Annotated in this window: 73 protein-coding genes, 3 tRNA genes and 1 pseudogene; 48 read left to right on the top strand and 29 right to left on the bottom strand. The window is 31.1% G+C overall.

The genetic code is table 11. From position 1 onward, the window contains the following. Positions 1-165: 165 nt before the first annotated feature. The 5 genes from ACWYN7_RS11805 to ACWYN7_RS11785 all read right to left on the bottom strand — a co-directional run bounded on the left by ACWYN7_RS11805 (position 166) and on the right by ACWYN7_RS11785 (position 11,817). On the bottom strand, positions 166-1,596 hold the full coding sequence (locus tag ACWYN7_RS11805; RefSeq protein WP_462860169.1) for a sulfatase-like hydrolase/transferase: 1,431 nt from the start codon (positions 1,594-1,596) through the stop codon (positions 166-168). An 85-nt stretch (positions 1,597-1,681) separates the two neighbouring features. Beyond that, complete coding sequence (locus ACWYN7_RS11800; protein WP_462860168.1) at positions 1,682-2,458, bottom strand: T9SS type A sorting domain-containing protein; 777 nt, start codon at positions 2,456-2,458, stop codon at positions 1,682-1,684. A 101-nt stretch (positions 2,459-2,559) separates the two neighbouring features. After that, entirely contained in the window at positions 2,560-4,311 is a 1,752-nt protein-coding gene (locus ACWYN7_RS11795) for a RagB/SusD family nutrient uptake outer membrane protein (RefSeq protein WP_462860167.1), read from the bottom strand. A gap of 20 nt (positions 4,312-4,331) precedes the next feature. Beyond that, on the bottom strand, positions 4,332-7,559 hold the full coding sequence (locus ACWYN7_RS11790) for a SusC/RagA family TonB-linked outer membrane protein (protein WP_462860166.1): 3,228 nt from the start codon (positions 7,557-7,559) through the stop codon (positions 4,332-4,334). Between the two features lie 274 nt (positions 7,560-7,833). After that, positions 7,834-11,817 carry a hybrid sensor histidine kinase/response regulator transcription factor gene (locus ACWYN7_RS11785; RefSeq protein WP_462860165.1) on the bottom strand — a complete coding sequence of 1,328 codons (3,984 nt, stop codon included), beginning with the start codon at positions 11,815-11,817 and terminating at the stop codon, positions 7,834-7,836. 240 nt (positions 11,818-12,057) lie between these two features. Here ACWYN7_RS11785 and ACWYN7_RS11780 point away from each other — a divergent pair, with 240 nt between their 5' ends. From ACWYN7_RS11780 to ACWYN7_RS11720, 13 genes are all read left to right on the top strand, one after another. Further along, positions 12,058-13,620, top strand: a complete 1,563-nt coding sequence (locus ACWYN7_RS11780) for a sulfatase family protein (protein ID WP_462860164.1) — start codon at positions 12,058-12,060, stop codon at positions 13,618-13,620. Positions 13,621-13,631: 11 nt separating this feature from the next. Next, positions 13,632-15,956: a glycosyl hydrolase gene (locus ACWYN7_RS11775; RefSeq protein ID WP_462860163.1), complete on the top strand. Its 2,325-nt coding sequence runs from the start codon at positions 13,632-13,634 to the stop codon at positions 15,954-15,956. A 55-nt stretch (positions 15,957-16,011) separates the two neighbouring features. Beyond that, positions 16,012-17,463: an arylsulfatase gene (locus ACWYN7_RS11770; protein WP_462860162.1), complete on the top strand. Its 1,452-nt coding sequence runs from the start codon at positions 16,012-16,014 to the stop codon at positions 17,461-17,463. Between the two features lie 5 nt (positions 17,464-17,468). Next, positions 17,469-19,058 carry a sulfatase gene (locus tag ACWYN7_RS11765; RefSeq protein WP_462860161.1) on the top strand — a complete coding sequence of 530 codons (1,590 nt, stop codon included), beginning with the start codon at positions 17,469-17,471 and terminating at the stop codon, positions 19,056-19,058. A gap of 24 nt (positions 19,059-19,082) precedes the next feature. Further along, positions 19,083-22,229 (top strand): beta-galactosidase, LacZ type, encoded by a 3,147-nt coding sequence (lacZ, locus tag ACWYN7_RS11760; RefSeq protein WP_462860160.1) that lies wholly within the window; start codon positions 19,083-19,085, stop codon positions 22,227-22,229. Then, complete coding sequence (locus tag ACWYN7_RS11755; RefSeq protein ID WP_462860159.1) at positions 22,230-23,360, top strand: glycoside hydrolase family 43 protein; 1,131 nt, start codon at positions 22,230-22,232, stop codon at positions 23,358-23,360. Then, positions 23,357-25,408 carry a glycoside hydrolase family 97 protein gene (locus ACWYN7_RS11750; RefSeq protein WP_462860157.1) on the top strand — a complete coding sequence of 684 codons (2,052 nt, stop codon included), beginning with the start codon at positions 23,357-23,359 and terminating at the stop codon, positions 25,406-25,408. The genes ACWYN7_RS11755 and ACWYN7_RS11750 overlap by 4 nt, the downstream gene beginning before the upstream one ends. Before the next feature lie 10 nt (positions 25,409-25,418). After that, on the top strand, positions 25,419-27,017 hold the full coding sequence (locus ACWYN7_RS11745) for a glycosyl hydrolase (protein ID WP_462860156.1): 1,599 nt from the start codon (positions 25,419-25,421) through the stop codon (positions 27,015-27,017). A gap of 51 nt (positions 27,018-27,068) precedes the next feature. Continuing rightward, on the top strand, positions 27,069-29,324 hold the full coding sequence (locus ACWYN7_RS11740; RefSeq protein ID WP_462860155.1) for a glycoside hydrolase family 31 protein: 2,256 nt from the start codon (positions 27,069-27,071) through the stop codon (positions 29,322-29,324). Positions 29,325-29,389: 65 nt separating this feature from the next. Further along, on the top strand, positions 29,390-31,636 hold the full coding sequence (locus ACWYN7_RS11735; protein ID WP_462860154.1) for a sulfatase-like hydrolase/transferase: 2,247 nt from the start codon (positions 29,390-29,392) through the stop codon (positions 31,634-31,636). Further along, positions 31,633-34,776 (top strand): glycoside hydrolase family 2 TIM barrel-domain containing protein, encoded by a 3,144-nt coding sequence (locus tag ACWYN7_RS11730; RefSeq protein ID WP_462860152.1) that lies wholly within the window; start codon positions 31,633-31,635, stop codon positions 34,774-34,776. Before ACWYN7_RS11735 ends, ACWYN7_RS11730 begins: the two co-directional genes overlap by 4 nt. 106 nt (positions 34,777-34,882) lie before the next feature. Beyond that, on the top strand, positions 34,883-37,063 hold the full coding sequence (locus ACWYN7_RS11725; RefSeq protein ID WP_462860151.1) for an alpha-galactosidase: 2,181 nt from the start codon (positions 34,883-34,885) through the stop codon (positions 37,061-37,063). A gap of 89 nt (positions 37,064-37,152) precedes the next feature. Next, on the top strand, positions 37,153-40,005 hold the full coding sequence (locus ACWYN7_RS11720) for a sugar-binding domain-containing protein (RefSeq protein WP_462860150.1): 2,853 nt from the start codon (positions 37,153-37,155) through the stop codon (positions 40,003-40,005). A 335-nt stretch (positions 40,006-40,340) separates the two neighbouring features. On the opposite strand, the gene ACWYN7_RS11715 is transcribed toward ACWYN7_RS11720, so the two are convergent. Then, the gene (locus ACWYN7_RS11715) at positions 40,341-40,520 is read right to left on the bottom strand and encodes a hypothetical protein (RefSeq protein WP_462860149.1); all 180 of its coding nucleotides are present in this window, start codon (positions 40,518-40,520) and stop codon (positions 40,341-40,343) included. An 18-nt stretch (positions 40,521-40,538) separates the two neighbouring features. Next, the gene (locus ACWYN7_RS11710; protein WP_462860148.1) at positions 40,539-43,307 is read right to left on the bottom strand and encodes a LamG-like jellyroll fold domain-containing protein; all 2,769 of its coding nucleotides are present in this window, start codon (positions 43,305-43,307) and stop codon (positions 40,539-40,541) included. Positions 43,308-43,649: 342 nt separating this feature from the next. On the opposite strand from ACWYN7_RS11710, the gene ACWYN7_RS11705 reads away from it, so the two are divergent. The 5 genes from ACWYN7_RS11705 (at position 43,650) to ACWYN7_RS11685 (ending at position 52,796) form a co-directional block, all read left to right on the top strand. Further along, positions 43,650-46,748, top strand: a complete 3,099-nt coding sequence (locus ACWYN7_RS11705; protein WP_462860147.1) for a SusC/RagA family TonB-linked outer membrane protein — start codon at positions 43,650-43,652, stop codon at positions 46,746-46,748. Positions 46,749-46,759: 11 nt separating this feature from the next. Further along, on the top strand, positions 46,760-48,286 hold the full coding sequence (locus tag ACWYN7_RS11700) for a RagB/SusD family nutrient uptake outer membrane protein (RefSeq protein ID WP_462860146.1): 1,527 nt from the start codon (positions 46,760-46,762) through the stop codon (positions 48,284-48,286). 33 nt (positions 48,287-48,319) lie between these two features. Continuing rightward, positions 48,320-49,798: an arylsulfatase gene (locus ACWYN7_RS11695; protein WP_462860145.1), complete on the top strand. Its 1,479-nt coding sequence runs from the start codon at positions 48,320-48,322 to the stop codon at positions 49,796-49,798. Positions 49,799-49,815: 17 nt separating this feature from the next. Then, positions 49,816-50,787 carry a hypothetical protein gene (locus tag ACWYN7_RS11690; protein ID WP_462860143.1) on the top strand — a complete coding sequence of 324 codons (972 nt, stop codon included), beginning with the start codon at positions 49,816-49,818 and terminating at the stop codon, positions 50,785-50,787. Positions 50,788-50,921: 134 nt separating this feature from the next. Continuing rightward, positions 50,922-52,796, top strand: coding sequence for a sulfatase family protein (locus ACWYN7_RS11685; RefSeq protein WP_462860142.1), 1,875 nt, complete (start codon positions 50,922-50,924; stop codon positions 52,794-52,796). A 178-nt stretch (positions 52,797-52,974) separates the two neighbouring features. Here the strand turns inward: ACWYN7_RS11685 and ACWYN7_RS11680 are convergent, their stop codons facing one another. Further along, entirely contained in the window at positions 52,975-54,198 is a 1,224-nt protein-coding gene (locus ACWYN7_RS11680; protein WP_462860141.1) for a glycoside hydrolase family 27 protein, read from the bottom strand. A gap of 178 nt (positions 54,199-54,376) precedes the next feature. Here ACWYN7_RS11680 and ACWYN7_RS11675 point away from each other — a divergent pair, with 178 nt between their 5' ends. From ACWYN7_RS11675 to ACWYN7_RS11635, 9 genes are all read left to right on the top strand, one after another. Beyond that, positions 54,377-55,765: a sulfatase family protein gene (locus ACWYN7_RS11675; RefSeq protein ID WP_462860140.1), complete on the top strand. Its 1,389-nt coding sequence runs from the start codon at positions 54,377-54,379 to the stop codon at positions 55,763-55,765. Then, a complete protein-coding gene (locus tag ACWYN7_RS11670) occupies positions 55,749-57,431 on the top strand; it encodes a right-handed parallel beta-helix repeat-containing protein (RefSeq protein ID WP_462860139.1) in 1,683 nt (560 codons plus the stop codon). The genes ACWYN7_RS11675 and ACWYN7_RS11670 overlap by 17 nt, the downstream gene beginning before the upstream one ends. Position 57,432: 1 nt before the next feature. Continuing rightward, positions 57,433-58,968 (top strand): T9SS type A sorting domain-containing protein, encoded by a 1,536-nt coding sequence (locus ACWYN7_RS11665; RefSeq protein WP_462860138.1) that lies wholly within the window; start codon positions 57,433-57,435, stop codon positions 58,966-58,968. A gap of 219 nt (positions 58,969-59,187) precedes the next feature. Beyond that, positions 59,188-60,156 (top strand): LamG-like jellyroll fold domain-containing protein, encoded by a 969-nt coding sequence (locus ACWYN7_RS11660; protein WP_462860137.1) that lies wholly within the window; start codon positions 59,188-59,190, stop codon positions 60,154-60,156. A 196-nt stretch (positions 60,157-60,352) separates the two neighbouring features. Continuing rightward, complete coding sequence (locus ACWYN7_RS11655; protein ID WP_462860136.1) at positions 60,353-62,041, top strand: LamG-like jellyroll fold domain-containing protein; 1,689 nt, start codon at positions 60,353-60,355, stop codon at positions 62,039-62,041. Between the two features lie 133 nt (positions 62,042-62,174). Then, positions 62,175-66,275: a hybrid sensor histidine kinase/response regulator transcription factor gene (locus ACWYN7_RS11650; protein ID WP_462860135.1), complete on the top strand. Its 4,101-nt coding sequence runs from the start codon at positions 62,175-62,177 to the stop codon at positions 66,273-66,275. Between the two features lie 143 nt (positions 66,276-66,418). Continuing rightward, complete coding sequence (locus tag ACWYN7_RS11645; protein WP_462860134.1) at positions 66,419-69,457, top strand: sulfatase-like hydrolase/transferase; 3,039 nt, start codon at positions 66,419-66,421, stop codon at positions 69,455-69,457. Between the two features lie 51 nt (positions 69,458-69,508). Next, the gene (lacZ, locus tag ACWYN7_RS11640) at positions 69,509-72,712 is read left to right on the top strand and encodes a beta-galactosidase, LacZ type (RefSeq protein WP_462860133.1); all 3,204 of its coding nucleotides are present in this window, start codon (positions 69,509-69,511) and stop codon (positions 72,710-72,712) included. A gap of 95 nt (positions 72,713-72,807) precedes the next feature. Then, the gene (locus ACWYN7_RS11635) at positions 72,808-74,283 is read left to right on the top strand and encodes a sulfatase (RefSeq protein ID WP_462860132.1); all 1,476 of its coding nucleotides are present in this window, start codon (positions 72,808-72,810) and stop codon (positions 74,281-74,283) included. Positions 74,284-74,621: 338 nt separating this feature from the next. On the opposite strand, the gene ACWYN7_RS11630 is transcribed toward ACWYN7_RS11635, so the two are convergent. The 3 genes from ACWYN7_RS11630 to ACWYN7_RS11620 form a co-directional block, all read right to left on the bottom strand. Then, positions 74,622-74,990, bottom strand: coding sequence for a hypothetical protein (locus ACWYN7_RS11630; protein ID WP_462860131.1), 369 nt, complete (start codon positions 74,988-74,990; stop codon positions 74,622-74,624). Positions 74,991-75,242: 252 nt separating this feature from the next. Then, a complete protein-coding gene (locus ACWYN7_RS11625) occupies positions 75,243-75,374 on the bottom strand; it encodes a hypothetical protein (protein ID WP_462860130.1) in 132 nt (43 codons plus the stop codon). A gap of 19 nt (positions 75,375-75,393) precedes the next feature. Then, positions 75,394-78,009, bottom strand: a complete 2,616-nt coding sequence (locus tag ACWYN7_RS11620; protein WP_462860129.1) for a T9SS type A sorting domain-containing protein — start codon at positions 78,007-78,009, stop codon at positions 75,394-75,396. A gap of 865 nt (positions 78,010-78,874) precedes the next feature. On the opposite strand from ACWYN7_RS11620, the gene ACWYN7_RS11615 reads away from it, so the two are divergent. Beyond that, positions 78,875-80,593 (top strand): BT4734/BF3469 family protein, encoded by a 1,719-nt coding sequence (locus ACWYN7_RS11615; RefSeq protein ID WP_462860128.1) that lies wholly within the window; start codon positions 78,875-78,877, stop codon positions 80,591-80,593. Between the two features lie 409 nt (positions 80,594-81,002). Next, on the top strand, positions 81,003-84,092 hold the full coding sequence (locus ACWYN7_RS11610) for a DEAD/DEAH box helicase family protein (protein WP_462860127.1): 3,090 nt from the start codon (positions 81,003-81,005) through the stop codon (positions 84,090-84,092). Positions 84,093-84,637: 545 nt separating this feature from the next. Here the strand turns inward: ACWYN7_RS11610 and ACWYN7_RS11605 are convergent. After that, positions 84,638-84,719, bottom strand: a tRNA-Leu gene (locus ACWYN7_RS11605). Positions 84,720-84,843: 124 nt separating this feature from the next. On the opposite strand from ACWYN7_RS11605, the gene ACWYN7_RS11600 reads away from it, so the two are divergent. The 3 genes from ACWYN7_RS11600 (at position 84,844) to pth (ending at position 87,156) form a co-directional block, all read left to right on the top strand. Next, positions 84,844-85,785, top strand: coding sequence for a ribose-phosphate pyrophosphokinase (locus ACWYN7_RS11600; RefSeq protein ID WP_462860126.1), 942 nt, complete (start codon positions 84,844-84,846; stop codon positions 85,783-85,785). Between the two features lie 17 nt (positions 85,786-85,802). Next, entirely contained in the window at positions 85,803-86,381 is a 579-nt protein-coding gene (locus tag ACWYN7_RS11595; protein ID WP_462860125.1) for a 50S ribosomal protein L25/general stress protein Ctc, read from the top strand. 145 nt (positions 86,382-86,526) lie between these two features. Continuing rightward, complete coding sequence (pth, locus tag ACWYN7_RS11590) at positions 86,527-87,156, top strand: aminoacyl-tRNA hydrolase (protein ID WP_462860124.1); 630 nt, start codon at positions 86,527-86,529, stop codon at positions 87,154-87,156. 68 nt (positions 87,157-87,224) lie between these two features. Here the strand turns inward: pth and ACWYN7_RS11585 are convergent, their stop codons facing one another. The 8 genes from ACWYN7_RS11585 to ACWYN7_RS11550 form a co-directional block, all read right to left on the bottom strand. Then, positions 87,225-87,761 (bottom strand): hypothetical protein, encoded by a 537-nt coding sequence (locus ACWYN7_RS11585; RefSeq protein ID WP_462860123.1) that lies wholly within the window; start codon positions 87,759-87,761, stop codon positions 87,225-87,227. A gap of 74 nt (positions 87,762-87,835) precedes the next feature. Further along, positions 87,836-88,285, bottom strand: a complete 450-nt coding sequence (locus ACWYN7_RS11580) for a 6-pyruvoyl trahydropterin synthase family protein (RefSeq protein ID WP_462860122.1) — start codon at positions 88,283-88,285, stop codon at positions 87,836-87,838. Between the two features lie 86 nt (positions 88,286-88,371). Continuing rightward, complete coding sequence (locus ACWYN7_RS11575) at positions 88,372-89,868, bottom strand: GH3 auxin-responsive promoter family protein (protein ID WP_462860121.1); 1,497 nt, start codon at positions 89,866-89,868, stop codon at positions 88,372-88,374. Further along, positions 89,868-90,734 carry a M23 family metallopeptidase gene (locus ACWYN7_RS11570; protein ID WP_462860120.1) on the bottom strand — a complete coding sequence of 289 codons (867 nt, stop codon included), beginning with the start codon at positions 90,732-90,734 and terminating at the stop codon, positions 89,868-89,870. The genes ACWYN7_RS11575 and ACWYN7_RS11570 overlap by 1 nt, the downstream gene beginning before the upstream one ends. Positions 90,735-90,779: 45 nt before the next feature. Beyond that, on the bottom strand, positions 90,780-91,364 hold the full coding sequence (gene nadD / locus ACWYN7_RS11565) for a nicotinate (nicotinamide) nucleotide adenylyltransferase (RefSeq protein WP_462860119.1): 585 nt from the start codon (positions 91,362-91,364) through the stop codon (positions 90,780-90,782). Between the two features lie 98 nt (positions 91,365-91,462). Further along, the gene (gmk, locus tag ACWYN7_RS11560) at positions 91,463-92,044 is read right to left on the bottom strand and encodes a guanylate kinase (protein WP_462860118.1); all 582 of its coding nucleotides are present in this window, start codon (positions 92,042-92,044) and stop codon (positions 91,463-91,465) included. Positions 92,045-92,117: 73 nt separating this feature from the next. Next, the gene (locus ACWYN7_RS11555; RefSeq protein WP_462860170.1) at positions 92,118-92,972 is read right to left on the bottom strand and encodes a YicC family protein; all 855 of its coding nucleotides are present in this window, start codon (positions 92,970-92,972) and stop codon (positions 92,118-92,120) included. Positions 92,973-93,022: 50 nt separating this feature from the next. Beyond that, positions 93,023-93,919: a DMT family transporter gene (locus ACWYN7_RS11550; RefSeq protein WP_462860117.1), complete on the bottom strand. Its 897-nt coding sequence runs from the start codon at positions 93,917-93,919 to the stop codon at positions 93,023-93,025. Between the two features lie 188 nt (positions 93,920-94,107). Here ACWYN7_RS11550 and upp point away from each other — a divergent pair, with 188 nt between their 5' ends. Continuing rightward, on the top strand, positions 94,108-94,761 hold the full coding sequence (gene upp, locus ACWYN7_RS11545) for a uracil phosphoribosyltransferase (protein WP_462860116.1): 654 nt from the start codon (positions 94,108-94,110) through the stop codon (positions 94,759-94,761). Here upp and ACWYN7_RS11540 read toward each other — a convergent pair. Next, positions 94,756-95,685, bottom strand: coding sequence for a DUF6427 family protein (locus ACWYN7_RS11540; protein WP_462860115.1), 930 nt, complete (start codon positions 95,683-95,685; stop codon positions 94,756-94,758). The two genes, upp and ACWYN7_RS11540, sit on opposite strands and share 6 nt — an antisense overlap. A gap of 41 nt (positions 95,686-95,726) precedes the next feature. Between ACWYN7_RS11540 and ACWYN7_RS11535 the strand changes: the two genes are divergently transcribed. After that, entirely contained in the window at positions 95,727-95,948 is a 222-nt protein-coding gene (locus ACWYN7_RS11535) for a DUF6341 family protein (RefSeq protein ID WP_462860114.1), read from the top strand. 9 nt (positions 95,949-95,957) lie between these two features. Then, positions 95,958-96,629 carry a tRNA (guanosine(46)-N7)-methyltransferase TrmB gene (trmB, locus tag ACWYN7_RS11530; RefSeq protein WP_462860113.1) on the top strand — a complete coding sequence of 224 codons (672 nt, stop codon included), beginning with the start codon at positions 95,958-95,960 and terminating at the stop codon, positions 96,627-96,629. A gap of 11 nt (positions 96,630-96,640) precedes the next feature. Here trmB and ACWYN7_RS11525 read toward each other — a convergent pair whose 3' ends face one another. Together ACWYN7_RS11525 and aspS are read right to left on the bottom strand one after the other, a co-directional pair. Then, a complete protein-coding gene (locus tag ACWYN7_RS11525) occupies positions 96,641-97,348 on the bottom strand; it encodes a DUF6503 family protein (RefSeq protein ID WP_462860112.1) in 708 nt (235 codons plus the stop codon). Between the two features lie 86 nt (positions 97,349-97,434). Next, positions 97,435-99,189: an aspartate--tRNA ligase gene (gene aspS, locus ACWYN7_RS11520; protein WP_462860111.1), complete on the bottom strand. Its 1,755-nt coding sequence runs from the start codon at positions 99,187-99,189 to the stop codon at positions 97,435-97,437. 92 nt (positions 99,190-99,281) lie between these two features. On the opposite strand from aspS, the gene rsmI reads away from it, so the two are divergent. After that, positions 99,282-99,959 carry a 16S rRNA (cytidine(1402)-2'-O)-methyltransferase gene (gene rsmI, locus ACWYN7_RS11515; protein WP_462860110.1) on the top strand — a complete coding sequence of 226 codons (678 nt, stop codon included), beginning with the start codon at positions 99,282-99,284 and terminating at the stop codon, positions 99,957-99,959. A 58-nt stretch (positions 99,960-100,017) separates the two neighbouring features. On the opposite strand, the gene ACWYN7_RS11510 is transcribed toward rsmI, so the two are convergent. Genes ACWYN7_RS11510 through ACWYN7_RS11500 form a run of 3 tightly spaced genes read right to left on the bottom strand, consistent with a single transcriptional unit; the run spans position 100,018 to position 101,475 of the window. Next, positions 100,018-100,509: a hypothetical protein gene (locus ACWYN7_RS11510; protein WP_462860109.1), complete on the bottom strand. Its 492-nt coding sequence runs from the start codon at positions 100,507-100,509 to the stop codon at positions 100,018-100,020. Between the two features lie 41 nt (positions 100,510-100,550). Next, complete coding sequence (locus tag ACWYN7_RS11505) at positions 100,551-100,979, bottom strand: hypothetical protein (protein WP_462860108.1); 429 nt, start codon at positions 100,977-100,979, stop codon at positions 100,551-100,553. Then, positions 100,960-101,475: an RNA polymerase sigma factor gene (locus ACWYN7_RS11500; RefSeq protein ID WP_462860107.1), complete on the bottom strand. Its 516-nt coding sequence runs from the start codon at positions 101,473-101,475 to the stop codon at positions 100,960-100,962. The genes ACWYN7_RS11505 and ACWYN7_RS11500 overlap by 20 nt, the downstream gene beginning before the upstream one ends. Before the next feature lie 294 nt (positions 101,476-101,769). Here ACWYN7_RS11500 and ACWYN7_RS11495 point away from each other — a divergent pair, with 294 nt between their 5' ends. From ACWYN7_RS11495 to ACWYN7_RS11470, 6 genes are all read left to right on the top strand, one after another. Further along, a complete protein-coding gene (locus ACWYN7_RS11495; protein ID WP_462860106.1) occupies positions 101,770-102,756 on the top strand; it encodes an aldo/keto reductase in 987 nt (328 codons plus the stop codon). A 33-nt stretch (positions 102,757-102,789) separates the two neighbouring features. Continuing rightward, positions 102,790-103,134 carry a HopJ type III effector protein gene (locus tag ACWYN7_RS11490; protein WP_462860105.1) on the top strand — a complete coding sequence of 115 codons (345 nt, stop codon included), beginning with the start codon at positions 102,790-102,792 and terminating at the stop codon, positions 103,132-103,134. A 144-nt stretch (positions 103,135-103,278) separates the two neighbouring features. Further along, a complete protein-coding gene (locus ACWYN7_RS11485) occupies positions 103,279-105,006 on the top strand; it encodes a M28 family peptidase (protein ID WP_462860104.1) in 1,728 nt (575 codons plus the stop codon). 5 nt (positions 105,007-105,011) lie between these two features. Continuing rightward, positions 105,012-105,350 (top strand): MGMT family protein, encoded by a 339-nt coding sequence (locus ACWYN7_RS11480; RefSeq protein WP_462860103.1) that lies wholly within the window; start codon positions 105,012-105,014, stop codon positions 105,348-105,350. 168 nt (positions 105,351-105,518) lie between these two features. Continuing rightward, positions 105,519-106,658: an Mrp/NBP35 family ATP-binding protein gene (locus ACWYN7_RS11475; RefSeq protein WP_462860102.1), complete on the top strand. Its 1,140-nt coding sequence runs from the start codon at positions 105,519-105,521 to the stop codon at positions 106,656-106,658. A gap of 4 nt (positions 106,659-106,662) precedes the next feature. Continuing rightward, positions 106,663-106,899, top strand: coding sequence for a NifU family protein (locus ACWYN7_RS11470; protein WP_462860101.1), 237 nt, complete (start codon positions 106,663-106,665; stop codon positions 106,897-106,899). Positions 106,900-107,083: 184 nt separating this feature from the next. On the opposite strand, the gene ACWYN7_RS11465 is transcribed toward ACWYN7_RS11470, so the two are convergent. Then, positions 107,084-108,055, bottom strand: a complete 972-nt coding sequence (locus ACWYN7_RS11465) for a type I phosphomannose isomerase catalytic subunit (RefSeq protein WP_462860100.1) — start codon at positions 108,053-108,055, stop codon at positions 107,084-107,086. A 227-nt stretch (positions 108,056-108,282) separates the two neighbouring features. Here ACWYN7_RS11465 and ACWYN7_RS11460 point away from each other — a divergent pair. Together ACWYN7_RS11460 and ACWYN7_RS11455 are read left to right on the top strand one after the other, a co-directional pair. Beyond that, positions 108,283-108,354: transfer RNA gene (locus tag ACWYN7_RS11460), tRNA-Gly, on the top strand. 23 nt (positions 108,355-108,377) lie between these two features. Then, positions 108,378-108,463: transfer RNA gene (locus ACWYN7_RS11455), tRNA-Leu, on the top strand. Positions 108,464-108,752: 289 nt separating this feature from the next. Here ACWYN7_RS11455 and ACWYN7_RS11450 read toward each other — a convergent pair. Further along, complete coding sequence (locus ACWYN7_RS11450) at positions 108,753-109,337, bottom strand: DUF4202 domain-containing protein (RefSeq protein WP_462860099.1); 585 nt, start codon at positions 109,335-109,337, stop codon at positions 108,753-108,755. A gap of 481 nt (positions 109,338-109,818) precedes the next feature. Here ACWYN7_RS11450 and ACWYN7_RS11445 point away from each other — a divergent pair, with 481 nt between their 5' ends. From ACWYN7_RS11445 to ACWYN7_RS11430, 4 genes are read left to right on the top strand one after another with little or no spacing between them, the layout of a single operon-like run. Beyond that, positions 109,819-110,397 carry a HupE/UreJ family protein gene (locus ACWYN7_RS11445; RefSeq protein WP_462860098.1) on the top strand — a complete coding sequence of 193 codons (579 nt, stop codon included), beginning with the start codon at positions 109,819-109,821 and terminating at the stop codon, positions 110,395-110,397. Positions 110,398-110,454: 57 nt separating this feature from the next. Further along, positions 110,455-110,880: a deoxycytidylate deaminase gene (locus tag ACWYN7_RS11440; RefSeq protein WP_462860097.1), complete on the top strand. Its 426-nt coding sequence runs from the start codon at positions 110,455-110,457 to the stop codon at positions 110,878-110,880. Further along, positions 110,873-112,444 carry a S41 family peptidase gene (locus tag ACWYN7_RS11435; protein WP_462860096.1) on the top strand — a complete coding sequence of 524 codons (1,572 nt, stop codon included), beginning with the start codon at positions 110,873-110,875 and terminating at the stop codon, positions 112,442-112,444. Before ACWYN7_RS11440 ends, ACWYN7_RS11435 begins: the two co-directional genes overlap by 8 nt. 15 nt (positions 112,445-112,459) lie before the next feature. Beyond that, on the top strand, positions 112,460-113,224 hold the full coding sequence (locus tag ACWYN7_RS11430) for a UDP-2,3-diacylglucosamine diphosphatase (RefSeq protein WP_462860094.1): 765 nt from the start codon (positions 112,460-112,462) through the stop codon (positions 113,222-113,224). A 48-nt stretch (positions 113,225-113,272) separates the two neighbouring features. Here the strand turns inward: ACWYN7_RS11430 and ACWYN7_RS11425 are convergent. Beyond that, a pseudogene (locus ACWYN7_RS11425) lies at positions 113,273-113,932 on the bottom strand (TonB-dependent receptor domain-containing protein); the annotation flags it as partial. Between the last annotated feature and the right edge of the window lie 76 nt (positions 113,933-114,008).

The following is a 114,008-nucleotide window of genomic DNA, read 5'->3' as shown; positions in this document are numbered from 1 at the left end:
CCTTTTTTATCACGAGAAACCCATAAACCAACGCCTAAAATTAAAATGGCGTAAGCTACAAAAACTATATAGTCCCAAATATCAAATCCTGCTGTCATAATCTTTTTATTGTTTTATTTTAGTTAATTTTGCAATCTATTTTGGCCGTCATATACCTTAATGCGGTTATTTATTTAAACGATTTTTAACTCCATTGGGAGACATATATAATACAGTTTTATTCTCCATTAAACTTTTATGGATATAATGGGTTACATCCATCCAAGGTTTGTCTTCTTTCCATAAAGGATCAATCAATTTAGACTCCCAGGTAGATAATCCTTTAGATAAATTATTTAAAGTAAGTGTATCTGAATCAGCAAGGTTATTCATTTCACCGATATCTTTTGATAGATTGTATAAAACACTGCCATGATTTTCTAATCGGATGAGTTTATAATCTCCGTGCCTGGCAGCAGCTTCTTCTAATTTTCGCCAATATAATTTTTTATGAGGATTACCACTTTTTTCACTCATCAAATATGGCAATAAGTTAACACCATCTAATGATAAATCTTCACTCACTTTTATATTTGCAGCTGCAATTGAAGTGGTAAAAATATCTAAAGAAGATGTTAAACCTGTAAATTTTTGATTTTTTTCAATTTTTGCAGGCCAACTAACAATAAATGGTACGCGATGTCCACCTTCAAATTTATTCCCTTTCCAACCTTTCAATTCACCGTTGTTAGAACTGTTATTATGTGCTCCTCCGTTATCACTTATAAAATAAATCAAGGTGTTGTCTAGTAAATCTAGTTCTTTTAATTTATTGCGCAGTTTTCCAATATTCTGATCTAAAGACCAGGTCATTGCAGCAAGTTCTTTTCTTGGATGATCTTTGTATTTTAGTAAATCTTCTTCTTTAGCATGCATTGGAGTATGAACTGCATTGTATGCTAAATACATAAAAAAAGGATGGTCTTTGTTTTTTTGAACATAATCAACAGCGTAATCACCCAAAACATCTGTTAGGTAACCATCGAATATAACTCGTTTTCCATTGTGTTGTAGTGCATGAGTAGCTGGAGGATTTTTAATAGGGAAGTAAGATCTTCCTCCACTTAAAAATCCATAAAAATCTTTAAATCCTCTCTGTTTTGGTTGATCTGTTTTTGTTTCACCCAAATGCCATTTTCCAATGGCAACTGTATTGTAATTGTTTTCTTTAAAAACGTCTGCTAAGGTGGTAACATCATCAGATAAACCAATATCTCCTGTGTGTTTGTCTCCTGTATGATTAGCTTCAAAACCGAATCTTTGTTGGTATTTACCTGTTATTAACCCAGCTCTTGAGGGGGCGCAAACAGTTGCGCTTACATGAGCATCTGTAAAGTATACCCCATCTTTAGCCAATTGATCTATATGTGGCGTATCTAAATCTTTACTACCCATAAAGCCAAAATCTACATAACCAGCATCGTCTACAACTATAACAACAACATTTGGTGGAGTTTGATTTATATTTTGATCTTCTTCTTTTTTTACCTTTTTATCTTTAATACAAGAAACAAAAAGGAATAGAAAAATTGCGCACAGGTAAGAATATTTAATCATGTTGTGTTTTTAATCTTTAAGAGATAAAGGTTTTTATTCTTAATAAAAACCTTTATCTAGATTTCAATTAGGGTAAAACTTATGTTTATCTTTTAACAAATTTACGTGTACCAACAACACCATCTATGTAAACTTTTAAAAGATAAACGCCCTGAGAAAGATCAGAAATATTAGTCTTATAAGTTTTATTTGATATTTGTTGATTTATTACTTGTTTACCTAAAAGGTTGTAAATTTCTATTTTTTCTATAGTATTTGCCGCTGATAAGTATAAATTGTCATCTGCAGGATTTGGATATGTTCTAAAATTGAATTTTGAAAAATTATCTACTGATAAAGAACTTGTGGGTACAATACTCATATCATCAAATCGCATTGAATTGTTTACAGACTGAGGTGTAACAATACTTCTATAGGGTTTTGAAACAGTAAAACGTACACTAGGAAAGGTAGAGGTAAATGTAAATGTTGTATTTTGCCAGTCTTCTCCACTTTCTGTACCCATTGGTAGTCTTATTTCATCTGAAACAGCTGTACCACTTGCTGTTGTATAAATACCAGCAGTAGCATCTGTTGTAGAGCCTGTGTTGTTAAATCTCCACCAAAAACTTACAGTATATTCTACACCAGGTGTTGGCGTTATATCTTGGTTTATAGACCCTTTTTCGTTACCGAGATTTGCTCTGTAATCTCCTGTTCGTTGAGTATCACTTGCAAAAGGGAAACCTAATGATGCAGGACCATCAGCAGTGTACCATACATTTTCGGTATTGGCATTTTCAAAACCACCGTCTGTAAACAACTCTTGGCTATAGCAAAAGCTAACGGTTAATAATACAAGTAAAAAAGTAATTTTTTTCATAATAAATAGTTTTTAAGATTAATTTTAATTGTAGCTGTTCAAAGTTGTTTGCATTAGTCAAACTTTGAACAGCTTTTTTTTTATTTTTATATAATAAATTATTAGTAACCAGGATTTTGAACCATATTAGGATTATCTGCAAGTCTACCATTACCAAAAGGCAAATAATAACGCTCTGGCCCAAAAGTTCTTGTAAAACCACCCTCGGCATTTTTAAGGGTAATGATGTATTCATCTGAAGCTTCTACATATGCAAATACTAACCCTTTATTTTTTACACCATCTAAATATAATGGAGCAATACGCCAGCGAATTAAGTCCCAGTATCTTTGATCTTCAAAGCAAAGTTCTACTTGACGTTCTTGTCTTATAAAATCTTCTGTAATATTAGCTCTAAGAGGCATTCCTGCTCTTGCTCTGATTTGATTAATAGCATCTAATGATTCTCCTGTTTTATTTAAATAGAAAGCAGCTTCAGCAAAATTTAATAGTGTTTCTCCATATCTATAGACAATATAGTCTTGGCCAGAGGCTTGACCAATAGGTTGAGGATTACTCTCATCTAGTCTTTTTCGTAAAAGCAAAGATGTATTTTGTCTGTTTCTAGGTAGACTTGCTTCTGGCATTTCTACACCATCTGCTCTAACAAATGTAGTATTTGTACTATTTCCTGTACTACCATTTGCTTTGATAACCTTATTATGAAACCAAACACGTTGGTTTTGCCATTCTGATTCTGGGTAGAATACCGAAGCTCTAAAACGAGGATCTCTATTTCCAAAAAAGTCATCTAAATCCCAGGTATTTGAGCCTGTTAATAAAGACCTGTTTACTTTACCTGAACGACCATCAGTAAAATCAAATAGCTCAACAAAATCATAAATTACAGGAAAATTAGAATTCCATGTAGCCCCAAAACCTTGAGGAGTCGCTAACAAATCTAAGCTATGACCTCTAACAACTGGTTCATATATTTCTGCAAAAATGGTTTCACTATTATTAGTACCTTCTGTTAAGAAAATAGAGGCATAGTTGGCCACCTTATCTGAACCAGAATCTATTAAACTAAACATTCCAGAATCTATTATTTGTTTTGAAGCGTCATAACTTTTCTGATAATAAGAATTTGCTAAACCTGCTGGGATACCAACTACTCCATTTGGACCTAACTCACCATTTTTAGCAATACTAGCAGCATAAAGCATTGCTCTACTCTGCAACATTAATACAGCGTATTTATCTACACGTCCATTGGCTCCTCTTTTATCATCAGAAAAATCATTTAAAATAGCTTGAGTTTCATTGTAAATAAAATCATAAACTTCTTGTTCTGTATTTCTAGGAAGATATAATTCTTCATAACTATCATCTCTGTTTAGAACACTTGTTAAAATAGGAACACCACCAAAACGCTTTACCATTTCAAAGTAATCGTAAGCTCTTAAAAAACGAACCTCAGCTTTTTTTGCTTTTATATAATCTGCATCCAAGGATTCACTAAGTTCAATATTTTCTAAAAGAAAGTTCATATCTCTCATGTTCCCATAGTTCCAACGATCTAAAGGTCCTGGGCCTGTATCTTGCGTATATGCTCTACGAAAAGCTTGGTTTGGTTGTTGCCAGTTCGCAAAATTTATATATTCTGCACCCATGGCAGAGAACAATCCCATATTTGCACCTGTAGAATATTGAAATAATGATCTTTGATATACATCAGCTATATAGGCTTCTGTTAAATTTTCATCTTCAAAAACTGAAGCTTCAGATATAAAGTTAGGATCTAATTCTAGTTGTTTTTCACATCCAACAAATGCAAAACAACAAATAATAAGTAAATAAATAATTTTTTTCATTTTTAGTGTTTTTTAATTTATTATAACCCCATTTTTAAACCAAAAGTAAATGTTCTTAATAGTGGTATACTATAGCCACTATTGTTATAAGACTGTTCTGGATCAATTACATCGTCATAAATACCTAATCTTGTCCATGTGAATAAATTATCACCTGTTACATAGAAACTTAAGTTTTTAAAACCTATTTTATCTAGTATATCTTTATCTACGGCATAGTTTAAGGTTACCGTTTTTAAACGTAGGTAAGTACCATCTCTAAGCCAGAAATCAGAAAAATTATTATTCCAATCTCTACCTCCATTGTCAGTATATCCAGGTAATGCAGCGTTAGGGTTGTTGCCTACTCCTGGGTTGTTAGGATCTTGTGTCCAACTGTACTCTTCATGTAATGTGAGCAAAGACATTTCATTGTCAAAAGGATTTCTAAAAACGCCTCCTTGTGCACGAACATCAAACATAGAAGCTCCTTGAAAAAGTGCGGTAAGAGAAACGTTTTTGTAGGTTAATTTTGCATTAAATCCAAAATTAATATCTGGACTACTACCATACCCAATTTCTTGAACATCAAACCTATTGATTACACCATCAGGTACACCATCTGGACCAGAAACATCTACATATTTAATATCACCTAGTTGAGGAAGCCCTCCATCTAGCGTTTCGAAAGTGGTTGCGTTTATATATGCGTCTAGTTCATCTTGTGTATTTATTAAACCATCACTTACATAGCCAAAGGTTCTGTTTACATGTCTACCATTTAGAAAATCGATACGTACTTGATTTGGGTCATCAAAATCAATATCTTGTTGTATATTTTGAAAACGCTCACGAGCATAGGTGAAGTTACCATCTAAATTTATTTTTAAATCTCCAATTTTACCTTTATAGCCTAAATTAAACTCTACACCTCGGTCGTTTCTTGAATTAATATTTACTTGAGGTAAGTTAGCACCAAATATGGATGGTACTTCTTCTATCGCTGCTCCGAAAAGCCCTTCTCTAATTCTGTAAAAGGCGTCTACACCACCATAAAATTTACCTTTAAGTAATCTAAAGTCTAAACCTGCATTATAATTTATAATATTTATCCAAGATAAGTTTCGATTAACTAACCCTTCTGTTCTAATTGTAGGTACAGCTTCACCATCAAGGTAGTAAATACCACCATTTTCTGTAAACCCAGTTAAATAATCAAAGGTTGTATAACCAATTCCTGTATCTCTACCTGTTTCACTATAAGATAGTCTTAGCTTCAATAAATCTACCATTGAATCTTTCAAGAAGCTTTCTTCTGCTAAATTCCAACCTATAGAAACTGAAGGAAAGTATCCCCATCTAGCTTCTGGGGCAACAATTGAACTCGCATCAGCACGAATCGTTGCTTCAAATAAATACTTATTATCGAAAGAATAATTAAATCTACCAGCGTAACTTAAACGTGCATACTCACCAGGAATACCTCTACCATTTATTTCGGTTGTTTCGTTTAGAGATGTACCAATCTGCTCAACTTCGTCAGATAAAAGGTCTCTACGTAAAATATTAATATTATCTACTTCGTTATATTCGTTTTCAACAAAAACTAAACCAGAAACTTTGTGTTTACCGAAAGTATTATCAAAATTTAGATAAAAACGAGATAAAAATCGCATTGTAGGGTCACCATCTCCAGCAAGGAACCCTCTACTAAAAAGTGGCTCTGGGTTAACTGTTTGCTCTAATCTATATGTATCTGTTTCTGGAAAATACTCATAAATACCATAAGTTTTAGTAAGTCTAAAAGATTTTCTATCTCGTTGTCTTACATTAGCTCTAGCACCCGCTGTTAGACCTTTTATAAAAGGAAGTTTGTATTTTAATTCTAAGGCTGCTGCTAAAGTTTTTGTTTCATTTAAATTGTACCCCCCAAACCTTTGATAAATTCTGGCGACAGGAGAACGTTGAGAAAAACCACTGTAAGGTGCTCTATCTGGATCTGGTAGTTCTGGATTGTAAAAAGGTTGTGCAGTTCTTAAATCATTCCATAACTCACCAATACCTGCTGCTGGATAATCTGTAGTTTCATCAATATAAGATGAATTTAAAGATAATGATAAATCATCTGTTAAATCAACATCTAAATTATTTGTGATATTAAATTTATTGTAACTATAATCTCCCTTAAAAATAGCATTTTGGTTTAAAAACCCTAAAGAGGTAAAATATCTAACTTTTTCAGAACCACCGCTTACGCTAAAGTTATGAGCTGATAATTGACTTCCGCTACTTTTTAGAAGTGCATCTACCCAATCATAACTTGGTAATTCTCCAGACTGATATTGAGCCAAACGCTCTTCAGACCATTCTGGTCCGTAGTCAATTGGCGCGTCTGGGAAACCTGGATTATATTGAGTATTAAAGATACCATTTCTTTTAGCTTGAACATAAGCAGCAGCAGAGGATGGCTGCAGAAATTTAATAGGATTTTGAAAACCAGTATATCCATGGTAGCTTAACTTGGCAGCACCAGTTTTTCCTCGTTTTGTTGTTACCAAAATTACTCCATCACCACCTCTTACACCGTAAATAGCAGCAGCAGCATCTTTAAGTATAGATATATCTTCTATATCATTAGAGTCAAGTCTATCAAAAGATGATTCTACACCATCTACAATAACCAACGGATTTCCAAAACCACGAATGCTTAGCCCTACCCCATCTTGACCTGGTAATCCTGGGTTTTGATTTGTTATTAATCCTGGTACTTGCCCAATTAGTAGACTTCTAGCATTGGGTGCGGGTGTTGAAACAACATCATTTGCCTTAATTGATGAAACAGCACCAGTTACATTAATTTTCTTTTGGGTACCATAACCAACAATAACAATCTCATCTAGACTAGAAATATCTTCTTCAAGAACTACATTAACTACATTTTTTGAAGATACATTAACTTCTTTATTAACAAAACCTAAATAAGAAAAGACCAATGTAGCATTATTGGCAACTTTAATGGAATATTTTCCATCAAAATCTGTTTGCACACCATTTGTTGTACCTTTCTCAACAACACTTGCCCCAAGAAGAGGCATTCCATTTATATCTTTAATTGTACCTGTTATGGTTTTTTGTTGAACCTGATTTGTTTTTTTGTTTTTAAAATCATCAACCTTATTTGCATAAGAAAATGAAGTAAAAAAACATACTAAGAGCATACACGTCAGTTTTTCCCAACGTTTACTAAAAAGCTTTATTTGATTGTTCATATAAAAATTTTCTGTTTAGTTAATTATTTTGATTTAATTTATTGGTCTTGGAGACAAATTTCTTATAATAACTGTGTTTTGAGGGGGACTTATAATGCAAATTAAGGGGTGTATTTGCCCTTTCTAGCTCAATTTACTGGTCTTTGTTATGAATAGACAGATTTAAGGTTTACCTGCTATTTTATTAGGATGTAGAATTAAATTAAAAAAATATTGGAAAGATATTGCTATGATATCCGCTTTAGCTTTTTATCTGACAATATATTAAATACAACTATTTTTTGTACTTAGATGGAGTTACCCCAAACTGCTCTTTAAAACATTTTCTAAAATATTTTAAATCGTTAAAGCCAACTATGTATGCAATGGAGCTGATACTATCTTCTTTTTTTAGAATTAATTGTGCCGCTCGTTTTATACGTATAGATCTTATAAATGCTGTTGTTGAAAGACCTGTTAAAGATTTAATTTTTCTATACAAAGTTGATTGACTCATACAAAATTCATCCACCATATTTTCTATGCCAAAAGAAGGGTTGTCTAGATTATTTTCAACCAACAAAATAGCTTTATTAATAAATGATTTTTCTATATCAATATCATCTTCTATCTCTAAAGGGGTTGGTTCTAAACGAACTTTGTTTAATAAATACTTTTGAATTTTTTCTCTATTTTCAAATAAGTTAGCAATTCTGGCTTTTATTACCTTAGCGTTAAATGGTTTTGTTATATAATCGTCTGCCCCTCTTTCTAACCCTTCTATTTGATATACTGTTGATGTTCTTGCCGTAAGCAATATTATTGGAATGTGAGATGTTAGTATAGAAGATTTTAACTCTTTGCATAGTGTAATGCCGTCTTTACCTGGCATCATAATATCACTTATAATTAAGTCTGGTATAGAACTTGAAGCTTTTTCTAAACCAATATTACCATTTTCAGCCTGAATTACTGTGTAATCTTCTGAAAGAATGTCTTTTAAGTAGCTTAAGATTTCTACATTATCATCTATAATTAAAATAGTTTGCTCTTTTTCTTTTTTATTAAAATTTTCACTAGATAGTGCAACATCACTTGTATTATAGGCAGATATATTATCTGTTTTAATATAATTTTCATTTATACTTTTATAAAGATTCGTATCCATAGAAAGCTTTACAATGAATTCTGTACCTTTATTTTTTTGGCTTTTAGCTTTTATTTCTCCATGATGCAATTCAACAATTTTCTTACTGAATGACAACCCAATACCACTACCTATTAAACGTGCAGTTTCTGCTGTTTTAATTTGGAAAAATCTATCAAAGATTTTGTCAAGATTTTTCTCATCCATGCCAATACCTGTATCCTTAACTACAATAATACAATAGTTAGATTCTGTAGTTATAGTAATGGTAATTTCATCACCAGATTTTGTATATTTTATTGCATTTGATATTAAATTACACAATACAATTTCCATTTTATTTCTATCAAATGGAAAATTAATTGCATTTTTAACCGGTTTAAATTTGTATTTTATATTTTTTGCTTCTGCAGCATCTTTAAAGTATAGAAATACTTCTTTGCTAAATCTCACAAAATTACCCTGAGATATGTTTAACTTTAATAGTCCTTGGTCTGCTTTTCTAAAATCTAACAATTGATTTATTAGATTTAATAATCTGTTTGTGTTTTTATCGATATAACTTAAATTTCTATAGATTTTTTTGGGTATGTTCTCACTCTCTAAAAGTTCTTTAAGTGGACTTATTATAAGTGTTAAAGGAGTTCTAAATTCATGAGAAATATTCGTAAAAAAAGTAAGTTTAGCTTCTGTTAGTTCTATTTCTTTTTCTCTGTCTATTCTAGATATTTCTAATTTATTTTGAAGTTTTAATTTATAATTGTTTGATTTAACTAAATAAAATATTACCCAAGATATGAATAGTAAATAAATTATAATTGCCCATATACTTTTAAAAGGTGAGTTCAATAACTTAATATCAATAGACTTTGGAGCACTCCAGTTTTGATTATCTCTAGAAGCTTTAACTTTTAAAGTATAAGTACCTGGTAACAACCCAGCAAAACTTATTTCGTTTTGATTTTGCAAGTCTATCCAATCTTTTTGATAACTTTCTAACTGATATTTATATTTTATATTAGACTTTCCTAAATAGTCGTTTACTATAAATCTGGTAGAAAAAAACTTATCTTTATGTGATAAATTTATTTCTTTTGCATAAGAAAAGTTTTTATTTAAGATAATACTGTCCGATTTGTAATCTATTAGCTTATTGTTTACTCTTAGCGATGTAAAAATAATTTCTGGTATTACATTAAAATCTTTTATTTTAGAAGGATTAAAAAAGGTAATGTTATCGAAACCTCCAAAGGCAATAAATTCATTATCGTAATTGTAAAAACTTCTATTATTAAATGAAGTAGATTTCACTCCATTTATTTTGTTGTAGCAAATAATAGATTTGTTTTTATCATTATATTTAACAATTTCTGTATGCGTTGTAAGCCATAGGTTTGATTGATTATCAAAAGTAATAGCGCATATAAAATCACTATTAAGACCATTTTTTTTGGTGATTTTACTTTCTATTTTTAATTCTCTGTTGCTATAACTAAGTTTAATTAATCCCCCTGGTGTGGCCAACCAAATAAAGTTGTCTTTTAAAGCTATTGCGTTAATAATAATGCTTGGTAATTTATCTTTTAATAGTTTTGACTGATTGATAAATACTTTTTTTTCTTTGTCAAAAAGCTCTAAACCATTATAAGTTCCTACCCAAATATTATCTTTACTATCTCTTACAATGGTGGTAACTCTATCACTCTTTATCTTATGCTTATTTTTTATATCTTCAGAATAAAACTGATACAATTTTAAATTGTTAATGTTTTTTAAATTAACAATGGCAAGACCTCGTTGTTGAGTTCCAATAAAAAGAAGGTTATTATCTACTAAAAAAGAGGTTACTTTATTTATTTCTTTACAAGAAAAAACAATCTTTCTTAAATTTAAATCATATATATAAAAACCATTACTTGTACCTATATAAAGTTTTTTATTATTTTCATATAATGCATTAATTTTATCATTACCAATCTCTTCTATTTTGGTTAAATCTGAAAAATTTTTACCATGCCATAACCCAAGAAACACGGTTCCAAGAAACACTTCTTCTTTGTTTTTATAAATGCTAGTACAGTTTAAGAATTTTTTTAAACTATTGTTTTTTATAAGGTTACTGGCATTTTTAAACCCATTTCCTTCTAAGAGTTTTACAACTCCACCACTTGCTGTTGCTAACCATGTTATGTTATTCTTATCGTGATGGATGTTTAAAATTGTATTGTAATTTCCTCCTATTTTTTCAGAATCACTAGAAATTAAGTTAATTTTACTAAATACAGAAATATCTTCATTACTCCTGTACACACCTTGCCCCCATGTTCCTATCCAAAGTCTATGGTATTTATCAATGGATAGTTTTTTAGAAAAATTACTTACAATACCAGTTTCTATTTTTTCTATAGATTCTGTTTTTAAGTTAAAACTATATATAAAAGTGTTTTTTCCAGAAGGTGTTATCCATATTTTCTCTCTACTCGGATCAGAGAGAAGGTCTGTTATTAAACCTTTTATTTTATAAGTTTTTAATTCATTACTAGAAATATTAAACTTATAAAACATATTATTACGACAAAACCACATATTATTTTTAACTCCTCTTATAATACTATATGTTGGCTCAGAATAGTTATAGCGCTTAATAACCTTATTATTTTTATAGTCAATAATAAAGACCCCGTGTTTCCATGTTCCAGCCCATATATTGCCATTTAAATCTTGAGAAATAGCTGTTATTCTTAGATCACCTTCTTTAACTGTATCTATTAAATAATCTATATTTATAACTTTATTTGTTTTGGTGTTTAGGTAAGATAAGCCACCGCTTTTTGTACCAATCCATATGTTAGATTCGTAATCTTTAAATAAAACCTCTATGTTTTCATTTAATAATTCTTTATAACGCTCTCCAGGTTTAATATACTCAAAATCAAAGCCATTATATTTGGTAATACCATTTTCGGTTCCAATCCATTTAATATTTAGATCATCACTTAAAATAGAGGTGCTAAAATTATGTGATAAACCTTGTTCTGTGGTTACAAAATCTACAATATAATTAACATCATTCTTTTGAGAATACATCAATATAGATAATAATAACCCCAAATATTTAATAGCTGATTTCATTAGTTTAATTCTTAAAATGTATTATTAAAGTAAAATTTTTAATAAAAGTTTCCTATAAATATATACCAAATCTTCGGCATATTTTTCTAATAATATATTTAACCCTTTAAATGAATAATATACCCCTTTTTACATTTAATTGAGGTTGTATTTTTGATGTTGAAACAAATTAGTGGTAGTTTAATTTAACACGCTTATAGGTTTTCGAAAACATTTATTGTCCATTCATAAACACTTTTAATGAAAAAACACTTTAATCTCATTCTTCTTTTAACGTTAGTAATTTCATCCTGTAATAATAAAAATTCAAAGGATGATTCACAATCTTTAAACAAAGAAAAAAAACAGCCCAATATTATTTTTATATATGCAGACGATTTAGGTTATGGTGATGTCTCTGCTTATGGTGCTACAGAAATATCAACTCCAAATATAGATGATCTTGCAAATGGAGGCGTTGTTTTTACCAATGGTTATGCCTCGTCAGCTACATGTTCTCCCAGCAGATTTGCTTTACTTACAGGTACATACCCTTGGCGTAATAAAAATGCTAAAATATTACCAGGAACTGCACCTCTACTTATTGATACTACTCAACCTACAATCGCTAAAATGTTACAATCTAAAGGATACCATACAGGTATAGTAGGTAAATGGCATCTTGGTTTAGGAAATGGTAATGTAGATTGGAATAAACATATTTCTCCAGGGCCAAATGAAGTTGGTTTTGATTACAGCTACATCATGGCTGCCACTCAAGATAGAGTACCAACAGTTTATATTAAAAATGGTAAAGTAGAAAATCTTAGCGATAATGACCCTATTGAAATTGATTATAAGAAAAATTTTGAGGGTCAGCCAACAGGAAAGCTTAATCCGGAGTTAGTAAAAATGAAATGGCATCATGGACATAATAATACCATCGTAAACGGAATTCCTAGAATTGGATTTATGAAAGGGGGTGAAATGGCAAAATGGGTAGATGAAGATATGGCTGATCATTTTTTAATAAAAGCACAGAACTATATTAAAACTCAAAAAGATAAGCCATTCTTCTTATATTATGCTATGCAACAACCACACGTTCCAAGAACTCCTCACCCACGTTTTGTTGGTTCATCTGGAATGGGACCTAGAGGAGACGTTATCGTTGAAGCAGATTGGTGTATTGGTGAACTTGTAAAGACTCTAAAAGCAGAAGGTCTTCTAGAAAACACTCTTATTGTTCTTTCTAGTGATAATGGACCTGTTTTAAATGACGGTTATTATGATGATGCCGTCGAAAAACTAGGAAAACACACTCCTGCAGGAGACTTACGTGGTGGAAAATATAGTTTATTTGAAGCAGGAACAAGAGTGCCATTTATAACCTATTGGAAAGGAACCATTAAACCTAAAAAATCTGATGCTTTAGTATCTCAAATAGATTTATTCAGTTCATTGTCTTCTTTAGTAGGCAGTAATATAAAAGGACTAGATAGTAAAAATTTATTGGATACATTTTTAGGAGCAAACGATAAAGGTAGAGAAGAGTTAATAATTGAAGCAAACCGTAAAACTGCATTAAGAAAAGGTAACTGGGTATTAATACCTCCATACAAAGGAAGACGAATTGCTAGAGAAGTTAATATTGAATTAGGAAATTCAAAAGATTTTCAACTTTACAATTTAAAAGAAGATTTAGGTCAACAAAATAACTTAGCGAAAAGCAACCCAGAGAAACTTAAAGAAATGATTGCAACTTTTGAAAGTATAAGGGGTAAAAATTTCAATAAAACAGGTAAAGAACTAATATTAAAATAATAATTTTTAAAATGCAAAATATAAAAGCAAGGCAGGTAGTATTGTTGGTGAGTATTTTTATAATATTGATTTCATCTTCAAACGCACAAGAAATTGTTTGGACAGGTAACGCCTCTAATAACGATTTTTTTGATGAAAACAATTGGAAATATAGTGATACAAACCTAGCTCCGAATGCAGGAACTATTGATGCTTCAAAAGCAATAAACGCTAATTTATTTTTAAATAATGTTACTACTAAAGTAGTAGCTAATGGCGTAATAAATCTTGGTACTGGTAGTTTGTCTATAACAAATTCCAATCTAGAAACAATAGCATTTAGTGGTGGAGATGTATCACTAAATACAGAAGCATATATTGATTTAAGTGATAGTAACCCACTCCAAAATAATGTAAACATAGATTTTACATCAGGTATAGCCTGGTTAAGAACACTAAATTTGCACGGTACTTCTGTGGAAGCTAATAATTTGTCTCAAATTACAGTTAACGGACAACCAGCAACTTATAGAACCAACTTAAGATTAGATAATTATTATCTAGAAGGAACTGTAATAAGAAGCAATGAGCTAACCACAAAACCTTTAAAGATTTATGATAACACCAATTTACAAGGTGAAAGCGGAGAAATTAGTCTAGATATTGTACATAGTGGTGCTGGTATTGCAAATACAATGGATAACAAAACAGAATCTTTTATTCTTAAAAAAGGATTTATGGCAACTTTTGCCATTACAGATGATGGTACTGGACCAAGTAAAAATTATATTGCCTCTGAAGAAGATTTAATAGTAAACGAACTTCCAGAATATTTGCAAGATGATATTTCTTTTATTCGTGTTATTCCATGGAACTGGGTAGCAAAAAAAGGAAGAGCAGGAAAAAGTTTAACCACAGATTTAAACAATACGTGGAATTACAGATGGGGTAATGATGGCGAGTCAACTACTGCTATTCAAGTAGATCCAATGTCTTGGGGTGCTGGCGGGACAGGAAACCCAATAATTCCTTTATATATAGGTAAATACAAAGCCACACATGTCTTAGGCTTTAATGAACCAGATCATTGTACTGGACAATCGGGTCAATATAATAATTTATGTCAAGTAGATGTTGCTGTTAATTTTTACAAAAATTTAATGAAAACAGGAATGCGTATGGTATCACCAAATGGTAGAGAAAATGCACCATTTGGCTGGTTAAAGGAATTTCGTAACAAAGCAAATGCACAAGATATAAGAATAGATGTTATAGGTGTACATTGGTACGATTGGGGAAGTAGTCCTCAAAATAGTCCAAACGCAAACCCACAAGATATATTTAATAGATTTAAGAATTATTTGCAAAGAGTTTATGATTTATACAAACTGCCTATTTGGATAACAGAATTTAATGGAAATCCAAACAGAAGTACAGCGTCAAATTTAGGTTTTATGAAATTGGCTTTGCCATATTTAGAGTCTTTGGATTATGTAGAAAGATATGCTTGGTTTCAACCTAGTTCTGGTACTGCAGACTATTATAGTGATCCAGAAGACTTTAGCACAATTACAGATGTTGGTACTTTTTACAGAGATCATCAATCTACACCTTCAGTTCCTGAAGCAACTATAAGCGATGATAGTAACTTAGATGCTCATTACGCTGTTGTGAATTTGAATGCAGATAATTTATTAGTAAACGGATTTTTTGAAACAGGAGATTTAACTGGATGGAGTGGCAGAAACAGTGGTATAATAAACAGTGATACTTATGAAGGCAATAATGCTGCTAGAATTATATCAGGTAGTGGAACATTACTTCAAACAGTAAATGTTACTCCTCAAGGAACTTACGATTTATCACTTTACACGAAATGGAGTTCTGCACCACCCTCACCAATTAGTATTCAAATTTTAAATGGAGCTACAGAGGCTCTTATTGCTAGTAAACAATTATCTACAAACACATCGTGGACTTTATCAGAAATGAGTTTTACTATTCCAAATGATGTAACATCTATAATTGTTTTTATAATAAAAAGTGGAGGTTCTCCACAATTATTAATTGATAATGCAGTCTTATTAGAAGACTCTTCATTATCTGTCAATGATGTTAATTTAGAATCGTATAGTATATTTCCCAATCCTTCAACTGGAATCATTTCTATAAAAGGAGCAAATGCCATAACATCTTATAATATCTTCGATATTCAAGGACGTTTGGTAAAAAGTGAAAGTCAAATAATGGAAAATCAAACAAAAATTAATTTAATGGATAAAAGTAAAGGTATTTACTTTATTAGATTAACAGATGTTAATGGTAATAAATCTACAAAAAAATTGATTTTAAAATAGTAATAGATTTTTTCAGGAAATACTTTTTAATATCTAAAAATAAAATAAACATAATATGATTAATGCTAAACACCTAGCCTTTTTAGTATTTGCTATTGTATTATTTGGTTGTAAAACAGTAAAAAATAATTCAATGCAACCCAATAAGCCAAATATCATCTATATTCTAGCTGATGACTTGGGTTATGGTGATTTAAGTTGTTACGGACAAACACGTTTTACTACACCAAATATAGATCGTTTAGCAAAAGAAGGTCTTTTATTTACACATCATTATTCTGGTTCTACAGTTTGTGCGCCATCAAGATCAGCTTTACTAACAGGTTTACATACGGGTAATACTTACATAAGAGGAAATCATTTTACAGGTGGAAAAAATAAAAATAGAAGACCAAAAACAGCAGAAGGTCAAATTCCTATACCAGATAGCGTCTATACTGTACCAGAGTTTTTAAAAAAACAAGGTTATGCCACTGGTGCTTTTGGCAAATGGGGTTTAGGATATCCTGGTTCTGAGGGCGATCCTATTAATCAAGGTTTTGATACGTTTTATGGGTATAATTGCCAAAGATTGGGACATCATTATTATCCATATCATCTTTGGGATAACGAAAATAAGGTGTTTTTAAAAGGTAATTCTGGAACTAAAAAAGGGCAATATGCACCTGATTTAATTCATAATGAAGCGCTTAAATTTATTGATAAAAATAAAAATCAGCCTTTCTTTTTATATTATCCAACCATTATTCCACATGCTGAATTAGCTGCCCCAAAAGCTTATATGGATAAATACATTGGAAAGTATAATCCTGAAAAAAAATACAAAGGAAATGATGGTGGTGATAATTATAGAAAAGGGAAGTATGAATCTCAGGAATATCCTCATGCTGCTTTTGCTGCTATGATTAATGTTTTAGATGATCAAGTGGGTGAAATTGTTCAAAAAGTTAAAGACTTAGGATTAGAAGAAAATACCATATTTATCTTCACTTCAGATAATGGACCACATAGAGAAGGTGGTGCAGATCCTAATTATTTTGATAGCAACGGAATTTTAAAAGGCTATAAAAGAGATTTGTATGAAGGTGGTGTTAGAGTACCCATGATTGCTAAATGGAAAGGTAAAATTAAAGAAGGTTCTAAAACCGACCATATCTCTGCCTTTTGGGATATTATGCCAACATTTGCTCATATTTTAAATACAGAATTACAGGTTAAAACAGATGGTATCTCATTTTTACCAACCTTATTAGATACTAAAAATCAAGAAAAGCACGATTATTTGTACTGGGAATTCCATGAGAAAAAAGGAAAACAGGCCATAAGAAAAGGCAATTGGAAATTAATAAAACTCAATGTAATACGAAATCCTAAATATTTTTTATTTGATTTAAGTAAAGACCCAAGTGAGGAAAATAATCTATCTGAAGAAAAACCGGAAAAATTAAAAGAACTCATTCATATTTTAGAGAATTCTAGAACACCTTCCAAAAATTTTAAATTCTAAACACTATGAATTTCAAACCTATTTTATATTTACTTTTTTTTTCTATTGTAGCATGTAAAGAAACTACTAGCATTACTGTTGAACCCATTAAGAAACCAAACGTATTGTTTATACTTGTAGATGATTTGGGGTTAAAAGATTTAAGTTTTGCAGGTAGTACGTTTTACGATACCCCAAATATAGACAAACTAGCTTCTAAAGGAGTTATTTTTACACAAGGGTACGCAGGTAGTAGAGTTTGTAGTCCATCAAGAGCCACAATTTTAACAGGAAAGTTTACTGCTAGACACGGAATTACAGATTGGATTGGTGAAAAATCTGGCACAGATTGGAGAAGTATGAAACGGTTTGATAAACTTCTGCCAGCAGAATACATTCATAGTTTGCCAAAAGAAGACATCACTATTGCAGAAACAATGAGAGCCAATGGTTACAAAACGTTTTTTGCAGGAAAATGGCATTTAGGAAACAAAGGTTCTTATCCAGAAGATCATGGTTTTGATATTAACATTGGTGGTTGGGAAAAAGGTGGCCCAAACCGTAGGTATTTTTCCCCTTTTAAAAATCCAAAATTAGAGAATAAAGAAAAAGGAGAGAATTTATCAATGCGATTAGCAAACGAAACAGCTTCTTTTATCACACGGCCTAAAGAAAAACCATTTTTTGCTTTTTTATCTTTTTATGCCGTACACAGTCCAATACAAACTACGCAAGAAAAATGGAGTAAATACAGAGATAAAGCAGAACAACAAGGCATACAAGAAAGAGGCTTTGTTATGGAAAAAAAGTTACCAATTCGTCAAGTGCAAGACAATCCTATTTATGGTGGTTTAGTAGAAACGATGGATGATGCTGTAGGTATTGTAATGAAAGCATTAAAAGAGTCTAGTCAAGATAAAAATACAATTGTAATTTTTACTTCAGATAATGGAGGTGTTGCATCAGGTGATAACTTCTCAACTTCTAATTTACCTTTTCGTGGAGGTAAAGGATATCATTGGGAAGGTGGTATTAGAGAGCCTTATTTGGTTTATGTTCCTTGGCAAAAATCTAATGGTAAAAAAGTAGATTATCCTGTTACAGGAGCAGATTTTTATCCTACAATTTTAGATTATGCTCAAATTAAAGAACTACCAGAACAACATCAAGATGGTATCAGCTTAAAGCCCATAATTGATGAGAATAAAACTTTGAATAAGCGTCCTTTATATTGGCATTACCCACATTATGGAAATCAAGGTGGAGACCCATCATCAGTGATAAGAGAAGGAGATTGGAAACTAATTCATTACTATGAAGATGGGACAAATGAGTTATACAATATGAAAGATGATGCCTCTGAACAAAATAATTTGGCAGATCAATTTCCAGAAATAACCTCTAAATTACATAACAAATTAAAAAAGTGGCTTGTTAGTGTAAACGCTAAATATCCTAAAAAAGACTTAGAATTTGATGCGGAAAAAAGAGCGCGTTACGATAAAAATATTATTGAAAAACGATTGCCTAAACTAGAACAAGAAAGACTGAATATGCTTTCTAAAGATTTTCAACCGAATAAAGATTGGTGGGGAAGTAAAGTTACCAAAGATTAAATAAACGTGATAACATCATAAAAAATGAAATACAACAATTTACTAGTTTTAATAATTCTAATTATATTTAGTAGTTGCCAAGAAAAAAGTATAGAAAAACCCATCTATACTGCCGAAAAATGGGAGAATCCAGAATGGGAAAACCCTGAGGTTTTTCAAATTAACAGAGAACAACCTACTGCTTCATTTTATAAATATACTGATGAATCTTCAGCTTTAAAAAATGAGAGTTGGCAAAATTCGTCATTATATAAATCGTTAAACGGAACTTGGAATTTTTATTATGCAGATAGCGTAAACGCAAGACCAACCGAGTTTTATAAAAATGATTTTAATTTAAAAGGTTGGGATACAATTACAGTGCCTTCTAACTGGGAAATGAAAGGCTTTGGAATTCCTGTATATACCAATATTAAGTATATGTTTCCTAAAAACCCGCCTTTTATACCTCATAACATCAATAATAACGGAAGCTATAAACGCGATTTTGAAATTTCTAAAGATTGGGATGGAAAAGATATTTATTTGCACTTTGCTGGTGTAAGTGGCGCAATGTATGTATGGTTGAATGGTGAATTTGTGGGCTATAATGAAGGTAGTAAAACTGCAGCAGAGTTTAAGATTACAAACCTTGCAAAAACTGGTAAAAACACAATTGCAGTTCAAGTGATGCGATGGTCTGATGCCAGTTATATGGAAGATCAAGATTTTTGGCGTTTGTCAGGAATTGAAAGAGATGTTTACATCTATGCCTCTAATAAATTGAGTTTAAGAGACTTTAGAGTGATCTCAGATTTAGAAAATAATTATAAAGATGGAGTTTTTAGTGCAGCATTAAAGGTTGATAATAATTCGAACAATGCCATAGAAAAAGAGATTAAAATTCAATTATTAGATGGCACTAAAGAGGTATATTCAGAAGTTAAAAATAGTAACCTGAAACCAGGTGAAAATCAAATTAATTTTAGTAAAAATATAGCAAATGTTAAACCTTGGAATGCAGAACATCCTAATTTATATACCTTATTAATTTCTGTAAATGGAGAATCAACAGCAATAAAAGTTGGTTTTAGAAATATAAAAATTGAGAACAGTCAGTTTTTAGTAAATGGCAAACCTGTACTTATCAAAGGTGTTAATTTACACGATCATGATGAGGTAGAAGGTCATACAGTTACCCAAGAGTTAACCTTAAAAGATATGGAGTTGATGAAACTAAACAACATCAATGCCATACGCTGTAGTCATTATCCAAAAGATCCACATTTTTATAGATTGGCAGATAAATACGGTTTTTACGTGATAGATGAAGCCAATATAGAATTGCATGGTATGGGCGCAACCAACCAAGGTTTAGATAAAGATTTAAAAAAGCAAGCTACGCATCCAGCGTATTTACCTTCTTGGAAAGAAGCACATTTAGATAGAACTATTAGAATGTTTGAGCGTGATAAAAACTTTCCAAGTGTTGTAACCTGGTCTCTGGGTAATGAAGCTGGTAATGGTGATAATTTTTACGCTACTTATGAGTGGCTAAAAGCGCACGATAAAACAAGACCAACACAATATGAAGGTGCTACTGGTTACGAAAATACAGATATACAAGCCCCAATGTATTGGCCTATTAAAAGAATGATAAAGTATGTTGAAGAAGGAGGAAAACGTCCTTTAATACAATGCGAATATGCACACGCAATGGGAAACAGTGTTGGAAATCTTCAAGATTACTGGGATGTAATAGAAAAATACCCAAGCATGCAAGGTGGTTTTATTTGGGATTGGGTAGATCAAGGCATTTTAGCAACTACAGATGATGGCGAAGAATACTGGGCCTATGGAGGCGATCTTGGTGGAGCACATTTACAAAACGATAAAAACTTTTGCTTAAACGGAATTGTAAATCCAGATAGAACAGCGCATCCAGCCTTACACGAAGTGAAAAAGGTATATCAAAACATAAAGTTTAAACACATAAATACAACAACGTTAGGCGCAATAGAAATTAAAAATTTGTTTGATTTTACTAATCTAAACACTTTAAATTTTACATGGCAGTTATTGGAAAACGGGGTTGAGGTTGCCTCTGGTGTCTTGCCTGAAATGGATGTTGAACCATATAAAACTGTAAAGGAACTTATAGACCTACCAAAATTAGAAAATGCTGCAAGTGATTATCATTTGAATATCTATGCAAAAACTACTGAATCTAAAGGACTTATTCCTGAAAATCATACAATAGCTTATGAGCAAATTCAACTTCAAAAAGGAAATTTCTCAACGGTATTAGCCTCAGAAAATGCTGTTTCAATGGCTAAAACAGAAACACTTTTAACAGTGTTTAACGATAATTTTAAAATAGCGTTTAATACTGAAACTGGGTTGTTAAATACCATAGATTATGGTAATGGTAATATTCTGGTAAAAGGAATTACACCCAATTTTTGGAGAACAACAACCGATAATGATTATGGGTTTAAAATGCCTAAAAAGTTAGGTGTTTGGAAAAAAGCTACAGATTCAACTGAACTAGTTTCTTTTAAAGAAGGTAAATCAGGAAACAATATAGAGGTAGTTTCTATTTATAATTTGCCAGCTGCTAAAAATGCGAAAGTTCAAATAAGTTATACCATTAATTCTGATGGTGCTATAAATGTAGCTACATCACTTAGTAATGTAAATTCAAAACTTCCTGTTTTACCAAGATTTGGTACAAACTTTATTATAAATGATGCGTTTAACCAAGTAAATTGGTTTGGTAGAGGCCCTCACGAAAATTATCAAGATAGAAACACATCTGCATTGGTTGGCGTGTATAATGCTAAGGTATCAGAGTTGTATTTTCCATACAGTCGTCCACAAGAAAACGGCTATAAAACAGATACACGTTGGGTAACCTTTACCAATGCAAATGGGCAAGGTATTAAAGTTACAGCACCAGAATATTTTAGTTTTAGTACACATCATCAATATAATAATGATTTTGATGCAGGTAAAGAAAAAAAACAAAGACACACTACAGATATTGTAAAAAGAGATTTTGTAAATATCAATATAGATCATGCGCAAATGGGTGTTGGTGGAGATACAAGCTGGGGTGCAATGCCACATAAACAATACAGAATAAAAGCTGAGAAAAAAACTTATAGTTATACTATTAAACCCATAAATTAAATGCGAAAATCAATTTTTTCTTTCCTAACAATATGCTTATTTATTTTACAAAGTAACGCACAAACTAAGCACGCAAATTTTTCTCCTGGAAAATTGTGGTTAGATAATAATGGTAAGCATATCAATGCTCATGGAGGAGGGTTTTTGGTGCATAATGACACTTATTATTGGTTTGGAGAACATAAAGTTGCAGGAAAGCAAGGCAATAAAGCCATGGTTGGTATCAGTGTTTATGCTTCCAAAGATTTATACAATTGGAAAGATGAAGGCATTGCCTTCTCTGTTGCTGATGATACAACTTCGCCAATACAAAAAGGCTGCATTATAGAACGCCCTAAAGTAATCTACAATAAAAAGACAAAGAAATTTGTCATGTGGTTTCATCACGAGTTAAAAGGACAAGGGTATAGAGCTGCATTAACTGGAGTAGCGGTTTCAGATCATGTTACTGGTCCTTTTACTTATGTGAGAAGTGAAAGAATTCATCCTAAAAAATTACCTAAAAATTTTTCTAGAGCATCTTTTTTACAAACAGAAGCTATTAAAGATAAGAAAGAGGAAAACCTAAAAGAAAAAATTATTAATGGAGGGTATTTTGTAAGAGATTTTGAAGGTGGACAAATGTCTAGAGATATGACGCTTTTTGTTGATGACGATGAAACAGCTTATCATATTACAGCTTCCGAAGAAAACCACACCTTGTTAATTTCTAAATTGTCTAACGATTATTTATCACTAACAGACACGTTTGTGAGAGTATTTCCTAACGGAAACAATGAAGCGCCTGCTATTTTTAAAAAGGATGGAAAATACTTTATGTTTTCCTCTGGCTTAACAGGTTGGAGTCCAAATCCTGCTAGATTATCTTCAGCAGATTCAATTATGGGAGAATGGACAGCTTTAGGAAATCCTTGTATAGGTACCAAAGAAGAAAAAGCAACCACATTTTGGTCTCAAAGCACTTATGTAATTCCTGTAATAGGCAAAAAAGATGCTTATATTTTTGCAGCAGATAGATGGAATCCAAAAAATGCCATTGATGGACGTTATGTATGGTTACCAGTGGAATTTAAAAATGAAATACCTTATATAAAGTGGCAAGAATCTTGGGATTTATCAATTTTTGAATGATAAACACTAAAGCTTATTTTACAAGTAGAATTATACATACTCATATGAAATTAAAGTTCTTTTTCAATAGCCTTTTTGTAGGTGTAATTGCCGTTTTTGTGTTGTCTTGCAAGCATGAAAACACTAAGCTGGTATCACCAAATAATGAGATTGAGGTACAACTATCGCTAGATACGCTTCATGGTAATCCATCCGTTTTATTTTATGATGTAAATTTTAATAAAAAATCTATACTCAAGCCTTCACCTATTCATTTTACCATAAATAATAGTTGGGGTGCAGAACATTTAAAAATAATTAATATTTCTAAAAAATCTGTGAATAAAACATGGCAACGTATTTGGGGTAAAAATAAAGACGTAGCAGACATTTATAACGAGTATGTTGTTGGGTTAGAAAACACGAAATCAAATAAAAATATTTCTGTAATTTTTAGATTATACAATGATGGTATCGCATTTAGATATGCCATACCAAATGCTGCAGAAAATGGTACGTTTGATTTAACTGAAGAATGGAGTGGCTTTAATTTTGCGAAGAATTACAACTGTTGGGGCGTCGATTTTAAAAAATATGACACACCACAAGAGGGCAAGTTTGATGTAAAAAAACTGAATCAGGTAAAAGACAGCACACTACTAGGTATGCCCTTAGTTGTAGAGGTTGATAAGCAAACTTATGTAGGTATTACAGAAGCAAACCTAACAGATTGGGCAGGTATGTTCCTTAAAAAAGGAACAACAGATTTTACATTACGTACCTCATTAGCTCCTAGAAAAGATGTGAAAAATGTTTTGGTTAGAACTTCTGGTGCACGCAAATCGCCTTGGCGAGTATTAATGTTAGGCATAGGTTTTGGCGATTTAATTGAAACCGATATTATCGCCAATCTTAATGAATCAAGTAAAATTGATGATACCAGTTGGATAAAACCGGGTATGTCTGCTTGGGATTGGTGGTGGCCTAATAAATATGCACCAGATGCAGGTTTTGAGCTTGGACCAAATACTCAAACCATGAAGTATTTTGTTGATTTAGCAGCAGATATGGGTTGGGATTATCAATTGGTAGATTGGCAGTGGTATGGAAAACCATTTACAGAACAACCTTATGCAAATCCAGAATCGGATATTAGAACTCCAAATCCTAATATAGATATTCCTGAAATAGTAGAATATGCTAAGAAAAAAAATGTTGGCATATTCTTATGGTTGCATTGGAATCCTGCAAATACATTTATGGATGAAGCATTTCCAATTTATGAAAAATGGGGTGTAAAAGGTGTAAAAGTTGATTTTATGGATCGTGAAGACCAAGAAATCGTAAATTTTTATCATAGACTTGTAAAAAAAGCAGCAAAACATCATTTAATGGTAGATTTTCACGGTGCTTACAAACCTACAGGATGGTCTCGAACCTATCCTAATATGTTAACAAGAGAAGGTGTTCTTGGTAATGAATTTAATAAATGGAGCAAAGAAATTTCACTTGAACATACTGTAACAATTCCTTTTACACGCGGACTTTTGGGTGAGATGGATTTTACTCCTGGTGGCTATAACAATGTTCATGATGAGGATTTTAAAACGCAATACAATTCGGTTTCTCCAAATGTTAGAGGCACTAGATGTCACCAATTGGCGATGAATGTTGTGTACGAAAGTGCATTGCAGGTAATGTGCGATTCTCCTTATAATTATAGAACCTATCCACAAGGCAATGCATTTTTAAAAATAGTACCAACCACTTGGGACGAAACAAAATTTATAGCAGGTTATCCTGGAGATTATGTGTGTATTGCACGCAGAAGTGGTACAGATTGGTTTATAGGAGGAATGTCTGATGAAGAAGCTAGAAATTTTTCGTTTACACTTAATTTTTTAGATGAAGGGAAATATGAAGCCACATTTTGGGAAGATGATAGTGTAGAAACAGAAAAAGATCCTAAAAAATTAAAAAAATCAACCATAATTCTCGACAACAATAAACAGCTAGATATGAATATGATTCGTGGAGGTGGTTTTGTAATTCATTTAAAGAAAATTTAAAATTAATAGAATGAAGTTATTTAGTTTTAATCACATTGCTTTACTGTTTATTTTTTTGTCTAGTGTTTCTTTTTATGGGCAAACCATCAAATGGATTGGAAAAAACGGAGCTAATCCTATTCAATCAAAAAACTGGATAATAGAAGGCACAAAAAAGCATCCAAAAAACACCACTATTTTATCTAATGGATTGATAAATTATTCCCTTTTAGTAGAAAACGATACTATTGATTTTTCAAAGCTCAATCAACTTAATTTTAAAGATGATACGATGAGCATCTCACTAAATGGTGCATATTTAAAAGGGATTAAACTAACCAAAGGACAGATAAATCTATCAAATACTTCGACCTTAGAATTATCAGATACTCATCCTTTTGGTACTAAAAGTATCGTAGCAATAAAAGATAACAGCAGTTGGATTAAACTAACCAATGTTAACCCACTAGAATTTAAAGAATTTTTTATCAATGTGAAATTATCTCATCACGAAAAAGCAAATTCTGAAAATCTAAGAGTAAATCAATATTATTACTTAGGTAGTCTTGTAAGGCCTTTACATGATGCTTATAAGCCCTGTAAACTATTTAAAAATCAATCAAAGAATGGTGATTCGTTGGAAATTTCAGAGTTTAAAATTTACAGAGCAAAAGATCTAAAAGAATTTAACAACTCAGTTTCTTCACTCTTTTTAGATAGAGGTTATATGATTACCCTAGCAGAAAACGAAGACGGAACTGGAAAAAGTAAGGTGTACATAGCAGAAGAGTCATCACTATCTATTGATTTATCTGAAGATCTCAACAATGCTGTTTCGTTTATTCGAGTAATGCCTTGGAATTGGGTAACCAAAAAAGGAGTTGCTGGATTTAAAAAGGGAATTGGAGCCAGTTGGACCTATAATTGGGGAAACAAAAAAGAGTCGTTGCCAAATATGGAATATGCGCCTATGGCTTGGAGTGGTAGATCTGCTACCAAAGCTGATGTTGCGAAACACATCACTAAAAAAAATGTAACCCATTTTATGGGGTTTAATGAGTGTGATAACTGTCACGATCAATCTGGACAATATGACAATCTTTGTAACGTAGATGTTGCCATTCCACTTTACGAAAACCTGATGGGAACAGGATTAAGATTGGTGTCTCCATCACTTAGAGAGCAAGGACCATTTGGATGGCTAGAGGAATTTGTTGAAAAAGCAGAAGCACAAAATATTCGTATTGATATTATAGGTTTGCATTGGTACGATTGGGGCAGTAAACCAAAAGATTCTCCCTATGAAGATGCAAAAGAAGTGTTTGAGAGGTTTAAAAAATACCTACAAAGAGTTTATGATAAATACCAAAGACCAATTTGGATTACAGAATTTAATGCCAATCCAAATCGTGATGTATCTGTTCATATCGATTTTGTGAAGCTAGCACTACCTTATTTAGAACAATTAGATTACGTAGAACGCTACTGTTATTTTCAACCTTTTAAAAATAGATCGCTGGAAAATGGTGTAAACCCAACCTATTACAAAGAAAAGAATGGAGCGTTTACTGCTTTTGGTAGGGTATACGAAAGTCTTGGGACACCAAAACAAGCAACGAATATAAAGTAAACACATATATATTAACCAGCTGCATTTTATTAAATAAAAATAAATTTCAAAATGACAAAAAAACTGCTTTTCATTTTATTAGTTATAGTTCTAAACCACAATAGTTCTTTTAGTCAGGAGAATCCTATTGTTTTAGGAAACGCCAGATTCACCATTATCACTCCAGAATTGGTAAGGTTAGAATATGCGGTTAATGCAAAATTCGTTAACGAACCAACGCTGTTTGCGGCAAATAGAGATACTAGATGTGGTGATTTCGAAGTATCAACTAAGGAAAATGGTTGGACTCAAATTTCTACTTCTCGAATGCGAATAGAATATGATAATGACGGATTTCCACCTGGGAGATCTAATTTTAAAATCTTTTATAAAAGTAAGGGTAAGGAAAAGGAATTTAGGATCAATGATAAAAATGACAAATCGAAAAACCTTGGCGGAACTGTTGAAACACTTGACGGTTTAAATGGTCGATTTGAACTTGATAACGGATTGTTGAGTCGAGCAGGATGGTTTATTATAAATGATGATTATAAGCCAGTCTTAAAAAATGGATGGATAGAAGACCGTTCAAAAGAAAGTATAATGGATCGTTATTTCTTTGCCTACGATACAGATTATAAATCTGCACTAAAGTCTTTAACAGCCATTAGTGGAGCTGTACCTCTGCCTCGTAAGTATGTCTTCGGAGCTTGGTATTGCAGATGGTGGAATTATTCTGCTGATGAATACCGTCAAATAGTGCAGGAATACAAAGATTACGATTTTCCTCTAGATATTATGGTTTTTGATATGGGGTGGCATACTCAAAAAGAAGCTACAGAAGGTAGTGGTCATGCAAATAATAGAGGATGGACAGGTTATACTTGGAATTCTAAACTTTTTCCAGATCCAGAAAAGCTTATTCAAGAATTTAAAGAAGATAATATATTTGTTTCTCTTAACGATCATCCACATGACGGTATCCGTTCACATGAAGCAACATATAAAGATTTTATGAACAGCTTAGGAAAAACGGTCGAGGATCCTACCCCAATTTTTGATGCTGGAGATCCAATTTACATGAAATCTTTCTTTAAATATGCATTAGAACCTCACGAAAATATTGGAATTGACTTTTGGTGGTTAGATTGGCAGCAAAACTACCTATATCCTCATGTACGAGGTGTTAATGGCTTATCACATCTAGAATGGTTAAATCATTTATATTATACACGTTCCCAAAAAGATAATAAAAGAGGCATGGGCTACAGCCGTTGGGCTGGATTTGGCAGTCATCGCTACCCTATTCAGTTTTCAGGTGACTATCACGGATCTTGGGAATCACTGGAATATCAAATTCCATTTACAATAGCCAGCGGTAATTCTGCATGCTTCTATTGGGCACATGATATTGGAGGTTTCTTTGGCCAACCCAAAGATAAAGCATGGGAACTATACACCCGTTGGACACAGTTTGGGTTAACAAACACTTCATTAAGGATACATTCTGTAATCAATAAAAATCTAGATAGAAGGCCTTGGCTTTGGGGAGAAACTGCAGAAAAAAGTATGCGAATCATATATCATATGCGTTCTCAACTAATGCCATATATTTATTCTACAGCATGGCAAGCCTATACAGAAACACTACCGATTTTAAGAGGAATGTACCTGGAATATCCAGAAAATGAAGGTGCATATAAATATGAAGGACAATACTTATGGGGGGATGCATTTTTATCAGCGCCTATTACTAAGCCAGGAAAAGGTAAAAACAAAATAGCAGAAAAAGAAGTTTGGCTTCCTGAGGGGGTTTGGTATAATTTCTTTAACAACGCTAAATATGAAGGCAATCAAACAATAACCGCTTCTGCTGATATTAATGAGTTCCCGTTATATGCAAAAGGAGGAATACCAATCCCTATGCAACCTTATGCGGAACGCATGACCAATGTATCACTTAATAATCTTATCATAAGATGCTACCCAGGAGTAGATGGACAGACATCTACTTTTGAATTGTATGAAGATGACGGTATAACGCTTGATTATACTAAAAATAAAAAGGCATTAACAAAATTAAGTTATAACCGTAAAAAGAACATGCACACCATTACTATTTATCCAACGCAGGGAGCATATAATGGTCAAGTTAGTAAACGTAGTTATGAAATTGAGTTGGCTGCAACTAAAAAAGCACGTAGCGTTAGAGTTAACGGAAAAAAAGTGAAGCCTTCTTACAATAGCGAGAAACAGGTAAATATAATATCTATATCTCCAAAGGATATTAATTCACAAATAAAGATTAAAATCTCAGCAATGGATTAGTTTTATGTGATGAGGATTATTAAAAATATGAGATAATAAAAAACGATTTAATTAAGTTTTAAAAGATGAAGAATTCAGCTTTTTTTAAGCAAATATTTTTTACTAAGAGTATCATAATAGCACTTCCCTTACTGCTATGTTTATGCATTGGTTTATCCGCTTTTGCCCAGAATAGCAAAAAGCCAAATGTTATAATAATTTTGGCCGATGACTTAGGCTATGCCGATGTGGGATTTAATGGTTGTAAAGATATACCGACACCTAATATAGATCGTATTGCAAATAATGGTGTGACATTTACCAAAGGCTATGTAACCTACCCGGTCTGTGGTCCTAGTAGAGCAGGATTGATAACTGGGCGCTATCAAAACAGATTTGGTTATATTACAAATCCTTTGTTGGCTCCTCGCGATACAGACCAGGGTTTACCGCTATCCGAAGAAACATTAGCTACAGTTTTAGGGCGTTCTGGTTACAAAAGTACAGCATTTGGCAAATGGCATTTAGGGGCCCATATATCTCAATATCCATTAAATCGGGGGTTTGATGAATTCTATGGGTTTTTAAGCGGCGGACACCGATATTTCCCAGAAGAATGGACATTGAATGATGTTTCAGAAATCAAGAAACAATTTGATGGTTACAGAACAAAGCTCATGCGAAATAATGGTAGGGTTGATGAAAAAGAATACATAACTGATGCGCTTTCGCGAGAAGCTGTTTCATTTGTGGAACGAAACACCAACGAACCATTTTTTATGTATTTGGCTTATAATGCTCCTCATGGACCATTACAAGCAAGCGAAAAATATTTAAAGAGGTTCCCTAAAATTCAAGATAAAAAAAGGAGAACCTATGCCGCTATGGTAAGCGCTATAGATGATGGTGTTGGCTTGTTACTCGATAAACTAGAAGAATTACAGCTAAATGATAATACCATTGTTTTCTTCCTTTCTGATAATGGCGGTCCAGAAAGTCACAACTCTTCTGATAATGGTATTTTGCGTGATGGTAAAAGTAGCTTGTTCGAAGGGGGGATTCGTGTACCTTTTGCTATGCAATGGCCAGCTAAAATTAAAGGAGGTATGGTCTATGAAAAACCTGTTTTATCACTTGATATTTTTGCAACCGCAGTGCATTATGCATCAGCAGAATCAAAAAATAAAATTGATGGAGTTAACCTGCTTCCGTATATCACAGGAGAGAACAATCAAGCACCGCACAAGTATCTTTATTGGCTAAAGTACAAACAAGGATATTATGCCATTGTAAGTGGTGATGATAAAATGGTGAAATATAACTCAGAAACTGCTGAATATTATAATCTTTTAGAAGACATCTCAGAAGAAAATATTTTATCAATGACAGAGAAATCTATTTCACTAAAAGAAAAATATAAACTTTGGGAGCGGGAGATGGATGTAACAATTCCTATGGGACTCTTAAAAGAAAAACAATATAATAAGCTTCATCCTAATCGATTTATAATGGTGAATCCATACAAAGCCGATAGTCTTAAACCCGAAATACCTGATGGTTATAGCCTGATTTGGAATGATGAATTTAATACCAATGGCAAACCAAATGAAAAGTATTGGTCTTACGAAAACGGTTTTGTGCGTAATGAAGAGCTTCAGTGGTACCAATCTGATAACGCAAATATTAACAATGGATTGTTGGTTATTGAAGGAAAGCGAGAGAAAGTTAAAAACAAGAATTATAAGAAGATAAGTACCAATTGGAGAGAAAATAGAAAATTTGCGCATTATACCTCAGCTTGCATAAAAACGAAAGATAAGTTCGATTTTAAATATGGGATTATGGAGGTACGAGCACGAATTGATACCAGTATGGGGATGTGGCCAGCCATTTGGACTTTGGGTATTAAAAACCGTTGGCCTGCAAATGGAGAAGTAGATTTAATGGAATACTATCGCCACGAAGGAGAAGCTAAAATACTGGCTAATGCTGCATGGGCAAATAACAAAATGCGTCCGGTGTGGGATTCAGAAAAAACACCACTTAGTTATTTTGTTGAAAAGCAACCAGACTGGTCAGATCGATTTCATGTTTGGAAAATGGACTGGACAGAAGACTACATTCGACTATACCTCGACGATGAATTGTTAAATGAAATAGACTTAACAAAAACCATTAATGCAGATGGAAGCAATCCCATGCATCAAGCTCAATACATTTTATTGAATTTAGCCATTGGGGCTAACGGTGGTGATCCGACCAACACCTCATTTCCTAGAAAGTACGAAGTGGATTATATAAGGGTTTATCAAAAAGAAAATAAAAATAAATGAATTCAAAAAGAATATATACAGCGATAATGATACTTTTAAATGGAGTTTATTTCCACCAAGAGGTAAACGCTCAAAACGATTGGGAAAACGAACAAGTAACTCAAATCAATAAAGAAGCCCCTACTTCAACAATGTATTATGATGACAGTCTAGAGAATGTTGAGCTGCTAAATGGAAAATGGAATTTTAGTTGGTATGCTAATCCTAGTGATGTTCCAGCATACGAAAAGATAAAATTTGAAAATAAAATTCAAGTTCCAGGTGCGTGGCAAATGCAAGGTTTTGGAAAACCAATTTATCGAAACACAAAATATCCGTTTGATGTTAATCCACCTTTTGTAAAAGGAATGTATGGAAATCCGGTTGGTGTATATGAACGTACATTTTCTATAAAAAAATTAGAAAATAAAACTACCTATGTGCGTTTTGAAAGTGTTTCATCTGCTTTTTATCTATGGGTTAATGACCAAAAAGTTGGTTATAGTCAAGACAGTTGGTCTCCTGCACAGTTTAATATTACCAAGTATTTAAAAGAAGGCGATAATACCATTCGTTTACAAGTTTTTCGTTGGTCTGATGGTAGTTATTTAGAGGATCAAGATGGTTGGCGAATGTCTGGAATTTTTAGAGATGTTTATCTCATATCGAAACCAGAAATACACATTCGCGATTACTTTGTTACAACACCACTAAAAGGAAATAATAAGGCAGATTTTAATTTAAAAATTGATTTGCTAAATTCTGGAAATGCAACTCAAAAAAAATACAAATTGGGTTATTTGCTTACAGATAAAGACGGTAAAGAAATTGCATGTTCAGAAGAAAAAATAGCAAAAAAAGAGTTAACACAAGAATGGGATATTGATATAAACAAAGCCATTACAAATGTTAAATTATGGTCTAATGAAAAACCAAATTTATACAACCTACATATTTATCTCAAGAAAAAAAACAAAATTGTTGATGAGTTTTATACCCATATTGGCTTTCGTGAAATAAAAATTTCAGATAAGAAAGAACTGCTATTAAATGGCAAACCCATTATTTTAAAAGGTGTAAATGTTGTAGAACACGATCCCATTTTTGGAAAATACATTCCACGTAACACTATCGAAAAAAAGGTAAAACTGTTGAAACAAAACAATATCAATACAGTAAGAACATCTCATTATCCTGCAGACCCTTATTTTTATAAACTTTGCGATGAATATGGAATTTTAGTGATAGATGAAGCGAATGTAGAATCGCATGGAATGAAATATGGTGAGCATAGTTTAGCAAAGAAAGAAAACTGGCAAAAATCGCATGTAGAACGTATAGAAGCTATGGTTCAGCGTGATAAAAATCATCCTTCAGTTATAATGTGGTCTTTTGGTAACGAAGCAGGAAATGGAAAAACAATGTCTGCAATGAATAGCAGAACAAAAGAACTGGATACTACAAGACCAACACACTATCATTTTGCTGATGAACCTAGCGATTATGATGTTTATGGTGGAGGCATTTGGAAGTATGGTGAAAAACATAAATTTGGACGCTATCAATCTGTTGATGATATGATTCATATTGGTGAACTTGATTTAGACAAACCTTTTTTATTGAATGAATACGCGCACGCAATGGGAAATGCGGTTGGTAATTTACAAGAATATGTAGATGCATTCGAAAAATATCCTGCTCTAATTGGTGGCTGTATTTGGGATTGGTCAGATCAAGGAATCACCAAAAGTTTAAATGGCGATTTTGGAACTAAAATTAAAGACATAGACAAGGCTCATGCAGCGTGTTTAAAACCTACTGGGAATTACTTTTGGGGATATGGTGGCGATTTTGATGATGGCCCAAACAATGGAAACTTTGTGCTAAATGGGATAATGTTTCCAGATTTAACACCAACGCCTAAAACAGTTGAGGTAAAAAAAGCATATCAAGACATTGCATTCAAATTAAAAAACACCAAAAAAGGAATCATTGAAATTAAAAATAAGTATCTTTTTACAGATTTATCGGAATTTGATGTTACGTGGCAATTACTTGAAAATGGTCAAATAATTAAAAACGGAATTGTAGATGTAAATCTTCCAGCGTTACAAACACAAGATTTTCAAATAAATAATTGGTATTCAGCATTTCATAAAGACAAAGAATATGTGTTGCAGCTAAAAGCAAAAACAAAACAAGATGCAAAATGGGGAAAAACAGGACATATAATTGCTTGGGAAGAATTTATATTACAAAAAGTAGATTTTACCCTAAAACCAATAAGTAATGCTGGTAAAGCTGGTATTGAAAACGATACAAAAGCATCTGTAACAGTAACTTTTTCTGATGGAAACTTGATATTTGATAAAACGAAAGGAGAAATCGTAAAACTAACCAAAGACGACAAAACGCTTATCAATGGAGGCTTTGCTTTATCTTTTGCACGCGCTTATATAGATAATGATAAGGCTAAAAAAATGCGAGACTTATGGAACTGGATTAAACTTCATAGCTTGGAAACTAAGGTGCTTAAGTTTGATATTGTTTTAGAAGAAAACAACGCCAAAGTCACTATTGAAAAAGAACTAAAAGCACCCAACAAAAAGATAGGTTTTAAAACAATAGAGCACTTTGTTATTGCAGGCAATGGTACTATCGATATTGATGTAAAAGCGAAATATACTGGTAAAAAAACGCCTTTTACATTGCCTCGTATTGGTTATGAGTTAAAACTAAATAAAAACTTAACCGAAAGTACTTGGTATGGAAAAGGCCCTGGAAGTTCTTACATCGACAGAAAAACAGGAATGCAAATGGGTATTTATACTGCAAATGTAGATGAACATTTTGTAAACTATCCTAGACCACAAGAAAATGGCAACAAAGCAGATGTAAGGTGGGTAAATGTTTATGATTCAAATAAAAATGGTTTTACAGTAAAAGGAAATCAAGTTTTAAATTTTTCGTTAAGGAGATACACCACCACACAATTAAATCAAGCAAAACATCCTTATGATTTAAAAGAAAATCCTTTTACAATTTTAAATATTGATTTTATGCAAGGTGCTATAGGAAATGGAAGTGTTGGTACTATGCCAATGAAAAAATATTTTACATCCATAAAATCAAGTGGTTATAAAATGAGAATAGAATTGTAGAACCAAAAAGGGGAATAACCTTGCAAAATCATTCGTCTAAAGAAAATAATTTCAAGGGAAAAGACGTATCAATTTAAAAAATAATACAAAAAATAAATACTGATTTATGTTACAAAGTAAAATTAGAATCTTAATTATAGCATTACTTTTTAGTAGTACAATCTATAAAATAAGTGCACAAGTTATTCATATTAAAACTGAAAAAACGTCATTAGTTTATGGTGTTTATGATCAGAAATTAAAACAAGTTCATTTTGGGAAATTCCTGAGTGCCACAACTGGTATTGATGATTTATCAACAAAATTCGACGAGATTTACCCATCGTTTGGTAATGGAAGTTCAAACGAAATAGCGCTAATTGTCAATCATGATGATGGTACTATGGCTACTGACTTGATATACGATTCTCACAATCAAAACAGTGAAAATAATATTCAAACTACTACAATAAAATTAAAAGATAAAAAGAAACCATTTTTTGTTGAATTACATTTTAAAGCATATCACAATGAAAATGTTATTGAACAATGGGTAACTATTCATCATAAAGAAAAAAAACCAGTAAGATTAGAACAGTTTGCTTCTGCAGCACTTAGTTTTAAAGCGGAAAGCTATTACCTGACTCATTTTTATGGTAGTTGGGCGCAAGAAATGCAATTAGCAGAAGAAAAATTAACCAATGGTATAAAGCTTATTGAAACTAAACGTGGTGTACGTTCTACGGAATATGAAAACCCCTCTTTTGTATTGGCATTAAATCAAAAAGCATCAGATTTTAATGGAGAAGTAATAATGGGTGCTTTAGCGTGGTCTGGTAATTTTAGGTTTTCGTTTCAAATAGAAGATAAAGAATACTGCCAATTAACGGCAGGTATTAATCCGTTTGCTTCAGATTATAAATTGTTGCCAAAAGAAAAATTTACAACACCACGAATGATTTACACCTACAGCAGCACTGGAAAAAATCAAGGTTCTATAAATCTTCATAGATGGGCACGTAAGTATAATTTACAAGATGGTGATGAGGTGCGCCCTATTGTATTGAATAGTTGGGAAGGTGCTTATTTTAAATTTAACGCTGCAAAGCTAAAATCTATGATGGATGGTGCTGCACAAATGGGTGTAGAAATGTTTGTTTTAGATGATGGATGGTTTGGTAATAAATACCCAAGAAATAGCGACAAAGCAGGTTTAGGAGATTGGCAAGTAAACAAAAAAAAGTTACCAAAAGGCATAAGTGATTTAATAGATCATGCAGAAAGTAAAGGACTAAAATTTGGTATTTGGGTTGAGCCAGAAATGGTAAATCCTAAGAGTGAATTGGCAGAAAATCATCCAGAATGGATTATCCAAAGAAAAAATAATAGAACACAATTATTGGAACGTAGTCAGTTACTTTTAGATTTATCAAATCCAAAAGTTCAAGATTTTGTTTTTGGAGTTGTAGATGATGTTTTAACTGACAACCCAAGAATAGCTTATGTTAAATGGGATGCGAATAGACATATTCAAAATTTTGGTTCCACCTATTTAGATAAAGACAAACAATCGCACTTATGGATTGATTACACCAAAGGATTAGAAAGTGTATTAGCTAGATTGAATACAAAATACCCAGATGTTATTTTTCAAGCTTGTGCTTCTGGTGGAGGAAGAGTGGATTATGGTGCGCTAAAATATACTCACGAATATTGGGCTAGTGATGATACTGACCCTTTAGAGCGTTTGTTTATTCAATGGGGATCAAATCACATTTATCCAGCCATTGCAACAGGTGCTCACATTACCAAATCACCCAATCATCAAACCAGTAGAACTACGCCTCTTAAATTTAGATGCGATATGGCTTTTGCTGGACGACTTGGGTTAGAATTAAGTCCTGATATTTTAAGTGATAAAGATGTTGATTATGTAAAACAAGTGCTAAAAACATATAAAGCAAATAGAGAAATTATTCAATTTGGTGATTTGTATCGCCTATACTCTCCTTACGATTCTGATGGTTATGCTGCAATTAGTTATGTTACTCCAGAAAAAGACAAAGCGATTGTTATGGCTTATAGTCACGAATTTCACAGAAGAGATGAGCGTGCTTTAATTAGATTTCAAGGATTATTAGATAATGCTGTTTATAAAGTAACAGAATTAAACCGAAAAGCGAAACGCAGTAAAGTAAAAGAAGTTGGTAAGGAAATCTCTGGAGCATTATTAATGAACAGAGGTTTATTAATGGATATGAAAAAACCTTACGAAAGTGTGGTGTTGAAGCTTGAACGCGTAAAATAATAGCAAAGTGCCTAATTAATATTTAGAAGCTTATCATGACAATAAAGACTAATTTTTATCTCTATATTTTTTTAGCAAGTTGCTTGTTTTTGGCCTGTTCATCCCATGATTCAACTCCTAAAACTATTGACCTCTCAGGCAAATGGGCGATTAAAATAGATTCCAATAATGTTGGGGTTCAAGAAAAATGGTTCAATACATCATTTAAAGAGTATGTTACACTTCCAGGAACTACAGACGAAAACAAAAAAGGGAATTTAAATGACGCTATTGAAGTAAATCATCTTACTAGAAGGTATATGTATATTGGAAAAGCTTGGTATCAACGCGCCATTAACATTCCCCCTAACTGGAATAATAAAACTATTCATCTATTTCTAGAACGCACAAAAGCTACTGAAGTTTGGGTAGATAGCATACATTTTGACCTTCAAAAACATTTATCTGCTCCTCATATTTATGACCTTTCTAAAGTATTAACACCAGGGCAACACAATTTAACTATTTCTGTGGATAACTCACCTGAGCTTTTTCCAACAGGAGGTTCTCATGCTTTAGCAAAACATACACAAACCAACTGGAATGGCATCATTGGGAAAATGGAACTATCTGCTAAAGACGAGGTGTTTATTAAGTCTTTAAAATTATTTCCAAACATAGAAAATAAGGAAGCAAAAGTCGTTTTTAAATTGGTTAACCCTAATAAAGAATATATAAAAGGAAGCATAGTTTGTGAAGCCATAGGTTTTAATGGAAACACTCATAATGTTAAAAAACAAGCCTTTGATTTTTCTTCAAATGAAAGTGAAATTCTTGTTACAGGTAAATATAAAATGGGAGATGATTTTAATACTTGGGACGAATTCAATCCTAATCTATATAATTTCACAGCTAAACTTAATGCAAAAGGAGCGTCAAAAAATTATAAGGACAATTACGAAGCTTCTTTTGGTATGGTAAAGTTTAAAACTAACGGAACACAATTTGTAGTTAATGATAAAGTTACCATACTTCGTGGTAAACATGATGCCTGTGTTTTTCCTTTAACAGGATACCCACCAACTACAAAAGATGAATGGATACGCCAAATGAAAATTTGTAAAGATTATGGTTTAAATCACTATCGTTTTCATAGTTGGACACCTCCAAAAGCTGCTTTTGAAGCTGCTGATATTGTTGGTATTTACATGCAACCTGAATTACCTCAATGGCGCGCTTTTAAAGAAAAAGATACTGTACATTTTAATTTTCAAAAAAAGGAAGGTGAAGTTATTTTTGACTCTTATGCGAACCACCCAAGTTTTGTAATGTTTGCTCTAGGTAACGAGTTGGGTGGCAGTCGTGGTATGATGGCAAAAATGATAAAACATTTAAAGACCTATGATGGGAGAAGTCTTTTTGCGCAAGGTTCCAATAATTATTTTTGGAATCCCAAAAAACAACCTACTGAAGATTTCTTTATTTCTGCCCGAACTAAGAAAAGAAAAGATAATTCTTATAAATTTGATATTAGAGCATCCTTTTCTTTTGCAAATGATTCTACAGGAGGTATCATCAATGGACAGTTTCCTAATACAGAGCGTAGTTTTGAAAGTGCTTTAAAACTAGTTAACGTGCCAGCTATTGGACATGAAACTGGGCAATACCAAGTGCTTCCAAATTTTGATGAAATCGATAAGTACTCTGGCATTTTAGAAGCACGAAATTTTGAAGTTTTTAAACGACGTATGATCGATAAAAAAATGTTTTCGTATTGGAAAGAACTTTTTTTAGCCTCGGGGAAGCACGCAGCGATATGCTATAAGGAAGATAATGAGATATCCATGAGAACCCCTGGTTTTGGAGGATTTCAAATTTTAGATTTACAAGATTTCCCTGGGCAAGGTACTGCACTAGTAGGGATGCTTGATGCCTTTATGGACTCAAAAGGTATTATTACTCCTAAAGAATGGCGACAATCTTGTGCTTCACAAACCATACAAGCTAAAATGCCGCGTTTGGTTTGGCAAAATAACGAAACATTTACGGCCAACATTATCGCTATTAATTATGGTGCTGCTGCTATGAAAAATCAAATTATACAATGGTCTTTAGTAGCAAAAAACGGTTCTAAAAAAAAAGAAGGGAAAATGGATATTGCTACTTTTAAACAAGGGAAAATAACTAATCTGGGAGATATCAATATCCCTCTTTCAAATATAAAAGACACACAGCAATTAACATTTAAATTATCGACTTCTAATAACACTATAACCAATCAATATAATATTTGGGTGTATCCTAAAATTGATAGCGAAGAATCTATTGAATATATAAAAATAAAATCTTTTTTAGATGATGTAACTATCGCACAACTTGAAAAAGGGGCTAAAGTTCTACTGTTACCAGAAACTTCAAGCATTAAGGCTAATTCTGTTGGGGGTTTATTTACAAGCGATTATTGGTGTTACCCCATGTTTAAAGGTATTTCTGAACGCAACAAGAAGCCTGTTTCTCCAGGAACACTCGGATTATTGATTGATGATAAGCATCCTGTATTTAATAATTTTCCAACATCCTTTCATTCTGATTGGCAATGGTGGTCTATTATGAAAAAATCACGTCCTATAATACTTGATGCTCTTGATGAAGCATATAGACCAATCGTACAACCTATTGATAATTTTGAACGTTGTTCAAAACTGGGGTTGCTATTTGAATTTAAGGTTGGTAAAGGAAATATATTAGTATGTTCAACTGATCTTAGCGACACCGATGATTTTGTGGCCCAACAATTACGACTTTCTATTTTGAGGTATATGAATTCTGAAGCGTTTCATCCAAAAGCTCTAATAACTTCAAAAGCACTTTTATCAACTATTTACGGAAATTTTGGTACTAATGCTAACAGTCGTAATACAAATGATAAAGGTAATACAAATGGTTATGATTTGTTAAACTAGAAAGATAAATTGATTTGGAATAAAACTTAAGTTTGATTTATTAACTAAAATTTGTAATAATGTTCGATGTTAAATGAGGTATTAGTCATAGTGATAATTTTAACAAGAAACAATATTGTTGCTTGGGTATCTTGAAGCTATAAACTTTATGGAAAAGTGTATAGGAAACACAATTTTAAGGTGTCTGTAAATCCGTAAAAAAAAATAATCAAGTTTTCAAAACATCAGCTGTGTTTATCTTTTCTTGATTACCATCGGATTGAAAGAAGTGTGTTTATAAATTTAGTGATTATTTATAAACACACTTTTTTGTTTAGTACTTTAATTCCAGTTTGTTAAAATCCAACTCCAGGGTCAGAAGGAGCCGAACTAGCCTGTGCTTTTTGTGGACACAATATCATATATGTTCCTAATGCCGTTAAAGCTGCATATTTTCCGTAATTTCCAATTTTGTAAATAGCCTCTTTACGTGTAATATTTTGATTTTCATCCTGAGTTTTTTTATTGTTTTTCATAATATGTTTTACTATTAATTATTCTAATACTATTTTCTTACTTGTTGATCCTTTTTCTGTGCTTAATTGTACAATGTAAACTCCAAAGGTTAAGTTTGGTAAACTAACATCTGTTGCCCCTGTGGAACTAAATGAAGTATTTAATACTTGTTTCCCTAAAATATTAAATATTTTAATTGATGCATTAGCGCTATTTATCCCTGTTACCCTTAGCTTATCTTTGTTAATAGGGTAAACACTTACTCCTCCTAAAGAAATTTCATCAGAACTTAATGCAGAACTTTTTGTATGTAAATAAAAACGTCCTGTACCATTTAATGTTTTTGTTAGAGTTACTTTATAATCGGTATTATTTTCATCTAATCTTGCTAAAGTATTTAGGGTTCTATCTTCCAAATAAACTTTTAAACCTTCGGGTAAGTTTAAAGCTTCTGCACTAAAAGTAAGTTCTTTACCAGCTTCAGCAATTATTCCAATTGCAATTATATTTTTTTCGTAATCAGAATTTGGTAGTGCCTGGATTTGGTATTTCTTACCATCATTTTCAATTAAATCAGTATAAATAGCTAGGCTATCAGATACACCTTCAAATAAATTACCATCATAACCAGTATCATAGCTTGTTGTTGAACCATCTATGTAATAAACATATGCTTTTCTAGTATTAGAGCCTTCGGTTAGTTTTAAAGCTATTTCCGGTCTTTGTTGCGCTTTTTGAAAAGTAGAGCTTGTATGGTTTACATGTGCATAGTCAAAAGTAAGATTGGTTTCATTAGCGGCCTCTACAAAAAAGCCTTGACCAGGTGCAATTTCATAAGAGCCATGTGAACCAGCTGTTCTTACTTCGTAACTTGAACCATTCCAAAACCACACTTGAGCACCAGAAATAACACCAGCGCCATTATCGGTAAAAAAGTCTCCTAAATTGAATGATGCTGTAAAAGGATTCCCTACTAAATTATAGTTATTTGTGTTTTGTGTTAATGCGAATGTTTGAGTAGAAGTATACAGGTCGTTTCCAGAAAAAGAAATATCTCCACCTGTGTTTGCTCTTCTTATAGCATAACCTTGAGCAACGTTAAATGCACTTGCTGCATCACCTGATTGAAAATAACGCCAGTGATCTGTATTTATATCAGCTGTTGTATTTAAATACCAACTTACCCCAGTATTATTTGCATTATCACCTGTATCAATTCCATTTGTTGTGTTCCATGTATCATCGTACGTTTCTCCGTTTATTGGTGATGACATTAAGTACCATTGTTCTCCGTTCTCAAAATTACGTTGATACGTAGCGTCTCCTGTATAACCTGCATTTGCAATAAATGATGCCCCAGATTTAATTGTAATATTATCAACAGTAACAGTAGTTGCTGCTGTTGGATAATTTGATGCATCAGAAGGAATTACTACATCGTCTGTTGTTAAAGGCACAATGTTAGAATCCCAATTGGAAGCTGTTGCCCAATCATTAGTAGTACCTACCCAAGAAACAAGATCATTATTAGACATCGCTGAAACTTCGCCCGCTGTAAGTGCTGTATCATAAATTCTTAAATTATCAATTGAGCCGTCAAATCCGCGATTAGTAGGTGAACTGTAATCATTACCTATCATTAACGGATTGCTACCTGTATTTAAAGTAACAGTACCAGACTTTTCTTCTACTCCATCAATAAAAAGTTTAACGTTTGTACCATCATAAGTAACAGCAACATGATACCACGTATTAGCTGTTAAAGCAACATCTGTTTGAACACTACCACCATTAAACTCTGCTCTTAATCTATTATTATTACCATTTACCAAAAAAGAAAATCGTTCTAAAGTTTCATCAACTCCTAAAGAAGCAATGGTTTTCCAAGAATTCGTGTTATTAAACCTAATGTTAGCCATAATAGTTCTGCTTGCATTACCCTCTATAGCTGTAAAGTTACTTGAGGTAGCAAGAAAATTTGTTGATAGTACATTTGAAAGAGCATTGTTACCATTGTCATTTTTATCATTCCCATAAGAAAATGCTGGTGCTATGGTTAAATTTCTTCCATTTCCAGAACTGTCATTGGCATTGTTTGAAAAATCGTATTGTGCCTCTAACGTTGCTGCACATCCAGTACAAACATTATTATCGTCTAAATCATTAATTTGAGCTTCGGTTAATTCACCACTGTAAATACGCACATCATCTATGGTTCCAATAAAACCTCTATTTCTGGGAGTATTGGTTTGATCGTTACCAATAATTATTGAGTTAGAACCTGTGTCAACTGAGTCCTCAACTTCAGATAGTACACTTACTCCGTCAAGAAAAAGTTCGATATTTGTGCCATCGTAAGTTACAGCAATATGATACCATGTATCTGTATCTAAATTTGTTGCATATTGGGTACTAGCTCCACCAAATTCTGCTCTTAGTTTTCGGTTTTGAATACCAAAACTAAATCTTTTTCCAGCAGTGCTTTGCCCATAACCTACAACCGCATACCAACCAGTTTCATTGGAAAATTTTACACGGGCAGCAATTGTTCTAGAATTTTTACCTTCTATAGCAGGAATACTAGGAGTTGATAAAAAATTGTATTGAGTAACAACGTCTAGCGCACTTGATGGATTAGCTGCTTCATCTGCCACAAAAGTTGGTGGATAACTGGTTAAAGTTAAATTGTTATTGCCACTTAAATCATTTAAATTGCTATTAAATGAATAAGATGCTATTGGTTTTTGACCATAAGTAAAACTACTTATAGCAACCAATAAAAATAATGAGTAAAGATTTTTCTTCATGTCAAAGTTGATTATAGTTAAAAAATGTTTTGGTAAAACTATATTATATTAAGTATATCAACAGGGACAATAGATTCTTATATGGGGTGTAAATGATTCAATTTTAACCCTAAACTTTACTATATTGATAAATAAAATGCGGAAAATTAAGATTCAAATTATTATTTTCCTTAAAATTTATATTTCATTTTAGTCAAAAAAACCTCATTTTTATTTAGTTCTTTAATGCTCTAAACTCTGTAAAAGCCCCATAAATTTCATGAAGTGCAACATTTGTACGTAATAATTAAGATACCTATAACCTTGATAATCTTTAATTTTACGGCAGAAAAAAAATAAACAATGTCAAAAAAAATAAACAATATGAAATTCAGGTATTATATTTTAATACTTTTTGTATTTCTCTCTGGAGTTGTTTTTAGTCAAAGTACAATAACAGGAGTGGTAACAGATAAAGACAAAATACCTCTTCCTGGGGTAAGTGTAATTATTAAAGGATCAGCAAAAGGAGAATCTACAGATTTTGATGGTAAATTTTCTATCAAAGCCTCTCCAAACGATATTATACAATTTGCTTTTTTGGGTTTTGCAACTAAGGAGGTAAAAGTTGGTAATCAAACTTTAATTAATGTTATTTTAGAAGAAAGTACAGAACAATTAGAAGAAATTGTAGTAATAGGTTATGGTACTAGTAATAAAAAAGAGTTGGTGTCATCAGTTTCTTCTATTAAAGGAGATGCATTAGAAAACCAACCTGTTTCAAGAGTAGATCAAGCATTACAAGGTAGAGCTGCTGGGGTAGAAGTTGTTTCTAACAGTGGTGCACCAGGGGCTGGAGCAACTATTAGAATTAGAGGAAACAGCTCTATAAACGGTAACAATAATCCCTTATTTGTAATTGATGGTTTTATTGTTGGTACTGGATTTAACTTAAACAATATTAATGTAAATGACATAGAGTCTATAGAGGTTTTAAAAGATGCAACTGCCTTATCAATTTACGGTACACGTGGAGCAGCTGGTGTAATTTTAGTGACCACAAAAAGTGGTAAAGGCCTTGAATCTGGTAAACCTTCTATTTCTATTAATATGTATACAAGTATTGATCAAGTTACCAATGAAATTGATATTTTAGATGGAAATGATTATGTAAATTATGTTAACGAAGCAGGCCAATTTACACCTGGTACACCTATTAATTTTGGTGGCTTGCCTATTGCTGTTGGACGAACAGATACTTCATTGCCTCAACAATACGATCCGAGTCAAATTCAAACAACAGATTGGTTAGATTTAGTTACTCAGCAAGCTCTTAAAAACAATTTTGACATTTCTATACGTGGTAATTCAGAAAACATTAACTACTATAGCTCAATCAATTATTTTAGTCAAGAAGGCCTTTTAAGAAATTCTGGTATAGACAGGTTTATCTTTAGAAATAATATGGACATTAATATAACAAGCAAATTAAAAGCTGGTTTTCGATTAAATGTTACAAGGCAAAAAAGAGAAAATAATAAGATAAATTACGGAAATATTGTAAGCAGTGTTTTACCTATAAGAAGTGTTTATGACGATAATGGTAATTTTACAGCAGAAAACCCAATAAGTGGTTCTTTGCAAAGAAACCCTATTGCTGACCTTGAGTTAAGAGTAGATCATGATCTGGTTACTAACATTATAGCTAATAGCTATTTTGAATATGAAATTATAAAAGACTTAAAATGGAAATCTAGTTTTGGTGCTACACTCAACTATTTTAAAAACAACAGATACTTACCTGGATTGTTACCAGAACGTTTAGATACCAATCTTGGTGGAGAAGCAAGAGTTCAAACAAATCAGTCTAAAAACTTACTGCAAGAAAATACAATTACCTATAAAAAAACATTTGACAAACATTCTTTAAATGTCTTAGGTGGTTTTACTTGGCAAAAAATTAATAATGAATCAGTTGCTACATTGGCAGGCGGTTTCCCTTTTGATGTTATAGAATTTAATGGCTTAGGTATAGGTTCAGATCCAGAAACATATCAGGTAGATTCTGGATTTAGCCAAAGAACATTACTATCTTATTTAGCTCGTTTAACATACTCTTATGATCAAAAATATGTACTTACACTTGCTGGTAGGTATGATGGGTCTTCTGTATTTGAAGATGGAAGTAAATATGCTTTTTTTCCATCAGTTGGTGTAGCATGGAATATCGATGAAGAATCTTTTATGAAAGACCTCGAACTTATTAATAGATTTAAGGTTAGAGGTAGTTTTGGTATTGTTGGCGAGCAAGGTATTTCTCCTTTCAATTCTTTTGATAGATACAACCCTACTTTTAATTATTTTAATGAAAACTTATATTCTGCAGTGCTTCTTGGTTCTCCAGCATCAAGAGGATTAGTTTGGGAAACTACAGAACAATTAGATTTAGGTTTAGAAATAGGTTTTTTACAAAATAGAATAAATTTTGAAGCCGGTTATTACAGAAAAGTTACTAAAGATCTACTTTTAAATACAGATATACCGAATACTGCTGGTATTGGCAGACTTACAAGAAATATTGGTAGTGTTCAAAATCAAGGAGTAGAACTTTTATTAAACTCAGTTAATGTAAGAAATAACAACTTTAAATGGACAAGCTCTTTAAGTGTATCTGCTAATAGAAGTAAAGTTCTAGATTTAGGTGATGAAGATATTATCCTTCTGCAAAACACAGGTAATCAAGGTAATGCTTCAGCTGCATTAATTGTTGGGCAACCTTTTCCTGTATTTATAGGTGCAGAATACTTAGGAACCTATCAAGACCCACAACAAATTATAGATGATAATCGTATTGGACGTTCTTTTCTTGGTAGCCCACGATTTAGAGATTTAAATGGAGATGGAACCATTAATAATCAAGATGCATTAACAATAGGTAGCCCAGAAGCAGACTTTTTTGGTGGCTTAAGAAACACTTTTACGTATAAGGGCTTAACATTAGATATTTTCTTTCAAGGATCTTATGGTAATGAAGTTTTTAATGTATTAACACAAACTTCGTACTACGGAAGAGGTGATCAAAATTTAGATCCAAGAGTATTAAATAGATGGCGAGAAGGTATAGATGAGGTTTCCAACATACCTAGAGCAGGAACATCAACTTCTGTTTTTAATCCAAATAGTACTGTAAATGTAGAAGATGGCTCTTTTTTAAGGTTAAGAACCGTAAGTTTATCATACGATTTACCAATAATAAACACTCCATTAAAAGATGTCGTCAGAAATATTAACCTTTATGTTATTGGAAACAACTTAGCCTTATTCTCTAAATTTAGTTTAGGAGATCCAGAAGTCAATAATTTTTCATCAGGTTCAGGGTTTAATTCAGTATCTCAAGGGTTCGCTTCAGGGCAATACCCATATGCTAGAAGTATTTTAACTGGAGTAAAAATAGAATTTTAATAAAGCAAAACATGAAAAAAATTAATAAAATAACAGCCATTCTTATTCTTGGGCTAGTATTACTTGCCAGTTGCGATTCCTTTTTAGAGGAAGAACCAAGAGGTCTGCTTCAAACAAATAATTTTTACAATAATGATAGAGAAGCTGTTTTGGCTTCTAATGGCCTTTATAGAGTTTTACAAAGAGGAAGTCTATACAGAACAAGAGGTTTAGACAATTACTACGTTAATGGTGCAGATTTGGTAGGCCCAAGTAGAAATGTAAATGGAAATATTCATAATTATCTTATAGATGAAGGTGTTTCGGATGGTAATGGAACTTGGGGAGCATTGTATGAAATCGTTAGAAACGCTAACGATATCATAGCCAGAGTTGAGAGTAATGAAAATTTATCAGAAGCAATTAGAAATCAAGTTTTAGGTGAAGCCTATTTTATGAGAGCATTAGCATACTTTCATCTTACCAATCTTTGGGGAGACGTTCCATATTTTAGAGAACTACTTCCAATTCAAGAATTATCTGTTTTAACAAGAACACCAAAAAGTACCATTACAACAGATATGAAAACAGATCTAGAATTAGCTTTTAATTTACTACCAGATTCTTATGGGGCTGCAGAATTAGGTAGAGCTACTAAATATGCTGCAAAAACACTGCAAGCAAAGTTTTATTTATTCGATCAAGAATGGCAGTTGGCATTAAATGCCTGTAACGAAATTATTAATAATTCGCCACACAGATTACTAGATAATTTTGCAGATATCTTTGATCAGACAGACAAAGAAAATCAAATTAAAGATGAACATATTTTTGTTGTTGATTTTACTACTGAAGGTGTTTTTGGAGATGCAGGTACACAAAGAACAGACGACTATACACCTAGAGGCAGCAGAGATGAACCTGCTAACCCTGCTTTAAGATCTCAATTTTTAGCCGATTTAGATGCTCTAGATGAAGAAATGACAGGTTTTGCATTTGCAATTCCTTTACCAGAATTTGCTGATAGAGCAAATTGGGATGCTGATGATTTAAGATATGATGCAACTATAGTTACAGAGTACATTGGGTATCAATTAAAATTCCCATATTTTAGAAAGTTTTGGAATGTAACAAAAACATCTCCAAGGTTTGATCATCATGAAAACTATATCGTTTTTAGATTGGCAGATGTTTATTTAATGGCTGCTGAAGCTGAAAATGAGTTAAATGGACCAGCCAATGCATATGTTTATGTTAACGAAGTGAGAAAACGTGCTTTTAATCCAGACAAACCATGGTTCGGAATGAGTCAAGAGCAATTTAGATTAGCTATTCGTGATGAACGTAAATTTGAATTGGCAGCAGAAGGACACCGAAAAATGGATTTAATTCGTTGGGGAATTTTATTAGATGTTGTAAAAAATGTGCAGCACAGATCTTTTAATAACCCTGCTGCAAATATTCAAGAAAAACATCTTTTGCTACCAATACCTCAGCAAGAACTTTTATTAAACCCTAATTTATTAATTACAGATCCAACTAATAACGGATACAGATAAACGTTAGTTTATTTCTTTTAATAAACAATTTATATGAAAATAATTAAAATAGTCATTTTTCTTGTATTTGGAATTCTTTTCCTATCCTGTAAAAAAAATGAAAAAAAAGTAGCCGTTAATTACAACCAGAATAACATTAATCATAAACCTAATATTATTTACATTTTAGCAGATGATTTAGGTTATGGTGACTTGAGTATCTATGGACAAAAAAAGTTTAAAACACCTAATATTGATAAGCTTGCCAAAAGTGGTTTAATTTTTACACAACACTATTCAGGAAGTACTGTTTGCGCACCTTCTAGGTCAACATTAATGACGGGAATGCATACTGGACATACTGTGGTTCGTGGAAATAAAGAAATACAACCTGAGGGTCAATACCCAATTCCTGATAATACTTACACAATAGCAGAAGCATTAAAAAAAGCAGGTTATCAAACAGGTGCATTTGGTAAATGGGGTTTAGGATATCCTGGTTCAGAGGGTGATCCAACATCTCAAGGATTTGATACCTTTTTTGGGTATAATTGTCAAAGATTAGGACATAATTATTACCCAAGACATCTTTGGTCTAACAACGACTCTATAGTTTTAACTAAAAATAAAGGAAAAAATAAAGGAACCTACGCACCTAAACTTATTCATGATAAAACACTAGATTTTATTGAGCAAAATAAGGAAAAACCTTTTTTTGCGTACGTTGCATCTATAATACCGCATGCAGAGTTAATTGCTCCTGAAGAAACAATAAAAAAATACAGAGGTAAATTCGAGCCAGAAAAACCATACGTAGGCACAGATGATGGCCCAAATTATAGAAATGGACCCTATGAATCACAAAAAGAACCTAATGCAACATTTGTAGCAATGATAGAGATTTTAGATAATCAAGTTGGAGAAATAGTAAAAAAAATCAATGATTTAGGTTTACAAGATAATACTATTATTGTTTTTACATCTGATAATGGACCACATCGTGAGGGAGGTGCTAATCCTAAATATTTTAATAGCAATGGAAAGTTCAGAGGTTTTAAAAGAGATTTATATGAAGGAGGTATTAGAGTTCCTATGATGGTTTCTTGGCCTGGAATGATCGCTCCAAATAGTACAACTGATCATATTTCTGCTTTTTGGGATGTGTTTCCTACATTTACAGATATAGTGGGTATAGATACACCAAAAAACTTAGATGGTATTTCTTTCTTACCTACCTTAATAGGTAAGTATAATCAACAAAAAAAACATGAGTATCTGTATTGGGAATTCCATGAAAAAGGTGGTCGTCAAGCTGTACGAAAAGGCAATTGGAAAGCCGTTAAATACAATGTGTTTAAAAAGCAAAATAATAAATTAAAGCTCTTTAATCTTGCTACAGATCCAGGTGAAAAAAACAACCTTGCTGATAAACATCCAGAATTAGTTGCTGAGTTTGAAAATATAATCAAAGATGCACGAGTACCATCTTCTATTTTTACTTTTAACCAAAACGCTTACTTAAACAGTAAATAAATTATAACACAATAATTATGAAAAACATACAAAAAATTATCTTTAAAGGGTTTTATATCATCCTTATTATATTTATAAGTTGTGGTGGTGTAGAAGATCTTACACCTGTGTTTCCTGCTGATAATGTTGATGAAACAAATAATCAACAAGGTGATTTTGCTGGAAATTTAAAAATAGTTCTTGGAGATTTTAAACAGGCTCAGATAAAAGAACTTGTTACTACAACAGCAGAAGTTGAAAGCATTTTAACTGGTTTTGAAAAATTAGGAGTAAATGGTATTAGAATTACAATCTTTCCAAAAGGAGAAAATCCTAATCAAGAACTTTTCGATTATTTCTATACCAGAGCAAAATCTAAAGGATTCAAAATAATGGCTAACCCAGCTCTTTGGGAAGGAGCTGTTAGAATAGCAAACAAAGAATTAAATAATACACCTTTAGACAATAATAACCCACAAGCAACAGGCCCATCACCTTTAAATAATAATGCAGCAACAGATGTAGTAATTGCAAGAATTAAAGAATTTGCTCAGAATTATGAAGTAGATTGGATTACCCCTTTTAATGAAGATGGGAAACCTGGTCGATTTTGGAGTGCTGCTCAAATAAATAAAATCTATGCGGCTCTACACAATAATTTGAACGGAGCTGAGCTAATTGGCCCATGTACTTGGGGAATTGGAGCTGGTACAGATATTCTTGAACAAACAGATATCAAACAATATATAACAATAGCAACTACACACAACCTTGGATTTGATCATGATAAATGGACTGGTTTTATAAACGCTTCTGGAGATTTACCTGTATGGGACTCAGAAGTAAATAATAATGCCACTGCTTTTCCAAATAAGTTAACTAGAATAGATGCTGCTATTCAAGCAGGGGTAGATGGTTTAGTGCTTTATGATAGCTGGAGAGGTATTTCTTTATCTGATGGATCTTTAAATGCAGCAGGTAGGTTATGGAGAACCAAAATATATAAATAACAAATGATTTAAATTGTACCAAAAAACCACTTTTAAAAAGTGTGTAAATAAATCATATCAATTTATTAGAAATTCATAAGATACAAAGATTCCTTTCTCATTGGAATTTTTGTATCTTTTTTAAAATTTTAAAAATGACAAAACATATTGCTATTCTTAGAGTGCTATTTACAATAGTTGTAGTATTATTTTTATCCTGTGATAATAAAAGTAAAGTTAACAAAGAAAAACCAAATGTATTATGGCTTGTTGTAGAAGATATGAGTCCTCTTTTAAGCGTTTATGGAGATAAAACTGTAAACACTCCTGTACTAGATCAGTTTGCAAAAGAAAGTATTGTGTTTACAAATGCTTATTCTAATGGTGCACAATGTTCTCCTGCAAGGTCAACTCTAATATCTAGTATCTATGCACCAATGTTGGCAACAGATTTTCATAGAGAAAAAAGAAGCGTCCCTGACAATTTTTATTTTCCAAAAATTTTAAAAGAGAATGGATATTATTGCACCAATAATCGTAAAACAGATTACAACGCAAAAAATTATCCAAAAGATATTTGGCATAGTTCTAATAAAAAAGCGTCTTACAAAAATAGAGATCATAAAGACCAACCTTTCTTTGCTGTTTTTAATTACGATGGCACGCATACAAAACGCGTAGCTACAAGAAATACAAAAAATAGAACCAATAGAAATGTAGATCTTAATAGTGTTTCCATTCCTCCCTATCTTCCAGATGTACCAGAAATTAGAGATGATATTGCCTGGTATTATGATGCCGTAGCAGAAATGGACAACTGGGTAAAAAAGAAATTAGAAGAACTTGAAAAATCTGGAGAAGCCGATAACACCATTGTCTTTTTTTACTCAGATCATGGAGGTTGTTTACCAAGAGGTAAAGCCTACCTTTATGATACAGGAACAAGAGTTCCTTTAATGGTTCGTTTTCCAAAAAAGTATCAGCATTTAGCTCAAAAAACAGCATCAAATAAAAATAGTAATCTGGTAGGTTTTGTTGATTTTGCTCCTACCCTATTAAATTTAGCTGGCATAGAAAAACCTGATTTTATGATGGGAAAACCCTTTTTAGGGAAAAACATACCAGCGCCTAAAAGTGAAATTTTTCTGTTTAGAGCAAATCAAGAACAAAGTTTTATTCCATCAAGAGCATTAACTGATGGAAGATATAAGCTTATTTGGAATTTTAATGCTGCTTATCCTAATGGAACAAGACAATCTTATCAATGGCAAATGCCATCTTATCAAGGCTGGGATAACGCAAATATAAAAGGAAATGTAACAACACTTCAAAAACAATTTTGGCAACCATCATCTGCTTTAGAATTTTTTGATACACAAAATGATCCTTACGAAATTAATAATTTAGTTGACAACGAAGAGCATCAATCTAAAATTAAAGAACTAAAGAGCAAGCTATTAAACCTAATGAAAGAAAAAAAAGATTTAGGACTTTACCCTTGGTCTATGAGAAGAAGAAAAGATAGTGTTCCATTTTTTACCTATGTAAAAGAAACAAAACAACCTGTTACTGAAATAATAAATGCTGCAGCCATCTCTAGTACTGCAACAAATAAAAATATTGATCAAATAAAAAAGTATTTAAATTCCAACGAACCTGCTATTAGATATTGGGGGACAGTTGGAGTGCTACAAATGCTAGAAAGAAAATTAATAAAAACACTTCCAAAAGAACTAATAGCAAACTTTAATAATACTGAAGAGAATATAGAAGTTAGACTTATGAGTGCAGAAGCTATGATTAAAGCCAATCAAAATAAAGCTGCTTTACAGTTTGTATTAGATCAAGTAAAAGCCAATTATTTTATTTCTTATGCCACATTACAAAACCTTGGTGATTTTGTAAAACCTATAGAAAAAGAACTTATAGAACTTCGAAAAGTTAAATTTCTCAATCAATTCTATATCAAGTCTGCCCTTATCAATTCTGGCTATTTAAATTACAAGGACTTATGGAACCCTGATATTTAAAGTGTATTTTACTAGATAAACTAAGTAAAATATTCAATGAGATAAAAACAGTAGTTATGTTACTTTTTGATTATAATTTAATGACACAGAAATAGAAAAAAATCAGCACAATTTTACGTACATACTTTTGGTTTAACATTTTTTAAATAAAATACTATTTTAAATTAATAAACCAAGTTTAAAAAGGTTTCTTTTTATGAAACTGAAAGATATTATAAGGTAAGGATGTACCACTTGCCTTTAATACAATAGTTCCATGTGATGACACCTCAAAGCTTCTGATTCGTTCTTTTGAAGATGGATAATTTTTATTATCCCAAATATCACGCAATTCATAACCTTTAGATACATCTATCCCAACATCAGATAAATTAAGTGCTATTGTTTCTGTTTTTTCAGATTTATTTAAAAGCGCAATCGCAATTTTACCACTCATAGTATGCGTAAGTGGTTTTGCCCATATTTCAAAATTATTGTTATTTATAATTCTTCTAGCTTGATACACTAAAGGGTCTTGATTTATAGCGATTAACTCTTTATTGGTTAGTATATCTAGTGTTTCTTTAGAAATTGTAGTTAAATCGTTTCCAGCAATTAAAGGTGCACTTAGCATACACCACATGCTAAAATGAGATTTATCTTCTTCTAAAGTCATACCTCTACCAACTTGTAACATATCCATATCATTTACATGACCTGGACCACTATACTTCCATAAATCTGCGTTTTTATCTATGATAGATAAAACCGACTCAAAATTATTAGCAATATCAGCAGAAATACGCCATGAATCTGCTACACCAACCACCCATTTTCCAGGAAATTGCCATCTACATATATTGTAAACTGCATCTGGACGCAACTCTCTTATGATTTTCCCAATTTTGGTGTATTGAGTTTCTTCGTCTAAATTAAGCCATGCTCCTCCACACCAATCTACTTTTATGAAATCATACTTCCAGTCATTTAAAAATAAAGTTAAATCTTTCTTCTCATGCCCATAAAGCCCCATGCCTATACCAATGGTATCTTTGTCCCAATAAGATGCACATGTGTTAATACCAGCATCCGAGTAAATCCCTGCTTTTAAACCTTTTTTATGAATATATTCAGCTAAAGATTTCATACCATTAGGAAAACGTTTTTTATGTACTAATAAGTTTCCATTACCATCTCTTCCACCAAAAAAACCATCGTCGATATTTACATAAGTATATCCAACAGCTTTCATTCCTGTAGCTACTAGAGCGTCTGCTTGTGCTTTAACTATATCTTCGTTAATGTTAATTCTATAATTATTCCAACTAGCCCATCCCATTAATGGTGTTTGAGGTTTTGTTAAATTTTCTTTTGGTTGACAGCCAAAACAAATTACAATAATGACTAAAATTAACACTCTCATACTAGTTTATATTTCATTGTTTATAATGCTCTCAATAATATGAAATTTTAACTTTAACCATGAGGTCGTAATGATTTTATTAATTTTTGAAATAAACGATATACCCCCTTATTTGATGTTTTTATACCCTTTTAAATATCTAAGAATATTTTTCTTTGTAAGCACAAATACTATTTTAATGAAAACTAAATTTTTTCTATTTCTTTTTATCGTTTCTTACACTCAATTTGCTCAAGAGGCCAAAAAACCCAATATCATCATAATACTAACTGACGATCAAGGTTATGGAGATGTTGGTTTTAATGGTAACAAAAAAATGAAAACCCCTCATTTAGATGAACTTGCCAAAAATGGAGTGATTTTTACTAATGGATATGTAAGTTATTCCGTTTGTGGCCCAAGTAGAGCAGGAATTATTACTGGAAGATATCAAGATAAATTTGGTTTTAGTAGAAACCCACTTTTTACACCAAAAGATGCCTCTTCTGGATTGCCCTTAGAAGAAGAAACAATCTCAGAGTATTTAAAAAAGGCTGATTATAATACAATGGCAATTGGAAAATGGCATTTAGGGGCACATAAATCTCAACGTCCTTTAAGTAGAGGTTTTGATGAGTTTTTCGGATTTTTATCAGGAGGTCACAAATATTTTCCTGAAGAGTTAACTAGAAATAATCTATCAGAAGTTCGTTCTCAATTTGATGCTTATAACACAAAGCTTTTAAAGAATGATAAACGAATACATGAAAAAGAATATCTAACAGACGCCTTTTCAAGAGAAGCTGTTAACTTTATAGAAAAACAAAATCAAAAGCCATTCTTTTTATATTTAGCTTATAATGCCCCACATGCGCCTTTAGAAGCTACAGAGAAATACTTATCTAGATATCCTCACATAAAAAATAAAAAGCGAAAAACTTATGCTGCAATGGTTAGCGCTGTTGATGATGGTGTAGGTTTGATTTTGAACAAGCTAAGAGAATTAAAAATTGAAGAGAACACCATTGTTTTTTTCTTATCTGATAATGGTGGTAATGAAAATAAAGGCTCCTACAATGGTGCACTTAGAAAAGGCAAGGGTTCTTTATATGAAGGAGGAATTAGAGTGCCTTTCGCAGTACAATGGAAGGGAAAAATTCCAGCAGGAAAAGTTTATGATAACCCAATTATTTCTCTAGATATTTTTGCAACAGTAGCAGAATATGCTCAAGTTCCAACAAAAAAAAGCTTAGATGGTGTAAATTTAATACCCTATTTAAATGGCAAAAATAAAGGTATTCCTCACAAAGAATTATATTGGAGAATGTACGATAAGAAATCTATTGCTATCAGAAAAAATAATATCAAACTCATAAAAAATAAGAAAGGAGAAGTAGCTCTCTACAACCTTTCTAATGATATTTCTGAAAAGAATATTTTGAAGGATAGCATCACCTTAAAAAAACTACAAGAACTCCACAAAACTTGGAACTCCTTTAACATAAACCCTGCCTTTGATGGGTTAGGGCAAAACAAATCTTATAATTTAAAGCATCCAAATCGATTTAAAAATGGTGAAAAATATTAGATTGACTCGTTTTTTATGTATAACACAACTATTGCTTTTTATAATAGTTATAACGTCTTGCGAATCGCAAAATTCCAAGAATTATTATTTTAACCCCATATCAGGAAATAACCAAAATTTAGGAACTTCTAAAACTGCACCTTTTAAAACATTATCAAAAATAAAAGAGTTAACGTTATTACCTGGAGATTCTATTTTGTTAGCAGCAAATACCACTTTTACAACTCCTTTAATTTTAGAAAATGTTCAGGGTTCAGAACAGCAACCAATTGTAGTTTCTAGTTATTCAAACAGTAATAATTCACAAAAAGCAATCATTAAAACTAATGGTTATTTAAATGGAATTCGAGTTGAAAATGCTAGCTTTATTGAAATCAATAATCTGAAAATTTCTGCAAATCCATTAAAAAAAGAGAATAAAAGCACTAAACAAGAAATGCGATGTGGTGTTTTGGTAAACACTTCAGTAAAAAACAACTACAAACATATTTATTTAAAAAACCTTGATGTAGCAAATATTTTTTATGAAAATGAAAATACTACGAGATCTTTAAAAGAAACAAAATCTGCTAATGGAACTCAAAATTATGGTTATGGAATTCGTTTTATCAACAAAACCAAAGATGCAGTTTTAAATGATATAAAAATTGAATCTTGTACTGTAACAAATGTTTCTCATACAGGCATAAAATTAACTTCTTGGAAAAATAAACGTAATTATGGAATCGAAAATTTTATAATTTCTAACACTAAAGTAAGCAGAACTGGTGGTCCAGGAATTCAAATGTCTGGGGTTAAAGACGGACATATTTTTAACAATACTGTTGATAAATCTGGCAGCAATGATGATTCGCGAAAATGGGCAAGAGGAAGTGGATTATGGACCTGGGGTTCAGCCAATGTTTTAATTGAGAAAAATAGATTCACAAATGCCAATGGTCCAGGAGATTCTGCAGGAGCTCATATAGATTTTAACTGCAATAATATTGTGTTACAATACAACTTTAGTGCAAATAATGCTGGCGGGTTTTGTGAAATTTTAGGCAATAATTACAATTGTGCATACAGATATAATATTAGTATAAACGATGGTTTTAGAGTTAAAGGAGAAAACAATGCATTTCAAGAAGGTAAAATATTTTGGTTGAGTGGTTATGTTGGTCGTAGGCAAAAAAGAAACGGTCCTTTTAATAGCTATTTTTACAACAATACCATTTATGTAAAAACATCAATTCAAGCAAAAATGGCAATAACCAGGAAAGCAAAGGGTGTTTTAATTGCAAATAACATATTCCATATAGAAGGTGTTAGTAAAATGGTAAATGGCGATCAATACAATCCAGAAAAAAAAGATAAATCAGTTTCAAAAAATATCTTTTTTGAAAATAATTTATTTCTTCACAAATCGAGTTGGCCAGAAAAAATGCCAATTCAAGATAAAAAACCAATGTTTGGAGATGCAAAATTTAAAAATTTAGGAGGACTATCTTTACAAGATTATATACCTAGCAATGTAGAATTAATAAAAAACAAAGGAATTAATATACAAAAATTAGCCAATGACACCATTGGTTCTATATATGGATTATCCTTAAAAAAAGATATATTAGGGAATACTATTATAGGTTTACCAGATTTAGGAGCAGTAGAAATAGCTACAGAATAACATGATTTTTAAAGACAAAACATACGTTATTTTTTTAATTTTTACACAATTTTTAATTGGGCAAAATCTAATTAAAAACGGAAATTTTGAGTCCAATAAAGACCATTGGGAAGGTTTTAATAACCAAGTTTTAAAAGACGACCTTACAAACTCTTTTGTTGGTAATGTAAATAATTCAGCAGGTTCTTTACTTCAAGTTTTCTCTTTAACAGCAGGCAAAACCTATAATGTAGCTTTCGATTACAGATGGGTAAGTGGTAATGGAAATTACAACATGACAGTACGTGTAAAAAAAGGAACAACAGGAGATGATATTCAAACTTTAAAATTAGACACTACTCCAGATGTTTGGAAAACAGGTAGTTTTACATTTACAGCTCCTGAAAATATATCAAAGGCAAGAATAGTGTTTTATAAAGTTAACGAAAATAGACCTTTACGCATTGATAATGTTATCATTATAGATGAAGATTTTGAATCTAGCCTTATAGACCTAAAAACTCCTTTAAATACTCAACCAAATGGAGTGGCTGGAGATTGGGTTTTAGATTTTAGTGATGAATTTAATGATGAAAGCTTAGACCTTACAAAATGGAGAAAAAGTGTAAGTACAAAAACAAGACAACCTAGATGGAATAAAGGCATACATGATTGGAGATGGACTGCAGAAAATGCCTTTGTAAATACAGATGGTAAACTAGTTTTAAGAGCTACAAAAACTAACAATACCACAATGCGTTGTGGATCTGTAGAATCTAGAGGGTTATATGAAGTTAAATATGGCTATTTAGAAGCAAAAATAAAAATTGCAAAAACGGCAAAAGGCAATCATACTGCGTTTTGGTTACAAGGAAAAAACCAAGGTAATGTAGATAACTCAGCTGCAGATGGTGCAGAAGTTGATATTTTTGAATCTGCTTGGACATCTAACAGCTCTAAAGCTGTGGTACATTATGATGGCTATGGATCTTTCAAAAAAAATCATACCATACCTTTTAATACCCCAAATATTCATGATGATAAATTCCATACCTATGGTTTACTATGGACAGAAAATGTAATGTATGTTTACTATGATGGTATTCAAGTAACTTCTACCAATGCGAATAAACCTTTTCCTTTTTCTACAAATCCTTCAAATGGACAAGATTTAGTACCACAAGTAGAAGAATGGTTATGGCTTTCTGTTGGTGCAAGTTTTGGAGATGGAGATTTTGTAAGTCAACCAATAGGATTATTATCTGATGCTTTGGTAGATTATGTAAGGGTGTTTAAACCATCTCAAACATTAAGTATAAAAAATAATACAAGTGATACTTTGCAAATTTACCCAAACCCTGTTCATAATTTTTTAAATGTAAAAGCCTTAAAACCAAAATTTAAAATAACCATTTTTGATATAAAAGGAAAAGAAATACTTCAACAGAAAACTACAATAGAAAATGTAAAAATTAATTTTCAAGGTTTTTCTAAAGGGATTTATTTTATCAAAATCAATCAAAAAGATAAAATAACCGTCAAAAAAATCATCTTTTAGCCATTTTGACTTGATTACCTCCTTCCCTCCTTTAGTTGAGTGCATTGCCCATTTTTTTCTCTTCATTAGTTTTTCTTTTGAGATTATTAATTAGTCAAAAAATTAATTTCACTATTTCATTTGCAACATTTATACCCTAATTAAGAAACTTTTCAATGCAAATGCAGTGCATTTTGTTACGTAGCTTTACATCAAATAGATAAACTAAAAACTAAAAAAATGAAAAAACATTACTTCACTATTTTATTATTATTACTTTGCAGCTTTTCCTTCGCTCAGAATCCGATAGCCCATTATAATTTTAACAATAGTTTAAATGATGAGACTGGAAATTGGAATTTATCACCCTCTTCAGGATTCACTCCTATATTTGAAACAGGCCAAGATGGAACAGCAAACAGTGCAATTGCTGGATTTGGAGCTGAAGATTTTTTAACAACAGTAGATAATTTTGCTCCTTTTAATGGAAGTGCAGACCGAACAGTAACTGCTTGGGTTAAATTACCAATAGCTGCGGCTGGAAAAAATCTTGCTGTTTTGGGTTTAGGAAACAACGACAATAATCTCGAAAAATTTACTTTTGGAACAATAGCTGCAAATAGTCAAACAGAATCAAGAAACAGAGTAGAAGTTAAAGGGAATGGTAAAACAGGTAACGTAAATTTAGCAGTAGATACTTGGGTGCATATTGCAATTACCTATACTTCTGTAGGATCAAGTACTTTTAAATTATACGTAAATGGAGTGTTAGACGTAGAAAAAACGATTAATAACCCCATAAATACTGGTGAAAGTGCTTTATTAATAGGAAATGATTATACACTTAATGGAACTACAGGATTAAGAGAAAGAGGTTGGCCAGGAGCAATTGATGATGTTAGAATTTTTGATACGGTTTTAACAGAAGCTCAAATTACTGCAATATACAGTTCAACTTTAAGTACAAATAATTATACAAAAAAGACTGTTGGAATCTATCCAAATCCTATAAAAAACCATTTATTCATATCAAACCCTAACACACATACTGTAGAAATATTTGATATTTTAGGTAAACTAAAACTAAGTGTAAAAGAATATAACGTAAATGGTATTGATACTAGTAATTTATCTCATGGGGTTTACATTATTAAAGTATATGATGAGCAGAAATCAGTATTAGGAACAGTTAAAGCAATTAAAAATTAAGTTGATTTTTAAACTGAAAATTAAAAGAGGTGGTTTTAAACTGCCTTTTTTAATTTAAAAAAACACTTTAAAACATGATAAAATCTCGTAAAATCTCAACGATTTTTAATTGCAACATTTATACCCCTTTTGTGATACTTAATATTTTTAAGAAACTGTTAATTTTACGAAGAATTTACAAATTAAAAACAATACAATGAAAAATTTTTTTCGAATTTTATTCTTTTCATTAATTACATTAACCTCTTGTACAGACGATAATTTAATATCTATAGATTATTCAGAGTTTGATGCAATCCTTTCTGAAGCTAATAGTATAGCAGATGTTTCTAAAGAAGGTAATAAAAACGGAGATATTATTATAGGATCTACTGAAATTTTAAATACTGTTATAGAAAAATATACTCCATACAGAGAAACTGCAATTAACCAAGGAACAATAAATATAGCAACCGAAAGATTAAAAAGTGCAGTAGAAACATATAAGTTAAGCATTGTAATTGTTGATGGTACTACTTTAGAAAGTACCATAGCAAATGCCCAATCATTGCATGACAATGCAGAAGAAGGGGCGTTTCCTGGAGAATACCAAGCAGGTTCAAAAGCTATTCTACAAGCAGCATTAGATGAAGCTAAAACGGTTTCTAATAACACAAACGCTACCCAAGCAGAAATAGATACAGCTCTTAGTAATTTACTTGCTAGTATAAATGAATTTAATGATGCTGAAATACCACCTTTAGATTTTGATAGTCTAAATACCGAAATAGATCAAGCTCAATCATTACATGATAATGCTGTTGAAGGTACTAATATTGGAGAATATGCTCCAGGTTCAAAAGCAGTTTTCCTTACAGCTATAAATGATGCTAGAGATGTAGTTAATGCTACAACTCCTCTAACTCAAGGAGAAATAGATGCTGCACTTACTGCTTTACAAAATGCAACTGTTGCGTTTGAAGCAGGTAAAGTTGGAGGCCCTACAAGAGATACAACTGCTTTAGAAAATGCCATTTCAGATGCACAAGCATTACACGATAATGCTATTGAAGGAAATAATTTAGCAGAATATCCTTCAGGGTCTAAAGCAATACTGCAACAAGCTATTAATGATGCGCAAATAGTGGTTAATGATATTAGCTTAGGACAACCAGAAGTTGATACTGCATTAGCTAACTTGCAAGCTGCAGTTACTACCTTTGAAAACTCGGTAAACGCAATATCAGTTGTAAATTTTGCCGGAGATACATACATAGAAACACCATCTTTTCAAGGAATTACTGGTGGTACAAACAGAACTATGGAAGCTTGGATTAATACAACAGCAAACTCAAATAACCAAACGTTAATTTTATCCTGGGGTGTAAATTCTGCACAAGAAAAATGGGATATGAGAATTAACCAAGGAAAATTAAGAATAGAGTATTCAGGAGGTGGAATAAATGGCACACAGATTATAAATGATGGTGTTTGGCATCATGTTGCAATAGTTGTATCTAATAACGGAGCTAACCTAGATGAAACCTTGCTTTATGTAGACGGTTCTTTAGACGCAATATCTGGTGGATCTGGCGCTAACCCTATAAATTCTTCTGCTACGAATAACTTTAATATTGGTAGAAGTGCTAGTCAAACAGATAGATTTTTTATCGGTTCTATAAGTGATGTAAGAATTTGGAACGTTGCAAGAAGCGAAAGTGAAATAGCTTCTAATAAAGACACTCGTTTAACAGGTAACGAAGCTGGTTTGGTTGGATATTGGAAACTAAACGATGGTTCTGGTACTGTAGCATCAGATTCAAGTACTTCAAATCATACTGGTAATATAATAGGTACTAACTTTACTTGGGATAAATTATTTACTGGCTTACCTTTTTCTAATTAAAATAACTAAACTATATATCTAAATATAAAAGAAACTTGCACAAAAAATTGTGTAAGTTTTTTTTTACAAAAAGAAATATTAATATTATATTCAATAATTAAATCTAATTTTAAACTATTCCTAATAATTAAGCATGAAATTTACACAAATCATATATTTTATTCTTTTTGTTGTTTCTTTTGGATATGCTCAAACTGTTAAATACCCTTCTATAGCCTTAACTATAAATGAGGCTCCATTTTATAAAAAAACCAATTCTTTGTACCAAGACAATTTAGGCTACTTATGGTTGGGTACTATAAATGGCTTATACAGATATAATGGTTATGGAATAGAAAAATATCAATATGATGTTTTTAATGAAAACTCTTTACCAAATAATAATATAAATTCTATTGTTGAAGATAATTATGGAAATCTCTGGTTAGGTAGTGAGAGTTATTTAATATATTACGATAGAGCCAACAACATTTTTAAAGGGTTTTACAAAGATAGAACCTCTAAAATTCTAGGGAAATCTTCAGATGGCACTGTATGGTCTTTTACACAAAAAATCGGATTAATAAAAATAACACCAAAAAAAGAACTAGAAAAATCAAAGCTAAACACCGAATTCAATTATCAGCAAAAAAATAATATATTTAATTCTAGAATTCAGGCAAATCAATATTTACAAGACAACTACAATAGAAATTGGTTTGCAACTTCTAAAGGCTTAATTGTTTTAGATCATAAATTAAATAACAGAACTACAAATTTTAAAAAAAACACAATAGCAATTCACAAAAGCGACAGTAACAACTTTCTAGTAGCAACTAAAAAGAGTATTTACCGCTTAAAATACAATAAAAAAAATTACAATATAAAGGTAGTTAGTAAGTATCCAATAGATGTTTTCAAAAACGGTAAAAAAAACGAAATAATTATTAATACATTAACTGTTGATACAAATGGTAGTACGCTTTGGATTGGAACAAATCTAGGATTAATTAAAGGTGTAAAAGAGGGTAATAAATATGTATTTACTAAAGTTAACGAAAAAAAGAACTTAAACAATCAAATAAATACCACGCTTATTGACAGTTTTGATAATTTATGGATTGGCTCTCAAAGAGGCGTTAGTAAGCTTGCTGGTAAATCTTCATTATTTAAAAACTACAAACTTGGAGGTGACTTAACAAATACTTTTTCGTCTCATTTGCTAAGCGAAAATAAAAACCAACTTCTTGTAGCATTTAAAAATAATGGAGTTTTTAGATATAACATAAAAACCAAAACAACAGAAAGATTCTTAACAGGTAACAAAGAAATCTATTTTATTAAGCATACAAATAATAACGAAGAATTATTTATTGGTTATGGAAACACGTTAATACAAACCCAAAATTACAGCATAAATAAACTACAACCCAAGGTAAAAACTATTAAAAAATTTACTAAATCTGTATTAGATATAATTCATTTTAATGATAATGATATCTGGGCTGGCTTATGGGGAAAAGGAATAGACATCATAAAAACTAAAGAACCGCTTTCTAATTTTGATAAAAAAGTAATTGCCTCATTATCTAGAACAAATGTATACGTAATGCATTTAGATAAAAATGATAATATTTGGATTGGTACTAGAGGAAATGGCTTATTTAAAATTAACAGAAAAAATAAACAAATACAACACCTAGAACCTAAAAAAAATGGTTTGTGCTCTAATGCTATATTAAGCATAGCAGAAAGTAGTAATGGTAATATTTGGATTGGTACTAGAGGTGGTGGTTTAAACCATTATAACATTACAAATGATGTCATTACTACCTATAATATTAAAGATGGTCTACTATCAAATACTATTTCTGGTATCAGAGAAGATGCTAATGGTAATTTGTGGATAAGTACAGATAGTGGTATCTCATTCCTTGATGCAAAAACAAAACGGTTTAAAAGTTTTGGTATTGATAACGGAATCGAAGAAAATCAATTCAGTTTTAACACACAAAGTGTTTTTGAAAACTCAGTTTTTTTTGGCACAATAGGTGGTTTTTACGAAATAAACACGGCTAAATTTAATGTTAATAACAATGTGCCTAATACCGTAATTACAGAATTTTCTATATTTGGTAACAGTCACGATAATAAGGCAATCCAAGAAAAAAATCAGTTATTAAAAGAACAAATCAGAAAAAATAAACATATAACATTAAATTATAACGAAAATAATTTAGTCGTAAAATTCTCTTCATTAGACTTTACTGCACCAGGTAAGAATAAATATGCATATAAGCTAGTTGGTGTTAATGACTTTTGGGTAAACACAGACGGATCAAACAGAAGTGCCAATTACAATAATTTACCCAATGGAGATTATATATTTAAAGTAAAGAGTAGTAATAGTGATGGCGTTTGGAACCACAAACCTATTTCTTTAAGCTTTTCTATTGCTCCACCATTTTGGAAAAGTAACACAGCCTTATTTATTTACACAATTTTAATTCTCTTAGCAATTTACGCAGCTTTTTTATTAGTTAGAAAATGGTACCGTTTAAAACAAAATTTAGTTGCAGAAACTGTAAGTAGACAAAAAGACAACGAGTATCATAGAATGCGAATGGTGTTTTTTACAGATATATCTCACGAGTTAAGAACTCCGTTAACTCTAATTAGAGGAACTGTAGAAAAAGCAATAAACGACACCAACTTTACATTAAATACACATTCTATAAATAGAATTCAAAATAATATTATTAGAATGAACAAGCTTATCAATCAAATAATGGATATTAGAAGACACGATAGTGGTAAGTTTAAACTAAGAATATCAAAAAATAATATCGAAGAAAATCTAACTAAAATCAAAAATGATTTTAATGATTTGGCTAGAGTAAATCATATAAATTACAAATTAAAATCTAAAATAGAACATTTAGAAGCATTTTACGATATTCAAATACTCGAAAAAATTTTATTTAATTTATTATCTAACGCCTTTAAATATACACCAGAAAAAGGTAAAATTGTTATCAAAGCAAAAATTTTAAAATCAAAAGCAATACCCAAACATATTGTAAAAAACTTAAAGAAAGGAAACTATTTAAAATGCCAAGTAACAGATACAGGTATAGGAATATCAGAAAAAGATTTACCTTATATTTTTAACAGGTTTTACCAAGCCACAAAAGTAATTACCAATCAAATTCCGGGCACAGGTATAGGTATGGAACTTGTTGCAAAATTAACAAAACTTCATAATGGTTATATAGAAGTAGATAGCAAAAAGCACGAATTTACAAAGTTTACATTTTACCTCCCTGTAGATAAAAATCATTATTCAGATGATAGTTTAATTACTACACTTGCAAATAATGTAGATGAAAATTCAGATAAATTCGATTCAATCTACAAAAACCCTACTTATCTATCTAATGAAAGCGAAAATACTACATCAAACAAAGGAAAACCAAAAGTACTTTTAGTAGAAGACAACAAAGAAATACTAAATTTTCTTGAACAAGGTCTTCAAAACGATTTTTATATTTTAAAAGCTACAAACGGTAAAGAAGGTTATGATGCTGCCGTAAATGAAAATCCTGAATTAATTTTAAGTGATATTTTAATGCCAGAAGAAGATGGCGTTTCTATGCTTAAAAGAATTAAAGAGAATAAAGATTTGGCACACATTCCTATTTACATTCTCTCTGCTAATGGTTTTGATGAAACTAAATTAGAATGTATAAAATTAGGAGCAGATGATTTTATTGATAAGCCTTTTAGCTTAGAGTTTGTGCGTTGGAAAATAAAAAACAACTTACAAAAAGGAAACGATTTAAAAGAACGCTATAGTAGAATTGTGTCAATTAATCCATCAGAAGTTACCATAGAAACACCTAATGATAAGTTTATAAGAAAATTGGTTAAAATTATAGAAAACTCTTTAGATGATAATTTGTTAAGCGTAGAGTATTTGGCTTCAGAAGTTGGTGTTAGTAGAGCAAGTTTATACAGAAAATTACAAAAAATAGCTAACATATCTCCTGTAGAATTTATCAAACAAATTCGTTTAAAAAGAGCTACTCAACTTTTAAAAAACGATAGTTTATACGTTTCTGAAATTGCACATATGACTGGTTTTAATAACTTAAAGTATTTTAGTAAATGTTTTAAAAAAGAATATGGTGTAACCCCAACCGATTACAAAAAAAACTTGGTTGAAAAGAATAAAAACTCAGATGTTAATAGTTAAAATAAATAGTTATTCATAAACCACTACAGATTAACTAATAAACACATGTTTTGTAACATTTTCTACCTTAAGATGAGATACAATAAGCCTTAGATATGCTCATTAGTTTATAATTTAGTAAAACACAATAACTACAATTATAAATGAAACATATTAACTTAAAAATTATCATAATTCTTTTTTTTGCTACAACAGTTTTTCCTTTTTCTACTGATGCACAAAACCAAGACAAACCTAATATTCTTTTATTTATAATAGAAGATATGTCAGATTTTTACTTGCCTGCTTATGGTAATAACATTGTACAAACACCAAATGTTGATCGATTGGCAAACACATCCAATAGTGTTATTTTCGATAATGGTTATTCAAACGGAGCTGCCTGTTCTCCTGCAAGAACTACATTAATTACAGGAATTTATTCATCTGCTTTGGGCGCAGAACAACATCGTAGAGATATAGAATATCCTCACGAATTTTTCTGGACAAAATTGATGCAAAATGCTGGATATTGGACATCAAATGTTGGTAAAACAGATTACAATATTAAAAATGAAGACGCATTATTAAGTCAGATTTGGAATAACTCAAACGGAACATTTCAAAACGCACCTGCAAACAAACCTTTCTTTTGTATCGAAAATAATTTTGATACTCACATGTCAAAAATTACAGATACTAGAGATATTACTAACGATAGAAAAAATAGAACAGTGGCATTAAATGAAGTAAATATTCCTCAATATTTACCAGACCTAAATTTAATAAGAGATGATATGGCTTGGTATTATGAAAGAATTAAAGTGATGGACAATTGGCTGGGTAACCGATTAAATGCATTAAATAATTCTGGAAGAGCAGATGATACTATTATATTTTTTATGGCAGATAATGGAGGCTCTATGTCTGGTAGTAAAGCCTTTTTAAGACAAGATGGAATGAAAGTACCCATAATTGGTTATTTTCCTGAAAAATGGAAACATCTTGCCCCACCAAGTACTAATGGACGAAGCAACGCTATTGTAGAATTTGTAGATTTTCCTAAATCTATATTAAGTATTGCTGATGTAGCAATACCCGAAGAAATGCAGGGTAGAATCTTTTTGGGTGAAAATCAAGAACAAGAAGAGAATTATGCTTACGGAATTTTAGCAAACCAAGGAAACTATTTTATTCCATCAAGAGCGATAACAGATGGCAATTACAAATTCATTTGGCACTACAATAATTTTTGGGCAAAGGGTGTTAGAAAACAATTTCAATTTCAAATGCCTGGTTTCCAAGCTTGGGAAAATGCATATAGAAATGGTAGTTTGTCTGGTATTCAAGCAGATTTTTGGGAACCCAATCCTACCTTCGAGCTTTTTGATTTAAATGCAGATCCAGGAGAAGTAAATAATTTAGCAAATAATGCCAATTATGCCAATAAATTACAAGAAATGAAAATGGCTCTAAAGCAGAAAATTAGAGCTATTAAAGATATTGGTTTTAACCCAATAACACTTAGAGATACCATTACTAATGGTAGTTATTATGAAGTTGTTAGAGATAGAAATATTAATATGGAAGCCATCTATGCTGCTGCAGAATTGGCAAGTGAAGCAGAGGCTTCAGATCTCAATAAAATTGTAGAAAATTTACTCAACGCAAATCCAACAGTGCGATATTGGGGTGCAGTTGGTATTGCTAGTTTGGCATATCATGAAAAAATAAACACTTTACCAGATGAGGTTTTTAAATTTATGAATTTAGAAAACGAAAATATAGAATCTCGCTTAATGTGTGCATTTGCAGCAGCGTCTGTTGGTAAACTTTGTGAAGCAAATAAAGTATTTACCAATTTAGCTTCAGATAAAATGACTGTAGTTTTTTTAGCAACGTTAAAAGATCCATCACCATTTGCTCAATTCATTTATGATGTCTATCAATCAAATACTGGGAGTTTTCCAAATCGATCAGCATTGGTAAATGTTGGTATTATGAGTTATGATGATTTAATTGACCCAAGTTCTAATCCAAACTTAGACTTAAGTATATTATCTGCTTCAAGTGTTTTAGAGAATTGTAATCAAGAAGCATTATGTGCAGATGAACAAGGCGATTTTTTTAATGAAAGCACACTATCTAACAACTGGACATTACTTAACGGTACTTTTAATAACGATATTGAAATTAGCAACAATCGTTTAAAAATAAATTATACCTCAGGCAATCAAGGTGTAGAGCGCGAATTTACACCGAAAAATAGCGATAATACAAAGCTTACGTTTACCATAAATAGCGAACGTAATTGGTTAAGAAATTTTGCATTATTTAAAAATCAAGCAGGTGATACTTTAGGAGGTATTGTAATAGGTAATAACGAAAATAAATTTATTGCAACCATAGCCAATAAAGAAAGTTTAAGAAATAACACCCCTCAAATTGGCAAAGATATTTTAGGAACTACTTTTATTAAAAACATAGATTATACCATTGATGTAACATTTAATTTTACAAACCAAACGTTCGATGTTTCCGTTGACGGTTTTGATAGTGTTAAAGCAACTGCTGTTCCTTTTTGGTCAACAAACAACCCAGTAAATATTGGTAAATTCAACTTTACATTAAACAGTATTTTCAACAATTCTTTGGGGATACATTTAGACAATTTAATTCTCAAAGAAGTTACAAACTATTCACAGAATTTTGATACCACTTATGCATCTCTAGTGAATTTAATTTATAACTCTAATATTGGTCCAGAACAAGAACAATATCCAGAAAGTGCCTACCAAGTACTTTATAGTTATTTTGTATCCTTAACATTACCAGATTGTAATACTTCGCAGAATGAATATAATAGTATAGAATCAGAAATTACAGCAGAAATAAATAAATTTCTTGCCTCTAAAAACTCTTTATCAACAACAAATTTTGGTAATTCCAATTTTGAACTGAATATCTATCCAAACCCTGTAAAGAGCAATAAAACGTTATCATTACAATTTAATAATAAGCTATCTACTCAAAATTTCACTTTTAATTTAGTAGATGCAACTGGTAAATTGGTTTTTAGCAATAGGTATCATTATAAGAATAAAGTAACCCTAAACTTACCCCAGAATATAAAGAGTGGCTTATATATTGCAACAATTAAAACCAGAGATAAAACCATTAAGAAAAAGCTAATTATTCAATAATAGTATTGATACAAATTTATATTACCCAACAACACTAAATATTTATTAAAAATGATTAAAACCAAATATTTTTACATCTTTATCATCCTTCTAACATGTAACTATCAGTGTTTAGTTGCGCAACAATTAAATGATGTAAAACCTTGGGAAGACCCACAAGTTTCTGGCATTAACAGAATGCCAAGTAAAGCTACTTCTCATTCTTTTGCAAATGAATTAGAGGCTTTAGAAAATGATAAAACATCATCTTCTCGTTATAAATTACTTAATGGAAATTGGAAATTTTCTTGGTCAACAAAACCAGAGTTAGCTCCAAAAGGCTTTGAGGCTAATACCTATGATGATAGTAAATGGAACACTATTCCAGTTCCTGCAAATTGGGAATTAGAAGGGTATGGAACTGCAATTTATACCAATACAAAGTATCCTTTTCAGCCAGTTAATCCACCTTTAGTTTCTAAAGAAGATAACCCAACAGGTTGTTACAGAACAGAATTTGAAATACCTAAAAATTGGAATGGAACTCAAATAACGTTGTCTTTTGGTGGGGTAAGTTCTGCGTATTATGTTTGGTTAAATGGTAAATTTTTGGGGTATAGTGAAGATTCTATGCTGCCAACTCATTTTGATGCAACATCACACGTAAAGGAAGGAAAAAATATATTAGCTGTAAAAGTATTTCGCTTTAGTGATGCTTCTTATTTAGAAGACCAAGATCATTGGCGATTAAGTGGTATTCAAAGAGATGTATATTTAACTTCTGCTCCTAAAGTACAACTTTACGATTTTTTTGTAAAAACAGATTTAGATGAACAATACAAAGACGCAACTTTAAAAATTAGACCAAGAATAAAAAAGTTTGATAATACAAATTTAAAAGGCTATACATTAGAAGCTAAGCTTTTTGATGAGAACAAAAAGGAAGTTTTTGACAAACCTTTAAGTATTCCTCTCAAAAAAATATACAGAGAAAAATTTGGTCAACGAGGAAAACCCGATTTTGCTTTATTACAAGGTAAAGTAAAAAACCCAAAAAAATGGAGCGCAGAATGCCCAAACTTATACACGCTAGTATTTAACGTTAAAGATGCAAAAGGAAATATTTTAGAATCTAGAACAACTAAAGTTGGTTTTAGAGAAGCAGAAATTAAAGATGGAGAATTTTTAATAAATGGAAAATCTGTGCTTATGTTTGGGGTTAACAGACACGAACATGATCCTGTAAAAGGTAAAGTAGTTAGTAAAGCATCTATGATAAATGATATTTTACTAATGAAACAATACAATATAAACGCAGTAAGAACATCACACTATCCAAATGACGAACAGTGGTACCAATTATGTGACGAATATGGTATTTATGTAATGGATGAAGCCAATTTAGAAACTCATGGTCTTGGTGGGCAATTAAGTAACGATGCCTCTTGGTCTAGTGCCTTTTTAGAACGTGCAGTGCGTATGGTAGAGCGCGATAAAAATCATCCTAGTATTGTTTTTTGGTCTTTGGGTAACGAGTCTGGTTCTGGTTTTAATCACGTAACAATGGCCAATTGGATTCGTAGTTACGATAATACAAGACCTGTGCATTATGAAGGTGCTCAAATTACAAAAGGCAAACATAGAGAAGAAGACAAAATTTATAAAGATCCTATGTATGTAGATGTAATTAGCAGAATGTATAACCCTATAGGATATATGGAAAAAATGTCTGAACTAGAAGGTGAAGAAAGACCTATTATATGGTGCGAATATGCACATTCTATGGGAAATTCTACAGGGAACTTATTTAAATACAGGGATGTTTTTAGAAACAATAAACAGATTATTGGTGGCTATATTTGGGATTGGTCAGACCAAGGATTATCTCAAAAAACAAAAGATGGAGAATTTTTCTATGCTTTTGGTGGTGATATGGGCGATACAAAAATAAACTCTAGTAATTTTTGCTTAAACGGAATTGTAGGACCAGATAGAGAAATAAAACCAGCAACTTGGGAAGTAAAAAAAGTATTTCAACCAGTAGAGATACAGCCTAAAAATCTTGAACAAGGAACTTTTACCATAAAAAACTGGCACAATTTTACCAATTTAAATCAGTTTGATGTTTTTTGGGAATTACAAGAAAATGGTAAGGTATTAAAATCTGGAATGCTAAACCCAATTGATGCAACACCAAATAAAACAACTACGTTAACCATCCCTTTTAAAAAACCTAAAATTAAAGAAGCCTCAGAATATTTTATTCGCGTTAGTTTAAAGTTAAAAAAAGATACAAACTGGGCAAAAAAGGGACACGAAATTGCATGGGAACAATTTAAACTTCCTTTTTACAAAGAAGCAAAATTAATTTCTTTAAAAAGAATTAAAAACATTTCGGTTACTAATAATACTATTAACGGTGCAAATTTTAAAATTGATTTTAACGAAGCTGATGGTAAAATATCAAACTTTATCTTTAACAATAAAAGTTTGGTGGTTTCAGGACTTCAACCAAGTTTTTGGAGACCTATAACAGACAATGATAGAGGTGGTGCAAAAACACAGAAACACCTTGCTGTTTGGAGAGAAGCTTCTAAAATGGCTAAATTATCATCTTTTGAGCTGAAAAAAATATCCGATAAAAAAGCATTGGCAACCTCTAGCTATACTTTTGCAAACAATAAAGCATCAATGAAAGTTGAACAGTTAATTTATGGAGATGGTACTATAAAAGTTGATGTTACTTTTAACGCAGATCAATCTCTACCCATATTACCAAAGTTAGGATTGCAATTAAAAATACCAACAAATTACAATAACTTGCAATATTTAGGACGTGGACCTCACGAAAATTATTGGGATAGAAAATTAAGTGCAGATGTGGGTACATATAAAACCACAGTAACAGAAGATTACTACTCCTATATTCGCCCTCAAGAAAGTAGCAACAAAACAGAGGTTAGATGGATGAAATTAACAGATAATTCTGGAACAGGCGTGTTAATTAAAGCAATTAATGAAAATTTAAGTATGAGCGCAATACCTTACTCTACTTGGAATATTGAAGAGGCGTTGCATACTTATGACTTAAAAAAGACAGCTTTTTACACCATTAATATAGACCATAAGCAAATGGGTGTTGGTGGTGATGACAGTTGGTCGCAAAAAGCACTACCTCACAAAGAATTTAGAATTCCAGCTAAGAATTATAACTATTCATTCTTAATTCAACCAATTAAGAATAATAAAACTAAAAACATAAAATATCCTAACTAATAAAGTATCTACTTTAAGTAAGTTAAACTTTTATTAGCCATTTAAATAATATGAACAAATGTTAGAATTCAAATCAATCTTAATAAGAGAACTGTATGATCAATAAAATAAAAGGTTCAGTTTATATAATTCTAAATATTATTCTTGTAACAGGTTTTGTTTTCTTAAACGCTTGCAAAAAAAAACATGTTGAAAAAAAGAGACCCAAAAAGCCAAACATTATTTTAATAAATGTAGATGATTTAGGTTGGAAAGATCTTGGTTTTATGGGTAGTGAGTTTTACGAAACCCCTAATATTGATAAATTAGCCAACCAAGGTATGTATTTTACAAAAGCTTATGCTGGTGCAGCAAATTGTGCACCCAGTAGAGCGTGTTTACTGTCTGGTTTAAATACGCCAAGACATAATGTTTTTACGGTAAGTCCATCAACAAGAGGAGATGTACGTACACGAAAAATTATTCCTATAAAAAACACAAAGCATTTAACAAATACCGTTTATACGCTTCCAAAAATGTTAAAATCTGCAGGCTATATTACAAGTAATTTTGGGAAATGGCACGTAGGGAAAAACCCTTCTAAACAAGGAATAGATTACAATGTAGGTGGTAGTTCAAGAGGAAATCCAGGAAAAGGAGGATATTTTTCACCCTATAAAATAGATTTTATAGAAAATGGTCCAGATGGAGAGTATTTAACAGATAGATTAACTAACGAAGCTATTTCATTTGTAAAAAAACATAAAGATTCCTCATTTTTCTTGTATTTACCTTATTATGCCGTGCATACTCCAATAATGGGTAAAGAAAAATTAATTGAAAAATTTAAAAATAAAAAAGGTAAAAACGGTCAAAATAGAGCAGATTATGCAGCAATGATTGCTAGTGTTGATGAAAATATTGGTAAATTATTAAATACAATTTCTAGTTTAAAATTAGACGATAACACTTTGGTAATTTTTACTTCAGACAATGGTGGTGTTAGAGCCGTATCTCATCAAACACCTTTAAGAGCAGGAAAAGGATCGTATTACGAAGGTGGTATTCGTGTTCCGTTTATAGTAAAATGGCCAAAGCATATAATCGCTGGCAGCAAAAATACAAATATGGTAAGTCAATTGGATATTTATCCTACCTTACAAAACATTGTTAAACCAAAACAACAAGCTACCATTCTTGACGGTTTAGATATTTTACCTTTGTTAAAAGACACTACTAAAATTGTAAATCGCGATTTATTTTTTCACTTCCCCATTTATTTGCAATCATCTAATGCTAAGGTAGATAACGGAAGAGACCCATTGTTTAGAACTCGCCCTGGTTCTGTTGTAATTTCAGGAAAATGGAAGTTACACCACTATTTTGAAGATAATGCCATTGAGCTATATAATTTAGAAAATGATTTGGAAGAAAAACATAATTTGTCTAAAATCAATAGCAAAAAATCAAAAGAATTATCAAAAAAACTCAACAAATGGTGGGTTTCTATGGATGCGCCAATACCTAAAAAAAAGAACCCTAAGTATGATAAAAATTTTGAAAAAAATAAAATAATAAATACCTTGAAGTAATTTAAGTTCGTTATTTCTGAAAGATTATCTGAAAAGTAGATTTATCTATCATTTTAATCGAAATCGAAAAATATACAGATTTGATTATCATTTATAAAACCCTCAATTACAGTACAAATGGCAAGTATTTATACTTTTTATAGAGCCTCTTTATGTTATTAAATACTCAAGATTTAGAACCATATTTATCAGCTTAATTTTATTTTTTATACACTTTTTCACAAATGTTTTTCCATTTAGAGAAGATAATTTTAAAAGGTATATTCCTTGTTTTAAGCTACTAGCGTGAAGTTTAAAACTAATTCAGAACTATTTTCTTCTGATTTTTCAAATACCTTTTACCCTAATAAATTGTAAATCTTAAATTTGTAGGATATTGACTCTTTATGAGAGAGCGATATATTAAGTTCATTTTTTACAGGATGTGGAAATATTTTTAGCCTTTCAGTATTTGATATATCATCTAAAGATAAAGATTGATTTCTAAAAAACATACCATTCGATATTGTATTTTTCACCAACTCTGGTCTTTCTAATTGTAAGTTGATATTTGGGATAGCTTTTTTATTTTGTTGGTAATCTCGAATAGGATGGTAACCTGCTTTTAAAGAAATCGATTCTGAAATTTCAAAGCTGGTGTAGTTAAAATCATAGGGTCTTGATGCAGAGTTATCTTTTTTTCTAACTTGAAGTATCTTGTTGCGCATTTATTTTTTGAGTTCTGCTATAGAAGGGGCCAAATTAGTTCTCTATCGTGGGTCTTTAGCCTTTATCAACTTGTTTTGAATTTTCTTTCTTTAACGCTGGTAACATAAAAACACCGTCTGTAAATGTTAATTCAGCATCTTTATCAGCAAAAAATTTAAAATTTTTGAAGTCTTCATGTTGTCTTTCCTACAAACAAATTTAAAGTACTACGTTGAGTGTTTGAAGTAAAACTATCAATATTATTGTTACCATTAATAAAACTCCCAGTTTTCTTTTTGATATAGAGAAACTCCATCTCCATTTCCTGACCAAATAAAAGTTTGAGAAAATGAATGTGTACATAAAAAAGAAGATAATAAACAAACAAAAAATTGAAATTTCATGTTTCTATTTTTCTTTATGTTAGTTCTTTATAAGTTTAATAGACGTTGTTTTACCATTCAAATTTATTTTAGCAAAATAGAAACCTGATGCTAGGTTTGTTAAATCAATTGTTGCCTTTTTATCCTTTAAAATAAGTATAGATTTTAATACCAATACCCCAGTTTGATTATAAATTGCTAAATCTATTTTTTCTTTATTAGTTGGTATATAAAGTTTAAAAATTCCATTACTAGGATTTGGATACGCTTTTAATTTAAATGGTTTTGTAGTACTATTTGTTTCTGTACTGAGAGAATTTTCATTAATTTTAAAATCTAGAATACCACTTCCATACGTAGCAAAGCGAACTATATTTTTTGATGGAATAAATTTAACACTAGTCCATTCTACAAGTTCTGGTACTTCTGGACCTGTCATTTTAAACCAACGATCTTGATCTACTGCATAAACCCATGGACCATTATTTGTTGCTGCAAAAATATATTTTCCATTGGGCGATGCATCTAAACTTGTAATTCTAGTTACAGATAATCCTGTAGAATGGTTTGTAAATGAAATACCACCATCTTTAGAAATTAAAAAATAATTCCCTTTTCCTGCATAATACACTGTGTTTTCTTCTGTAGGGCTATCTAAAATTACGGTTTTACGTTTTTTATGTGAATTTTCTTGTCCTGGCCAAACTCCTGTATAAGTCGATTTTTTAAACGTGTTTCCACCATCTTTAGAATACATAAATGGACCTGATTTTAACCCAACATACCACAAGTTTGTATTTAATTTTGAATATGCAAAACTAATAATAGGTTCGCCAAAATTATAAGGATGCGTTGTTTTTACAATAGTATTTCCGTTATAAGTAAACTTATCTAAACTATTACCTGTAGCTACGTAAACAGCGTCTTCATTTTTGTTTGGAGAACCTATCATACTAGATGCCCACCAATTGCCATAAAAATCTTTTTTAGTTATATTATTCTGTCCACCACCGTTAACAACATCGTTTCGTCCAATAGTTCCATAGTAGTACCAATACCAAATAGAAGATTCATTTTTGGCTAGTGCAACTCTTAAAATATCTGTTGGTGCTTCTTTATAAGCTTCAAACAAATTATCATTGGTTTTGTTGTCAATAATACCTTGGCTTCCACGATCTTGATTAGCAGTATAAATTTTATTGTGAGTATCTGTAGCTACCATATCATAACACATCATTACTGGACTTCCGCTATTTACAGAAACCCATGATTCCCAATCTGATGAATTTGATGTATAATAACTACCAAAGTCCATACCAACAAATGTAAAATTACTGCCATCTTCTTCATCATATGTTTTCATGTGTTGTAAGTCCCAAACATAGTTGTCGTGAAGTTCATGAGCTCCTTTTGGATTTACATTCCAAGTAGCACCATAATCTTTAGACATAAAAATATTTACAAATCCTTTAAAACAAATATTGGGTTGTGTAGGGTGAATTTCCTCGAGATTTCTTCCGCTATTTCCAGCAGTTTTCGTCCAATTAAGTCCTTCATCACTTGAATAAAAAATATTATTTTTTCCATGACTGATGTAGAAATGAGTAACACCATTTACTAAAGTACCATGCACTGTATCTAGACCCCACATTTTTTGAACAGCATCAAATAATAATGAAAAGTCGTCATCTTCTTTATCCATTTTATAAATAGAAAGTTTAGCATCACTTTTTCTGCGGGCAAAGCAATATACACTATTACTGTTGTGAGGTTTAGAAATTTGTACAACATAATCTGATTGTTTAAAGCTTAAGCTAGATACTGTATAGTTTAATCCATAGTCTGAAGATATGTATATATGATCGTATCCAATACCATTATTATATTTACCTCCATGAGCTACAATTCTTCTACCTGTTTCTGTTTTTGTAACAAGTGTTTTAAAGTTCCAAGAATTTTGAAAATATGCACCGTTTGCTGTGGTCCATGTTCTGCCTTCATCATCAGAAAACTCCATACCTCCATTATTTTGTTGGTTAAGTAATCTAAAAGCACCACTTGGTAAGTTTATACCATTAAAATCGTTACCCTTAAAGTTCTTTTTATGGTTTTTTAATATCCAACTTGTTTTTTTTGATTCATCAATTTTATACAAATGGCCAGCATAAGATACCACGTAAAGCTCTTTATTTACAGGGTCGTAAACAGAACCATCAGCTCTAAACCCGTTATTATTATTTCTCCAACCTTTTGTTAAAATATTTTTTTGTTGCCAACTTCCAGAAATTTTATTGTTAGCATAAACATGTTCTTCAACTTTGTTTATTGTGGTGTATTTTGATATGTTGTTTAGTTCATTTACAGTTTTTTGATATTTTGTAAACTGATATCCAGAAGCTTCTAATTTTTTTCTTTTTTCTAAATAAACAAGTAGTTCTTTAGCCGTTAATTTTGATGGGACAAAAGCTGGTACTTTAACAAAGTCGTCTTCTTTCAATGCACGCTCGTATGCCTCTTCTTCTTCACTTTCCTCTTCTCTATCATAATTTTCTTCAAAAGTTGTAGAATTAGAATTGTTAGTAGTGTTTTTTGTTATAAAATAAGTTACAGCTAATAATATACAAACTGAAAATAGTAATTGGTAATTTTTTTTCATGACTATGTTTTAAAAGTTTGTAATGTATAAAACCTAAAAGTCATAAACAGAAAAGGTAGTTTCAAATAAGGGGTTTAAATGTTGCTTAATTAAAAAACCACTGCTTTTTACTAATAGATATTTTAAAGCCCTTTATTCGTAAATACAAAAACAAATAACAAGGAAGAACAAAAGAAAGATTAACTCCAGAATTAGTAACAATTACACAAAGTGTGAAAATCATTAGATTTTTTTTATGCATTTACATATTTCATTAAAAATCTACTTCCTAAAAGTAGACATAACTGCAATATTTTAGTTTTGTAGTGAGAAATTTTTTGTTCTTCAACTGTGCTCTAAAAAACAGAAACTAACGCAACAACTTATTAAAATTCCACCCATTAACATTGCATTCGTTTCCGTAATATTCTTGATTGCTTTCTGTTCCCAGATCATCGAAATAAATGATGCCTACTTCATTTTATAATGTAATCTTGGTTTGCTGTATTTGTGTATAACATCGTAACCCTATTTTATGAACTCGAAACTTACTTCTAATTAGAGTTAATTCATCGGAAAATCTTATGAGTTATTTTCATAAAAAAATTTATAATAATTTGGGTTTACCACTTTACCAATCCTTTACCACTAAAATAATCGCTGTATCTCTTGCTATTGTTGAGGTTTACCAGCTTTACCACGTTTACCACCCCCTATAAGTATTAATATATTCTGAGGGTAATTCCCCAAACAGCGAGTTAAATCTGATGACCTTATATAAGATGTCGATAGTTGTGGGAAGCTTTTACGTTATATATAATAAGGAAACAACCCCCAACTGTTGTACATATTTAGATCTATTAACTCATTAAAAAATTAAATTTATATGAGTAACAACAGTTATTATTATTTTGCAACACATCTTAAAAATAGTGATATAATTTATAAATTAGAAGCTGGTTCAGATTACGAAAACCTAGAGGACTCCATTCAAGAAAAGCTATCACAATTAGCAAAAGGTTATTATTCGAGAGATAAAAGTTTCTCTACAGAAAAGTATTGTCTAGACTTTATAGAAAGTAATAAAGAGCTTTTAAAAGCATCAATTGATGAACTTGAAACAGAGGGGTTAAAGAATTTCCTAGTCAATTATATTGGATATTCAAATGGGTGGAATTCTAGTACAAGATCATATGGAAAGAACAGTAAGAAAACTGCAAACAAAATATCAGAACAAGCCCTGATTAAAGAAATGACAGATCCTAGAGCATCTATCAAAAAATTATTAGATGCAGCAAGAGGAAACCTCAGCGTGGTAAAACCATACCTTCCTGCCATAATGATTTCTTTAAATACCAATACCAGAGATAAATCAATTATGAAATTTGAACATACAGGTAGATTTTGTTTTGATATTGATAAATTAGAAAATACTAATGAAGCTTTAAAATGGCTGAATCAAATTTGGAAAGGAACAAAAAACATCAAACCCTACATGGCCTTTGTTTCTCCTAGAGGAAAAGGTGTTAAAGTGTTCTGTAAGGTGGATGCCACTTCAAAAAAATTTAAAAAAGACTTTACTTCAGAAGACAGAAAATCTGTAATGAAACATCATAAGATTTGGTATGAAGGAGCACGAAAAGAAATTGTTGCTGCTTTTCCTGAATTGGAAGAAAAGTTTGATGAATCTACAAAGGATCCACAGCGATTAACTTATATCCCTTTTATTGCAGATCAGAATAATCATTTTAAATATGATGCTAATAAATTTTCTAACTATTCCATCATTGCTAAAAATGAAAAGAATTTTCAAAATAAAGAACTCGAAAAGAAGATTGCTTTAAAAGCAGAGGATATCAAAAAGATAAAGCAAGAGAAAAATATCACATCAGATAAAGAAGCCTATAAGTTTCTCTTAAAAAACAAATCATTAGATTTTGATGTCGATTTCGAAAAAGAAAAGCTAATTAAAACGATTGATTTTATTGAAGATCTAGCAACAAAAGATATTAGAATTGATAATTGGGTGAATGAAAAATTTAATGATTATCATACCCTTATGAAAATTAGCTGGCCACTTTATGGAGTATTTGGTGATGATGGTATTGAGCAAATAAAACGACTCATTCCGTCGGATTCTAATAAGTTAGATGAAGAACATAATGACTATCGTTGGGCTTTAAAATCTTCTGAAGATTATAGCGAACAAGAATTAGCTAATTTAACTCCAGCAGCTTTTTATAAATTAGTTAGAGAGCAGGATAAAATAAAAGATTATTTAAATGAAAACTACTCTTTTAATTCTAACGATATAAAGCAATTCAAAATTTTAAGAGATCTTTATGAGACCTATATTCGCAATAAAAAACGCTATGAAAATAATGAAGACGAGGCAGATTTAGCTGAATTTATGGATGAATTAACAGTATATTTAGATAAAAAGAGAACACGACTTCCTCTAATTGAACAATTGGAAAATTTGGAACCAGAAATTCAATTAGAGCCTAATGAGTATCTTAATAAAAATAAAATGGAAGATCTTTTTCAAAATAATTATAATGACAAGAGAGTCTTCTATTTACGAAGTCAATGCGGTGCAATCTAACTACAGTGCCGTCTCAAGATGGAAATCTTGAGTAATAAAACCTTTGAATTCAGGGAAGGCTAACCATATTTATCATCTTGTAGATAAATGATGTATGCTAATCCTGAGCTAAGCCTATCAGTTAATATATCTGTGTGCAAAGGTTTGGGGGATCATTTGCTTTATATATAATAAGGCACAAGCCCCCAACTATTGTATCCTTTTTAATTTAATTTGATTTGAAAGTGCAGAGACTATCCCGAAACTCGATTTGAAAATCGATGTATTCATTACAGGGAGTACGCCCAAGTGGGTGGAAGCGGAGGTTACCTAGAACAGGTAAAGATATAGTCCGATCTTATAGGAAACTATGAGCTGGAGAGGCATGACCTTTTCCGGGTAAGAAGTAACGCATCTTACTGAACAACCAATGACTGGAAAAAATAGTATTGCCGGTCACCCAAAATACAAATTGTCGGGGAGAGTAGTATTAGCTAGTCCATTCCAATCAATTTGTAATCAAACAGCCAAATCAGCATGGGATGAAGGAAATAGACCTGATCAACTTTTTGTTCATTCTAAAATCGAAATGCTATGTGAAACCTTCAAAAAAAAAGAGGATGAACCCCTTAAAATCAATATCGAGACCACACTTAAAGATAAAGATCTGCCTACATCAAAGGAATTGGTAGTACACAGCACCTATGATCAAATCCTGAATTTAAACCATAAACAGATGGAAACATTTGATTATATTTTTATTGATGAGGTACACACTTTTCCAAATAGCCTCAACTATAGAGCTGAAGTGATTGGAAATTTTATATATCATTTACTAGATTTTGTTGCCAGTAAACCCAAAAGTAAAACGAAGATAATTTTTATGTCTGGGACACCTAGCGTAGAGTATTTAGTGATACAAGATCTCATGCAAGATTTTAAAATTAAGCATCTATATCAAGTAATAAAAATAGCAAAGGAATATAAAGCTAAACCAAAAATAAAACTGATGCATCTCGATACTCGTACAGATGTTGAAAGAACAGATGCTGTAATTTCTCAAATAAATACTTATTTAAAAGAAGGGAGAAAAGTATGTCATATTTTTAATAAAAAGGCAAGTATGGATAACCATATCAGAGAAATTCAGAAAAAATTAGGAGAACATTTAAAAATAGGGCTATTCTATTCAGGCTCTAATGGCGAGTGTACTAATAATATTCTTTCAGGAAAATTCGATGATTATGACGTTGTTCTAGCAACAACTTATTTCTTTAATGGATTAAATATTAATAGTGACAACCTTTCAGAAGATGATCTTAAACAAGGAAAAACCTCTACACAGAAATATGGAGTAGTTATTGATCTTGGCAAACAGCATACTAAAATAAATGCTATAGATGCTATTCAAGCCATGAATAGATTTAGAAATAGACAGTCACGCTGCACTGTGTTTTTACCTCCTTTATTTAAAGATGATTCAAAGCATCCAACAAGAAAATTTAATTATGGAAATACTGGAAGTATAGCTTTAGGACTCAATAGATTTAACTATCCAATACTAACAAATTGCAAAAATGCAAAAACTTTTATAGCAGAGAAAAAAGAGGATGAAGTGAAAATTTATTCGAGAGAAATGATTCGAAATAACCCTGAATCTGTATCCATGATTGCTATCGATCAATTAACTACACAGGAAAAAAATAGGAAATGTATTTTAGACAAATTTGAAGGTCAACTGAGTATTTATGATGATTGGTTTCATTCAATAGATGGTTATCATTATTTAGCACAAGAAGCTGGATTCTTATCGATTATTTGGAATAAAACTATTGGTGAACCTCTGAAGAAAATGACAAAAGATCAAATTGATATAGAAAATAAAGTTGTGAGTAATTTTATTAATGATCATAAAGCTTTAAATTATTTACAAAATCAATTAGAACCAGATAAAAGAATTCTTGTACGAGCTTCCAATGTTGTAACTGATCCTCAAAGCGATAAATTAGGTAATTTTCATGTGGTGGATAGGCGAAATGGAAAATATATTGTGGAAGGAGATTTCCATTATTCTCATGAAAGAATGTTGAATCAATTAATATCTAGCCATTTAAGTTTCGCTTATTGGTATGGGCCTGAAAAAGGAATAGTACTTTTGCGTTATTCAACAAATCCTAAAAAGAGCTTACTTGCTAATAACAGTAAAAGATATATAGATGCTATCACAACTTATGTACAGCAATGTAGAGCTTGTGCAAGTCCATATAATTTAAGAGGCAAAAACTTTTTTAAGGCATTAGATACTTTATCCGATAAAGACATCGGTATTATAAAATGTGAATCACCTCTAGAGGTAACCCTGACTATTAAAAGTGAAACGTTATCAAAATCAATTCGAGATATGTGGGCTAAACAGCAATATGATAGGATTCATTTTAATATAAAAAATTTAAATGGGTGGAATAAAAATGAATTATCAGATTATTATGATAATCCAGAGCAATTAAAAAAACAGGATATTGAAGAATTGAACAATGAGTTAAAATATCTCTGTTACTACACTCCATTAAAATATGACAAAACAGGAAAGATAAAATCATATGAAACCTTTATCATTCCTAAAGTGTTGTATAGTGAATACCTAATTAAAGTATGGGAAAAAGAAGAGAAACCCGTTTGTCCTGAATTATCCAATCTAGAGAATAACAAAAAAGAATTGGATAGGTTTTGTGAAGATGTTCTGGATAAATTAAATATTTATACAAAATCTAAAAATTCCAGTATCCCATCTTTTTTAGAAAACTATACTAAGCTGAAAAATTTTTTAATAGATAAGAAAATACAAGACTGTATTGATTATGTACAATCTTTACAAACAAATAAAATTAATAATATATTAATGACAGAAATACTCAACAAACTAAGCCATGATCTAAGTAAATTAGATAACCTTTTACTGACTGCTTTTAAAACAGCAGAATACACAACGCATGAAGATCTTAAAAACTTAGGATATAATCCTTTTATAAAAAATGTGTTTTTATGCAAGGAAGACTTTAAACTGGAAAGTCTAAATGAAGAGCTAACTTTTAATCTAAAAGGCAAAAGTGAACATGAAATTTACGATAGCATCAAAGCTAACGATAATACATTCATTAAGTCAAAAAGAAATTCATATGATAACAGTACAGTGAAAGATTGTTTTATAGTGCTGGATAAAAATTCTGATATTATTTTTTCAAACTTCTCTTGTAGCAAAGCGATTGGGTTCTTGTGTAACTATGGCTCAAATTCTAAAAATGATAAATTCGTTATGAAGGACGGTTCTGTGCCAAAAAGAGAGTTTAATAAAGGGGTTTACAATCCAAATACATTTCGAAGAGATTATTATAACAATAGCAATAATAGTAAAACATTAAAGAATTATAGTATAAAAATTCATCCTGTTAAAGTGAAAGATTATGTTGATTATGTAAAATCTCTTAAAACTAAAACGTCAAAAAAAAGTATAAAAAATTAGTGAAATCTTAGACTATAACTGAGTTCTACTAAGTGTATTCTATAGAAACTCTGGAGTCCATGTAAATGATTATGTTCAATCCCTACTTAAAATTTATTAGAAAACAAACCAACCCATATCGGGTTGGTTTTCTCTTCTTTAATGCAAAACGTTTTTTCTTTTTCTCCTCCAGATTAACAATAGTTTGCAGCCATCACTTATCATTCTTGAAATTAATTCGTTTGCACAATCTTTCTGTTCCATATTATATATGTTTTTATGATTATTTTTATAAGGTTTTTAAAAAATGCAAAAGTCCTGAAAAACTTAAGTATCAAAAGTTCTAAATAAAATAGAAATACTAAGTATTTTGCGTAATCTGATAATTCACTAAATAATGTTATAACTTATCTCCTGTTCAATACGAAAAGTTAATTGTTAAGATTTTTAATAAGAGGAGAGCCTTGCTTCAATTTTTAAGAATATATGAAAAGTCTAATTTGTTGTACCTATGTTGTACCTAATGAAAAAAGCCTTTCAAAGAAAAATCTTGAAAAGCCTTTTAGTACTCAAGGTGGGAATCGAACCCACACTCTCGAAAGAACTGGATTTTGAATCCAGCGCGTCTACCAATTCCGCCACTTGAGCTTCTTTAAATTGGTTTGCAAATTTACTAAATATTTTTAACTTATAATGAGAAAATTTAATTTCAAACTCAATAAATTATTTCTACTTTTGTGAACTCACAACAACACTACAAAAATCATATCTTATGATCATCAGCTCTCTTGCACCAAAACTTTTTGGTTGCAGACAAAGTACAGTTTTAGCCCACAAAATAGCCAAAGAATATAATACAGAGTTAGGAAACGTAATAACTACTTACTTTAGTGATGGAGAATTTCAGCCAGCATTCGAAGAATCAGTTCGTGGAAGACGTGTATTTATAATTGGTTCTACTTTTCCTAATGCAGACAACTTAATGGAAATGTTACTAATGTTAGACGCTGCTAAAAGAGCTTCTGCAAGACACATTACAGCTGTTATGCCATATTTTGGTTGGGCAAGACAAGATAGAAAAGACAAACCTAGAGTAGCTATAGGAGCAAAATTGGTCGCAAAATTACTAGAATCTGCTGGTGCAACAAGAATAATGACAATGGATTTACATGCAGATCAAATTCAAGGTTTTTTTGAAAAACCTGTAGATCATCTTTTTGCCTCTACTATTTTTATGCCATATATAGAAAGCTTAAATTTAGAAAATTTAACCATTGCATCACCAGATATGGGTGGTTCTAAAAGAGCATATGCTTATTCAAAACATTTACTTTCTGATGTTGTAATTTGTTATAAACAAAGAAAAAAAGCCAATGTAATTGGTCATATGGAACTAATTGGTGATGTAGAAGGTAAAAATGTAGTACTGGTTGATGATATGATTGATACTGGAGGCACTTTAGCTCATGCAGCAAATTTAATGAAAGAAAGAGGAGCCGAAAGTGTGCGTGCCATATGTACACATCCTATTCTCTCTGGAGGAGCTTATGAAAAAATTGAAAACTCTGCCTTAACAGAATTAATTGTTTCTGACACAATACCTTTAAAACAAGAGACATCTAAAATAAAAGTTGTATCTTGCGCCCCATTATTTGCGAATGTTATGCACAAAGTGCAAGATAACACGTCAATTAGTGGACAATTTTTAATGTAAATTTTTAATAAAAAGTAATGAAATCAATTACAATTAAAGGATCAAAAAGAGAAAGCGTGGGCAAAGTAGCTACTAAAGCCTTACGTAATGCTGGAATGGTTCCTTGCGTTATATACGGAGGAGAAACACCAATTCACTTTTCAGCAGAAGAAAAAGCGTTTAAAAACTTGGTGTATACTCCAAATGTATACACAGCAAGTATTAATGTTGATGGACAAAAAGTAAATGCAATTTTACAAGACATTCAATTTCACCCTGTAAGTGATAAAATCTTGCACGTAGATTTTTATCAATTATTTGATGATAAAGAAATTACAATGAACATTCCTGTTCGTTTGGTAGGTAAGTCTAAAGGTGTTGCAATCGGTGGTGCTTTACGTCACAATGTTCGTAAAATGAAGGTAAAAGCTTTACCTGCTAATTTACCAGATTTTATTGAAGCAGATATTACCGAATTACAAATCGGAAATAAATTATATGTTACTGCTTTAAAAAACGATAATTTTACGATTATGCACCCAGATAATACTGTAGTTGCTCAGGTAAGAATGTCTCGTAACGCTAGTAAAGTAGAAACTACAGAAGAAGAGTCTTAAAAAAGACTACAACAATTTTTTATCAAGCGTTACTTACTAGTAACGCTTTTTTTTATTTTAATTTTATTTAAAATCTATTTTCCTAAACGTATTTTGGTTTAAAAACAACCTTACATATATCAGAATAAGATATTATTTTTGCATAATGAAACTCAAAAACTTCTTTTTTAAAATATTTAAACTTAAAAGAGAAACTAAAGAAGAATTAATGAAAAAGTTTTTAATTGTTGGCCTAGGAAATATTGGCGATAAATACACAAATACACGTCATAATATTGGTTTTAAAATTGTTGATGAAGTTGCTCAAGAACATAATGCTACTTTTGAAACTGAAAAATTAGGTGATGTTGCTACATTTCGTTTTAAAGGCAGAACTTTTATCCTACTAAAACCTAGTACCTATATGAATTTAAGTGGAAAAGCACTTAAATATTGGATGCAAAAAGAAAACATTGAAATCGATAATATATTGGTTGTTACTGATGATTTAAACATCGATTTTGGCACCATTAGAATTAAAGCAAAAGGTAGTGATGGTGGCCATAATGGACTTAAAGACATTCAAGAAAAATTAGGTACAAATAAATATCCAAGATTTCGTTTTGGTGTAGGTGCTAATTATTCTAAAGGAAGACAAGTAGATTATGTACTTGGCGAATGGAATAAAGAAGAAATAAGCCAATTGATAGAGCGTTTACCAACATCAGCCAAAGCAATTACTTCTTTTGGCACTGCTGGTTTAGCAAATACAATGAATACTTTTAACGGAAAATAATTGTCTAAAATCAACTAAAAAATCAGAAAAACTAAAGAAATAACTTTTCTGATTTTTTATGTTACATTTTACTCGTTTCTAGTAAAACCTATATTTAGCGTTTTATAAATAGTATTAGAGCCTTCAGCAGTTTCGCTATCTTGTGTAATACTTATAATATTTTCGGTAAATGTTTCAATATTAAATGTACCTTCTAAAAAATCTCCAGTTGTTGGAGCAAAGTTAATGGTGTTGTTTAAAGTATTGATTTGATATGTACCTTCTGAATCTATAGTTAACAGCACTTCGTCTGTTGTGGTTGACCCTCCATTTGGTGTAGTAGTTTTTATCTCTCTGAATAATCCACTAACCTTATAAGTTCCGCTTGCTGTAATATCAAATGAAATTTGAAAATTTGCACCAACAATTGTTGATGTAGCCAAATCTACAACTGCTCCAGAAGAAGAGGTTGCTGTTTCGCTTTCGTTACCAGTTAAACTACTTACTTCGTAACTCCCTGCAATATTTGCATTCGATAATAAATATTGTGGTTCATTATCAGTATCGCTACAACTTAAAACGCTTAACGATAAAAAAAGTATGAAAATAAATTTAAGATTTTTCATAAGAATAAATTTTTGTCAAATATAACGTGTAAATCCTAACACTATTGTGTTTAAATGTTACCAATTTGCTAAAACTAATTTTCGCTAGCAAACCATTCTGCAAAACTAGTATCTGTTTCTTGCAACTTAATAGAGTGTAATTTAATGTTCTCTGGCAAACGTTTTTTTATTTTTTTAGCAAAATCAATCACCATCATTTCACTAGTTGGTTGGTAATCTACTAAAATAACATGGTGCCCTCTATCACTTAATTCTTTGGCTAATTCTACATGTGGTGTATTCTTATTAAATACTGTTGCATGGTCAAAAACATCAACAACCTCTTCGTTAACAATCTTTTTTAAATCGCCAAAATCGATTACCATACCAAACTTTACATTGTTGCTGTCTTTAATTGGTTTTCCAGAAACGGTTACAGAAAGTTTATAAGAATGGCCATGAACATTTTTACACTTGCCATCATAACCATATAATGCGTGTCCTGTTTCAAAATTAAACTGTTTGGTAATTCTAATTGTACTCATTAACGTCTGTTTCTAAATTTGTTGTAAAAGTATGTAATAACTAGAAATACTGCTAATCCTATAAATAAATAATCACCTCCCATATGTTAATCCTTTAAAAAATCTTGTAAAACATCTGCAATTTTTCTGTTATCTGATAATTGCGGAATCTTATTTTGCCCACCAAATTTGCCTATGGATTTCATATACGCATGAAAACCTCCTTTTTTTACTTTTCTAATGATTAACGGACGTAATACTTTACCTTCAATCAAATCGAAATAATAAATATTTTGTGCTTGCATAGAAGCATCTACTTTTGCTGCAAATTCTTCTAGATTTTCGGGTTCGTTTTCAAATTCTACAAACCATTCGTGATAAGGCAAACCACTTTCTGGGTTTACTTGGGGTGCAACTGTAAACTCGCTAATATTAATATCTGTGCCTTTAATCGCATCATTTAATGCTTTTTCTACTTCTTTACCAATTACGTGTTCGCCAAAGGCGGATATAAAATGTTTTATACGACCTGTAACTTTAATTCTAAAGGGTTTTGTTGATGTAAACTCTACTGTATCTCCAATATTATATCCCCATAAACCTGCTGTAGTGTTTAAAATGATGACATAATTTATCCCAATTTTTACATCTCTGATGGAAATTCTGGTTGGGTTTTCATCAAAGAATTCAGTTGCAGGAATAAATTCATAGAACATTCCAGAATTGAGTTGCAACAACATTCCTTTTTCTTTTTGCGAATCTTGGTAGGCGATAAAACCTTCTGATGCTGGATACAATTCGATATAATCGATTTTTTTACCAATTAAACTTTCGAATTTGTTTTTATAAGGTTCAAAATTTACACCACCATAAATAAAGAAGTTAAAATTCGGGAACAATTCTGAAACCTTTTTACCGGTTTTTTCTATCAGTTTTTCGAAATACATTTGTACCCAAGAAGGAATTCCGCTAATTACAGACATGTCTTCATTTAGGGTTTCTTCTACAATAGCGTTTACTTTGGTATCCCAATCTTCTATGCAATTGGTTTCCCAGCTTGGCAAACGATTTTTTAGCAAGTATTTTGGTACGTAATGTGCTACAATTCCACTTAATCTGCCTAATTTAACTCCATTTTTATCGCTTAAAACTGGGCTACCTTGTAAGAAAATCATTTTTCCATCTACAAAACTTGCATCATTTTTTTCTACAATGTAAAACAACAAAGCATTTCTGGCAGCTTTAATATGCGTTGGCATAGATTCTTTGGTAATCGGAATGTATTTTGCCCCAGAAGTTGTTCCCGAAGTTTTTGCAAAATATAAGGGTTTACCTGGCCAAAGCACATCAGATTCACCTTCTACAATTCGATCTACATATGTTCGTAAACCTTCGTAATCTGATACTTTTACGCGCTTCTTAAAATCATCATAAGAAGTAATGTTTTTAAAATCGTGATCTTTACCAAAAGCTGTATTTTTTGCTTTTGAAATTAAATTTTTAAAAACTTTATCTTGCGTTTTATAAGGATTATTAGCCCACTTAAAAACTCTTTTTGTAGCAATTTTAGCAAACGGAATAGCAAATACAGACTTTATACTCATTATTTAAAATCGATTAAATTTGTAGGATTTACGGCATAACCTCCACTCCAAAGTTCAAAATGTAAATGCGGGCCAGTTGTTAACTCGCCAGTTGAACCCACACTTGCAATAACTTCTCCAGATTTTACAAAATCTCCTTGTTGTTTTAATAAGTTTCCATTGTGTTTGTACACAGAAATATAATCTTGTGCATGTTTTAAAATAATAACATAACCCGTTTCTGTATTCCATCCAGAAAAAATAACAGTTCCGTCTGCAATAGCCTTAACAGGTGTATTATTTTTTGCAACAATATCTACTGCTAAATGATTGGTTGTTGGATCGAATTCTTGCGAAATTGTTCCGCTTAAAGGTGCAAAAAACACAATTTTAACGTTTGTTGCAGCATTATTTTGAATCGGAAAACGATCTTGACTTTCTATTTTTTCTCTAAAAATTGAATCTTCTTTTGTTGCATATAACAAACTATCTTGTATAATTATTTTTTCTGATGATACAACAACAGTATCTATAATTTCTGGTTCTATCTCTCCGTTTAAAATGGGTTGCAGCGCCTTTGTATAATCGTTTATTACATCTAACTTCTTTTTTAAAGAGTCTGTTTGTATGGCCAATTTAGCTGCTTTAATTTTTAATTCTGTAGAAGAATAACCAGGAATATATTCTTTTATTGGTGTAAAAGTGATGATAAAAGTAGTAACTAAAATTAATAAAAAAGACAAAACACCACCTAAAACAAATACGTTTAAAACCGATAATTTTAAAGAAAAACGTTCTTCAAAAGTATCTTCGTTTAAAACCACCAACCTGTATTTATCAGTTAGTTTTTGTTTTAACTTTCCTTTCTTTTTGGCCTTATTATCCACTAAATTATCTTTAATTTATAAGAGTTAAACGTAAAAATAACGAAACTATTTTTTATAAAAATTCATTTCGTCTATATATTGCCAAACTTCATTGGTTAACATCGGTTTCATGTTCTTTTTGGCTTTAATTCCGTTTCTAATCATTGTTGATGAAATTTGCACAATTGGAGCATCAACCTTATGAATTTTAGGATTGTTTTTAAATTGATGTTCTACTGTGCCTTCTGCAATTCTTGGATACACATAAATGTGGTGATGCTCTAAAATAGTTTCGTAATTTTTCCATTTATGGAAACTTTTTAGATTGTCTTCGCCCATAATTAAGCAAAATTCTTTATTCGGATATTTGTCAGTAATATGTGCTAAAGTATGTACTGTATAATTGGGTTGTGGCAATTTAAACTCAATATCAGAAGGTTTTATTTTAGCATAATTTTCTGTTGCTCTATACACCAACTCAAATCTATGATGATTTTCTAATAACGAGCTTTTCTTTTTAAATGGATTATGAGGTGTTACCACCATCCAAATTTCATCTAAATCTGAATATTCTACCATATAATTGGCAATAATTACATGCCCAACGTGAATTGGATTGAATGTACCAAAATATAAACCTATTTTACTCATTTTTTTTGAAGATGATAGAAAAAAGATAAAAGAAAATAGACCTTTTACTTGCCCCTAATTTGTCTTTAATCTTTTTTCTTTACTCTATTTTCTTTGTTCTATTTTAAATCTAAAAAATCACCAACCAATTGTTCTGCTTCTTTTAAAGCAACATCTAATTCGTAATTTTTAATAATTTTATCGAATTGAGGTGCAGTTGCCAATTCTACAGAAGCTTTTGCAATGCGCATATTAATTTTTTCTTCGCTTTCTGTTTTACGCTTTTTTAAACGTATTTTAAGTTCATCTACACTTGGTGGTTTTACAAAAACAGATAACGTTTCTTCTGGAAATTTCTTTTTAATTCTTAATCCGCCAGCAACATCAATATCAAAAATAACATGTTTTTTTAAAGCCCAAATACGTTCTACTTCTGTTTTTAAAGTACCATAAAAATTATCTCTATACACTTCTTCCCACTCTAAAAAATCGTCATTTTTAATATGGTTTTTAAATTCTTTTAATGAAATAAAATAATAATCTACTCCGTCTTTTTCTGTACCTCTAGCTTCTCTAGAAGTTGCAGAGATAGAAAACTCTAAATTAAATTTTTCTTGTTTTAGTAAATGACGAACAATTGTTGTTTTACCAGAACCTGAAGGTGCTGAAAACACGAATAACTTTCCTTTAAAACCTGACATAAATTTTGTTTTAGTTGCTACTTTTTGGTTGATGAATTTTACTACTATCTAAAAACCATCAACCAAAAACTAATTAGAGTACATTTAAAATCTGTTCTTTAATCTGTTCTAACTCGTTTTTCATTTGAATAACCGCTTTTTGCATTGGTGCAAAATTGGCTTTAGAACCTGTTGTATTTATTTCACGACCCATTTCTTGAACAATAAATCCTAATTTTTTACCATTAGAATCTGGCGAATCTAAAGTTTCTAAAAAGTAATTTAAATGGTTTTCTAAACGCACTTTTTCTTCATTAATATCTAATTTTTCTAGATAGTAAATCAATTCTTGTTCAAAACGATTTTCATCAGTATCTACTTTTAAATCGTTTATTGCTTTTTGCAAACGGGTTTTTACATTGTCAATTCTATCTGTATCTAAAGCTTTAACTTCTTCTAAATACATTTTAATATTAGCCACTCTTTCTTTAAAATCAATTTCTAAAGAAGCAGCTTCATCAATTCTATATTGTACAATATCTTTAATGGCTTCGTCTATACTTTTATCAATCAGATTCCATTCGTTTTCATCTAATTCTTCGCGCTCAGTTTTTAAAGCATCTGGCATTGTAACTGCCATTTTTAACAGCTCAATATCGCCTTCAGAACCCACAAACAGCGTGTTTCTTAATTGCTGCATGTATTCTTTTACAACTCCTTTATTTATAGAAGTAGACGTTTCATCTGCAGTCATTTCTACAAAAATTGAAAAATCTACTTTACCTCTTTGTAAAGATTTAGCGAGTTTTTTTCGAACAGCAAGTTCTTTCTCTTTATAATAAGAAGGTATCCTTACGTTTAAATCTAAGTTTTTACTGTTTAGAGATTTTATTTCTATAGTTACTTTTTTGGTTGTTAATTGCAACACAGATTTTCCATAACCTGTCATAGATTGAATCATACAAAGCTTCATTTTAAATGAACAGCAAAGATAAGTTTTTATTTGGTTGATTTATACCCATCTTTAGTAACTAAATAAACGCCCAAAAAGATGATAATTGTAGCCACAACTTTAACAAAACTTAAAGAATCGCTACCAACCAAAAGCGCATAAATTGTTGCTATTACTGGTTGTAAATAAATAAAAACACCTACTGTTGTGGGTTTTAATTTGGTAAGTGCAAATAAATTAAAAAGATAAGTTACGCATGTAGTTAATAAAACCACAAAGCCAACTTTATAGTAAATGGTTGTTGGCATTGTTTGCCAATTGATTTCTATAGCTTCTTGAATACTAAAAGGAACAATGTAAATTACACCAAATAAATACAACCATTTTACAAATAGTATTGGATGATATTTAGTAGCTAACTTTTTTACCAATACCAAATACAAACCAAAAGAAACTGCATTTAGAAAGACTAAAAAATTTCCTAGAACTACATCTTTTCCGTCTAAATTTGATGAATTTCCGTACAAAATAAGAATAATTGCTCCAAACAAACCCACAAACACACCAACTATTTTTCTATAAGTGAGTTTTTCTTTAAGTAAAATACTCGAAAAAATAAGCACCATAATTGGAGCAATAACAGCAATTACAGATGCATTTATAGGCGTTGTTAAACTTAAGCCTTTAAAAAAAGAAAGAAAATTAATACCAACCCCAAAAAATGCAGCAAATGCTATCTTTTTAAAATCTTCTTTTTCAATTGATTTCTCTTTTACAAACAAACCTAAGGTCCAAAAAATAATAGTTGCCCCTGTTACACGCAAAAAAATAAATCCAAATGGTTTTACATAATTTGGCATTACATCTTTTGCAATGGAATAATTTAAGCCATAAATAAGAGCCACAATAAATAAGGCTAATATGGCTAAATTTCTTGAATTCATCTTCTTTTTTTGAATTGCTAAATTGATGATAATTTTAGAGAATGGTTTAACAAAAATGATATTCTTTACTTATACTAAATGTAAATTTTAGTTATAGCTCTACTTATTTTTTTTAAATACCTCTTTTTAATTTGTACACTTTACACAAAGCTAAATTTTACTTTATATTTGTTTTACATACTTTTTTTATGAAAATACATCAGATTGAAAAACAAGATTCTATTTTAAATAAATTTATCTCAGAAATTAGAGATGTAAAAGTTCAAAAAGATTCGTTGCGTTTTCGAAGAAATATAGAAAGAATAGGAGAGATTTTAAGTTACGAATTAAGCAAATCTCTTGCATACAAAAACACTACAATTCAAACTCCTTTAGGCGAAAAAGAAATTCAACTGAGTAATAATAAAATTGTGCTTTGTTCAATTTTAAGAGCAGGTTTACCTCTACACCAAGGTTTATTAAATTATTTCGATGATGCAGAAAATGCTTTTATTTCTGCATATCGTCATCACCCAAAAAACGACACTGATTTTGAAATTGTTGTAGAATATTTTGCAGCACCAGAAATAGAAAACAAAACTTTAATTCTTGCAGACCCAATGTTAGCAACTGGTCAATCTTTAGTTGCTGTTTACGAGGCTATTAAAAAACATGGAACTCCCAAAGAAATTCATATTGTTGCAGTTATTGGAGCCACAGAAGGTGTAGATTTTATACAGAAAAACTTTCCAGAAAATACTCATTTATGGATTGCAGCTATAGACGATAAACTTAATAACAAAGGGTATATTATACCTGGTTTAGGTGATGCTGGCGATTTGGCTTTTGGAGAAAAATTATAGTAAAAATTGCAAAACTAGGCTACCAATTAAAAATAGATAAAGCACAATATTTTTGATGATTTTTTTTTGAATTAACTCAATGCCGTTCGCTAAAATTATAGCTGTAGGAAACAAAATATAAATGATTTCTGAACCATCTTTTTTAGCCAAAATTGATGTAAAAATTGCCAGAACAACAAAATTATAGATCAATAAAATCCAACTTTTTTTAAACGTATTGTTTACAGACAATACTTTTATCGATTTAAAAAACACCGCAATTACTGCACAAATTATGATGCTGCAAAAAAGCCAAACATATTTTGCTTTGGCATAAAATTGAATGTCGAAATTAACATCAAAATTAAAAAGCTGAGTAAATTCTTCTGTTTTATCGTACCAAAAAAAATAAGCAAAATACACCATTAAAGGTGTAATAAAACCAATAATTGGCGATAAAATGGTGCGTATGGTAATTTTATTATGCAGATATATGGCTATATAAATTAGCAAAAACACCAAAATAGAAAGGGGTTCTAAAATAAAAAAGATACCTAGCCAAAAACCGCTATCAAAAAGCTTTTCTAAAACTTTTTTAGAAGAATGTAGACTGTAAATTTTTCGTAAAAAAAGTAAATAAACGATAGATAATAATAAAATATTGTATGCAATAAGTTCTGGTAAAATTACAACCAATAAAATGGTATAGAAAAAATAGGCATAAGAATTATCGAAAGTTAATTTGTTTTTAGAGTTGATAAAATTGAAAAGAAAAAACACAACTAAAAACAAAAGCAGTAATCCTCCGCTTTTTAAGAGATCATCAAAAAGAAATTGATTTAAAAAAAATGCTTTGTAAACACTAAAAACATACCCAATAAAAAAGAAAATCAAGAAAACAATAAAATTGATTGGTTTAGATTTGTTTAAAAAATTGGCTAGCATTATTTCTTTTGTTATTTTTGCAGCGTAAAGATAATTAAGTTATGATAGCAAGCAATATATTTAGATGGATTGGTAGTTTATTTACCGATATTTTATTCTTACCTTTTAACTGGCTTCGTTTGCAAGTAGCTACTGCTGATTTAGGTTGGTGGTTATCAAATGGTGTAAACTGGTTTTTTAGTCTAATTCTTATCGTTTTATTATGGTATTGGATGAAAGAATCTAGAAAGTTCTTAAAAGAAGGAACAGAAGACAGAGCTTAATACTACAATTTGGGAAGTAAAAATAAATTAAAACGTTTCAAAGAGAATGAAACGTTCAAAAATGTCATTCAGCCAACTAGAGACGAAGTTTTAAACAACTTTTCTTATAAAGGCAAATGGCATTCTTTTTTTAACAACAACAATCCTATTGTTGTTGAAATGGGTTGTGGAAAAGGCGAATATACAATTGCTTTAGCTCGTAAAAACCCGAATAAAAACTACATTGGTATAGATATTAAAGGCGCTCGTTTTTGGAGAGGTGCCAAAACTGCTATTGAAGAAAACTTAACAAATGTTGCTTTTGTAAGAACGCAAATTGAGTTGGTTGATTTTATTTTTGCTGAAAATGAAATTTCTGAAATTTGGATTACTTTTCCAGATCCGCAAATAAAATATCAACGTACAAAACACAGAATGACTAATGAAAAGTTTTTAAAGAAATACCACACTATTTTAAGCAAAGATGGTGTTGTAAACTTAAAAACAGATTCTGAATTTATGCACGGTTATACTTTAGGATTATTACATGGTGCAGGCCATGAAATATTATACGCAAACCACAATGTATATAACAATGCAGGTGCACCTGCAGAAGTAACAGAAACCCAAACTTTTTACGAAAATCAATATTTAGAAATTGGGAAACTGATTACTTACATCAAGTTTAAATTAAATTATTAAACTTTTTCTCTTTATTTTTTGGTTGATAAAATATCTGTGCCTAAATATATATTGTCTTTGTTATAATACCAAGCTCTAATTTTAGGCATTTTTATAGCGTTAATAGTTTCTAATCCAGATAGTAAAATATATTCGCCACTATCTTTTGTTTCTTTAAAAAACTGATACACTTCCATTGCATAAGTATCAGGATTAAAATAAAAATACCAAGTATCTTTACCTACTTCTTTGCTGTAAGTTACTTTTAGCACCAAATAATCTTTTCCTTTAAACTGACGTTTTTCTACTTTTTGATGAATGATAGTCCCTTCATCTTTTAACTTCATTGGTAAACCATACAAATACGTATAATAATTTTTATACAATTTAGCTCGCTCACATTTTGCTTTCGCATCTTTTTCTAGCGCTTCTAAAGTTTGATTTTCTTTTACTTTTTCTACACTGCAATCTCCTTTGTGGATTGTATATGTATTGATAACTGTATCTCTTTTAGCGGTTACAGAAAAGTATTCTTTAGGTAAATTAATAGTGATTTTACTTTCTCTAGGTGCGCCTTTAGGGGTTTCCATAGTTACAAACAACTCACCATTAAAGGTTTCCCAATTTCCATTTGGGTCGTGAAATTGAATGGCTTTAGCTAATAATTCATCACCAGTAATTTCTTGAGAAAGTATTGTTGATGATAATAAAAGGAATAGAAGTGTGGTTAGGTTTTTCATACTTTAAAAGTAATAAAAATACATAAACGAAAAGACCCCACAGGTTTTAAAAACCTGTGGGGTCTGAAAAATATTATATAGTTTTCTTATTCTTGAATATCGAGTTTTAAACTCAATTCTTGCAATTGCTCATCATCTATAAAAGCTGGTGCATCAATCATCACATCTCTACCAGAATTATTTTTTGGGAATGCAATAAAATCACGAATGGTTTCTTGACCTCCTAAAATAGCAACCAATCTGTCTAAACCAAAAGCTAAACCTCCATGAGGTGGTGCTCCATACTCAAAAGCATCCATTAAGAAACCAAATTGAGCTTTGGCTTCTTCTTCAGAAAAACCTAAATGTTTTAACATTGTTGCCTGAATTTCTTTATCGTGAATTCTGATTGAACCTCCACCAATTTCATTACCATTTAAAACTAAATCATAAGCATTTGCCTTCACTTCTCCTGGTTTAGAATCTAATAATTCTAATTGACCAGGTTTTGGTGAGGTAAATGGATGGTGCATTGCATGGTAATGACCTGTTTCTTCATCTAACTCTAATAATGGAAAGTCGATAACCCAAAGAGGAGCAAATACTTTAGGATCTCTTAATCCTAAACGTTCTGCTAATTCCATACGTAAGGCAGACATTTGTGTTCTTACTTTATTGGTTTCACCAGATAAAATACAGATTAAATCACCTGGTTTTGCACCTGTTACTTCTGCCCATTTTGCTAAGTCTTCTTGGTCGTAAAACTTATCCACAGAAGATTTAAAAGTACCATCTTCGTTTACACGACAATAAACCATACCTAAAGCGCCTACTTGAGGTCGTTTTACCCATTTTATGATGTTGTCTATCTGTTTTCTTGTATATGCATTTCCACCAGGAACTGCAATACCAACTACTAATTCTGAGTTATTAAAAACTCCAAAATCTTTGTGTTGTGTTACTTGATTTAACTCGCCAAACTCCATTCCAAAACGGATGTCTGGTTTATCATTTCCATACAAACGCATGGCATCATCAAACAACATTCTTGGAAACTTCTCTACCTCTACTCCATTAATTTCTTTTAATAAATGACGTGTTAATCCTTCAAAAATATTTAGAATATCTTCTTGCTCTACAAAGGCCATTTCACAGTCTATTTGTGTAAATTCTGGCTGTCTGTCTGCACGTAAATCTTCATCTCTAAAACATTTTACAATCTGAAAATATTTATCCATTCCACCAACCATCAACAATTGTTTAAAGGTTTGTGGCGATTGTGGTAAGGCATAAAACTGACCTTCGTTCATTCTAGAAGGCACTACAAAATCTCTTGCGCCTTCTGGAGTAGATTTAATTAAATATGGCGTTTCTACTTCTATAAATTCTTGATCAGACAAGTATTTACGAACTTCCATAGCTACTTTATGACGAAAAATTAAACTGTCTTTAACAGGATTTCTTCTAATATCTAAGTATCTATATTTCATTCTGATGTCTTCTCCTCCATCAGTTTTATCTTCTATGGTAAAAGGTGGTAATTTTGCTGCGTTTAAAATTTCTAACTCAGAAACTAAAACCTCAACCTCGCCAGTTGCTATATTTTTGTTTTTCGATTCGCGCTCAATAACAGTACCTTTTACTTGAATTACAAATTCCCTACCCAAAGATTTTGCTTTTTCAATCATTGCAGCTGGTGTGCGCTCTTCATCAAAAATTAACTGTGTAATTCCATATCTATCTCGCAAATCTACCCAAACCATAAACCCTTTGTCTCTTGATTTTTGTACCCAACCTGCTAGCGTAACTTCTGTATTTATGTGTGATGCTCTTAACTCACCACAAGAATGACTTCTATACATTTCTTATTTATTAAAGCGCAAATTTAAAACTTAAAATTTGCTTGTGAAAGATTGAGCTAATTTAGTTTTATCTTTGTTTTATTTTTAGATTTATGAGCAAATTATATTTAGTACCAACACCCATTGGTAATTTAGAAGATATGACTTTTAGAGCCATAAAAGTTTTAAAAGAAGTTGATTTTATACTTGCAGAAGACACAAGAACCAGTGGAAAACTCTTAAAGCATTTTGAGATTGCTACGCAGATGCACAGTCATCATATGCATAATGAACATAAATCGATTGAAGGTATTTTAAATAGAATTAAAAGCGGAGAAACTTGCGCTGTTATTTCTGATGCTGGAACTCCTGCAATTTCAGACCCTGGGTTTTTATTAACGAGAGCTTGCGTAGAAAATGATATTGATGTAGAATGTTTACCAGGTGCAACTGCTTTTGTGCCAGCTTTGGTAAATTCTGGTTTGCCTAATGATAAATTTGTTTTTGAAGGATTTTTACCTGTAAAAAAAGGAAGACAAACTCGTTTTTTACTCTTAGCTGAAGAAACAAGAACCATGATTTTTTACGAATCTCCTCATAAATTGGTAAAAACTTTAGGACATTTTATTGAATATTTTGGTGCTGACAGAAAAGTTTCTGTGTCTAGAGAACTCACCAAAATGTTCGAAGAAACTGTAAGAGGAACAGCCACAGAAGTTTTGGCTCATTTTACAAAAAAACCACCTAAAGGTGAAATTGTTGTTGTTGTTGAAGGAAAATCTCCTAAATAAGTTATTAAAATCACTACTAACCAGATTAGTAGTGATTTTTAGTTCAAAGAAACCGTAATTACAATTTTTTAGTAGTAATTACAATTACTCCATGTTTCGCTTTGTATTTTTTCATGGCTTGTTCTCCTTTAAAAATTTCCATTTTTTCTATTTTTTCAGGAGTTAAACCATCTAAAGATTTTCTGTTTGATACTTTTCCATCAATAATAATCATTGGAGCTGGTTTATCATCACCTAAATCTCCATTCTGTCTTATCTTGATGTTGGTAAAATCCATAGTTTTTGATGCTTTTGTAGTTATTAAAATAGCACCATTTGCAGCATCGTATTTCTTAATAGCTTCTTCTCCTTTTATCACATTAATAGAAGCAATTTTACTTTGATCTATTAGTTCTACAGGAAAATCGAACTTTTTACCATCTACAAATACTTTAGGTTTTTTGCCGTCTTTTACTTTTATATAGATATTCTCTTTTTCCTCTTTATCTTGAGCATTTACTGCAGAAAATGACAACATAAATAAAAAGAATGTAAATAATAATTTTTTCATGGTTTTAAATATTTAAGGTTTATAAACTTATTCAATTAGAGTTATTCAGGTTTCGTATACACAACCACCAAATCGTTTTCTAAAATAATTTGATACTGTTTTTTAGGTTGGTTATTGGCTACAAACATATTTTTAGCTTCGTTTAATAATGCTTGTTTTTCAGAAATCGATAATGTGTTTTCATTTTTTGTATTGATGATTAAAGTGACTAACAACACAATTGATGCTGCCACAGAAAAGAAACCGAGTTTTATTCTTTTGGCTTGGGTCTGTTTTTTATCAAACGATTCCCATAATTTTTCATTAAAATGATCAGGCGCATTTCTTTTGTTTTCTTTTACAAAATTGGCTATTGATTGTATTTCAGTATGTGATTCGTTAACATGTTCAAACAAAAACGCTTCTTCTTTTAAAGTGCTTTTACCTGCCTTGTATTTATCTATCAAATTATTAATATGCTCCTCGCTCATAATGGTAATTTTTTTCTAATGCAACACCTATTTGTTTTCTTGCTCTCGAAAGCAAAACCCTAACATGTTCAATTTTAAGACACAATGCTGATGCTATTTCTGTAAACTCATAACCATCTACATCTCTCATTAAAAACACCTCTTTTTGTTGTTCTGGTAATGTTTCTAAAATTTTATAAATGATGGTGTTCAGTTCTTTCCATTCAAGATTTTCAGTTTCATTTGACGATTTTAAAACCTTTAATTCGGATGTTGAATCTTCTAAAATCAAAGCTTTTTTTCTAAGTAAATCAATACAATAATTACGCGCAGTTAAGATTACAAAACCCTTTATATTTGGATGATTCTCTAGTTTTTTTCTTTTCTGCCATAATTTTATCATAATTTCTTGTATAGCGTCTTCTGCTTTAGAATTACTGCCTAACAAACGCGCAACCATAGGAAACAATCGTTCTGACAAAGAAAATACCTGAAGTTTAAAATCTTGTTTGGTCATTATATATAGATAACGCAGAAATGTAAAGTTTTATAACAAAGAATGTAACTTTTATTTTAAAATTTATAGTAATAGTTTTAATTAGAGAAAGCTAATCTATTGTATTTTTTATATTATGGCAGATCCTCTTTATGCATTTTAACAAGCAAAAATTAGATTAGAATTTAAGAGAACTAAAATTTCATGTACTTCGCATTTATCAGTAAAAAGCAAACAATCAATTATAAATCCTAAAGCATTTGTTTTACAGAAATTGTTTTATTTTTGAATCGAAACAATATACTTTTAAACAACATGAATTATAGAAAATTAGGTAAAACAAACTTAAAAGTATCAGAAATAAGCCTTGGAACTTGGCAAGTTGGTGGCAAATGGGGAAGTGACTTTAGCTTTGATAATGCAGAAAAAATTATCAACACAGCTATAGATCATGGAATTAATTTTATAGATACTGCAGATGTTTATAGCGAAGGATTAAGTGAAAAAACGGTTGGTAAAGTTATTCGCTCTCGTTCTGAAGAAATATACGTTGCTACCAAATGCGGAAGACAATTAAACCCACATACAAATGCTTCGTACACAACTGCAGCTTTAAGAAAATTTGTAGAAAATAGTTTATCTAATTTAGGTTTAGAAAGAATCGATTTAATTCAATTGCACTGCCCACCAACAGAAGTATACAGTCGTCCAGAAATTTTTGGTTTGTTCGATGATTTAACTAAAGAAGGAAAAATTAGAAATTATGGTGTTAGTGTAGAAAAAGTAGAAGAAGCTCTAACAGCAATAGAATTTAAAGGTGTTAGTACTGTTCAAATTATTTATAACATGTTTCGTCAAAAACCAAATGAATTATTTTTTAGCGAAGCAAAAAAGAAAAACGTTGGTATTATTGCACGTGTCCCTTTAGCTAGTGGTTTACTAACCGGAAAGTTTAATAGAGAAACAACTTTTAATAAAGATGATCATCGATTTTTTAACAGAAAAGGAGAAGCCTTTGATAAAGGAGAAACGTTTTCTGGAATAGATTATAACTTGGGTTTACAAGCAGTAGAGGAGTTGAAAGAAATATTTAAAGGAAATGAAAATTTAGTTCACAAAGCATTACAATGGATTTTAGCTTTTGATGAAATTAGTTGTGTAATTCCTGGAGCATCAAGTGTAGATCAATTATTATCTAACCTACAAACAGAAAAAGTAAATGCCATTACTTCTAAAGAAATAAAGTTAACCAAAGCTATTTATGATAAATATATCAAAGCTGAAGTTCACGATTTATGGTAAAAATAAATTTACATTTCACTATAACACCTAAATATGACAACAGTAAAAGACTTTAAAAAAAAGTTAAAAGAAAAGACCGAATCAATTTTATTTGCAGAAACCATGCAAATTATAGAAGAGAATTACAACTTTACACCAACTGCATTTACAAATGGTGAAATCAAAAATAAAGCCGGAGAAAACTCAGGTTCTTGTAAATTATTTGCTTTTGCTATACATCAACAATTAACAAAAGAAGAAACATTAGATTGTTTTGGCGAACATTATAGAGGTGTTTTAGAAGATGAAAAAGGAACATCACACCAAAATATTAGAAATTTTATGAAATCTGGTTTTAAAGGTTTGTATTTTGATAGTGATGCACTAGAATTAAAATAATAAATGCAAAACCTTTTTTATCAGAAATAAAAAAAATGCACGTATTACGAATAGCATGTAGATTTAAGAGCAAATCCTTTAGTTTCTGCTCACCTAAATTCTAAGAATAATAAACTACTTTTATAACGTTCTAAAAAACAAATTATGCTTAAAAAATCCATCTACATTTTACTGCTATCGTTCGTGTTTATCAACTGTAAAACAGAAAAAAATGAAATTTTAACTGATGAGAATTATGCAGATATCATCAACAAAGAATTTACAGGAGATTTAGCCTATAATACCACAGCTTTTGTAGAAAAATATTGGAGAGTTGTTGGTAATACAGGTTTTAATAAAAGCATTTATAAAGTAGAAGAAGCACTTGTAAAAGCGGGTTATATTCTAGAAGAAAATGCCACTGAAAAAGATGTGCTTACCTATAGAATTGAAAAACGTCCGTTAAAAAGATTAACTTGGGAATCTGTAGATGCAATGGTTAGCATCAACAAAGAAAAAGAGCCTTTATTGCAACATGCTACCAATAGAAATATGATTGCTTTAAACTCTTACAGCACACCAAAAGAAGGCATTACAACAGAAGTTATTTATGTTGATGATTTAACGAAATTGCCAAAAATGGATGTGAAAGGCAAAATTGTTTTTGCAGAAACCAGCCCTTATCGAATTTATAAATCTGCAATTGTAGATGGTAAAGCAGCAGGAATTATCACATATAATAATCCAAAGTATTTACAGCCAGAAAAAAATACAACCTCAATTCAGTTTCGATCAATTCCTCAAGATACGATCCACAAACCTTGGGCAATTGCATTGTCTTTTGCTGCAAAAGAACGATTAAAAAAAGCTTTAGAAAAAGGCAAAGTTACTTTAAATGTAAAAATTGAAACCAACATTTATCCATCAGAAGAATTAACAATTATTGCAGAAGTTAAAGGAACAGAAAAACCAAAAGAGCGTTTGGTTTTTAGTGCTCATGTACAAGAACCTGGTGCAAACGACAATGCAACTGGAGTTGGTGTTGCTTTAGAAATGGCTGTATTGACTGCAAAATTTATGCATCAAAAAAAGTATCAACCTAAAAGAACTTTAACCTTTTTATGGGGTGATGAAATTGTATCTACAAGAAGATTTGTACAAGAAGATTCTATTAGAGCAAAAGATATTAAATGGGGGATTTCTTTAGATATGGTTGGTGAAAATACTGAAAAAACAGGAGGAACTTTCTTGATAGAAAAAATGCCAGATCCAAGTGCTATTTTGACACGTGGAAAAGACAAACACACAGAATGGGGTGGTTCTAAAATGAACTTAAAACAAATGAAACCTCATTATTTAAACGATTTCTTAATCGATAAATTTAAAGCACAAGGTAAAAGAGCAAATTGGGCTGTTGCCACCAATCCTTTTGAAGGTGGCAGTGACCATGTTCCGTTTTTAAAAGCAGATATACCCAGCGTTTTATTTTGGCATTTTACAGATCAGTTTTATCATACAGATAATGATCGATTAGACAAAGTTTCTAAATCTACCTTAAAAAATGTAGGTACAACTGCTTTAATTGCTGCATATACTTTATTAAATGCTGATGAAAATACTGCAAAATCTATTTTATCAGATTTAGAAAAAGCGGCAGTAGCCAGGCTAAATGAAGAATGGAAACAAAGTAAAATTGCCATTAACAAAGGAGATTCTTTAGCTACACAAATCCAAATTATTGAGGCTTGGAAAGATTGGTATCAACAATCATTTACAACAACTTTAGATTTGGTAAATAACGATGTTTTAATCAACAAAGAAATAGAAAGCTCAAAACAATTAATCGATTCGATTTCTGTAGATATCATTAAAAAACTTGAACAAAAAGACTAGCTGCTATGACTAAAAAATCAGATAATTTTTTTGAAAAAGTTTATGTTGTAGCACGTAAAATTCCTTTTGGACGCGTTACAAGTTATGGAGCCATTGCCACTTATTTGGGTGCTGCAAGATCAGCAAGAATGGTAGGTTGGGCTATGAATAATTCGCACACACAATCAGAAGAAGTTCCTGCGCACAGAGTAGTCAATAAAAAAGGATTGTTAACTGGCAAACATCATTTTGATGGCACCAATTTAATGCAACAATTACTAGAAAGCGAAGGTATTGTTGTTATTGAAAATCAAATTCAAGATTTGGATAAAGTTTTTTGGAATCCTTCAGAACATTTGTCTTAATATCTCCTAATTTTTAAAAAATTAAGTAATAATTGCAACCTATCAATCCATAAACAAACATAATTTATTTACTTTATTTTATAATTTGTAAGGCGTATCTTTGTAGAGTAGATCTAGTAGTAAACTAAAAGCTACTTACAACTATAGATAAAAGCCAAAAACGAAGGAATGAGTTTTAAAAAACAAGATATATACAACGCATTAGAAACGATTACAGCTCCTGGAGAAGGTAAAAGTTTGGTAGAAAATAATAATATTAAAAATGTAGTTATTTTTGGTGATGAAGTAAATGTAGATGTTACTATCAGCAACCCAACTTTACAAGCAAAAAAGAAAGTTGAAGCTGAAATTACCAAAGCCATTAAAACCAATGTTGATGAAAAAATTGACGTAAAAATCAATTTAAAAGTAGAAAAAGCAGCACCAAAAGAAGATCCGAATTTAATTAAAGGAAAACCAATCCCGAATATTAAAAATATTATTGCAATTGCCTCTGGTAAAGGAGGTGTTGGTAAATCTACAATAACCTCTAATCTTGCTATTTCTTTGGCAAAAATGGGTTTTAGTGTTGGGGTTTTAGATGCAGATGTTTATGGGCCATCGCAACATATTATGTTCGATGTAGAAAAAGAAAAACCACTTTCTGTAAATGTAGATGGTCGTTCTAAAATGAAACCGATAGAAAATTATGGAGTTAAATTATTGTCTTTAGGCTTTTTTACAAATCCAGATCAGGCTGTAATTTGGCGAGGACCAATGGCATCTAAAGCTTTAAAACAATTAATTTTTGATGCTGCTTGGGGCGAATTAGATTTCCTTTTAATCGATTTACCACCAGGAACAGGAGATGTACATTTGTCTATTGTACAAGCCTTACCTATTAATGGCGCAGTTGTAGTTTCTACACCACAAAACATTGCTTTGGCAGATGCTAAAAAAGGAGTTGCAATGTTTCAGCAAGACAGCATAAAAGTTCCTGTTTTAGGAATCATAGAAAATATGGCATATTTTACGCCAGAAGAATTACCTAACAATAAATATTATATCTTTGGTAAAGATGGTGCAAAAAACCTTGCAGAAGATATAAATACAACCTTTTTAGGAGAAATACCTTTAGTACAAAGTATTCGTGAAGCTGGAGATGTTGGGCATCCAGTAGCTTTACAAGAAGATACTGTTTTAGAAAAATCATTTAGCCATATTACCAAAGAAATGGTAGCTCAATTATTAAAAAGAAATGCAAATTTACCACCAACAGAAGTTGTTAGAATTACAACAATGAGTGGTTGCAGTTCAGTAAAAAACTAGATTTATGACAGCACAAGAAACACATAATAATGTAGAAAAGGCTTTAGACGAAATTCGTCCTTTTTTAATAAGCGATGGTGGTAACATAAAGTTACTTTCTATAGAAGACGCCATTGTAAAAGTACAATTACAAGGCGCTTGCACAGGATGTTCTGTAAATCAAATGACCTTAAAAAATGGTGTAGAAGCCACTATTAAAAAGTACGCTCCAGAAATACAAGAAGTAATAAACGTTGCTTAACAAGCAAATATTTTGGGCGTTACTTTATGCAGCAAGCAAGCTGCATTAAAGTCAGGCTTTCAGCACTCGCTTTTTTGTTTTGCTGAATAAAAATTCAGCAAAACAAAAAGAGCTCAAACAAATGCTTCAATCCTTAACGCGCTTAGCAAACTAAATAAAAAGCACGAAAAAGTATTTAAATTTATTAATAATATACTTCTAAAACTTTAGCGTTTTCTGCTTTTAACTGAATCGTTTTTATAGCAGCTGGTAATAATAAAGTTTCACCAGTATTAATCGTGTAAGTTTTTTCTTCAGAAATTAAATCTACAGTACCTTCTACACACATATAAATTACAAAGGAATCTATTTCTGAGTAATCTTTATCAATTGTGGTATTAATATCTAAAATATTTGTTCTAAAATATGGAGAATACACCAATTTATTAGAAACATTCTTTTCTAAATTGTACTCTGTTTTATAATTCTCATGCACTTCATAGTCTAAAACACCCATAGCCATATCACTATGCAACTCTCTTTTTTCACCAGTTTTAGCATCTACTCTATCATAATCATAAATACGATACGTAATATTAGACGTCTGCTGAATTTCAGCTAATAAAACCCCTGCTCCAATTGCATGCACACGACCAGTTGGGATGTAAAAAGTATCGCCTTTGTTTACAATTTCATGATGCATTACTTCTAAAATGGTATTATTCGCTAAATGCGTTTTATAACCTTCTGCATCTATTTTTTCATCAAAACCAACAATTAACTCAGCATCTTTATCAGCTTGCATCACATACCACATTTCGTTTTTTCCAAAAGAATTATGGCGTTCTTTAGCTACTTCATTATTTGGATGCACCTGAATAGACAATGGTGTTTTTGCATCAATAAACTTAATTAACAATGGAAATTCCTCTCCAAACTTTTCGTAAACTGCGTTACCAACAAAATCACCTTTAAACTCATTGGTTAAATCTCTTAAAGATTTGCCTTTTAAATCGCCATCGGCAACAACGGTTTCATCTCCAGAAACATCAGAAATTTCCCAAGATTCACCAATATTTTCTTCTGTATAATTTTTATTTAATTCAGTTTTTAATTTTTCTCCACCCCAAATTCTATATTTATAAATTGGCGCAAATTTTAAAGGATATAATTTCATAATAAATTTTTAAAGACTAGTAACAAATTTAAATATATAATTTTTATTGGTGTAAAACTAACATTAAATTCTAATTCAGGCTCTAATGTTTGGGTAAATAAAGCGAATCAAAAACATTTATAAAATTTAAATAAAAAAAATGAAAAAGTATTTGGCAGATTTATAAAACTTACTATCTTTGCACCGCTCTAATAATTTAGAGTTTATGTTCTTTAAAAAACAAGACTGCGAAAGTAGCTCAGGGGTAGAGCATCACCTTGCCAAGGTGAGGGTCGCGGGTTCAAATCCCGTCTTTCGCTCTAAACCTTTTATAAAATTTCATGCTGAAGTGGTGGAATTGGTAGACACGCTGGACTTAAAATCCAGTGAGCAGTAATGCTCGTATGGGTTCAAGTCCCATCTTCAGTACAATAACCGTTGTTAATCTTTTGATTTTCAACGGTTTTTTGGTTTTTACTAAATTATTTCTCTAAAATAGATAAAAAAGAGATAGATTCTATTTTGTTATTTTTTAACTCAAAATTGCTAACTTGTAGCAACATTAACTTACAATAGAGTCAGTTTCTTGATTTACAAGATGAGTATGCACCAAAACTTGACTTACAATTATAGAAAGCGCAATTACACTTAAAGCAAAACTATTTAGATGCTTTAATTTAGAAAATCTACGCTAATCTTAAAGAATTAACGTTTTTAATTACGAAATTGCTTGCTTTACCAGAACCAAACTTTTTTCTGAAAAAGGAATTGTTAATGCTGCAGTATGCCCTTTTTCAGACATTTTAACCCAAGTCTTTTTTAAAATATCTATTACTTTTTCGTCTGGGTGTTTTGCCGCAAATTCATCGAAATAATAATCTAAAAAGACTAAACAAATAGTATCTTCCAAAATTTGAGATTCTTCGTTTTTCTTAATTAATTTCTTTAAGATTATTTTTTTAACTCTTTCTTGAAATTGCTCATCAAAACCGACTTGTTCTAAAATTTCTACTGTTAAATCTGCATGCATTTTTTTAAGCATTTCTCGCCATTTTAAATAACCAACTCTATTCATTGGATATTCGTTTCTGGAAATTTTCCACCTGCAAATGTGTTGTGCTCTAGCTGCAATTTGCAATGCTTTCGACGCATTTGGCTCAAACTGAAGTAGTTTTCTTGTCATTCTTTGCGAATACAATAACTCTTTAGCAAAAGTTAACCCGGCAACTTGATAAGTATTCGGGTCTTCAACATTTTTTTTATCTATTAAGGCAATTGCAGTTTCAAATCTTGTAGGTTTCATAGGTAGCATTATTCATAAAAGCCAATATACACATTTTCATCTTTTATTTTATATAGACATTTTTTTTAAAGCATACCATTTATTTAACCTTGCTGAGTTAAAAGTATACAACCTAACAAGGTTTTAAAATCAAGCTATCAAATCATTCAATTTTTAATATTAAAAAACCACATAATTTATCACTTATTAAAAAAAAAAGAACGATTCACATTTTAAACCATCAGTAAAAATTAACATAAACAAAGAATTACAACCTCTTACAAGATTTTTTTCTTTACAAAACTAAAAATGATTTAAGTATAAATCTTATCAAAAAACAAAAGAAAGAAAGTCTGGTAAGCTTAAAAAATATCTAAATGTAATTGAACTATCATTAATTTTATAAAATTTTTAACAAAACTGCGTAGTTTATACATGTATCTACATCTAAATCAGTAATGGATTTTAATATCTTTGGTTTTCATTAATTCAAATTTTAAGAATGGAAGATTTTATTCTTTACTTTAAAATGGGGCTAAACCATGTTTTAGACTTTGCTGCTTACGATCATATCTTGTTTTTAATTGTTTTAGCCATTGTTTTTACTTACTTCGAAATCAAAAAATTAATTTGGCTAGTTACTTTATTTACGCTTGGCCACTCTGTAACCTTAGCATTATCTGCATATCAAGTACTAAACATCAGTATTGAATTAATAGAATTTTTAATTCCCTTAACCATTTTTATTACAGGTTTTGCAAACATCATCAACTCGAAAAAATCATCAGAAAAAAATAACACAAATCTAATTTTTGCTTTACTCTTTGGATTGATTCACGGTTTAGGATTTTCTAATTATTTTAGAATGATGATTGGTCAAGAAGAAAACAAACTTTATCCTTTAATAGAATTTGCTTTAGGTATAGAAGTTGCACAAATAATTATTGTTTTAGGCATATTAATTTTGGGTAGTATTTTTCAAAACTTATTTAAAATAGACAAAAGAGATTGGATTTTAGTTGGTTCTTCTATTGTAATTGGTTTTGCCATACAAATGATGACAGACAGAGTGTTTTGGTAAAAAATTTCTGTTATTATTAACGTCTAAATCCTTTAAATCTTTTTAATTTCGCTTTTTATGACTGAAAAGAAGCAATTAAAATACGATATTGCCTATTTAAAAATGGCTCGTGAGTGGGGCAAACTCTCGCACTGCAAAAGAAAACAAGTTGGCGCTTTAATTGTAAAAGATAGAATGATTATTTCTGACGGTTTTAACGGAACTCCCACTGGTTTCGATAACTGTTGCGAAGATGAAGATGGTATAACAAAATGGGAAGTTTTGCATGCAGAAGCCAATGCAATTTTAAAAGTAGCTTCGTCTACACAATCTGCAAAAGGCGCAACCTTATATATTACTTTATCACCTTGTACAGATTGTAGCAAGCTTATTCATCAAGCAGGTATAAAAAGAGTAGTTTATGCAAATGCATACAAAGATCCTTCTGGATTAAAATTTTTAGAAAAGGCTGGTGTAGAACTTAAGTATTTACCTTATGAATAAAAATAACTTACCTATATATTTTGCAATTGCAGTAGTATTAGGAATTGTAATTGGTGTGTTTTTTGGTGGTAACTCTAACAATTTACTTTCATTTTCTAAAAACCAATCGCAAGAACAAAAAATTAAAAAACTCATCAATTTTATTGAGCAAGACTATGTAGACGATGTAAATACAGACGATCTTTTAGATGGTGCAATTACACAAATGCTGGGTAAACTAGACCCGCATTCTATATACATTCCTAAAGAAAACCAACAGGCCAACATAGAGAATATGCAAGGTAACTTTGTTGGTATTGGAGTTCAATTTAGAATGATAAAAGACTCAATTACAGTGGTACAACCCATAAAAGGAGGCCCAAGTATTAAAGCAGGAATTAAAGCTGGAGACAGAATTTTAATGGCAAATAACGATACTTTGTATGGCAAGAATTTTAAAACTGGCAGTGTACCCAAATACTTAAAAGGAAAACCAGACACTAAAGTAGCATTGCAAATTTATAGAAAAAGCAACGACTCTTTATTTACAATAAACATTACTCGCGGAAAAGTAAACATTAAAAGTGTAGATTTAGCGTATATGTTAAACGATTCTATAGGTTATATTAAGCTAGATCGTTTTGCAAGAAATACTTACAGAGAATTTAAATCATCTATAAATAATTTAATTGATGATGGAATGACAGATCTAGTTTTAGATTTGCGTGGTAATGGAGGTGGTTTTATAGACATTGCAAATAGAATTATTGACGAATTTTTAGAAGCGGATAAATTAATGGTCTTTACAAAAAATAATAAAGATCAAATTGAAGAATTCTACTCAACCTCAATTGGCGCTTTCGAAAATGGTGGTTTATATGTTTTAATTGATGAAAACTCGGCTTCTGCATCAGAAATTGTTGCAGGCGCTTTACAAGATAATGATAAAGGTACCATTATTGGACGTCGTTCTTTTGGTAAAGGATTAGTACAAATAGAAATGGATCTGGGTGATGGTTCTGCAGTTCGTTTAACAACTGCCAGATATTACACACCTACAGGACGCTCTATACAAAAACCTTATGCAAAAAACGGAGACAAAAATTATAGAAAAGATTATCAAAATAGAATTTCTAATGGAGAGCTTTTAAGCAAAGACAGCATTAAAGTTGTAGATTCTTTGCAATACAAAACACCAAAAGGCAAAATAGTTTATGGTGGTGGAGGTATTATTCCTGATGTTTTTGTAGCTATAGACACCACTTCTTATATGTCTGGTTTTTATTACAACACCACTAATAATTTTGCTTTTGATTATGTTGATAGTAATAGAAAAAAATTATCAAAATGGACAATAGACACGTTTGTTGAAAATTTTGATTCAGACGAAACCGTATTTGATAGCTATTTAGCTAAAATAAAAGACAGAGCAAATCCATCTTTTAGAACCAAAAACAACTTAAAAAAATACTTAAAAGCTTCTATTGCTAACGTACTTTTTGGCGATGTTGGTTTTTATAGAATTATTCACAAAGACGACAAAATGCTTCAAAAAGTTTTTGAGTTGGAAAGTAAAGAGGAATAGCTTTTCTTTGTAGCGATGATTGAAATTAACACTTCAGAAAACAAAAAAGTCTATTTTGCTTCAGACCAACATTTAGGAGCACCTACACCAGAAAAAAGTTTTCCGCGCGAAAAGAAATTTGTAGCCTGGTTAAACCAAATTAAAGACGATGCAGAAGCCCTTTTTTTAGTGGGTGATTTGTTCGATTTTTGGTTCGAGTACAAAACCGTAGTTCCAAAAGGTTTTGTAAGAGTTTTAGGCAAATTAGCCGAAATTAGAGATTCTGGAATTCCAATTTATTTTTTTGTTGGCAATCATGATTTATGGATGAATGATTATTTTGAAAAAGAATTAAACATACCTGTTTATCATAAACCACAAGTTTTTTTAATCAACAATAAAAAAGTGTTTATTGGTCATGGTGATGGTTTAGGACCAGATGACAAAGGTTTTAAGCGTATGAAAAAAGTGTTTACATTTCCTTTATTTCAATGGATGTTTAGATGGCTTCATCCAGATTTAGGCGTAAAATTAGGGCAATTTATGTCTGTTAAAAATAAAATGATTTCTGGTGATGAAGATTTTAAATTTTTAGGAGAAGATAAAGAATGGTTAGTACAATATTGCAAACGCAAATTAGAAACAAATCATTACGATTATTTTGTTTTTGGCCACAGACATTTACCTTTAGAAATTCAATTGAACAAGAATAGTAAATACATTAATCTTGGAGATTGGATTAACTATTTCACGTACGCAGAATTCAGTAACGAGTTTAAATTATTAAAATATCAAAAATAAAAAAAGCGACCATAAAAATAGCCGCCTTTTTTATAAAAATATTTGTAATTATTTTAAGTTAAAACTTAGTCTTGCAAATAAAAATCTACCACTAATACCAAATTGTTGTGCTCTTCTAGACCAATCAAAACGTCCAGAACTTCTGTTACCATAAGCAGCATCTGCCATATCTGGGTAAACATCTAACAAGTTGTTTGCACCAATAGTTAAAGTTAAATCTTCTGATGCTTTATAACCAAAAGACAAATCAGTAACCACTTTAGAACTAAATACTTGTTGATTTGCAACAACAGTAGTAGCTTCTGTTACTTCACCAAAATAAACGTTTCTTAAAAACACATTAAATTTACCAGTTGTAAAATTATTTGTTAAGTTAAACTTAGTTCTTGGCACAGCTTCTTCTAAGTAAACTCTACTATCCTCAGGAAAATAAGTGCTTTCTAAACCAGCATTCTTTAAAACTTCAGAAGATTTTATATCACCAACTTGTTGTGTTTTAGATAAAGTAGCAGATAAATCTGATGTTAATCTAGAATTAGACCCAATATCTGCTTTATGTGTAATTACAAAATCTAAACCTTTAGATTGCGTATCTATTGCGTTTGCAAAGAACGATGCTGCAGAAGCGTTTGCTTGCGCTAAAAGATTATCTAACTCTGTACCTGTTCCTGGCCCTTGAAATTGCCCTGTATAAACAACTCTATCATTGTATTATCCTGATATAGGTTGACCTTTTTTTAGGTTTAATTTATACCGTTCAAATTATTTTTTTAGCCGTTTAGAA

This window comes from Polaribacter sp. M10, from assembly GCF_054968445.1.
The sequence above is the reverse complement of the archived record's forward strand: the minus strand, read 5'-3'. Positions and strand labels throughout refer to the sequence as shown.

Coding starts and splice junctions, on each gene's coding strand:
- ACWYN7_RS11805 (WP_462860169.1), bottom strand. CDS start 1,596: ATGATTAAATATTCTTACCTGTGCGCAATTTTTCTATTCCTTTTTGTT.
- ACWYN7_RS11800 (WP_462860168.1), bottom strand. CDS start 2,458: ATGAAAAAAATTACTTTTTTACTTGTATTATTAACCGTTAGCTTTTGC.
- ACWYN7_RS11795 (WP_462860167.1), bottom strand. CDS start 4,311: ATGAAAAAAATTATTTATTTACTTATTATTTGTTGTTTTGCATTTGTT.
- ACWYN7_RS11790 (WP_462860166.1), bottom strand. CDS start 7,559: ATGAACAATCAAATAAAGCTTTTTAGTAAACGTTGGGAAAAACTGACG.
- ACWYN7_RS11785 (WP_462860165.1), bottom strand. CDS start 11,817: ATGAAATCAGCTATTAAATATTTGGGGTTATTATTATCTATATTGATG.
- ACWYN7_RS11780 (WP_462860164.1), top strand. CDS start 12,058: ATGAAAAAACACTTTAATCTCATTCTTCTTTTAACGTTAGTAATTTCA.
- ACWYN7_RS11775 (WP_462860163.1), top strand. CDS start 13,632: ATGCAAAATATAAAAGCAAGGCAGGTAGTATTGTTGGTGAGTATTTTT.
- ACWYN7_RS11770 (WP_462860162.1), top strand. CDS start 16,012: ATGATTAATGCTAAACACCTAGCCTTTTTAGTATTTGCTATTGTATTA.
- ACWYN7_RS11765 (WP_462860161.1), top strand. CDS start 17,469: ATGAATTTCAAACCTATTTTATATTTACTTTTTTTTTCTATTGTAGCA.
- lacZ (WP_462860160.1), top strand. CDS start 19,083: ATGAAATACAACAATTTACTAGTTTTAATAATTCTAATTATATTTAGT.
- ACWYN7_RS11755 (WP_462860159.1), top strand. CDS start 22,230: ATGCGAAAATCAATTTTTTCTTTCCTAACAATATGCTTATTTATTTTA.
- ACWYN7_RS11750 (WP_462860157.1), top strand. CDS start 23,357: ATGATAAACACTAAAGCTTATTTTACAAGTAGAATTATACATACTCAT.
- ACWYN7_RS11745 (WP_462860156.1), top strand. CDS start 25,419: ATGAAGTTATTTAGTTTTAATCACATTGCTTTACTGTTTATTTTTTTG.
- ACWYN7_RS11740 (WP_462860155.1), top strand. CDS start 27,069: ATGACAAAAAAACTGCTTTTCATTTTATTAGTTATAGTTCTAAACCAC.
- ACWYN7_RS11735 (WP_462860154.1), top strand. CDS start 29,390: ATGAAGAATTCAGCTTTTTTTAAGCAAATATTTTTTACTAAGAGTATC.
- ACWYN7_RS11730 (WP_462860152.1), top strand. CDS start 31,633: ATGAATTCAAAAAGAATATATACAGCGATAATGATACTTTTAAATGGA.
- ACWYN7_RS11725 (WP_462860151.1), top strand. CDS start 34,883: ATGTTACAAAGTAAAATTAGAATCTTAATTATAGCATTACTTTTTAGT.
- ACWYN7_RS11715 (WP_462860149.1), bottom strand. CDS start 40,520: ATGAAAAACAATAAAAAAACTCAGGATGAAAATCAAAATATTACACGT.
- ACWYN7_RS11710 (WP_462860148.1), bottom strand. CDS start 43,307: ATGAAGAAAAATCTTTACTCATTATTTTTATTGGTTGCTATAAGTAGT.
- ACWYN7_RS11705 (WP_462860147.1), top strand. CDS start 43,650: ATGTCAAAAAAAATAAACAATATGAAATTCAGGTATTATATTTTAATA.
- ACWYN7_RS11700 (WP_462860146.1), top strand. CDS start 46,760: ATGAAAAAAATTAATAAAATAACAGCCATTCTTATTCTTGGGCTAGTA.
- ACWYN7_RS11695 (WP_462860145.1), top strand. CDS start 48,320: ATGAAAATAATTAAAATAGTCATTTTTCTTGTATTTGGAATTCTTTTC.
- ACWYN7_RS11690 (WP_462860143.1), top strand. CDS start 49,816: ATGAAAAACATACAAAAAATTATCTTTAAAGGGTTTTATATCATCCTT.
- ACWYN7_RS11685 (WP_462860142.1), top strand. CDS start 50,922: ATGACAAAACATATTGCTATTCTTAGAGTGCTATTTACAATAGTTGTA.
- ACWYN7_RS11680 (WP_462860141.1), bottom strand. CDS start 54,198: ATGAGAGTGTTAATTTTAGTCATTATTGTAATTTGTTTTGGCTGTCAA.
- ACWYN7_RS11675 (WP_462860140.1), top strand. CDS start 54,377: ATGAAAACTAAATTTTTTCTATTTCTTTTTATCGTTTCTTACACTCAA.
- ACWYN7_RS11670 (WP_462860139.1), top strand. CDS start 55,749: ATGGTGAAAAATATTAGATTGACTCGTTTTTTATGTATAACACAACTA.
- ACWYN7_RS11665 (WP_462860138.1), top strand. CDS start 57,433: ATGATTTTTAAAGACAAAACATACGTTATTTTTTTAATTTTTACACAA.
- ACWYN7_RS11660 (WP_462860137.1), top strand. CDS start 59,188: ATGAAAAAACATTACTTCACTATTTTATTATTATTACTTTGCAGCTTT.
- ACWYN7_RS11655 (WP_462860136.1), top strand. CDS start 60,353: ATGAAAAATTTTTTTCGAATTTTATTCTTTTCATTAATTACATTAACC.
- ACWYN7_RS11650 (WP_462860135.1), top strand. CDS start 62,175: ATGAAATTTACACAAATCATATATTTTATTCTTTTTGTTGTTTCTTTT.
- ACWYN7_RS11645 (WP_462860134.1), top strand. CDS start 66,419: ATGAAACATATTAACTTAAAAATTATCATAATTCTTTTTTTTGCTACA.
- lacZ (WP_462860133.1), top strand. CDS start 69,509: ATGATTAAAACCAAATATTTTTACATCTTTATCATCCTTCTAACATGT.
- ACWYN7_RS11635 (WP_462860132.1), top strand. CDS start 72,808: ATGATCAATAAAATAAAAGGTTCAGTTTATATAATTCTAAATATTATT.
- ACWYN7_RS11630 (WP_462860131.1), bottom strand. CDS start 74,990: ATGCGCAACAAGATACTTCAAGTTAGAAAAAAAGATAACTCTGCATCA.
- ACWYN7_RS11625 (WP_462860130.1), bottom strand. CDS start 75,374: ATGAAATTTCAATTTTTTGTTTGTTTATTATCTTCTTTTTTATGTACA.
- ACWYN7_RS11620 (WP_462860129.1), bottom strand. CDS start 78,009: ATGAAAAAAAATTACCAATTACTATTTTCAGTTTGTATATTATTAGCT.
- ACWYN7_RS11615 (WP_462860128.1), top strand. CDS start 78,875: ATGAGTAACAACAGTTATTATTATTTTGCAACACATCTTAAAAATAGT.
- ACWYN7_RS11610 (WP_462860127.1), top strand. CDS start 81,003: ATGACTGGAAAAAATAGTATTGCCGGTCACCCAAAATACAAATTGTCG.
- ACWYN7_RS11600 (WP_462860126.1), top strand. CDS start 84,844: ATGATCATCAGCTCTCTTGCACCAAAACTTTTTGGTTGCAGACAAAGT.
- ACWYN7_RS11595 (WP_462860125.1), top strand. CDS start 85,803: ATGAAATCAATTACAATTAAAGGATCAAAAAGAGAAAGCGTGGGCAAA.
- pth (WP_462860124.1), top strand. CDS start 86,527: ATGAAACTCAAAAACTTCTTTTTTAAAATATTTAAACTTAAAAGAGAA.
- ACWYN7_RS11585 (WP_462860123.1), bottom strand. CDS start 87,761: ATGAAAAATCTTAAATTTATTTTCATACTTTTTTTATCGTTAAGCGTT.
- ACWYN7_RS11580 (WP_462860122.1), bottom strand. CDS start 88,285: ATGAGTACAATTAGAATTACCAAACAGTTTAATTTTGAAACAGGACAC.
- ACWYN7_RS11575 (WP_462860121.1), bottom strand. CDS start 89,868: ATGAGTATAAAGTCTGTATTTGCTATTCCGTTTGCTAAAATTGCTACA.
- nadD (WP_462860119.1), bottom strand. CDS start 91,364: ATGAGTAAAATAGGTTTATATTTTGGTACATTCAATCCAATTCACGTT.
- gmk (WP_462860118.1), bottom strand. CDS start 92,044: ATGTCAGGTTTTAAAGGAAAGTTATTCGTGTTTTCAGCACCTTCAGGT.
- ACWYN7_RS11555 (WP_462860170.1), bottom strand. CDS start 92,972: ATGACAGGTTATGGAAAATCTGTGTTGCAATTAACAACCAAAAAAGTA.
- ACWYN7_RS11550 (WP_462860117.1), bottom strand. CDS start 93,919: ATGAATTCAAGAAATTTAGCCATATTAGCCTTATTTATTGTGGCTCTT.
- upp (WP_462860116.1), top strand. CDS start 94,108: ATGAAAATACATCAGATTGAAAAACAAGATTCTATTTTAAATAAATTT.
- ACWYN7_RS11540 (WP_462860115.1), bottom strand. CDS start 95,685: ATGCTAGCCAATTTTTTAAACAAATCTAAACCAATCAATTTTATTGTT.
- ACWYN7_RS11535 (WP_462860114.1), top strand. CDS start 95,727: ATGATAGCAAGCAATATATTTAGATGGATTGGTAGTTTATTTACCGAT.
- ACWYN7_RS11525 (WP_462860112.1), bottom strand. CDS start 97,348: ATGAAAAACCTAACCACACTTCTATTCCTTTTATTATCATCAACAATA.
- aspS (WP_462860111.1), bottom strand. CDS start 99,189: ATGTATAGAAGTCATTCTTGTGGTGAGTTAAGAGCATCACACATAAAT.
- rsmI (WP_462860110.1), top strand. CDS start 99,282: ATGAGCAAATTATATTTAGTACCAACACCCATTGGTAATTTAGAAGAT.
- ACWYN7_RS11510 (WP_462860109.1), bottom strand. CDS start 100,509: ATGAAAAAATTATTATTTACATTCTTTTTATTTATGTTGTCATTTTCT.
- ACWYN7_RS11505 (WP_462860108.1), bottom strand. CDS start 100,979: ATGAGCGAGGAGCATATTAATAATTTGATAGATAAATACAAGGCAGGT.
- ACWYN7_RS11500 (WP_462860107.1), bottom strand. CDS start 101,475: ATGACCAAACAAGATTTTAAACTTCAGGTATTTTCTTTGTCAGAACGA.
- ACWYN7_RS11495 (WP_462860106.1), top strand. CDS start 101,770: ATGAATTATAGAAAATTAGGTAAAACAAACTTAAAAGTATCAGAAATA.
- ACWYN7_RS11490 (WP_462860105.1), top strand. CDS start 102,790: ATGACAACAGTAAAAGACTTTAAAAAAAAGTTAAAAGAAAAGACCGAA.
- ACWYN7_RS11485 (WP_462860104.1), top strand. CDS start 103,279: ATGCTTAAAAAATCCATCTACATTTTACTGCTATCGTTCGTGTTTATC.
- ACWYN7_RS11480 (WP_462860103.1), top strand. CDS start 105,012: ATGACTAAAAAATCAGATAATTTTTTTGAAAAAGTTTATGTTGTAGCA.
- ACWYN7_RS11475 (WP_462860102.1), top strand. CDS start 105,519: ATGAGTTTTAAAAAACAAGATATATACAACGCATTAGAAACGATTACA.
- ACWYN7_RS11470 (WP_462860101.1), top strand. CDS start 106,663: ATGACAGCACAAGAAACACATAATAATGTAGAAAAGGCTTTAGACGAA.
- ACWYN7_RS11465 (WP_462860100.1), bottom strand. CDS start 108,055: ATGAAATTATATCCTTTAAAATTTGCGCCAATTTATAAATATAGAATT.
- ACWYN7_RS11450 (WP_462860099.1), bottom strand. CDS start 109,337: ATGAAACCTACAAGATTTGAAACTGCAATTGCCTTAATAGATAAAAAA.
- ACWYN7_RS11445 (WP_462860098.1), top strand. CDS start 109,819: ATGGAAGATTTTATTCTTTACTTTAAAATGGGGCTAAACCATGTTTTA.
- ACWYN7_RS11440 (WP_462860097.1), top strand. CDS start 110,455: ATGACTGAAAAGAAGCAATTAAAATACGATATTGCCTATTTAAAAATG.
- ACWYN7_RS11435 (WP_462860096.1), top strand. CDS start 110,873: ATGAATAAAAATAACTTACCTATATATTTTGCAATTGCAGTAGTATTA.
- ACWYN7_RS11430 (WP_462860094.1), top strand. CDS start 112,460: ATGATTGAAATTAACACTTCAGAAAACAAAAAAGTCTATTTTGCTTCA.